The organism is Idiomarina sp. UBA3176 (genome assembly GCF_002364295.1).
Classification (GTDB): Bacteria; Pseudomonadota; Gammaproteobacteria; order Enterobacterales; family Alteromonadaceae; genus Idiomarina; species Idiomarina loihiensis.
The window spans coordinates 1-114,839 of the sequence record NZ_DEXU01000014.1; the positions used below are offsets into that span (position 1 = coordinate 1).

The 114,839-nt window shown below is 47.0% G+C and carries 114 protein-coding genes and 1 pseudogene (1 of these 115 running past the window's edge); 47 read left to right on the plus strand and 68 right to left on the minus strand.

From position 1 onward, the window contains the following. Positions 1 to 73: 73 nt before the first annotated feature. Entirely contained in the window at positions 74 to 2,608 is a 2,535-nt protein-coding gene (locus B2U97_RS04835; RefSeq protein WP_286830292.1) for a S8 family serine peptidase, read from the minus strand. A gap of 317 nt (positions 2,609 to 2,925) precedes the next feature. Here B2U97_RS04835 and B2U97_RS04840 point away from each other — a divergent pair, with 317 nt between their 5' ends. Genes B2U97_RS04840 through B2U97_RS04860 form a run of 5 tightly spaced genes read left to right on the plus strand, consistent with a single transcriptional unit; the run spans position 2,926 to position 6,447 of the window. Beyond that, positions 2,926 to 3,339 (plus strand): curlin subunit CsgB, encoded by a 414-nt coding sequence (locus tag B2U97_RS04840; RefSeq protein WP_110012972.1) that lies wholly within the window; start codon positions 2,926 to 2,928, stop codon positions 3,337 to 3,339. Positions 3,340 to 3,363: 24 nt separating this feature from the next. After that, the gene (locus tag B2U97_RS04845) at positions 3,364 to 4,851 is read left to right on the plus strand and encodes a hypothetical protein (RefSeq protein WP_110012971.1); all 1,488 of its coding nucleotides are present in this window, start codon (positions 3,364 to 3,366) and stop codon (positions 4,849 to 4,851) included. 52 nt (positions 4,852 to 4,903) lie between these two features. Continuing rightward, entirely contained in the window at positions 4,904 to 5,281 is a 378-nt protein-coding gene (locus B2U97_RS04850; RefSeq protein WP_110012970.1) for a curli production assembly/transport protein CsgE, read from the plus strand. Positions 5,282 to 5,292: 11 nt separating this feature from the next. Then, positions 5,293 to 5,676 (plus strand): curli assembly protein CsgF, encoded by a 384-nt coding sequence (locus tag B2U97_RS04855; protein WP_110012969.1) that lies wholly within the window; start codon positions 5,293 to 5,295, stop codon positions 5,674 to 5,676. Between the two features lie 12 nt (positions 5,677 to 5,688). Further along, positions 5,689 to 6,447, plus strand: a complete 759-nt coding sequence (locus tag B2U97_RS04860) for a CsgG/HfaB family protein (protein WP_181396961.1) — start codon at positions 5,689 to 5,691, stop codon at positions 6,445 to 6,447. A gap of 6 nt (positions 6,448 to 6,453) precedes the next feature. On the opposite strand, the gene B2U97_RS04865 is transcribed toward B2U97_RS04860, so the two are convergent. After that, entirely contained in the window at positions 6,454 to 7,098 is a 645-nt protein-coding gene (locus B2U97_RS04865) for a response regulator transcription factor (RefSeq protein ID WP_110012967.1), read from the minus strand. A 359-nt stretch (positions 7,099 to 7,457) separates the two neighbouring features. Between B2U97_RS04865 and sufB the strand changes: the two genes are divergently transcribed. Genes sufB through B2U97_RS04900 form a run of 7 tightly spaced genes read left to right on the plus strand, consistent with a single transcriptional unit; the run spans position 7,458 to position 13,496 of the window. Then, the gene (gene sufB, locus B2U97_RS04870) at positions 7,458 to 8,894 is read left to right on the plus strand and encodes a Fe-S cluster assembly protein SufB (RefSeq protein ID WP_011233417.1); all 1,437 of its coding nucleotides are present in this window, start codon (positions 7,458 to 7,460) and stop codon (positions 8,892 to 8,894) included. Positions 8,895 to 8,897: 3 nt separating this feature from the next. Further along, positions 8,898 to 9,656 carry a Fe-S cluster assembly ATPase SufC gene (gene sufC, locus B2U97_RS04875; RefSeq protein WP_011233416.1) on the plus strand — a complete coding sequence of 253 codons (759 nt, stop codon included), beginning with the start codon at positions 8,898 to 8,900 and terminating at the stop codon, positions 9,654 to 9,656. Further along, positions 9,653 to 10,903 carry a Fe-S cluster assembly protein SufD gene (sufD, locus tag B2U97_RS04880; protein WP_110012966.1) on the plus strand — a complete coding sequence of 417 codons (1,251 nt, stop codon included), beginning with the start codon at positions 9,653 to 9,655 and terminating at the stop codon, positions 10,901 to 10,903. Before sufC ends, sufD begins: the two co-directional genes overlap by 4 nt. Beyond that, complete coding sequence (locus B2U97_RS04885; RefSeq protein WP_114981737.1) at positions 10,900 to 12,117, plus strand: aminotransferase class V-fold PLP-dependent enzyme; 1,218 nt, start codon at positions 10,900 to 10,902, stop codon at positions 12,115 to 12,117. Before sufD ends, B2U97_RS04885 begins: the two co-directional genes overlap by 4 nt. 16 nt (positions 12,118 to 12,133) lie before the next feature. After that, on the plus strand, positions 12,134 to 12,490 hold the full coding sequence (locus tag B2U97_RS04890; RefSeq protein ID WP_011233413.1) for a HesB/IscA family protein: 357 nt from the start codon (positions 12,134 to 12,136) through the stop codon (positions 12,488 to 12,490). 14 nt (positions 12,491 to 12,504) lie between these two features. Beyond that, positions 12,505 to 13,038 carry a putative Fe-S cluster assembly protein SufT gene (sufT, locus tag B2U97_RS04895; RefSeq protein ID WP_011233412.1) on the plus strand — a complete coding sequence of 178 codons (534 nt, stop codon included), beginning with the start codon at positions 12,505 to 12,507 and terminating at the stop codon, positions 13,036 to 13,038. 44 nt (positions 13,039 to 13,082) lie between these two features. Beyond that, the gene (locus B2U97_RS04900) at positions 13,083 to 13,496 is read left to right on the plus strand and encodes a SufE family protein (RefSeq protein WP_110012963.1); all 414 of its coding nucleotides are present in this window, start codon (positions 13,083 to 13,085) and stop codon (positions 13,494 to 13,496) included. An 81-nt stretch (positions 13,497 to 13,577) separates the two neighbouring features. Here the strand turns inward: B2U97_RS04900 and B2U97_RS04905 are convergent, their stop codons facing one another. The 22 genes from B2U97_RS04905 to B2U97_RS05010 form a co-directional block, all read right to left on the minus strand. Next, complete coding sequence (locus B2U97_RS04905) at positions 13,578 to 14,492, minus strand: SPFH domain-containing protein (protein ID WP_011233409.1); 915 nt, start codon at positions 14,490 to 14,492, stop codon at positions 13,578 to 13,580. A gap of 121 nt (positions 14,493 to 14,613) precedes the next feature. After that, positions 14,614 to 16,752, minus strand: coding sequence for a prolyl oligopeptidase family serine peptidase (locus B2U97_RS04910; RefSeq protein ID WP_286830297.1), 2,139 nt, complete (start codon positions 16,750 to 16,752; stop codon positions 14,614 to 14,616). An 11-nt stretch (positions 16,753 to 16,763) separates the two neighbouring features. Next, a complete protein-coding gene (locus B2U97_RS04915) occupies positions 16,764 to 17,201 on the minus strand; it encodes a hypothetical protein (protein WP_011233407.1) in 438 nt (145 codons plus the stop codon). A 16-nt stretch (positions 17,202 to 17,217) separates the two neighbouring features. Continuing rightward, positions 17,218 to 18,456 (minus strand): beta-ketoacyl-ACP synthase, encoded by a 1,239-nt coding sequence (locus B2U97_RS04920; protein ID WP_286830300.1) that lies wholly within the window; start codon positions 18,454 to 18,456, stop codon positions 17,218 to 17,220. Beyond that, complete coding sequence (fabG, locus tag B2U97_RS04925) at positions 18,456 to 19,184, minus strand: 3-oxoacyl-ACP reductase FabG (RefSeq protein WP_034819147.1); 729 nt, start codon at positions 19,182 to 19,184, stop codon at positions 18,456 to 18,458. The genes B2U97_RS04920 and fabG overlap by 1 nt, the downstream gene beginning before the upstream one ends. 4 nt (positions 19,185 to 19,188) lie before the next feature. Further along, positions 19,189 to 19,644 carry a hotdog family protein gene (locus tag B2U97_RS04930; RefSeq protein ID WP_034819060.1) on the minus strand — a complete coding sequence of 152 codons (456 nt, stop codon included), beginning with the start codon at positions 19,642 to 19,644 and terminating at the stop codon, positions 19,189 to 19,191. A gap of 1 nt (position 19,645) precedes the next feature. Next, entirely contained in the window at positions 19,646 to 20,839 is a 1,194-nt protein-coding gene (locus B2U97_RS04935) for a beta-ketoacyl-[acyl-carrier-protein] synthase family protein (protein WP_286830302.1), read from the minus strand. Continuing rightward, complete coding sequence (locus B2U97_RS04940) at positions 20,820 to 21,413, minus strand: DUF3261 domain-containing protein (protein ID WP_231378609.1); 594 nt, start codon at positions 21,411 to 21,413, stop codon at positions 20,820 to 20,822. Before B2U97_RS04940 ends, B2U97_RS04935 begins: the two co-directional genes overlap by 20 nt. Beyond that, on the minus strand, positions 21,404 to 22,639 hold the full coding sequence (locus B2U97_RS04945) for an NAD(P)/FAD-dependent oxidoreductase (protein ID WP_286830304.1): 1,236 nt from the start codon (positions 22,637 to 22,639) through the stop codon (positions 21,404 to 21,406). The genes B2U97_RS04940 and B2U97_RS04945 overlap by 10 nt, the downstream gene beginning before the upstream one ends. A gap of 11 nt (positions 22,640 to 22,650) precedes the next feature. Then, complete coding sequence (locus tag B2U97_RS04950; RefSeq protein ID WP_034819066.1) at positions 22,651 to 24,879, minus strand: MMPL family transporter; 2,229 nt, start codon at positions 24,877 to 24,879, stop codon at positions 22,651 to 22,653. Between the two features lie 6 nt (positions 24,880 to 24,885). Continuing rightward, a complete protein-coding gene (locus tag B2U97_RS04955; RefSeq protein ID WP_034819068.1) occupies positions 24,886 to 25,416 on the minus strand; it encodes an outer membrane lipoprotein carrier protein LolA in 531 nt (176 codons plus the stop codon). Beyond that, on the minus strand, positions 25,413 to 25,823 hold the full coding sequence (locus B2U97_RS04960; RefSeq protein WP_034819070.1) for an acyl-CoA thioesterase: 411 nt from the start codon (positions 25,821 to 25,823) through the stop codon (positions 25,413 to 25,415). Before B2U97_RS04960 ends, B2U97_RS04955 begins: the two co-directional genes overlap by 4 nt. Continuing rightward, positions 25,820 to 27,367, minus strand: coding sequence for an HAL/PAL/TAL family ammonia-lyase (locus B2U97_RS04965; protein WP_286830307.1), 1,548 nt, complete (start codon positions 27,365 to 27,367; stop codon positions 25,820 to 25,822). Before B2U97_RS04965 ends, B2U97_RS04960 begins: the two co-directional genes overlap by 4 nt. A gap of 1 nt (position 27,368) precedes the next feature. Next, positions 27,369 to 28,313: an acetyltransferase gene (locus tag B2U97_RS04970; protein WP_286830309.1), complete on the minus strand. Its 945-nt coding sequence runs from the start codon at positions 28,311 to 28,313 to the stop codon at positions 27,369 to 27,371. Positions 28,314 to 28,315: 2 nt separating this feature from the next. After that, on the minus strand, positions 28,316 to 29,056 hold the full coding sequence (locus B2U97_RS04975) for a glycosyltransferase family 2 protein (RefSeq protein WP_272988542.1): 741 nt from the start codon (positions 29,054 to 29,056) through the stop codon (positions 28,316 to 28,318). A 1-nt stretch (position 29,057) separates the two neighbouring features. Further along, the gene (locus B2U97_RS04980; protein ID WP_011233394.1) at positions 29,058 to 29,414 is read right to left on the minus strand and encodes a (3R)-hydroxymyristoyl-ACP dehydratase; all 357 of its coding nucleotides are present in this window, start codon (positions 29,412 to 29,414) and stop codon (positions 29,058 to 29,060) included. Between the two features lie 7 nt (positions 29,415 to 29,421). Next, positions 29,422 to 30,771, minus strand: a complete 1,350-nt coding sequence (locus B2U97_RS04985; RefSeq protein WP_272988540.1) for an AMP-binding protein — start codon at positions 30,769 to 30,771, stop codon at positions 29,422 to 29,424. Beyond that, positions 30,749 to 31,297 carry a hypothetical protein gene (locus B2U97_RS04990; RefSeq protein ID WP_011233392.1) on the minus strand — a complete coding sequence of 183 codons (549 nt, stop codon included), beginning with the start codon at positions 31,295 to 31,297 and terminating at the stop codon, positions 30,749 to 30,751. The genes B2U97_RS04985 and B2U97_RS04990 overlap by 23 nt, the downstream gene beginning before the upstream one ends. Further along, a complete protein-coding gene (locus B2U97_RS04995; RefSeq protein ID WP_011233391.1) occupies positions 31,297 to 31,548 on the minus strand; it encodes an acyl carrier protein in 252 nt (83 codons plus the stop codon). Before B2U97_RS04995 ends, B2U97_RS04990 begins: the two co-directional genes overlap by 1 nt. A gap of 11 nt (positions 31,549 to 31,559) precedes the next feature. Beyond that, the gene (locus B2U97_RS05000; protein ID WP_011233390.1) at positions 31,560 to 31,832 is read right to left on the minus strand and encodes a phosphopantetheine-binding protein; all 273 of its coding nucleotides are present in this window, start codon (positions 31,830 to 31,832) and stop codon (positions 31,560 to 31,562) included. After that, positions 31,774 to 32,610, minus strand: a complete 837-nt coding sequence (locus B2U97_RS05005) for a lysophospholipid acyltransferase family protein (RefSeq protein WP_272988537.1) — start codon at positions 32,608 to 32,610, stop codon at positions 31,774 to 31,776. Before B2U97_RS05005 ends, B2U97_RS05000 begins: the two co-directional genes overlap by 59 nt. Then, positions 32,600 to 33,268, minus strand: a complete 669-nt coding sequence (locus B2U97_RS05010; protein WP_272988535.1) for a beta-ketoacyl synthase chain length factor — start codon at positions 33,266 to 33,268, stop codon at positions 32,600 to 32,602. Before B2U97_RS05010 ends, B2U97_RS05005 begins: the two co-directional genes overlap by 11 nt. Here B2U97_RS05010 and B2U97_RS05015 point away from each other — a divergent pair. Next, on the plus strand, positions 33,159 to 33,902 hold the full coding sequence (locus B2U97_RS05015; RefSeq protein WP_286830312.1) for a 4'-phosphopantetheinyl transferase family protein: 744 nt from the start codon (positions 33,159 to 33,161) through the stop codon (positions 33,900 to 33,902). The genes B2U97_RS05010 and B2U97_RS05015 overlap by 110 nt on opposite strands. Here the strand turns inward: B2U97_RS05015 and galE are convergent. Both galE and B2U97_RS05025 read right to left on the minus strand, forming a co-directional pair. Next, positions 33,875 to 34,882 (minus strand): UDP-glucose 4-epimerase GalE, encoded by a 1,008-nt coding sequence (galE, locus tag B2U97_RS05020; RefSeq protein WP_272988531.1) that lies wholly within the window; start codon positions 34,880 to 34,882, stop codon positions 33,875 to 33,877. The two genes, B2U97_RS05015 and galE, sit on opposite strands and share 28 nt — an antisense overlap. Before the next feature lie 118 nt (positions 34,883 to 35,000). Beyond that, the gene (locus B2U97_RS05025) at positions 35,001 to 36,350 is read right to left on the minus strand and encodes a DASH family cryptochrome (protein ID WP_272988528.1); all 1,350 of its coding nucleotides are present in this window, start codon (positions 36,348 to 36,350) and stop codon (positions 35,001 to 35,003) included. Positions 36,351 to 36,437: 87 nt separating this feature from the next. Between B2U97_RS05025 and B2U97_RS05030 the strand changes: the two genes are divergently transcribed. Continuing rightward, a complete protein-coding gene (locus B2U97_RS05030) occupies positions 36,438 to 36,893 on the plus strand; it encodes a DUF3429 domain-containing protein (RefSeq protein WP_114981743.1) in 456 nt (151 codons plus the stop codon). A 14-nt stretch (positions 36,894 to 36,907) separates the two neighbouring features. On the opposite strand, the gene B2U97_RS05035 is transcribed toward B2U97_RS05030, so the two are convergent. From B2U97_RS05035 to B2U97_RS05060, 6 genes are all read right to left on the minus strand, one after another. Further along, entirely contained in the window at positions 36,908 to 39,127 is a 2,220-nt protein-coding gene (locus B2U97_RS05035; protein WP_011233383.1) for a glycosyltransferase, read from the minus strand. Beyond that, positions 39,124 to 40,188: a lysylphosphatidylglycerol synthase transmembrane domain-containing protein gene (locus tag B2U97_RS05040; RefSeq protein WP_034819095.1), complete on the minus strand. Its 1,065-nt coding sequence runs from the start codon at positions 40,186 to 40,188 to the stop codon at positions 39,124 to 39,126. Before B2U97_RS05040 ends, B2U97_RS05035 begins: the two co-directional genes overlap by 4 nt. Before the next feature lie 79 nt (positions 40,189 to 40,267). Then, positions 40,268 to 41,002: a HugZ family protein gene (locus B2U97_RS05045; RefSeq protein WP_272988524.1), complete on the minus strand. Its 735-nt coding sequence runs from the start codon at positions 41,000 to 41,002 to the stop codon at positions 40,268 to 40,270. Positions 41,003 to 41,015: 13 nt separating this feature from the next. Next, positions 41,016 to 41,792, minus strand: a complete 777-nt coding sequence (locus tag B2U97_RS05050) for a heme ABC transporter ATP-binding protein (protein ID WP_011233378.1) — start codon at positions 41,790 to 41,792, stop codon at positions 41,016 to 41,018. Then, positions 41,785 to 42,801 (minus strand): FecCD family ABC transporter permease, encoded by a 1,017-nt coding sequence (locus B2U97_RS05055; RefSeq protein ID WP_011233377.1) that lies wholly within the window; start codon positions 42,799 to 42,801, stop codon positions 41,785 to 41,787. Before B2U97_RS05055 ends, B2U97_RS05050 begins: the two co-directional genes overlap by 8 nt. A 4-nt stretch (positions 42,802 to 42,805) precedes the next feature. Continuing rightward, entirely contained in the window at positions 42,806 to 43,672 is an 867-nt protein-coding gene (locus tag B2U97_RS05060; protein ID WP_011233376.1) for a heme/hemin ABC transporter substrate-binding protein, read from the minus strand. A gap of 139 nt (positions 43,673 to 43,811) precedes the next feature. Here B2U97_RS05060 and B2U97_RS05065 point away from each other — a divergent pair, with 139 nt between their 5' ends. Beyond that, positions 43,812 to 45,929, plus strand: coding sequence for a TonB-dependent hemoglobin/transferrin/lactoferrin family receptor (locus tag B2U97_RS05065; protein ID WP_011233375.1), 2,118 nt, complete (start codon positions 43,812 to 43,814; stop codon positions 45,927 to 45,929). Between the two features lie 114 nt (positions 45,930 to 46,043). On the opposite strand, the gene B2U97_RS05070 is transcribed toward B2U97_RS05065, so the two are convergent. Further along, positions 46,044 to 47,945 (minus strand): cytochrome c/FTR1 family iron permease, encoded by a 1,902-nt coding sequence (locus B2U97_RS05070; RefSeq protein ID WP_011233374.1) that lies wholly within the window; start codon positions 47,943 to 47,945, stop codon positions 46,044 to 46,046. Between the two features lie 114 nt (positions 47,946 to 48,059). Further along, positions 48,060 to 48,734, minus strand: a complete 675-nt coding sequence (locus B2U97_RS05075; RefSeq protein ID WP_034819103.1) for an SDR family oxidoreductase — start codon at positions 48,732 to 48,734, stop codon at positions 48,060 to 48,062. A gap of 294 nt (positions 48,735 to 49,028) precedes the next feature. Here B2U97_RS05075 and B2U97_RS05080 point away from each other — a divergent pair, with 294 nt between their 5' ends. After that, complete coding sequence (locus tag B2U97_RS05080) at positions 49,029 to 51,224, plus strand: TonB-dependent receptor (RefSeq protein WP_272988516.1); 2,196 nt, start codon at positions 49,029 to 49,031, stop codon at positions 51,222 to 51,224. Between the two features lie 84 nt (positions 51,225 to 51,308). Here the strand turns inward: B2U97_RS05080 and katG are convergent, their stop codons facing one another. Beyond that, a complete protein-coding gene (katG, locus tag B2U97_RS05085; protein WP_272988515.1) occupies positions 51,309 to 53,486 on the minus strand; it encodes a catalase/peroxidase HPI in 2,178 nt (725 codons plus the stop codon). A gap of 208 nt (positions 53,487 to 53,694) precedes the next feature. Between katG and B2U97_RS05090 the strand changes: the two genes are divergently transcribed. Continuing rightward, complete coding sequence (locus B2U97_RS05090) at positions 53,695 to 54,345, plus strand: class I SAM-dependent methyltransferase (RefSeq protein WP_286823159.1); 651 nt, start codon at positions 53,695 to 53,697, stop codon at positions 54,343 to 54,345. Between the two features lie 42 nt (positions 54,346 to 54,387). On the opposite strand, the gene B2U97_RS05095 is transcribed toward B2U97_RS05090, so the two are convergent. Next, positions 54,388 to 56,196 carry a phytase gene (locus tag B2U97_RS05095; RefSeq protein ID WP_286823158.1) on the minus strand — a complete coding sequence of 603 codons (1,809 nt, stop codon included), beginning with the start codon at positions 56,194 to 56,196 and terminating at the stop codon, positions 54,388 to 54,390. A gap of 29 nt (positions 56,197 to 56,225) precedes the next feature. Beyond that, complete coding sequence (locus B2U97_RS05100; protein ID WP_286823157.1) at positions 56,226 to 58,766, minus strand: TonB-dependent receptor; 2,541 nt, start codon at positions 58,764 to 58,766, stop codon at positions 56,226 to 56,228. Between the two features lie 202 nt (positions 58,767 to 58,968). On the opposite strand from B2U97_RS05100, the gene B2U97_RS05105 reads away from it, so the two are divergent. Together B2U97_RS05105 and B2U97_RS05110 are read left to right on the plus strand one after the other, a co-directional pair. After that, positions 58,969 to 59,874, plus strand: a complete 906-nt coding sequence (locus tag B2U97_RS05105; RefSeq protein ID WP_011233363.1) for a GGDEF domain-containing protein — start codon at positions 58,969 to 58,971, stop codon at positions 59,872 to 59,874. Beyond that, entirely contained in the window at positions 59,855 to 60,913 is a 1,059-nt protein-coding gene (locus tag B2U97_RS05110; protein WP_286823156.1) for a helix-turn-helix transcriptional regulator, read from the plus strand. The genes B2U97_RS05105 and B2U97_RS05110 overlap by 20 nt, the downstream gene beginning before the upstream one ends. On the opposite strand, the gene B2U97_RS05115 is transcribed toward B2U97_RS05110, so the two are convergent. From B2U97_RS05115 to B2U97_RS05155, 9 genes are all read right to left on the minus strand, one after another. Continuing rightward, complete coding sequence (locus B2U97_RS05115; protein ID WP_011233360.1) at positions 60,908 to 61,417, minus strand: cytochrome b; 510 nt, start codon at positions 61,415 to 61,417, stop codon at positions 60,908 to 60,910. The two genes, B2U97_RS05110 and B2U97_RS05115, sit on opposite strands and share 6 nt — an antisense overlap. A 93-nt stretch (positions 61,418 to 61,510) precedes the next feature. Beyond that, complete coding sequence (locus B2U97_RS05120; RefSeq protein ID WP_286823155.1) at positions 61,511 to 62,854, minus strand: histidine kinase dimerization/phospho-acceptor domain-containing protein; 1,344 nt, start codon at positions 62,852 to 62,854, stop codon at positions 61,511 to 61,513. Further along, positions 62,845 to 63,507 (minus strand): response regulator, encoded by a 663-nt coding sequence (locus B2U97_RS05125; RefSeq protein ID WP_011233358.1) that lies wholly within the window; start codon positions 63,505 to 63,507, stop codon positions 62,845 to 62,847. Before B2U97_RS05125 ends, B2U97_RS05120 begins: the two co-directional genes overlap by 10 nt. A gap of 8 nt (positions 63,508 to 63,515) precedes the next feature. Continuing rightward, on the minus strand, positions 63,516 to 64,169 hold the full coding sequence (locus tag B2U97_RS05130; RefSeq protein ID WP_034819169.1) for a tetratricopeptide repeat protein: 654 nt from the start codon (positions 64,167 to 64,169) through the stop codon (positions 63,516 to 63,518). Further along, complete coding sequence (locus tag B2U97_RS05135) at positions 64,166 to 64,963, minus strand: SDR family oxidoreductase (RefSeq protein WP_011233356.1); 798 nt, start codon at positions 64,961 to 64,963, stop codon at positions 64,166 to 64,168. The genes B2U97_RS05130 and B2U97_RS05135 overlap by 4 nt, the downstream gene beginning before the upstream one ends. After that, positions 64,960 to 65,637, minus strand: a complete 678-nt coding sequence (locus B2U97_RS05140) for a TenA family transcriptional regulator (protein WP_034819173.1) — start codon at positions 65,635 to 65,637, stop codon at positions 64,960 to 64,962. The genes B2U97_RS05135 and B2U97_RS05140 overlap by 4 nt, the downstream gene beginning before the upstream one ends. Positions 65,638 to 65,646: 9 nt before the next feature. Then, positions 65,647 to 66,996, minus strand: a complete 1,350-nt coding sequence (locus B2U97_RS05145) for an AMP-binding protein (RefSeq protein WP_011233354.1) — start codon at positions 66,994 to 66,996, stop codon at positions 65,647 to 65,649. Next, positions 66,987 to 67,589 (minus strand): thermostable hemolysin, encoded by a 603-nt coding sequence (locus tag B2U97_RS05150; RefSeq protein WP_011233353.1) that lies wholly within the window; start codon positions 67,587 to 67,589, stop codon positions 66,987 to 66,989. The genes B2U97_RS05145 and B2U97_RS05150 overlap by 10 nt, the downstream gene beginning before the upstream one ends. Before the next feature lie 144 nt (positions 67,590 to 67,733). After that, on the minus strand, positions 67,734 to 68,093 hold the full coding sequence (locus B2U97_RS05155; RefSeq protein WP_011233352.1) for a diacylglycerol kinase: 360 nt from the start codon (positions 68,091 to 68,093) through the stop codon (positions 67,734 to 67,736). A gap of 123 nt (positions 68,094 to 68,216) precedes the next feature. On the opposite strand from B2U97_RS05155, the gene B2U97_RS05160 reads away from it, so the two are divergent. After that, positions 68,217 to 70,187, plus strand: a complete 1,971-nt coding sequence (locus B2U97_RS05160; protein ID WP_011233351.1) for an LTA synthase family protein — start codon at positions 68,217 to 68,219, stop codon at positions 70,185 to 70,187. Position 70,188: 1 nt separating this feature from the next. On the opposite strand, the gene B2U97_RS05165 is transcribed toward B2U97_RS05160, so the two are convergent. Further along, a complete protein-coding gene (locus B2U97_RS05165) occupies positions 70,189 to 70,437 on the minus strand; it encodes a hypothetical protein (RefSeq protein WP_011233350.1) in 249 nt (82 codons plus the stop codon). A gap of 114 nt (positions 70,438 to 70,551) precedes the next feature. Between B2U97_RS05165 and B2U97_RS05170 the strand changes: the two genes are divergently transcribed. After that, complete coding sequence (locus B2U97_RS05170; RefSeq protein ID WP_011233349.1) at positions 70,552 to 70,791, plus strand: hypothetical protein; 240 nt, start codon at positions 70,552 to 70,554, stop codon at positions 70,789 to 70,791. A gap of 15 nt (positions 70,792 to 70,806) precedes the next feature. On the opposite strand, the gene B2U97_RS05175 is transcribed toward B2U97_RS05170, so the two are convergent. Next, positions 70,807 to 71,097 (minus strand): hypothetical protein, encoded by a 291-nt coding sequence (locus tag B2U97_RS05175; protein ID WP_011233348.1) that lies wholly within the window; start codon positions 71,095 to 71,097, stop codon positions 70,807 to 70,809. 408 nt (positions 71,098 to 71,505) lie between these two features. Between B2U97_RS05175 and B2U97_RS05180 the strand changes: the two genes are divergently transcribed. After that, the gene (locus B2U97_RS05180; protein ID WP_011233347.1) at positions 71,506 to 72,315 is read left to right on the plus strand and encodes a UDP-2,3-diacylglucosamine diphosphatase; all 810 of its coding nucleotides are present in this window, start codon (positions 71,506 to 71,508) and stop codon (positions 72,313 to 72,315) included. A gap of 3 nt (positions 72,316 to 72,318) precedes the next feature. On the opposite strand, the gene B2U97_RS05185 is transcribed toward B2U97_RS05180, so the two are convergent. Both B2U97_RS05185 and B2U97_RS05190 read right to left on the minus strand, forming a co-directional pair. Continuing rightward, the gene (locus tag B2U97_RS05185) at positions 72,319 to 73,113 is read right to left on the minus strand and encodes an SDR family NAD(P)-dependent oxidoreductase (protein WP_011233346.1); all 795 of its coding nucleotides are present in this window, start codon (positions 73,111 to 73,113) and stop codon (positions 72,319 to 72,321) included. A gap of 92 nt (positions 73,114 to 73,205) precedes the next feature. After that, on the minus strand, positions 73,206 to 74,591 hold the full coding sequence (locus B2U97_RS05190; protein ID WP_286823153.1) for a family 43 glycosylhydrolase: 1,386 nt from the start codon (positions 74,589 to 74,591) through the stop codon (positions 73,206 to 73,208). Positions 74,592 to 74,769: 178 nt separating this feature from the next. On the opposite strand from B2U97_RS05190, the gene B2U97_RS05195 reads away from it, so the two are divergent. Beyond that, on the plus strand, positions 74,770 to 75,225 hold the full coding sequence (locus B2U97_RS05195) for a MarR family winged helix-turn-helix transcriptional regulator (RefSeq protein WP_286823152.1): 456 nt from the start codon (positions 74,770 to 74,772) through the stop codon (positions 75,223 to 75,225). A gap of 123 nt (positions 75,226 to 75,348) precedes the next feature. After that, entirely contained in the window at positions 75,349 to 75,768 is a 420-nt protein-coding gene (locus B2U97_RS05200) for an organic hydroperoxide resistance protein (protein WP_286823151.1), read from the plus strand. 64 nt (positions 75,769 to 75,832) lie between these two features. Here the strand turns inward: B2U97_RS05200 and B2U97_RS05205 are convergent, their stop codons facing one another. Both B2U97_RS05205 and B2U97_RS05210 read right to left on the minus strand, forming a co-directional pair. Next, positions 75,833 to 77,830, minus strand: coding sequence for a PhoX family protein (locus B2U97_RS05205; RefSeq protein WP_286830316.1), 1,998 nt, complete (start codon positions 77,828 to 77,830; stop codon positions 75,833 to 75,835). Positions 77,831 to 77,956: 126 nt separating this feature from the next. Next, positions 77,957 to 78,805: a TraB/GumN family protein gene (locus tag B2U97_RS05210; protein WP_272988490.1), complete on the minus strand. Its 849-nt coding sequence runs from the start codon at positions 78,803 to 78,805 to the stop codon at positions 77,957 to 77,959. Positions 78,806 to 79,037: 232 nt separating this feature from the next. Between B2U97_RS05210 and B2U97_RS05215 the strand changes: the two genes are divergently transcribed. From B2U97_RS05215 to B2U97_RS05240, 6 genes are all read left to right on the plus strand, one after another. Further along, a complete protein-coding gene (locus B2U97_RS05215; RefSeq protein WP_016341246.1) occupies positions 79,038 to 80,966 on the plus strand; it encodes a hypothetical protein in 1,929 nt (642 codons plus the stop codon). 140 nt (positions 80,967 to 81,106) lie between these two features. After that, a complete protein-coding gene (locus B2U97_RS05220) occupies positions 81,107 to 82,195 on the plus strand; it encodes an NADH:flavin oxidoreductase/NADH oxidase (protein ID WP_272988488.1) in 1,089 nt (362 codons plus the stop codon). A gap of 131 nt (positions 82,196 to 82,326) precedes the next feature. Continuing rightward, complete coding sequence (dps, locus tag B2U97_RS05225) at positions 82,327 to 82,842, plus strand: DNA starvation/stationary phase protection protein Dps (protein ID WP_272988485.1); 516 nt, start codon at positions 82,327 to 82,329, stop codon at positions 82,840 to 82,842. Positions 82,843 to 83,029: 187 nt separating this feature from the next. Then, a complete protein-coding gene (locus B2U97_RS05230; protein WP_286823145.1) occupies positions 83,030 to 85,192 on the plus strand; it encodes a S9 family peptidase in 2,163 nt (720 codons plus the stop codon). 37 nt (positions 85,193 to 85,229) lie between these two features. After that, positions 85,230 to 86,318, plus strand: coding sequence for a DUF2891 domain-containing protein (locus tag B2U97_RS05235; protein ID WP_110012923.1), 1,089 nt, complete (start codon positions 85,230 to 85,232; stop codon positions 86,316 to 86,318). 158 nt (positions 86,319 to 86,476) lie between these two features. Then, the gene (locus B2U97_RS05240) at positions 86,477 to 87,319 is read left to right on the plus strand and encodes a bifunctional transcriptional activator/DNA repair enzyme AdaA (RefSeq protein ID WP_110012922.1); all 843 of its coding nucleotides are present in this window, start codon (positions 86,477 to 86,479) and stop codon (positions 87,317 to 87,319) included. A 31-nt stretch (positions 87,320 to 87,350) separates the two neighbouring features. Here the strand turns inward: B2U97_RS05240 and B2U97_RS05245 are convergent, their stop codons facing one another. Further along, entirely contained in the window at positions 87,351 to 87,686 is a 336-nt protein-coding gene (locus B2U97_RS05245) for a zinc ribbon domain-containing protein (protein ID WP_011233331.1), read from the minus strand. Between the two features lie 122 nt (positions 87,687 to 87,808). On the opposite strand from B2U97_RS05245, the gene B2U97_RS05250 reads away from it, so the two are divergent. The 3 genes from B2U97_RS05250 to B2U97_RS05260 all read left to right on the plus strand — a co-directional run bounded on the left by B2U97_RS05250 (position 87,809) and on the right by B2U97_RS05260 (position 89,636). Further along, positions 87,809 to 88,225: a YqaA family protein gene (locus B2U97_RS05250; RefSeq protein ID WP_011233330.1), complete on the plus strand. Its 417-nt coding sequence runs from the start codon at positions 87,809 to 87,811 to the stop codon at positions 88,223 to 88,225. A gap of 134 nt (positions 88,226 to 88,359) precedes the next feature. Continuing rightward, positions 88,360 to 89,319 (plus strand): DnaJ C-terminal domain-containing protein, encoded by a 960-nt coding sequence (locus B2U97_RS05255; protein ID WP_110012921.1) that lies wholly within the window; start codon positions 88,360 to 88,362, stop codon positions 89,317 to 89,319. Further along, positions 89,319 to 89,636 (plus strand): chaperone modulator CbpM, encoded by a 318-nt coding sequence (locus tag B2U97_RS05260; RefSeq protein WP_110012920.1) that lies wholly within the window; start codon positions 89,319 to 89,321, stop codon positions 89,634 to 89,636. The genes B2U97_RS05255 and B2U97_RS05260 overlap by 1 nt, the downstream gene beginning before the upstream one ends. Before the next feature lie 38 nt (positions 89,637 to 89,674). Here the strand turns inward: B2U97_RS05260 and B2U97_RS05265 are convergent, their stop codons facing one another. The 5 genes from B2U97_RS05265 to B2U97_RS05285 all read right to left on the minus strand — a co-directional run bounded on the left by B2U97_RS05265 (position 89,675) and on the right by B2U97_RS05285 (position 95,332). Next, positions 89,675 to 91,543 carry a CocE/NonD family hydrolase gene (locus tag B2U97_RS05265; protein ID WP_110012919.1) on the minus strand — a complete coding sequence of 623 codons (1,869 nt, stop codon included), beginning with the start codon at positions 91,541 to 91,543 and terminating at the stop codon, positions 89,675 to 89,677. 307 nt (positions 91,544 to 91,850) lie between these two features. Then, positions 91,851 to 93,146, minus strand: a complete 1,296-nt coding sequence (locus B2U97_RS05270; protein WP_110012918.1) for a type II toxin-antitoxin system HipA family toxin — start codon at positions 93,144 to 93,146, stop codon at positions 91,851 to 91,853. Positions 93,147 to 93,160: 14 nt separating this feature from the next. Then, positions 93,161 to 93,511, minus strand: coding sequence for a helix-turn-helix domain-containing protein (locus tag B2U97_RS05275; RefSeq protein ID WP_034819205.1), 351 nt, complete (start codon positions 93,509 to 93,511; stop codon positions 93,161 to 93,163). A gap of 96 nt (positions 93,512 to 93,607) precedes the next feature. Continuing rightward, positions 93,608 to 94,552, minus strand: coding sequence for a nucleotidyl transferase AbiEii/AbiGii toxin family protein (locus B2U97_RS05280; RefSeq protein WP_034819207.1), 945 nt, complete (start codon positions 94,550 to 94,552; stop codon positions 93,608 to 93,610). A gap of 6 nt (positions 94,553 to 94,558) precedes the next feature. After that, positions 94,559 to 95,332 carry a type IV toxin-antitoxin system AbiEi family antitoxin domain-containing protein gene (locus tag B2U97_RS05285; RefSeq protein ID WP_034819209.1) on the minus strand — a complete coding sequence of 258 codons (774 nt, stop codon included), beginning with the start codon at positions 95,330 to 95,332 and terminating at the stop codon, positions 94,559 to 94,561. A 217-nt stretch (positions 95,333 to 95,549) separates the two neighbouring features. Here B2U97_RS05285 and B2U97_RS05290 point away from each other — a divergent pair, with 217 nt between their 5' ends. Then, entirely contained in the window at positions 95,550 to 95,960 is a 411-nt protein-coding gene (locus tag B2U97_RS05290; RefSeq protein WP_034819211.1) for a helix-turn-helix domain-containing protein, read from the plus strand. Positions 95,961 to 96,153: 193 nt separating this feature from the next. On the opposite strand, the gene B2U97_RS05295 is transcribed toward B2U97_RS05290, so the two are convergent. The 3 genes from B2U97_RS05295 to B2U97_RS05305 form a co-directional block, all read right to left on the minus strand. After that, positions 96,154 to 97,008 (minus strand): LolA family protein, encoded by an 855-nt coding sequence (locus B2U97_RS05295; protein WP_011233319.1) that lies wholly within the window; start codon positions 97,006 to 97,008, stop codon positions 96,154 to 96,156. Next, a complete protein-coding gene (locus B2U97_RS05300) occupies positions 96,998 to 97,540 on the minus strand; it encodes an RNA polymerase sigma factor (RefSeq protein ID WP_011233318.1) in 543 nt (180 codons plus the stop codon). The genes B2U97_RS05295 and B2U97_RS05300 overlap by 11 nt, the downstream gene beginning before the upstream one ends. Positions 97,541 to 98,358: 818 nt before the next feature. Beyond that, positions 98,359 to 99,255: a LysR substrate-binding domain-containing protein gene (locus B2U97_RS05305; RefSeq protein WP_011233317.1), complete on the minus strand. Its 897-nt coding sequence runs from the start codon at positions 99,253 to 99,255 to the stop codon at positions 98,359 to 98,361. A gap of 102 nt (positions 99,256 to 99,357) precedes the next feature. Between B2U97_RS05305 and B2U97_RS05310 the strand changes: the two genes are divergently transcribed. The 5 genes and pseudogenes from B2U97_RS05310 to B2U97_RS05330 all read left to right on the plus strand — a co-directional run bounded on the left by B2U97_RS05310 (position 99,358) and on the right by B2U97_RS05330 (position 103,612). Further along, a complete protein-coding gene (locus B2U97_RS05310) occupies positions 99,358 to 100,206 on the plus strand; it encodes a DMT family transporter (RefSeq protein WP_011233316.1) in 849 nt (282 codons plus the stop codon). Positions 100,207 to 100,225: 19 nt separating this feature from the next. Further along, a pseudogene (locus B2U97_RS05315) lies at positions 100,226 to 101,246 on the plus strand (IS3 family transposase); the annotation flags it as partial. Positions 101,247 to 101,427: 181 nt separating this feature from the next. Beyond that, complete coding sequence (locus tag B2U97_RS05320; RefSeq protein ID WP_011233313.1) at positions 101,428 to 101,853, plus strand: bifunctional diaminohydroxyphosphoribosylaminopyrimidine deaminase/5-amino-6-(5-phosphoribosylamino)uracil reductase RibD; 426 nt, start codon at positions 101,428 to 101,430, stop codon at positions 101,851 to 101,853. Positions 101,854 to 102,011: 158 nt separating this feature from the next. Beyond that, complete coding sequence (locus B2U97_RS05325; RefSeq protein WP_011233312.1) at positions 102,012 to 102,290, plus strand: hypothetical protein; 279 nt, start codon at positions 102,012 to 102,014, stop codon at positions 102,288 to 102,290. Between the two features lie 1,115 nt (positions 102,291 to 103,405). After that, on the plus strand, positions 103,406 to 103,612 hold the full coding sequence (locus tag B2U97_RS05330; protein ID WP_286823372.1) for a TraR/DksA family transcriptional regulator: 207 nt from the start codon (positions 103,406 to 103,408) through the stop codon (positions 103,610 to 103,612). Here the strand turns inward: B2U97_RS05330 and B2U97_RS05335 are convergent. Then, a complete protein-coding gene (locus B2U97_RS05335; protein ID WP_349676385.1) occupies positions 103,573 to 103,788 on the minus strand; it encodes a DUF6363 domain-containing protein in 216 nt (71 codons plus the stop codon). The two genes, B2U97_RS05330 and B2U97_RS05335, sit on opposite strands and share 40 nt — an antisense overlap. Positions 103,789 to 104,048: 260 nt before the next feature. Continuing rightward, positions 104,049 to 104,492, minus strand: a complete 444-nt coding sequence (locus tag B2U97_RS05340; protein WP_286823373.1) for a hypothetical protein — start codon at positions 104,490 to 104,492, stop codon at positions 104,049 to 104,051. Positions 104,493 to 104,568: 76 nt separating this feature from the next. Between B2U97_RS05340 and B2U97_RS05345 the strand changes: the two genes are divergently transcribed. Then, entirely contained in the window at positions 104,569 to 105,486 is a 918-nt protein-coding gene (locus B2U97_RS05345; protein ID WP_286823374.1) for an AraC family transcriptional regulator, read from the plus strand. On the opposite strand, the gene B2U97_RS05350 is transcribed toward B2U97_RS05345, so the two are convergent. From B2U97_RS05350 to B2U97_RS05370, 5 genes are read right to left on the minus strand one after another with little or no spacing between them, the layout of a single operon-like run. Further along, positions 105,483 to 107,105 carry a methyl-accepting chemotaxis protein gene (locus B2U97_RS05350; protein ID WP_286823375.1) on the minus strand — a complete coding sequence of 541 codons (1,623 nt, stop codon included), beginning with the start codon at positions 107,103 to 107,105 and terminating at the stop codon, positions 105,483 to 105,485. The genes B2U97_RS05345 and B2U97_RS05350 overlap by 4 nt on opposite strands. Then, a complete protein-coding gene (locus tag B2U97_RS05355; protein ID WP_286823376.1) occupies positions 107,102 to 107,620 on the minus strand; it encodes a DoxX family protein in 519 nt (172 codons plus the stop codon). The genes B2U97_RS05350 and B2U97_RS05355 overlap by 4 nt, the downstream gene beginning before the upstream one ends. Next, on the minus strand, positions 107,607 to 108,299 hold the full coding sequence (locus B2U97_RS05360; RefSeq protein WP_286823377.1) for a DNA-binding domain-containing protein: 693 nt from the start codon (positions 108,297 to 108,299) through the stop codon (positions 107,607 to 107,609). Before B2U97_RS05360 ends, B2U97_RS05355 begins: the two co-directional genes overlap by 14 nt. After that, positions 108,289 to 109,149 carry a DUF692 domain-containing protein gene (locus B2U97_RS05365; protein ID WP_286823378.1) on the minus strand — a complete coding sequence of 287 codons (861 nt, stop codon included), beginning with the start codon at positions 109,147 to 109,149 and terminating at the stop codon, positions 108,289 to 108,291. The genes B2U97_RS05360 and B2U97_RS05365 overlap by 11 nt, the downstream gene beginning before the upstream one ends. Positions 109,150 to 109,152: 3 nt before the next feature. Further along, positions 109,153 to 109,521, minus strand: a complete 369-nt coding sequence (locus tag B2U97_RS05370; protein WP_286823379.1) for a DUF2282 domain-containing protein — start codon at positions 109,519 to 109,521, stop codon at positions 109,153 to 109,155. 172 nt (positions 109,522 to 109,693) lie between these two features. Between B2U97_RS05370 and B2U97_RS05375 the strand changes: the two genes are divergently transcribed. From B2U97_RS05375 to B2U97_RS05405, 7 genes are all read left to right on the plus strand, one after another. After that, positions 109,694 to 110,596 carry an HD domain-containing phosphohydrolase gene (locus B2U97_RS05375; protein WP_286823380.1) on the plus strand — a complete coding sequence of 301 codons (903 nt, stop codon included), beginning with the start codon at positions 109,694 to 109,696 and terminating at the stop codon, positions 110,594 to 110,596. Between the two features lie 25 nt (positions 110,597 to 110,621). Next, positions 110,622 to 111,161 (plus strand): carboxymuconolactone decarboxylase family protein, encoded by a 540-nt coding sequence (locus B2U97_RS05380; protein WP_286823381.1) that lies wholly within the window; start codon positions 110,622 to 110,624, stop codon positions 111,159 to 111,161. A 65-nt stretch (positions 111,162 to 111,226) separates the two neighbouring features. Further along, entirely contained in the window at positions 111,227 to 111,625 is a 399-nt protein-coding gene (locus B2U97_RS05385) for a hypothetical protein (protein ID WP_286823382.1), read from the plus strand. 9 nt (positions 111,626 to 111,634) lie between these two features. Further along, positions 111,635 to 112,435 (plus strand): DUF547 domain-containing protein, encoded by an 801-nt coding sequence (locus B2U97_RS05390; protein WP_286823383.1) that lies wholly within the window; start codon positions 111,635 to 111,637, stop codon positions 112,433 to 112,435. A gap of 53 nt (positions 112,436 to 112,488) precedes the next feature. Then, positions 112,489 to 114,024, plus strand: coding sequence for an FMN-binding glutamate synthase family protein (locus tag B2U97_RS05395; RefSeq protein WP_286823412.1), 1,536 nt, complete (start codon positions 112,489 to 112,491; stop codon positions 114,022 to 114,024). Positions 114,025 to 114,041: 17 nt separating this feature from the next. Further along, positions 114,042 to 114,479 (plus strand): DUF6789 family protein, encoded by a 438-nt coding sequence (locus B2U97_RS05400; RefSeq protein WP_286823384.1) that lies wholly within the window; start codon positions 114,042 to 114,044, stop codon positions 114,477 to 114,479. Positions 114,480 to 114,581: 102 nt separating this feature from the next. Continuing rightward, positions 114,582 to 114,839, plus strand: the start of a protein-coding gene (locus B2U97_RS05405) for an acyloxyacyl hydrolase (protein WP_286823385.1). The gene runs 351 nt beyond the window's last position; 258 of the gene's 609 nt are visible here — the first part of the coding sequence; the start codon lies at positions 114,582 to 114,584; its stop codon lies off the right edge, out of view.

Genomic DNA, 114,839 nt, shown 5'->3' on the forward strand with positions numbered 1-114,839 from the left:
TTTTCTTAACTGATCGGCATTAACCAATTGGTGCCCTTTATACGTTAAAACTTAGGCTTAGCCCAACTCAGCATTAGAAGCTGGCTGTAGCTGACTGGCAAGCTTCAGTTCCGGTTTCACACAGTTCATAAACTACGTCACTGCCATCTGACTTAAAGCGATCGCGGTATCGACCTGAATTATCCAGGGTTTCGATAAACTCACCGTCACGATAAAGATCCACATCTCCGGCAGCTCCGCTCCAACGTAAATCAACTAAGGTTGTATCGTTACGCAAGTGAGTCGCACGATAAACGCTCAGCTCGATGTCCGTTATGCTGACATTAACCGACTGCGTTACGCTATCCGACAGCTCAGTTTCATCTGTAACCGTTAATGTTACATCGTAAATTCCGGCTTCAGAATATGCATAAACTGGGTTAGCTTCGGTCGATGTATTACCATCACCAAACTCCCAGAAGTAACTGGCAATATCGCCGTCACTGTCTGACGAAATATTGGTAAAGGTTACGGTTAAATCATCAACACTGGCTTCGAAGCCGGCAACCGGAGCATCCGGTAAGCCATCGTCTTCTTCCACCGCCGTTAACGTTAATGACCAGTGATTTAATGTTCCTGTGTCAGCGCCAGCATTATCTGAAACGGTCAACGTCCAGTCTCCAGTCATATCTTCACCATTAAAGGTATCAACAGACCAGTTGCGCACTAAATCTTCAGTACTACCACCAGCACGGTCGTGCAATACATGCTCAGTACCTTCAGGCGAGGTTAAGCTGACAATCAAGTCGCCTTGCCAGGTATGAGTAATATCAACACTCACATCCGCACCAAAAACAACACCCGTTTCAGGTACGTTAATGACTCGCGAAATACCCTCACTGTCATTATCCGGAATGTCGGTATTCGCCGTATCTTCATAATAGAAGTCAGACAAACCTTGCGGCAGAACATACACAACCGAGCTCGCTTCACGGGTAATTTCACCCGTCTCAACATCAGAGCTGCTAACCGTAATGCTGTATTCGCCCCATTGCGTTTCATCGGTAGTGCTTACCAACACATCGACGCTGTCGCCTTCGCCGGCCTGGCTTGAAGACAGCGAAACATCCAGTTCAGGTTCCGCGGAAACACTTAAATCAACAGTGCCTGACCAATCTGCAATGCTGTCAACATCAAGAGTAAAGGAGGCGTTGTCACCCGCGACAATTTCCTGTCGACCCGGAGACAAAGTTAACAGGTAAGTCGGATCTGGATCGGCAGCTTCTAAAGCACTTAATGCGTTCAGACGCTTTCCTGAAGCAGTTTTACCCGATAATGCCGGAATACTCTCGCCTGAATCCATAAGAATTTGCTTTACTTCAGCAATGCTAAGACTCGGGTCTATAGACCAAACTAATCCGGCAACACCAGCAACATGCGGACTGGACATTGAGGTCCCGGTTGCAGTCGCATAACCACCATCTAAGTAGGTTGAAAGAATTTCCGTACCCGGAGCCCCTAAATCAACAGATTCCAGACCATAGGTTGACGTTCCGGACATACTGTCGGTACGCGTTGTATTGGCAACATTCACAATCCCGTCAAGATCATACCCACCCGGGTAGCTTGGCGTAACATCGGCATCGATACCATCGTTCCCTGCCGCTGAAACAAACATAATACCCTGATCAATACTGTCGCTGATGGCTGTTCTCAAAGACTCTGAATAAGCACCGCCACCCCAGGAGTTATTAGTCGCAACCAAATTTACACCATGGTTCGCCTTTAAATTGGCCATATAATCAATACACTCGATAGCGCCAGCTGTACTACCATAGCCATCTGCATCGAGGAACTGACAACCGATTATTTGCACGTCCCAGTTAATTCCGGTAACCCCCACGCCATTATTTGATGTTGCACCAATGGTTCCTGCAACGTGTGTACCATGACCATTCTCATCCATCGGATCCCCGGTGGACGTTATAGCCGAGTAACCATAGCAATCATCGACAACACCGTTGCCATCGTCATCTTCACCGTTGTCACAGATTTCACCCGGGTTAACCCACATATTTCCGGCTAAATCAGGGTGGGTGTAATCAACACCACTATCGATTACGCCAATAACAATATTACTGTCGCCGGTCGTAATATCCCAGGCTGGTCGCGCATCAATATCGGCACCCGGCGTACCGCCACTCTGACCGGTGTTTTCCAACGCCCACATATCACCGAAGCCTGGGTCATCCGGAGTAGCAAGTATATTAAACTTGGGATCTTTTGAATCGTTAATACTAATAACGTAGTTAGGCTCAGCAACCTCAACCAGCGGGTGCTGAGACAGACGCTTGATTAACGCATCACGCTGTTTTGCATTGCGTACATTAACTTTAGCAATTCGGCCATCAGCAATATGACGCATTGCTATATCACGACCACTGTCATCGAGTGCGCGTAAACTGCCGCCCGCATTTTTGATTAAGTCTTGCCGTTGCTCTTTCGTCACTGACTGCTTAAACATCACCAGCAGTGAATCATCATCAGCTTTCTTATCGGTTGCCGCTGCAGCTGAACCCGCGACTAACGCCATAGAAATACCAACGACTAACTTTTTAATATTAGCCATTTTGCTTCCTCTGTCTTGTTGTTTTATGAATTATCGTCGTGCCTAAAACTTAAGCACTAGAAAATAACTAGCATATTTTTGACGTAAAGATATCTCGAAAGATATAGCTTTACGAAATCTGATCATAAATACGAATAAAGGACTAGGACGTTTGGTGCAGGGAAGCGACTGGAAAAATTCAAAGCAATGAAAATTAACGATATTTCAATTCAAAAACATCATCAACAAGTCACATAAAATACCCCTTTCATACGATTGTTCAGCTCTCTGAACCACCTATTCTTGTTAGCGGAATTATTAACAAAAGGTGTTCCGCTTTGACTTACAAAAAACAACTTTTAGCAGCACTGGTTTTGCTTTTTGTCTCACTCCCCGGAGTGGCAGTGGCAAAAGACATTCCTGTTGCGCTAGCAGGGTTACTGGAGCGGCAGGCCCTTGCAAACCATGCGGAAATTGCTCAACTCGGATCTTATAACCTCACTTCAGTTATCCAGTCGGGCGAGCAAAATTACGCGTATTTGGTTCAGTCAGGCTTTGAGAACACTCTGAGTCTGGAACAGCAAGGGTTCAATAATTCTGTCACTGCAGAACAATCAGGACGCGGTAATTCAGCAACCATCCTGCAGTTGGGGAATAGCAACCTTGTTCAGCTACAACAGCTGGGTAACGACAACGCTATCACTATCCAACAATCAGGCTCTGCCGCTGAAATGTCCATCACGCAGTTTTGATTACAACAATTACGGAGAACAATCATGTCTAAAATACTCATAAAGAAAAGTGCTATCGCTCTTGCTATAGGCATTGCCTTTGCAGGTAGCGCGGTTGCCGAAAATCATATTGCCGTCATCAACCAGGAATCGGCTGGCGCCGCTGAAATTGGTAACGAAGTTTATGTCGAACAAGCCGGTGTTTTACACTGGGCATATGCCGACCAGTACGGTGACGATAACGTTACATCACTGCTGCAGTTTGACCAATGGCAGGAAGCTTATGCTTACGTAACCGGTGATTTCAACTTGGTCGAAGGCGAGCAGTCTGGATTGTGGAACATTTTTAATGCCGATGTCGTTGGTGACGATAACTGGTTATCAGCTTATCAGGAAGGCAGTTTGAACTCTGCCAATATCTTCCTGCAGGGCGACGGTAACACAGCAATTGCTGATCAGTCCGGTGATGCAAACGAGGCAACCATCGACCTCAGTGGTGACTATAATGCAGCAGAAATTTATCAGTCAGGCGACTCCAACTGGAGCAACTTCCAGATTTCGGGCAGTGACAACCTATTCTTAAGTGAACAGTCTGGCTCACTGAATGAGTCAGGCTATTTCAATGCGTCCGGCGACCGCAATACCTTTGAAGCATCACAAGAAGGTGACGGTAACGTTGCAGGTGTTGTGGGTGCAGACGGCGATGACAACGAAGTTTATGCTCAGCAATATGGTTCATCTAACATTTTCATTGCCGAAGACTTACAGGGCAACGAAAACTTTGTCGATGTATTTCAGGACGGTTCAGCAAACGAATTCCTGATTCAGCCTATTCAAGGCGAAGCTAACTTTATTGTCGTTCAGCAGCAAGGTAGCTCAAACGTTGTTGAAGCCGCGAATGGCATGATTGGTAACGACAACTTAATTGATGCGTACCAACGCGGAGACAATAACTACGCAGTATTTGCAACCGAAGGCGACATGCATAATGTTGAGCTTGAGCAGGCTGGCGATAACAACACTGCCGTCGGTGAATCTTACGGTGAGCAAAACGACATCATGGTCAGCAGCCGTGGCGATGATAACTTTAACGCAGTGGCTGTCCAGGGCGTTTCTAACGACATTCAGAGCCGTCAGCGCGGTGATGCAAACACAGCCGAAGTTGTGTTTGTTGGTGACGACAACGATGTCATGTCTAACCAGGTTGGTGATGGCAACGTCACTCTTGCTTACTCTTACGATGCAGGCACAACCTCAGGCAACACGTTAGATTCCGAACAGCAAGGTGATATTAACTTAATCGATACCATTATTGGCGGCGATGAGAACCTTATCAGCTTCTATCAGGAAGGTAATAGCAACGTTATAGCTGGCGATGAAGGTTCATTCATTGTTGGCGGTAGCGGCGGTAGTGTTGATATTCAGCAAGTAGGTGACTACAACGTTGTTACTGGCGGTCAGGCCAGTGACGGCAACACTATGAGCGTATATCAGCAGGGCGACTATAACGTCGCTACTGTTGTTCAATACTAAGAAGTAAGATTAGCGGCTGCGTCATTTTGGTGCAGCCGCTTTCTTAGTCCTTATGCTAAAGAAACTCATTCTACTCGTTCTGCTGTTTACTCCGGTTAGTCAAGCCGACGAAATAGAGCTTGGCGGCATGGTGCTGGACCGAACCATTTCGCGTTTCGGTAAAGACTTCTTCTTCTACTACACCAGCTATTGGCGTGACATTCCTTCAACTAACGGCATTACCGTTGTTATTCACGAGCAAGTCTATCCGCAGGCTGGCACCTATTTATGGGTAGAGATGGAGCAGACAAAGGTTTTCGAAACTTACTTCGGAAGACGACAAAACGATGTCAAGAAAATGGCCGAGAAAGCCATTTTGATCAGTATTAACGAAGTCGCGCGAGTAAAAGCGGACTCTGTATTTGATACGCCACAAGATAATAATTTTTAAAGGCGCAGATTATGAAATTACGTTGGCTCTTCATTAGTTGTTTGCTTGTGGCAGTGAATGCCGCAGCAACTGAAATTGTCTATCAACCTATCAACCCGAGCTTTGGTGGAAACCCAATGAACGGGAGTTTTTTATTACAAAAAGCACAAAGTCAGAATGCCCATTCAGCACCTGACGCCGACCGCTCTTTTGTTGATCGTTTTCGTGAAGCGTTAGAGCGTAATATCATCAATTCACTTACCCGTCGCATTGCAGATGGCGAAATTGTTGAAGGCCTGTATGACACAGGTGAATACACGGTTGAAGTAGTTGGTCAGCCAGACGGTAGCGTTGTTGTCTACATCACTCATAACGGCAGTGGTGAACAGACTGTTATCACCATGCCTTCAATATAGTTGAGGAGAATTATCATGCGTAAACTTTTCCTCATTCTAGCTTCACTTATTATGAGTGGCTGTGCGTTAATGCCCAAGCCAACGGACATCAATGTACAGCCCGCTGAAATTGACGCTCCCAGCTCGACAATGACGACTTTAAAGCAAAGCCCATTACCTCAAACCCGTATTCCGGTATCGGTTTATTCCTTTAGGGATCAAACGGGGCAGTATAAACCACAGGCTAATGTTTCCAGTTTCTCTACCGCAGTGACTCAGGGAGCAACCTCTATGCTCACTCAAATGTTACTGGAATCAGGCTGGTTCTTACCTATGGAGCGTGAAAACCTGCAAAATTTGTTAACCGAGCGAAAGATACATAACTCCAGCAAAAATAAAGAGCTTCCTCCGTTAAGTGAGGCCAGGCTGCTGCTGGAGGGCGGTATTATAAGCTACGACACCAATGTTAGTACCGGAGGTATCGGCGCAGAATATTTTGGTATTGGTGCATCTGAACTCTACCGGGAAGATCAGGTATCCGTCTATTTGCGAGCGGTAGACGTTTATAGTGGGCAGGTGCTGGTTTCGGTATCAGCAAATAAAAAAGTGTTCTCTCAAGAACTACGGGCAGGCCTGTTTCGCTACGTATCTCTCAACCGGCTAGCCGAATTCGAAGGCGGCTACTCAACCAACGAACCGGTTCAATTGTCGGTAAAACAAGCAATGGAGAAGGCGCTGGTAGAGTTAATAGAAAAAGGCCTGGATATGGGGTATTGGCGTGCAGAGAGTTAATCAGCGTTAAACGGATGTCGCGTAACTGGACCACTTTAGTAGTTCGACCCGGTTACGCGCACCGGTCTTTCGAAAAATGGAAGACAAGTGTGTCTTCACGGTATGAGCACTGATATTTAAGTGCTCAGCAATTTCTTTATTGCGGGCTCCGGTAGCAACCAACTCTATAATTTTTAACTCTTGTGGCGTAAGGGAGCTAATTTGAGACACGGTAGTAAAAGAATCATCCGCTTGCCGCCGCAGCATCATTTCTTCAATTTTATCTGAAAGCAATGAGCGCGGATAATAGAGTTCTCCCTGGCTAATAACTTTTATCGCGGTCAGTACTCGGTCTAAATGGTCGTTTTCGTAAATAATACCGCGAGCACCAAGGTTCAGGGCTTGAATAGGACGAACATCATCTTTTCTCGCATTAACTAGAAATAAAGGGTAGGTTTTAGTTAATGCAGCAATTTCACTGGTAATGTGGGAACGAGATAACTGCTCCGATCCGAGAGAATAAGCCACCATGGTCTCGGGCTCTGGTGAATGATCAACCAGTTCAGAAAATGCACGATGGACGACTGATATTTCTAAGGATTCTGCAAGCAACCCTAAGTTCTGCGTACGTTTTTGGTGTTCGATTAAAGCTAACCGCGTATAACGTCCCATAACAGCCCTCCCTAAACCTAAAAGCTTATTTTATTACTGTACTTTTCTTCTTATATTCTTCTTATATTACATTTTTACAACGATTGATGTAGCTCTTTACAATATATGATTAAATTTTGTACTAAAAGACATAGCACCTTAGAACATGTAACAAAATGTAACAACCATTCTAATTTACCTTATGTCATTTAAAATAAAGAGCAACAGGCTTACCTTACCCGGCGAAATAAGCGACAAAAAGGCTGTGATCCCGTATAATGTTGGTCAGCAGATAAAGTTGAGTGTTTTAGTCAGGTATTTTATACTGTCGGCCAGTAACGGGCGAAACTCCCATCCGCAGCTTTTAGAGTGGGTAAATCATGAGTGAACAGATTGATCAGGCGCTTGCGCGTAAATACGACGCAGGCTTCATTTCAGAAATAGAGTCAGAAACTTTCCCAATTGGTTTGGACGAAGACGTCATTGCCCGTCTGTCCGCCATTAAGGGTGAGCCTGAATGGATGCTGGAGTGGCGTCTGAAGGCTTATCGCACCTGGTTAAAAATGGAAGAGCCTGACTGGGCACACGTCGATTATCCTAAGGTAGATTACCAGTCAATTTCATACTACTCCGCACCTAAGAGTATGAAAGACAAGCCTAAGTCGTTAGACGAGGTTGATCCGGAACTGCTACGCACATACGAAAAGCTGGGTATTCCTCTGCATGAGCAGGAAATGCTCGCGGGTGTAGCTGTTGATGCAGTCTTCGACTCAGTATCCGTGGTCACAACATTCCGCGAGAAGCTGGAAGAAGCAGGAGTTATCTTCTGCCCTATCTCCGAAGCCCTTCATAAGTACCCGGATCTGGTTAAAAAATACTTAGGTACCGTAGTTCCACGTGGCGATAACTTCTTTGCCGCACTGAACAGCGCCGTATTCACCGATGGCTCGTTTGTTTATATTCCAAAAGGCGTTCGCTGCCCTATGGAACTATCAACTTACTTCCGCATAAACGAACAGAATACCGGTCAGTTTGAGCGTACCTTAATTGTCGCCGAAGAAGGCAGTCACGTTAGTTATCTGGAAGGTTGTACCGCACCACAGCGTGACGAAAACCAATTACACGCGGCCGTAGTTGAGCTGGTTGCACTGGATGACGCGGAGATCAAATACTCTACGGTGCAAAACTGGTATCCGGGTGATGAAAACGGCAAAGGCGGTATCTATAACTTTGTCACTAAACGCGGCCTGTGCGAGAAAAACGCGAAGATCTCCTGGACTCAGGTAGAGACAGGCTCTGCCGTTACCTGGAAGTATCCAAGCTGTATTCTTAAAGGCGATAACAGCGTTGGGGAATTCTACTCAGTTGCGTTAACCCGCGGCAGACAACAAGCCGATACCGGCACCAAAATGATCCACTTAGGTAAGAACACCAAGTCGACCATCATTTCCAAAGGTATTTCCGCCGGCCGCAGTAATAACGCTTACCGAGGTCTGGTTCGTATGGGCCCGGGTGCCGAGGGCGCGCGTAACTTTACCGAATGTGATTCGCTGCTTATTGGCGACCAGTGCGGCGCACACACATTCCCGTATATTGAAAGCAGCAATCCAACCGCGATTGTTGAACACGAAGCCACCACCTCTAAGGTGAGTGACGATCAATTATTCTTATGTCGGCAACGAGGCCTGGACCCTGAAAAAGCAGTCTCAATGATTGTAAATGGCTTCTGTAAAGAGGTATTCCGCGAACTACCAATGGAGTTTGCGGTGGAAGCCGGTAAGTTGCTTGAAATCAGTCTTGAAGGTTCAGTGGGGTAAAACATGCTATCGATTAAAGACCTGCACGCACGTGTGGAAGAAACAACAATTTTAAAAGGCCTGAATCTGGAAATAAAACCCGGCGAAGTACACGCCATTATGGGTCCTAACGGTGCCGGAAAAAGTACTTTAGGTTACGTTTTATCTGGCCGCGATGGCTACGAAGTTGAAAGCGGCAGCGTTGAAATGGACGGTAAAGACTTACTGGACATGGAAGTAGAAGAGCGCGCCCAGGCCGGTATATTTCTGGCTTTCCAATACCCTGTTGAAATTCCAGGCGTAAGCAACATGGAATTCATGAAAGAATCCGTGAATGCCATGCGTGAAGCTCACGGCGAAAGCGCTTTGAGCTCAGCTGAGTTTCTGAAAAAAGCCAAAGAAGCCTGCAAGCAAGTTGAGTTACCGCTCGACTTCTTAAAGCGCGGCGTCAATGAAGGCTTTTCCGGTGGAGAGAAAAAGCGTAACGAAATTATGCAGATGATTATGCTTGAGCCGAAAATTGCGATTCTGGATGAGTCTGATTCCGGGCTTGACGTCGATGCTCTACAGGTTGTAGCTAAGGGTGTGAACAGCCAGCGCGACGGCAAACGCAGTTTTATCGTGGTTACGCACTACCAACGTTTGCTCGATTACATTGAGCCTGACTATGTGCACATTCTGTCTAAAGGCAAAATTGTGAAAAGTGGCGGTCCTGAACTGGCGAAAGAAGTCGAAGCCTCAGGTTATGCCTGGTTAGCTGAAGCAGAAGGAGCAGATGCATGAGTCAATGGTTAAACCACGTTTTAGAGCGTGCCTCGACCGTTGACGATTGGCTATCTCCGGTCCGGGCACAAGCCTTGGACACGTTAAAGCAACAGCAATGGCCGACACGCCGCACCGAAGCATGGCGTTATACCTCGTTGCATCCGGTTGCTGATTTAGAGCTGAAATCCGGCACCGGTAACGCGACCGCCGAAGCACCAGTCATTGAAGGCTTAAACAGTCTGGATTTGGTGTTTGTGGACGGTCAGCTTAGTACCGACATCAGCAAGCTTAAGTTACCTGAAGGCATCACTATTAGTGAGCTGTCAGCGCCCAGCGAACCCGCTGAAGCTATTTTTGCGCAAGTAAAACCCAGCCGTCATTTGTTTGGCCTGGTAAACGACGTATTGGCGCAGCAAGGTGTCGTTATCGACATTGCGGCTGGCGCTAAAGTTGAACAACCCATTCGCATCGTTAACTTTGCGTCTGCCGGTATCGAGTCTCATCAGCGCACGCTGGTACGTGTTGGTGAAAATGCGCAGGCAACCATTATTGAGCACGGCAGCGGCTCAGGTAACAGCCTGAATACCGTCTTTGCTGAATATGACATAGCCGAGAAAGCGCGTTTAGAGCATTACCGTTTTGCCCTGCACGAGGGCGAAGCGATTCATATTGGCGGCAGTCACTTTAAACTGCACGATCACGCCAGACTGAACAGCACCCTAATTGGCTACGGCAGTCAGTTAACGCGTCTGGACGTAGACATTGAACACGCTGGTGAGCATGCGTTCGCCAAGTTTAATAACGTGTATTTACTGGCTCCACGCCAGCACTTCGATCTGCACAGCACCATCGAACATGCCTCACCTAACGGCACGACCGAAGAGAACGCCCGGGGCATTATCGGTGACAGGGCAAAAGCAGTATTTAATGGCCGCATTCATATTCACCGCCATGCGCAAAAAACCCTGGCCGAACTGAATAATCGTAACCTGCTGCTGACTCGTGGTGCGCAAATTAATACTAAGCCCGAGCTGGAAATTTACGCAGACGATGTACAGTGTGCGCACGGTGCAACGGTTGCTGAAATTGACGAAGAAGCGTTGTATTACATGCTGACGCGTGGCATCGACAGGCAACAAGCGCTGGTTATGCTCAACTTTGGTTTCGTACAGGAAATGGTTTTCCAGATGCCAAATAAAGCCCTGGCCGACTGGTTGCAGCCGATTTTGAAAACCCGCTTTGAAAGTATGATGGAGAAGCAATGAGCCTGAACGTTGCACAAATTCGTGAGCAGTTTCCGATACTGCAACGGCAGGTAAACGGTAAACCACTGGTTTATCTGGATAACGCTGCCACCACGCAAAAGCCACAAGCGGTCATCGATGCGCTGACGGATTACTATACTCAGTGCAACGCTAATGTTCATCGCGGAGCTCATTATCTTTCTGATGAAGCCACCCATCGCTACGAAGCGGCACGTAAAACCGTCGCTGATTACATACATGCTAATCGTCAAGAAGAGGTTATCTGGACCAGCGGCACAACCGAGGGTATTAACCTGGTCGCTAATGGTGTTGCTCAGCGCTTAAAAGCCGGTGAAGAAGTGCTGGTGACCGAAATGGAGCACCATGCGAACCTGGTAACCTGGCAACAGGCGTGTAAGCGTTCTGGCGCCACATTGAAAGTCGTACCCATTAACGAAGACGGTTCACTGAATACCGAGCAGTTTCACGCCCTGTTGAGTGAGAACACGGCTTTCGTTTCAATGCCGCACATTTCCAATGCGCTGGGTACCATTAACCCAATTAAAGAACTCACCGCTGCCGCTAAAGCCAAAGACGCACTGGTCATGATAGACGGTGCTCAGGGTGTTGCACATGGCGCTATCGATGTGCAGGACATTGGCTGTGATTTTTATGCGTTTTCCGGTCATAAGCTATTCGGGCCAACCGGCATTGGCGTGCTATGGGGCTGTTACGAGGTTTTAAAAGACTGGCCTATATGGTTAGTCGGCGGCGAAATGATAGCCACAGTCAGTTACCAGGACGCCACCTGGGGTGAATTACCCAACCGACTGGAAGCCGGTACACCAAATATCGCGGGAGCCATTGGTCTGGCGGCAGCGATAAACTGGTTACAGCAATTTAATAAGGCCGATATTTTAGCTCACGAAACCGCTTTACTGGCACGCGCAACACAACTAGCAGAGCAAACCGATGGCTTAACCATTGTTGGCCACGCCGACAACAAAATTGGCGTGCTAAGCTTTATTCTAGATGGCGCACACCCTGCTGATATTGGCTTTTTGCTGGACAAACAAGGCATAGCCATTCGTACTGGTGACCATTGCGCTCAACCGCTTATGAAACGCCTGAAGGTACCAGGTACTGCGCGCGCGTCATTTACCATTTATAATACGCTAGACGAGGTTGATAAGCTGTTCGAAGGCATCAACAAAGCTCGTTTAATGCTAGCCTAATGGCAGGAGGAGACTCATGTCTGTAGAAACATTTGTACCATCGTCTTCGTTAATTTCGATGACAGAAAACGCTGTACGTTACTTTGAGTCACGCTTAAAAGATGAACCGGGCAAGCTAATTCGCCTTTCTACTAAGCAAAGTGGCTGTACGGGTTATGCCTATGTGCTTGATTCTGTCGATGCGATGGAAGACGGCGATGAAGTGGTCGATATTAACGACAACATCAAAGTCGCTATTGCCTCTAATGCGTTGGAACTGGTACGTAATACCGAAATTGATTACGTAAAAGAAGGCATTAACGGCGTGGTTAAATTCAACAACCCGAATGTTGTTAATGAGTGCGGTTGCGGCGAAAGCTTCAACGTGCAGTAACGGAAGTTTAAATTATGCAGCAGAAAATGGTGTCCACCACCCGTGAAGTTAAAGCGCGTCGCGTGCCAACGGGTGAGCCTAAAGTTATTCCTAAAGGTGAGTTTGTTACTATTACTCAAGATTTAGGCGGTAACTATACGGTTACCTTTCAGGGTAACATGCTGCGCATAGACGGCACGGATGCGGATGCGATTGGCCGTAAGCCAGAAAAGCTCGACTTTGAACCACCAGCAAACGGAAAAGTTTCAGAAGATCAGGTCTGGGAAGCGTTAGAGACCATTTATGACCCGGAAATTCCGATTAACTTAGTTTCGCTAGGGCTTATCTACAAAGTCGCGGTTGATAAAGATTCCGGCACCGTTACTATTGATATGACCTTAACCGCACCAGGCTGTGGTATGGGTCCGGTATTAGTGGGTGATGTTGAGTATCGGGTTTCTCTGGTACCGCACGTTAAAAATGTGAATGTTGAACTCGTTTTTGACCCACCCTGGTCACGCGACATGATGAGCGAAGAAGCTCAGCTTGAAGCCGGTGTTTTCTTTTAACATGAGTCGTTCTTTTAACTTATAAGTGAAGGTTATTGGTCAGCATGAATTTACCCAGTACAGATGAAATCATTGATGACTTAGAGTTTTTAGATGACTGGGAGCAACGTTACCAGTACATCATTGATTTAGGTAAAGCTTTGCCCGGCCTACCAGAAAGCCAGCATAAAGATGAGTATCTGGTGCGCGGTTGCCAAAGTAATGTCTGGCTTATTAGTGAAGAAAAAGACGGTAAACTGTTGCTGCACGTTGATAGCGACGCCGTCATTGTGCAGGGGTTGTTGACTTTAGTCATGGCCGCTTACCACGACAAAACGCCGGAGCAAGTTCTTGCCTTTGATATCGATAGCTATTTTGCTCAGCTGGACTTAGAAAACCACATTACACCGACTCGTGGAAACGGCTTACGTGCTATTGTCGGAAAAATTCAGCAACTGGCGAAACACAGCCAGGCTTAAATGGTATTAAACAGCAGCTCAACCGCATAAAACCGATTTTTATTATCGTAGATGGGTTGAGCCGCCAACAGCGGAAAGGTTTCAGCCATCTTTTTTACTGTCTTTAGCCGCTTCCATTGCGCTTAAAATATCCGATGATAAGGAGTCGAGCTGACCCGTTGGTTGTGGCAGCATAATCACTTTACTGGCGGCGGTATCGAAAGAACCCAATACGTCGACATAGTTCGTAAATTTCAGCAAATCGATGACATCTTTAGACGTTATGTCATTAGCCTGATCGGTAACCATGGCAATAGAGTCCCGCAAACCTTCAGCTATTGCTAAACGCTGGCCTGCAATGCCCTGTCCTTGCAAAATTTTCGATTCTTTGTCGGCTTCAGCCTGCTTCACCAGCATGATTTTTTCAGCTTCTGCCTTATGTTCTGCCGCACGGCGCTCTCTTTCTGCGGCGTTAATTTGGTTCATTGAATCTTTAACGGACTGGTCCGGATCAATGTCTGTCACCAGCGACGCAATAATCTCAAAACCATATTCTTCCATGGTATCGCGCAACTGCTCTTTTACATCTTTAGAAATAGAGTCTTTATTGTCGAACACCGCGTCCAGGTTCTGCTTAGGAATTTGTGCGCGCACCGTATCAAACACATAGGACTGCATTTGCCACTCGGGGTTTTCCAACTGATAAAATGCATTATAAACTGCGGTTTCATTGCTCACGCGATACTGCACTGACACCCGGACAATGACAAAAACATTATCGTTTGTTTTGGTCTCAACATCGACATCCAGCTGCCGCGTTCTCATCGACTGTTTATGAGCGACCTGCTCAATAAGCGGGATAATAAAGTTAAGCCCCGGCGTCAGCATGCGGCGATAACGCCCGAACAACTCAACCAAATACACGCTTTGCTGCGGCACAATGCGCACCGACGCTATCAGTAAAAGTAAAACAACTACAGCGGCAACTACCCACATAATATTAAAATCATTGTTCATTATTGAATCCTTATAATACGAGAGTGGGAGTGAAAAGAGATTAACGGGAAATGAGAAAAATATCGAAAGGATGATATGCAAAGGCTTCGCCGTCTGTAGCGAAGCCTTTACTGTTCAGTCGTTACTTAGGAAGCTCTTCAAACCCCATGTGATACAAAGTAAAACCGAAAATATCGGAGTACTGCTCAATGGTTTTTGAAACCGGTGTGCCAGCACCGTGACCGGCATTGGTTTCAATACGGATAAGCTGAGGATTCTCACCGCCCGCTTTATCCTGAAGCTCCGCCGCAAACTTAAATGAGTGCGCAGGAACGACACGGTCATCATGGTCACCGGTGGTGATCAGCGTTGCCGGATAAGCCACGCCTTCTTCCACGTTGTGAACAGGCGAATACCCTAACAAGTACTCGAACATTTCTTTACTGTCATTGGCTGTACCATAATCGTATGCCCAACCTGCGCCAGCGGTGAAGGTGTGATAACGAAGCATATCCAGAACACCGACAGCAGGTAAAGCGACTGCAAATAGCTCTGGCCGCTGTGTCATTACCGCACCGACTAGCAAGCCACCATTAGAGCCACCGCGAATGGCTAAACGCTCCGGTGAGGTATAGTCTTTCTCAATTAAATACTCGGCCGCCGCGATAAAATCGTCAAACACATTCTGCTTCTGCATTTTGGTACCAGCTTTATGCCAGTCTTTGCCGTACTCACCGCCACCGCGCAAGTTAGCAACGGCGTAAACGCCGCCCATTTCTAACCAGGCTGCGTTAGCAATGCTAAACGACGGTGTCAGACTGATATTAAAGCCACCATAACCGTACAAAATTGTCGGGTTTGAGCCATCCAGCTTGGTGCCCTTTTTGTAGGTAATGATCATAGGCACTTCAGTACCGTCTTTCGAGGTATAAAACACCTGCTTTGATTCGTAGTTGGCAGAATCAAAATCGGCGCCAGACTCGGCGTAAACTTCGGAGCCACCCTGATCCGGGTCGAACTTATAAATCGTTGACGGTGTGCTGTAATTAGTAAAGGTATAGTATAATTCGTCCGCTTCTTTTTTACCTGAGAAGCCACCTATGCTGCCTACGCCCGGCAACTGCACTTCACGAACCATATCGCCGTTATAAGCGTATTGTTTCACCTTAGCTACGGCATCGACCATGTACTCGGCAAAGATATAACCCGCACCGGTTGATACGCTCAACACATTTTCTGTTTCTGGAATAAAGTCTTCCCAGTTTTCAGGCGTTGGATTACTGGCATCAACGGTCGCAACACGCTGGTTTGGCGCGTCTAAGTTCGTCACTAGATAGAGCTTTGAGCCGTCGTTATCTAATACACGAGTATCCGAATCGGTATGATCCAGAACGGTGACCAGCTCACTGTCTTCTTTTGTAAGATCTTTAATAAAGAGCTTATTGCCAGAGGTGGAGTTTGCCGCCGAAATCATCAGGTAACGGTCGTCATCGGTAACGTAGCCGCCAACGTAACGGTGCTTCTCAGCATCCGTTCCACCAAACACCAGTTTGTCATCAGACTGGTCTGTACCCAGCTCGTGGTAATACAGCTTGTGCTGGTCGGTCTTTGCAGAAAGCTCGCTGCCTTCTGGCTTATCATAACTGGAGTAGTAGAAACCTTCATTGCCTACCCAGGAAACGCCGCTGAATTTAACATCCACTAAAGGATCTTCCAGCTGCTCTTTGGTTTCCGCATCAATAACCCGAATTTTACGCCAGTCACTGCCGCCCTCAGAAATTGAGTAAGCCGCTAGCGAACCGTCGTCAGAAAAGGTTAGCTGTGCCAGCGAGGTTGTTCCGTCTTCACTAAAGGTGTTCGGGTCCAGGAATACCTCCGGTTCTTCGTCACCTTTTTGGCGGTACACCACATACTGGTTTTGCAGACCGTCATTTTTGTAGAAATAGGTGTAATCACCCTCTTTAAACGGCGCGCTAATTTTCTCGTAGTTCCACAGCTCGGTCAGACGCGTTTCAATTTTCTCGCGATAGGGAATAGACTCAAGATGTGCAAAAGTGACTTCATTCTGCGCTTTAACCCAGTTTTCAGTCTCTTCGCTACGGTCATCTTCTAACCAGCGATATGGGTCCGCTACTTCGGTACCAAAGTAGGTATCAACCACATCGCCTTTACGCGTTTCCGGATACGACATAGGTTGCGTATTCGCCTCTTGTTCTGTTTCAGCATTTTGTGAACAGGCTGTCAGCAAACTGACTGCAACTGCTCCCAGTAGATATTTCATTGTTATTATCCTTATTTGAATTTAACCACTTCACCTTTCAAGGCAACACCCGCCATTAAAAAGCCAGCACCACACTGAAATTCCTCGGCACTGCTGAACTCATTATGATCATAATTTGATTTAATGTTAATTACTGCATCGTAACCGTTCTCGCGCGCATTGTCTTGCAGCACTTTAAGTGCCGAGAGCAATACCCATTCACAAGCTTCGCGGTCGGACTTATTCACTGCATTAGTTTTACGGCTGGTGGTAATAACGCCCTTCGACTGCGCAACTTCAGGATGCGATTGACCAGCAAAATAAACCGGAACATCAAGCAGAGCCTCTTTCGCCTTATTACTTTCCATAACAGGCTTGAGCTCCAGAGTTACCAGGTCATCACGCGCTTCGGCTTGCAGCGACAATAACGAACTCAATAAAACCACAGTAGCAACAAAGAGTTTTTTCATTTTCTATTTCCTTATATTAATTAGAGTTATTCCATCGTTTAAAAATCAATGAAGTATTAATGCCACCAAAAGCAAAATTATTTGTCATGACATAGTCCGTATCAAGCTCACGTGCCTGTTCGGTTATATAATCCAAATCACCACACTCCGGGTCAATATCGGTTAGGTTAAGTGTGGGCGCAAACCAGCTTTCCCGCATCATATTAATGCTGGCCCAGGCTTCAATTGTACCGCAGCCGCCCAGCGTATGCCCCAGGTAGCTCTTTAATGAACTGATGGGTACCGAGCGTTTAAATACGCTTGCTGTGGCCAGAGACTCCGCAACATCGCCCCGGTCTGTGGCTGTGCCATGCGCGTTCACATAGCCTACTTGCTCCGGTTCAAGTTGCGCCTGCTGCAACGCAAGCTTCATAGCAATGGCCATGGTATCGGCCGTAGGTTGAGTCACATGGGCGCCATCAGAGTTCGTACCAAAACCGACCAGTTCAGCATAAATGTGCGCGCCACGTTCCAGAGCATGATCCAACTCTTCCAGAATAAAGGTGCCAGCCCCTTCGCCAATAACCAGTCCGTCGCGATTTTTATCAAAGGGTCTTGGCGTCAGCTGTGGCTCGTCATTACGAGTACTGGTGGCAAATAAAGTATCAAATACTACCGCTTCGGACGGACACAACGCCTCTGCACCACCAGCAATCATCACTTTCTGATGACCATAACGAATAGCTTCGTACGCATACCCCAAACCTTGAGATGCGGATGTGCAGGCCGAGCTCGTGGTATGAACCCGTCCTTTCACATTATAAAAGACGCCCAGATTTACAGCGGTTGTATGACCCATACTCTTTATGTAAGTTGTGGCGTTCAGGCCGGTCATATCACCGCTTTCCAGCATATTGCCGAAAATTTTCATTTGCTCGGTATCACCTGCTGAGGAACCGTAAGCCACGCCACAACTTCCATCACTAATACAAGAATGTTCCAACAAGTCGGCATCAATTAGTGCCAATTCCGTTGCCCGTGTTGCCATTAAGCTTACCGTGCTCATTGAGCGCACCGCTTTGCGGGAGTAGTGCGAAGGTTTTTTAAACGCCGGTCGAATGGGCGCCGCCAGGCGTGTGTTCAGACCGTCAAAACGCTCCCACTCTGGCATATTAACCACGGCGTTCTTGCCATTTTCAAGTTGACTACGGAAGCTCTGCCAGTTGTCACCAAAAGCCGTCAGACAGCCCATACCGGTTACGACCACACGTTTCATTAAACTAACCCACCATTTACCGAAAAGACTTGTCGCGTAATGTATGCTGCTGACGGCTGAAATAAGTAACCAACCAAACCAGCCACTTCTTCCGGCTTACCGGCGCGGCGCATGGGTATCATCGACAAAATTTCTTTCTCATGCTCTAGCTCGCCGGTCATGTCCGTTTCAATGAGTCCGGGCGCTACACAATTGACAGTAATTTTGCGCTTAGCCAACTCCAGCGACAGTGCTTTAGTAGCAGCAATAACGCCGCCTTTAGACGCACTGTAATTCACCTGACCGCGATTGCCGGCGATACCAGAAACTGAGGCTATAGTCACCACACGACCACCGCGGCGTTGCTGGATCATCGGCATAATTAACGGGTGCAGCACGTTATAAAAGCCCCCCAGATTCGTCTGCAAAACACTGTCCCAGTCATCTTCGGTTAACGACGGAAAGGCACCGTCACGGGTAATTCCTGCATTACAAACCGCACCATAATAAGCGCCATTATCAGCAATATCCTGCTCAATTGCGTTGCGTGCAGCCTCGCGGTCACTGACATCAAAAACCAGTAAAGACGCTTGTTGACCCAGTGACTTAATTTCATCCACAACTCGCTCTGCTGAAGCTTTGTCTGAGCGACAATGAATCGCCAGATCAAAACCATCTTTTGCCAGTTGCAGGGCAATTGCACGTCCTATTCCCTTACCGGAACCCGTGACAAGAACTCGTTCAGCCATACCTTCAACCATAATTTTCCTCTATAAATGCTGTTTCATCGGGCGGTTGATAAACATTTAGCCGAGCCTGCGCAACGACCTTATCGTTGTGGCGAATATCGCATTCAAAAACACTCAGCCCCGAAGACTCAAAATGCAGTTCTTCAACAAAAATATCGTATCTTTCTCCCAGCTTAAAACTGTCAATATCACATTGATATTTTCGACTTCCCAGCAAGAACCCCAGCTTTATCTCCCCACCGTCGGCTTTGCTTTGATAACCGGCAACAGCAGCAATAGTCTGCGCCATCAGTTCAATTCCAACATGCGCCGGCAGACCCTTATACTGCTCACTATAAAACAGGTTGTCACTACTCACCGTAAGACAACATTGTCCCTTCCCCTGTTCAGCCGAGCACAGCTTATCAATCAACCGCATCGGCGGTTCGTGTTTGATAAGCTCAGCCAAATCATGCCCCATGTTATTTTCCTCTACTAAAAACGAGAGAGACATTGTTCCCGCCAAACGCGAAAGAATTACTCAGACAATGCTCTATTGGATACTGCAGCGACCCACCTTGATACAAATGGATATCTGCCAAATCAGAATCTTTAACACCATCCCAGACATGCTTTGGTAAGCCGTCTTGTTTCGCCAACGCCAGCCAGCAGAACACCGCTTCAATTGCTCCTGCCGCTCCCAAGGTGTGGCCGGTCAGCGCTTTTGTTGAACTCGCGGGCACTTTCCCAGCGCCCAATGCATTGACCGCATAAGCTTCCATCAAATCGTTTAGCGGAGTAGCAGTACCATGCAAGTTAATATAGCCGAGTTGCTGTGCAGTAATGCCAGCATCAGTCAGTGCCTCCTGCATTGCCGCCAAAGCCCCTCGTCCCTGTGGGTGAGGAGCCGACATATGATGAGCGTCTGAAGTTGCACAGGCACCAGTTAAAGTCACCTGCGACGGCTGTAAGTTGTCCTCTTCGCGGGTAGCAATAAAAAGCCCAGCAGCTTCCCCAATGGTGATGCCGTCGCGATTCGCACTGAACGGATTGCAGCACCCTGAAGAAGTCGATTCCAGCGCTTTAAAACCGTTTAATGTTAGCCGACAAAGAGAATCAACACCGCCGACAACCACCGCGTCGACGACGCCTAAACGCAATAAAGAGCGAGCACTCATAAAAACTCGGGCACTGGACGAACAAGCCGTTGAAATACTGTAAACCGGACCGGTAATACCTGTTAGCGCAGCTATACACTCTGCCGGAGCAAGCATTTCCTGCATGGCATAGTAAAATGTATCGGGTAAACCGCCTTCGGATTCGTCATGTGCTAACGCCGATTCACCAGAGGCAATACCGGACGTGCTAGTCCCCAACACGACCGCCACCCTATCTGAGCCCAACCTATCTATCAGCGCCAGCAAGGGTTCTTCAATTTGTTGTAAGGCAGCCGCAACCAGTTGGTTATTACGGGTGCGCATGGCTGCCGGCAGACTACCAATGTCGGGCAACTTATTATCTGCAACTGAACCGGCAAACAAAGACGTACCATCGTTGGTATTGAATGCTGCAGGCTTCAGCCCGGCTTGATCGCCTGCCAGTGCAGCCTGCCATAGGCTTTCGCAATTATGACCCAGCGCGCAAATTGCGCCCGGTTCACTTAAGGTGATTTTCATCAGTTTCTAATAGCTCGTACTCGAGAGTGGTTATCGTCAATTGATAACCCATAGGTTTGTTCTGAATCACTCGCTGCTGGTTCTTATCTTCACTAACCGATGACCACAGCAATTCCCCATTACGCCATAACTCGCGTCCGGTTTGAGTAGCTTGCAAACTCACACCACTCAAATTGGCATTGATACTGTCAAGTGGCCACAACGCCATTTGTAAATCTGACCAGACCTGCATAGCCAGCCGCGAGTCGTCAAAAGCTTCGCTGCCTTTAAAGGTGACTCCGTTTGCACGACTGAGTTCGCTCCGAAACAGCTCATTGCCAAAGGGAGATAATGCCACCAGCAGTAATCGTTCATTATCAAAAGCTGCCGACACCATGAAAATGCGCTGTTGCTCGCCTTTTTTCCATTCAACTTTTTGCCATAGCTGCACCGGCTCTCGCGGCCAGCTATGCTGCAACTGGTAACTACCATCCGCGATAGGAACCTGAGCTGGCTGTCCGCCTAAAGACTGGCAACCGGCAACCATTAACACCAGCATTAAGCCACTCACGACTCTTAGCGACTTTATCCACATAATTCTGCCAATACGTTCAAGCGGCGTTCGCTTTCGCGGACATAAGGGTTGCCTGTATCCCACGCATAACCTGCCAAAATGGAACAAATCATTTCTTTAACCTGTTGCTGCTGGTGTGGATAAAAAATCACATCCTGAAAGCGGGTATCATACCAACCCTTAACAAAAGTGCGAAAGGTGGTAATACCCACACGTAAAGGGTCACTGTAAAGCTTCTGCCAGTTCTGAGGCTCATCATTCAGCTCTTTCAATACTAACGGCACCGCCAGCGATGAAGACTGCATTGCAATGGTCACACCTGATGAGAAAACCGGATCTAAAAATTCACCAGCATTCCCTAGTAAAGCAAAGCGGTCACCAAACAAGCAATTTACATTAGCTGAGTAGCCGGTAATACGTTGCTCAGCACGGCTTACCTGGTATTCACCTAACACTTCAAGCAGGTACGGCTCATCTGCCACCAGCTTCCACAACGCTTCTTTTTCACTGTCGCTTTCTGCAAAATACTCACTCGCACCAACGACACCAATACTGGCAGTACCATCCGCAAAAGGAATTAACCAGTACCAAATTTCAGGATTTTGTGGATGCACGGTGATAAGAATTTTGCTGCGGTCAAAGTTCCCGCCCGCCAGCTCAGATTTTACATGGCAAAAAACAGCCTGACGCACAGGAAAGTCCGACGGCGATTCTAACGACAGCAAGCGTGGCAGCACTCGACCGAAACCGCTGGCGTCGAGCACAAAACGTGCCTTTGCTTCACTTGTTCCGGCAGCGCCGGTTAAGTTCAATTTGACCGCATTAGGGTCACTAAAATCAATAGCTTCTAACGCAACACCATGTCGGATTTCAGCGCCTTTCTCTGCCGCACCCTGCGCCAATAGCTGATCAAAATGTTCGCGTTTAACCTGATAAGTTGTACCAGGACCTTCGCTCGATTTTTTGCGAAAATCAAAGTTAACCTTCTTACCCTGATGATAAAAAGCAGCACCCTCTTTGTACTGAAACCCAAGACGCTCTGCATTATCCAGTACCGCATCTAATAACCCAGCTTCTTCAATAAAGGTCATGCATTGAGGCAGTAAGCTTTCGCCAATAGAAAACCTCGGAAACTCTTGTTTCTCAACTACCAGCACGCTTTTCCCGGCATTCGCCAACATAGCAGCAGCTGTCGAACCTGCCGGTCCGGCACCAATAATCACCACATCATAAATTGACTCTTCCATGATTCTTTTCCTTAGTTATCAGGTGACTCTATTATCAACGGACTGAACAGGGCACTCATAAAAACCCCAATTAAAACAACAATTCCAAAAGCTGCAATGGCTGGCGTCGAGCTGAAACTTAAGGCGCCAAAAGCCACCATGGTCGTGAAAGCTGACAAATAAATGGCTTGCAGCGCATGTTCGCGCTTCAACCGGCCGGCGCAAAAAACGCCGTAATCAATGCTGAGCACCAGTACGAACATCGCGCCAATACAATGAAACAAGTTAAGTGGTTGTATCAATTGTGCCAACAGCAACGCTGTCGACACGGACAATGTCATAACACAGGTAACTTGCCATGCGGCTTGAAGCCTCAGCTTGTTAGCTTGCTGAGAGCGTAAAAACATCGCCAGTATAGGCAACGAAACAAGCAGCAAAGCGATAAGCCACAACTGCATAGAGTGCCGGTACTCGGCAAGCGCGTTTGATGCATGCTCAATCGGGTTAAAATGCTCCAGTTTTCCATAGCTTTCGCTGATATCATCTGGGTTAAAGGGCTGCTTGAGCCGGACAACACTCATCCAGCCTTCTTCCATCGGATATAAAAATTGATTCTGTAAGGGATGCTCTTGAGACTCACTGCCGAATACAGGCTGTCCAATGCCTAACCATTGCAGATAATTATTTCCTTCCGGACTTTGGAACAACTTTCGCTGCTGTTGCAGTAGTTGCTGCTGTTCTGACACCGGCAGCACATAATCGTACAAGCTGATGCTATCTTCAATCTCGTGCAGTTCACCCGTACGCTCCAGTGCTTGCTGCTGGGTTTCTCCCGACACTAACAGGACATCTGGCTGAAAATAAAAGTCCGTGGTTTTTCGCAGGTGGTTTTCCTGTTGCAGTAAGGACTCGGGTGAGCTGGCCAGCAGACGAACATTGTCATTGGCCGTAAAAGACCAAAGCAACAGCCCCAGTGTTGTTAACGCCATAACACTCAACCACGCATTAGTGCTTGGCTGGCGCATCTGTCGGTAAAGCTCCGTCATGCTATGGCAAAACCGCTGCCAGCCGGGGCGCGATGCTCCTGGCTGCGGCAACCAGGGTAAAGTAACAACCACCAGAACGATCGCAGTGAATAAAGCCACTGCCATAAAAATACCTAATTGCTGTAATAGCGGCAGCGGTAGCAACAGAAGCAAAATATAACCCCAAATGGTGGTTAACCCGCTCAGCCACAAAGCCGGCTTCAGTGCCGACCAGGCCTTAGCGCCATGGCTTCGGGCGATAAAACCATGAATAACATAGTCAATGCACAGCCCAATAAAGCTGGTGGCAAAAACCAACATCAGCACATGCGGCCGGGAGCTTAATAACAAAGTGGCCAATAGCCCGGCCGCTGCCGACACACCCAGCAGTAGCAGCGTATAAAACAATTGCTGACCAGAGCGGAAAACCCAGAGTAATAAGGCTAATACCAGCAGAAGAGAGAGCCCGCCAAACCAGGTCATTTCCTGCTTTGCCTGCTTCGCCGCCGCATCGGAATGGAACAGCAACCCGCTTCGATACACGTTAATACCGGGTAGCTGTTCAGTTACTTTGGCAATAAAGGCATTTATAACCTGAACTGACTGCCCTGACTGAGTCACGCTTAACGCATCACCAGCAATACGCAGCGGCACTAATACCTGATGAATAGACTCCGAAGTGCGGGTATACAGTCCATTATGACTTTTATATCCTGGCATTAAGTCCGGTAAATGCTGTACAAAACGCTGTGTCAGTAATAGTGGATCCTGCTCTAAAGGCATTAATACCGGCGCAGGGCTTTGTAAGGTTTTTTGAGCATTGTCTATTATCGTTGCGTAGTTGCCGTTTCCAAGCGCTTGCATGTCTTGCTGTGTTGCTAAACGACCCGCCTGATTTTGGTAAAATGACAGCACCGCTTTCGGGTTTGTCATTTCCGCCAGTTTAATGGTCGGCTCAGCTTCAGTCAGTAAGTTCAATTGTTCTTGCACAATAAGCAGTATTTCGCTGCCGGAATACTGCTTTGACTCAAAGCCCAGCAGCAGTTGCTGCGCATTTGGTTGCTGACTTTCTAAGTAACTACGCTGTAACTCAGACACTTCATTTGGCAGAGCATCGGCCAGGCTGCTGCTCCACTGAGTATTAGACAGTTGCGCAGACAACGCCGCTACAACGCCGACAATGACAACAAATAACAGCAATAATCGAGTCGTCAAAGCTGCGCGTACACCCTTCATGCCATATTACCTTTTGCTCAGCTCTATACGGGTGGTATTACCGTTTTGTTCAAACAACTCTACAAGCTCAACGCTATCAATACCGCAACTGTGTATTTTTTCAATCACACTGGCTAAAGCGTCAGCTTCCGGAACCATCACCACACAATTCTGCTCTAGCGAAAGCCTGAACTGCTGCTTCAATACAGTTTCATCCTGCTGCAGAATCGCCAATAACAACTGCGCAATGGTATCACTGCCGCTTACCGAGTTCTCATTACCTTGCTCAAAAATACCCTGGCGATTAATAGTCAATTGTTGCTGCTGTGGTTGCTCTGTTGTCCAGACTATTTCGTCTTTACTAATATCCAGCTGGCCTGAACTTACCAAAGGTCTTGGCAGCCCCGATAACTGTTTTTTCTGACTGAATTCCAGCGACAACGGCAAAGGTTCTGATTGCTTTTCAAGTGCCGATAGCGCTTTCAGCGTCATATCTTCCCCAGCCACTACCATTGCTGAAGTAATCAATAGAGTTGTCGCTAAAAGTAAGCGGATCATGAGTGCTCAACTCCCAACTTTTCAAACACAATGTCAGGAGATTCAAACAACATTTCCCGAGTTTCCTTACAAACGGCTACCTGCACACTGGTGGCTTTGGTCAACAGTTCATTACTTTCAACACAGCGAATTTCATAATTCATTTTCAGTCGATGCTCCCACTCCACCAAAGTGGCCGTCACCCGAATGTGCTGTCCGTATGTAGCCGAAGCAACGTACTTTAAGCGCAAGTCGACAATAGGCCACATATGACCGTTAGCTTCCATATCGGGGTAGTCATAATCGAAGGTACGCAGTAACTCACTACGCGCCATTTCAATATATTTTATGTAATGCCCGTGCCAGACAACGTGCATCGCATCGACATCGAAAAAAGGAACATCAATAATTAAACTGGCTTGTTTCATGCTGGCTCCTGATACAAATTCCATACCTTTAACCGCAACTGGGCAAGCCAGTAACGTAATTCCGGCTCTAACGGGCGGTCTTCTGTCAGCAGTTCAAACTGCTCAGCCAGGCTTTCAGTCATTTTTAAGACATCGGCCGATGAGTTTACCGGCTTGTCTGTAATGCGCTTACGCAGTTCAACACCTTGATAAGCCGCCAGCAAAGTTGCAACAACCACCTGTTCGGTCAGCTCCAGAATACGAATACAGTCACGGGCTGCGATAGTACCCATGCTCACTTTATCCTGGTTATGACACTCGGTTGAACGCGAAAAGACACTGGCAGGCATGGTTAATTTCAATGCCTCAGCAGTCCAGGCCGAACAGCCAATTTGCACCGCTTTAAAACCATGGTTAATAGACTTACGCTCACCTTCTGCCGCAGACAAGTTAGAGGGCAAACCGTGGTTCATCTTTGTGTCCATCAACAACGCCATTTGCCGGTCGTGTAAATCCGCCAGGTTCGCCACAGCTGTTTTCATCGAGTCCATCACCATAGCAATGTGACCACCATAAAAATGACCGCCATGCAGGACGTGTTCTCCCAGGCCATCAATAATAGGGTTGTCATTGGCGCTGTTTAATTCGTTCTCTATGGTTTCTTTGAACCACGGCAGACTGTCATTAAGCACCCCGATAATATGAGGCGCACAGCGAATAGAGTAGCGGTCCTGTAAACGCGAAGAGTTTTTCGGGTGCTCAACATGATTCAGGTCCTGCTGGATCCAGCGTGCGACCTGTTGTTGTCCTTTATGAGGTTTTACGGCAAAGAGCAGGTCGTCAAAATGGTTACTGTTGCCTTCCAGCGCAATGCTCGCCAATGAAGTGATGCGGCTAGACAATCGGGTCAGATACTCTGCTCTGTCCCAGGCCAGACAAGCTAAAGCAGTCATCACGGCGGTACCGTTCATAATGGCCAGGCCTTCTTTTGGCCGCAGCTTGTGAACCGGCATACCAAGTAGTTCAAAGGCTTCTGCGCTGTTCATCACTTTATCGCGAAAACGCACATCTCGCTCACCAATAAGTGCACCGGCAATGTAAGACAAGGGTGTTAGATCGCCGCTGGCACCTACGCTACCTTCTTTTGGAATAAGCGGCAGCATGTTTTCGTTCAACATCACCACCAGGCGCTCCAATAGCTCCCAGCTGACACCTGAATAGCCTTGAGCCAACGAACTTAAGCGTGTTGACAGAATGGCGCGGGTTTCCTGTTCATCAAAGGTATCGCCCAGGCCACAACCATGAAAACGCGTAAGGTGAATGGGCAACTCGTTAACCAGGTTCTCCGGTACCGATACGGTGCAGCTGTCGCCATACCCCGTTGTTACGCCATAAATAACGCCGTCCTGCTCAAGTAATTCATTCAGAAACCGGACACCGGCATCGACTTTTTCGACAAACTCCGGCGCATCGCTTAATGCAACCTGCGCTTTGCCATTGGCTATTTCTACCACGTCTTTAATGGTCAACGGGCGGCCACCAAAGGCTATAATCGATGTCGTCATACTACTGACTGTCCTTCTTCCAGAAATCAAAAAAATTAAACCACTGATAAGGGTAGCGCATCACTAGCTCCTCCAGCATTTCACTGTAAGCTTTCAACACTGGCTGCAAAGCTTCCCGCCTGCTTTTTCGGGGGAGTTTGAGTTGGTCACACGCGTGGTTCAGATATAAATCGTAATGCCCATCATCGGGGTTCTTTAAGCAGAATAAAAAGTACACCGGGCATTCTAACACACTGGCTAATATCCACGGCCCTAAGGCAAATGAGGCCGGCTTACCTAAAAAGTCCTGCTCTATGGTTTGTCCGGGTTGAGTCACCGAAGTGCGATCACCGACAATAACCACGAACTCGCCTTGTTCAATGCGCTCTTTCAATAATATAGTCAGCCCCATATCAATGTCGGTCACCTGAATCAGGTCGATATCGACTTTCGGGTTTACGTCTTTCAATGCACGGTTAAACGACTGCGCATGCTGAGTGAACACCAGTACATTCATGCGCCGGGTATATTTTTTTGAAGCCAGCGCCCGCGCAACCTCCAGATTACCCAGGTGGCTACCAATAAGAATGCCGCCCTGAGGCTGTTTCTCTAAATCATCAAAGTGGGTGTCACCACAGTTACGCACCTGGTTTTTAGACACCTTACCGACCCAGGCATCAATTTTTGCCAGAGCGTGCAAACCAAATTGCCAGAAATGGTACCAACTTTGGCGCCAACCCGGCTCAGCAGTAAAAGGAGACCGTTCAGCAGCATATGAATGCACGCGACGAAGGAAGTCCAGAGAGGCCCTACGAGGATCCCCCCCGGTCAAAAAGAAGTAAGTGATCACTGGCGCTAGAATCAGCCGCATTAGCCAATGGCCGCCATACTGATAGGCTCGAAGAACAATAACGATGCCCCAGTAGCTGCCGCGCTCTTTCTTTTTTGCCCAGTGCTTCTCCACCATAATTAGCTTTTAAACCTGCGCAGTAATAAAAGCGGAATGCGCGGCAACATGCTGAAAAACAGGCGCGTATGCAACCAGGAAATTTTCAGATTGTCCTGCAACGCGCGAAAATGTGACTGTCCGCCTTGTGGATAAATCACTTTGGTTGGAATAAATAAAACCGGTGTACCCGCCCAGTATAGACGCACCATAATTTCAATATCGAAATCCATGCGTGTGCCGATAGGACGACGCTTTATCAAACCGACCGTCTGGTACAAGGGATATACCCGAAAACCACACATAGTATCCTTTATCTGCATCGATAAGGTTTCGATGTGCACCCAAAAGTGGGTGATCTTGCGCCCAATGCGTCGGCTGGTCGGCATGCTTTCATCGTATTGAGGGTATCCACTTATCAACGCACCGGGGTTCTGTTTCGACAAAGCTAAAAACTCAGGAATATCGTTACTGTCGTGCTGGCCGTCTGAATCTATTTGCAATGCGTGAGTAAAGCCTTCTTCAGCTGCTAAATGAAACCCTGCCATAACAGCTCCGCCTTTGCCGCTATTTTCGGGAAGCGTGTGCAGTAATACAAGCGACTTATGCTCTTCCGCCAAAGTCGCTAAAACTTTCTTGGTATGATCATTTGAGCCATCATCAACAATAATAATTGGCAACTCGTAAGGTAGCAGTCGCTCAACCGTTGCAGTGATGGTCTTATGGTGATTATAAATAGGTATAAGAAAGCAATACTGAGACATATTAATTAAACACCAGACGTCCGGAAGACAGCGCTTTATCACCGTCAGAGTATTTAAACGTGATGCAGTCATCGCGCTTTCTTTCAATCAGCAAATCGACTGTCGCACCAGGCAAAATCATGTCGTTAAACTTTAGCACTTCAATACGCTGAATGGATGTTGGTGTCGACCAATGTTGCCCCGCTAGCTGAATGACCCAGTCCATTTGAGCAACCCCGGGAAGAATCGGGGTTGAAGGAAAATGCCCTTGCAAATAAATACAGTCCGCTGCCAGCTTAAACCGACCGCAAAGTAGAGGCTTTTCTTTGTCACTGAGCCCTTCGGAGAAACTTATAAAATCAGGTAATTGAGTCTGCATGTTATTGCTATTCCTCTTCGAACAAAGCCTGTAGATCGGTTTGTGTCACTTTACCGGCACCGTTATATGGCAACTGCTGCACATAACGGAAACGTTTAGGTACAACCACTTTTTCAAATCTCTGCAGTAAGTGGTGTCGCAACTCTTGTCGCGCTTTAAATCGCCCCTGAGTGCTAAGCTGATTAACGCCTTCAGGCGTTAATATTAAAACTAAGCCCAGTTCAACACGCGGGCTATGTAACACACAAGCTTTAGCTGACTCGACCCAGTCATGGCGCTGAATGAACTGTTCTACTTCGTTAAGAGCCACTCGTTTTTCGGCAATTTTTACAATTCGGTCCTGCCGCCCCAACAACTGAAAATCTCCCTGCCCCTGAAGCCGGGCTTTATCTTCTGTTGTGTAAGGCTTTTGCGGATTATTCAGATACGGTGACTGAATAACCAGTAAACCGTTGTGATTGCAGCTCGCATCCACTCCCGCCAGAGTCTGAAAGTTTTCATTAGAGCCCGGGTTGCGCTGACGCCAGCCTATACCTCCGGTCTCCGTACTACCATACACTTCAATTGGCGCGTTTAACTCATGTTCAGCAAAATCTTCAGGAACAGAATTGGGTAGCGGACCGCCTGATGAGAAGACCGTGGCCAAAGAATGGCTGTACTTAGCAAGCTGAGGTAAATTATCCAGCCGCTGCAAATGCGCAGGGCTGCTTATTAAAGCGTAACGCTGGCAATTAGCTTTCGCCAATATTTGCTGCAACTGCTCAGGGTAGTCGACCAAAGGCAAAGTCACCGGACGGCCCGCAGCAAGCGGCCAAAGTACCGTGAATAACAGTCCGTAAATGTGCTGATGTGTGACCGTTGTCAGTATATTGGCCGGCCCTAATTGCTCCGCAAAGGTTTGTTCCAGCGTAATCACTTCTAACCATAACTGCCTGAGCGTTTTTCTGACGGCTTTAGGTTTGCCACTGCTGCCCGAGGTGAAAAATGTCAGTTGAGAATTTAAGCTGCCTTTCAGTGTTAAAGCAGGTATGTCCGAACTCACGTGTTGAGGTAATTCAGACGGGACTCTGAACGAATAGTGCGACGACAGCTCTGACAACGTTGCCGGCTTATCATTGGCTGGCAGAACAGTTCTCTTTTCACTATTGAGTAAAGCGAACAGCCAGACACTAAAATGATACCAGTCGCGATGATAAAGCAGCGCATCACCGTCTTGTTCACTTAGCCAGTGGGTTGCCGCCGCAATATCCTTTAGCCACACCGATGCGCTTATAGACTGCCCTTCCACTACGGCCAGCTCAGTATCTGCTTGCTGCCACTGCAGCTGCCATTGCTCAGTGTTTATGTTTAACAACACGTCGCACACTCCACTCAATCACAAAGAGTAAACCAATCAGAACGTAGGAAATAAAACCGTTGTATAGCGTCCAGAGTTTGAGGTCGCCATGCACCGCAGTTACCAGCGAAATAGCGCCATTCACGAGGAAAAATATCGCCCAGACCAGCGTCACTTTTTCAGTGTAAGCAACCGCTTTATCTGACAAGGAACCTTCCATAAGCATGGCAAGGCGAGTTATCACCGCTGGTTTGCGCCATAATGATGCAAGGAAAACCAGCAACAAGGCGCTGTTCATCCAAACGGGATAAAACAGCACGCCAGTCAACTGGTCTGCGAAAATAGCTGTCACTGAAACAACCAGAAGTACTGCCAGCGTAAGCCAGCTTCTGGGGTGACGAATGCCCTGGGAAACAATACTTAAACTCAGTAATGCCAGCAGAACCAGCAATAACCAGTTAGTTAGCCCGTTCTGCGCCAGCCACCAGACAAGTAGCGGGTAGGCAATCAGTAAACCACTGATTAATAAGCGCAGACCGTTTTTCATTAGTCGCTGTGAACGAGTTTATAAACTTCTTCGACAACATCTTCGACTGTGCGCACAGCTTTAAACGCGTCCGGACTGATTTTCTTACCGGTAATTTCGCGTAATTTCACGACTAAATCCACCGCATCAATCGAATCAAGGTCAAGATCCTGATACAAGTTAGCGTCCAGAGAAATGTCGCCAGAATCGATTTCAAAATCTTCTTCCAGAATTTGAGTCAACCGCGCATATACTTCGTCTCTTGTCTTCATCGTTCCCTCGTTTACTCACCACGGTTATTAGCGACAAATTCCGCTAACGTATCGACACTATAAAAATGCTTTTTTGTTTCTGCTGAATTAGCGTCCAGCTTCACGTCATATTTTTTCTTTATCGCCAGACCTAACTCCAGCGCATCAATAGAATCAAGATTCAAGCCATCGTCATCGTCTCCGAACAACGCCGCCGAATCATTAATATCTGCTATCTCTACGTCTTCAAGATCCAGCGACTCGATAATCAAGGCTTTGATCTCTTGCTTCAGGTTTTCCGTCATCTTCTAACACCTTTTCATAGTAATTCTGTAAATCGCGAGTCAGTTGACGCGCAGCAATACTGAGTTTTTCAGCATCGCAATAAGAAGCTGAGTCGATTTCACCAAGATAACGCACCGATAAAGTCGGTTTCCGTTCAGGCGCGCAATACCAGGCTTCATTTTTAATCAATGTCACCGGCAAACAATCCACTCGCAATGCCGTAATTTGTGCCCTGGTACGTAATGCCAGATGCGCCGCGCCACGCTGGAACTTTATTCTTTTTCCCGGAGTGGTTCGTGTGCCCTCAGGAAAAATTATTAGGTTATTACCACGCGCTAAAGAGCGTTCACAATCCGTAACCAAACCTTCAGGGTCATCATTGCTGATATAACCTGTTGAGCGGATGACACCGCGCATAAAGGGATTTTTCCATAGATGGGACTTAACAACGCAATCCGGGTTCGGCACAAAAGAAATTAATGCTACCACGTCAATCAAACACGGATGGTTTGCAATAATAACGTGACTCCGGGTTCCTTTAAGTTGTTCAATCGCTTGAAAGTCGAAGTTGAACACACCAGTCCACTTCATTATTCCGATAAACCAGCGGAACGTCATTTGCACCAAGCGCCTGGCTCGTGCTTCGCGCTGTCTCTCATTACCATTGGATAATAACGCCAGCGCCGGCAGTGCAGTAATAGACAGCAATAAACCGCCTAGCCCAAAGACGGCAAAGCATAGCCCGGTCGCGAAACGCCGCCAGGTACGATTTATTATCTGCCAGAGACTAAGCAACATGCCAGCTCCACCGTACTCCGTTATAGTCCTTAACCACCTTGCCGCTACAGGAGTCGAGCATCTGTTGAACGCCGTTGGCAACTAACCAGACGTCCTCCTGTAACTGACTTTCTTTTTCAACAAGGCGATCCAAAATCAGTTTCTGTCCGTTTTTTCTATCGAGCAAAACCGCATGCGCAAAGCTTCTCACTGGCGAGTGAACCTGACCAGAATAGACAGCCGGTGGTACCTCATCAGCATAAACCAACAGTACCTGCCTGGTTTCGCTTTGTACCTGGCTTACAGCTTCCAGCCACCCCAGGGGGTAAGTTTGCTCACCGGCAGACAAAGTGGTCATAGCCTGTCGATTGTCTGCCGCCATACTGTATTGCCCCAGTACAGCATTATTCACCGACAACGCAAACTGCGTTGGCGATAAGACCTCGCCACGAACCAACTCCCGTAGTAATTTTTCAGTACGGTGCAAGTCGCCATGCCGCGTTGCCAAAACCACTGGCGTCTCTTTTAACTGCGGATGTCGTTCGCTTAGCTCCAGTATGGCTGTCATTATGACTTTTGCATACGAACTCAGTCGCCGCCGGGTAGAAGCTGGTATTTGCTTCAGCCGCTCACGACATTCGGTTTCGACTAATGTACTATCAGCAACAAAAGCTCGCATAGGATTCTGGGCAGATACTCAAAAAAGAAGCGGAATAGTACAGAATCTCAGCGGACATTTCAAAAATATAACATCGCATATGGTTATCGGATATAGACTCTACAACGAAGCAGCATCAAAGAAACAGGTCTCGGCAGCCGCTAAAGATCTGCTGCTGCGGCTTGTCAAAAAATATTGGCCTGCTGCTGAACCTCAGCGAATTTCTATTGAAAACAGCGATTCCGGTGCGCCGCTGTTAAATGTGGATGGATGCCCTGTTTACTGTTCTCTTTCTCATAAATCAGGGTGTATCGCAGCGGCTTACTCGACGACAAGTACTATAGGCATTGACCTGGAGAATGTGCACACACGAAAAGACTACCACCGTATTCGCGACTATTATAAGGACGGTTTTCTGGCTGGCAGTACCTTAACTAAAAGTGATTTTTTTCATCACTGGACTCTGGCTGAAGCTTTCGCGAAAGCCTCGGGTGTACCTTTACTTAGCGTACTAGAGAGGCCTCTTCACAGACAAAAGCACTCAGCAAAATACTTTCAGATAGAGCCTTTTTTACTCTGTGCTTATCAGAGCGATTCATCTGAGAGAGAAGACGCTGTATTGCTGTATCAATTAGATAACGATAACCAATTGTAGTAATCCCGCGCTATCGTCTGCAAATCATGCTCGGCTTTCCAATTTAAGTCCTGACGTGCTTTATCAGCCTCAGCGTAACAGCTTGCCACATCGCCCTGGCGACGCTCTGAAAACGTAACAGGAATCACGCGCCCACTTGCTTGTTCAAACGCATGAATCACGCTCAATACCGACTCACCCTTGCCTGTTCCTAAGTTAAATATATGGTGTCCAGTTCGGGCAAACCCCGCCTCCAGCGCCGCAACATGACCTTTTGCTACGTCACAAACATGAATGTAGTCACGTATTGCTGTGCCATCGCCGGTCGGATAGTCACAACCATAGACCTGAACTGAGTCAGTTTTGCGGGTTATCACATTGCCTATGGCCGGGATCAAATTAGCCGCAGGTTTAATGGGTTGCTCACCAATAACTCCCGACGGATGAGCTCCTCCCGGATTAAAATAACGCAAACTTATAGCCGAGAAAGCGAGGTTTTTCTCGCAAAACTCAGCCAAATCGCACTCGGATCGATATTTGGTCTCGCCATAGGGATTGGTTGTCGCTCCGGCCGGAGCCGATTCAGCAACAGGGACGCACGAAGGGTTGCCGTAGACAACGGCTGAAGAGGAAAAAATTAAAAGGTTAACTGAAAAGTCGTCCATTACCGCTAGCAGTCTCCGTGTTCCTTCCACATTGGTCAGAAAATATTTCTCTTTTAAGTGGTAACTTTCCTGGGGGTTTTTAAGTGCAGCAAAATGCATAACGGCATCGAAAGCGTATTGTTTAAACAGGTTGGTCAACGCATCCCGATTGCAGATATCAACTTGGTGAAACTCTGGTCGCTCACCCGTAATACACTGAATCTTATCAATTACCGAGGCGTTACTGTTACTCAGGTCATCAATCACAATCACCTGGTAGCCGCTAAGTATCAACTCAACAACCGTGTGCGAACCAATGAATCCGCAGCCTCCGGTAACCAATATCTGTTTCTTCATAGGTGGTGTGCCCAAAAACCGTAGCGCCGTTATAAATCAAAGGGGCGAAATAGTATCGGCTGACTTTCCCTAAGGCAACTTAAACTCATGCGCCAGCCTCAACGGCTTTTAGTTATTCTCACCGCACCGGCCAGTCTGCTGCATCAACGCTGTCTATGGGTTGCCCGGACAAGTCGCCGGCCCAGCGCTCAATAAACTCATTATCCGGGTCGTAGCGTTCGGTCTGCTTTTCCAGGTTAAACTGACGATGCCCTCTGGGGTCGGCTCCCACACCCGCCAGATACTGCCAGTTGCCCCAGTTGGAGGAAACATCGTAATCAATCAGCTGCTGTTCAAAATAGGCAGCGCCGTAGCGCCAGTCCAGACTCAGCTCGTGCACAAAACAACTGGCAACCAGTTGGCGCCCCCGGTTCGACATATAACCGGTGGCATTCAACTGCTTCATGCAGGCGTTAACTATAGGATACGGCGTATTGCCAGAGCACCATTTCTGAAACCTTTCAGAATAAAAGCTGGTTTTGGGTGACTTACCGGAGAGGCCGGAAAAAGCGAACAGGCGTTTCCCGTGCTTCAGTGCGTACCAGAAGAAGTACTCGCGCCACAATAATTCAAAACTTATCCAGTAGCTGGATTCATTCTCACCAAACTCTGTTTCATACGCCCTTAACGCCGCCATTATTTGCCGGACAGAAAGACAACCCTGCGCAAGCCAGGGCGAAAACTTAGTCGAACTCGAAAAGTCGTCTAAGGCATTTCGTGTTTGTTTATAAGTACCGGCAGACTCACCAGAAAAGTAGCTTGTTAAATGCGTTAAGGCGGCTCTTTCTCCACCTTCAAAGTCATCTGACGCCAATTCATTCAGAGTTTCAGCCTTGAACCCCGGATAACTGATGTTCTTCGGTAATGAAGGCAAAGCGTTTACCGGCTGCACCGAAAAGTTACGGCTCAACGGCTCTACTTTTTTCCGAAACTGAGAAAAGGTTTCCGGCAAGTCCGCTAGCTCAAACGGCAGTTCCTGCTCTGAAAACAAGGTGTTGTTTGGTGTTTCATGAAAAGGCAGAAACGGAAACCGTTGCTGCAGCAAACCCAGTTGAAGCCCTTCATAGTAACCCTGATGCTGGCTCAGGAATATCGCATCCACCTGACGTTCGGAAATGAGTTCGGTTAAAATTCGGTCAAATGTCCCGGTCAAAACAATGAGTTTTTGTCCACGCATTTCCAGCTCGGTTCGCAGTTGCTTTAAGCTCTGCTGCAAAAAGGTAAAACGATGTTTACCCATTGCCGGAATACCATAATGACCATACTTATTCTGTGTCGGATTAAAACAAAAGCAGCAGATAAGTGTTTCACTGCGCTGCGCGGCTTCATAAAGCGCCAAGTTGTCTTCAACCCTGAGATCATTCCGAAATACAAATAGGCCTAACCGATAATCTGCCATAATGAATACGAGTTGTTGTTTAGTATTCATTACGTAAGTCATTTAGAATTGGACTAAACGTAAATTGAACAATGACCGTAAAATAATAATAACTGACTTCTGGTGGACTCATTTTTTATGAACAAAGGTAAAAACTGGCTAATTTATACTCTGGGCTTTTTAGGGCTTATTCCCTTTCTGGCATCGTCGCTTGCGGCTATAATGCATACAGGAACCTGGTGGGGAATTTCACCTTTAGAGTTTTTAATTACTTACGGCGCTGTTATTCTCAGTTTTCTGGGCGGTACTCTATGGGGCCGGGCCCTGCACCGCGCGGAAAGCGAAAAAACCACAGGTTTACTGTTATTAAGCAATGTTTTCGCTTTAGCGGCCTGGTTCACAATTTTAATTAACGCACCGGCCTGGTCATTAGGTATGCAGATGGTGGGCTTTGCCTTGGTTCTGTACTTTGAACAAAAGCTGGCTCGCAGTTCGGCTATGACAGCTTATATGGGCTACTACCGTATACGGGTATTATTAACGACCATTGTCATCGTCTGCCAATTACTGGTCTTTGGTAACCACATTTTGTAGCGCTAGCTGCAGCGCTATTTTTTCTCGTGATACCGAGCCAGAGTTTCCGCATAAATGTGGCGTACGTCATCACTGAATTTTTCCACCGAATAATCACGGGCAAAAGCCAGAGCATTTTCTGCCAGGCTCTGGCGTAACGCCTCGTCATCCAGTAACTGTTTCACCCGCTCACACCATAAAGCCTGCTTAGCCGGTGTCTTAAAACCGTTATGCCCGTCTTCAACAACATCGTCGATACCGCTGGAGCGCACCGCAACCACGGGTAAGCCCGCAGCCATAGCTTCCAGAATGACCATGCCCTGAGTTTCTGACTGCGAGGCAAATAGGAAAGCGTCTCCTAGCTGATACCAGGCGGCCATTTGCTCAGGCGGAACTGAGCCTACCAGAGTAATGTACTGCTGGAGTTTCATGTTATCGATGCGTTCCTGTAACCGGTGGCGTTGATGACCGTCGCCCACAATCAGCAAGCGGAACGGCTTATCGGTTTGATCTTTCAGTTGCGCCACCGCCTCTATCATAAAGTCGATATTTTTCTCATTCGACAACCGGGACACACTAACAAATACCGTTTCATCCCCTAGCTTTTGTTGCTGGCGCAGCTCCTCTATTTGCTTGTCGTCAACTTGCTGGAAACGCTCAAACTCAATACCTGTTGGCTGTACAAAGGTAGGCTTCTTAACCCCTATCATGCGCAGGTATTCTTCGGTCGACTGTGTCGGCACAATTACGCCGTCGCATTTGTTGGCAAAGCGACGCACCAAAAAGTGCGCAATAATATTGCGGAACAACGAACCGGGTAAAAACACAAAGTGCGCATAATGTTCTAGCCGCGTGTGATAAGTATAAACCACCGGCACTTTCAGGCGGCGCGCAATAAAGACCCCAAGCGAACCTATCCAGAACGGATGGTGAACGTGAATAATATCCGGTTTAAAGGCTTTAACCTTTTTACGCACGGCACCGGAGAAAATATTGGCAAACTGAAACTCACTCTTTTCACCAAAAGAAAACAGCGACGGCATACGCACCACATGCTCTTCTTTTTCACTACTTTGCTGATAGCGCGGCGCAACAACCAATACCTTATCTTTGAGCTTAACTAATCCCAGACGCAGGCGCTCGATAGAAATTGGCACACCACCGATAAAAGGCAGATAGTTATTCGTGAACATGGCCACGCGCAACGGCTTTTTGAACCAGGGCTGCGGGTCAATATCGTAGTCGGGGTAGTAATCTTTACCGACGAATACCGCGTTGTACAATTTGGTACTGATAACCAGGAACAGACTCACCAGCAGAATAAAATTCAGGTAGCCCACGTAAAATAACGAATGAATAAAGAACCACAGGCTTTCCAGCTGTTTCAGAATGGGGTGCTGACCAATTTCCAGCTCTTCAACAGAGTGCTCAACCGAGCCATCGGCATTCACTGTTACTTTCACATAATGATAAAAGCTTTCATCCTGATTCAGTACCAGACCACCCGCACCACCGGTAGTGATATAGGGAATACCGTTGTGCTCACGCTCTGAGTAAATAGAGATATTGGATGAAAAGACGCGATCAACACCGAAGTTGCTTATTGTCTGCAGTAACGCATGACGGAACTCCATGGGTTGCAGGAAATCGTCCTCCTGGGCTAAAAAAAACTCTTCTTCAGGCTCTAAAGGTGGGTGACCAATAAAAACAAAGCGATGCTTTGAATCGTCGGCTTTAAGAATATCGGTTAACCAGCGAAGCTGCCATTGCCATGGCGTTTTTCCCGTGCTGTCTAAGAAAATAAAGCGGCTGTCATCGGCAGTAAAACTGAAAAAATGCGGACCGTAATGGTCATAAAAGCGGAAGCTGCCAAACTCTTCATACTCATTGTTACCGAAGGTCAGTAAATACGGCATATCCAGCCGCGACAGAGTACCTTTTATTGCCCGGTATTTGTCTTCTCCTCCACTGCTCACAGCATTCCCCGCAGACACTAAAAAATCAATGTCGGTGTCGTTCAACATAGGAATAATGCGACGCTCGAAAATACCAACCGAATTATTGATATTACCCACTACAGCAAAGCTGTAACTGTCCTGTCCTTCCAGCCGGGCACTAATGTCTGAGAGCTGTTCGGTATGCTCCGCCTCAAATTCAGAAGTCACCAGGTTCAAATAAATTTTATAGCCAATAAGCCCAACCACAACCGCAATGTTGAGGTAAAACAGGACTTTCAGTAACTTGGTTTTATTCATTGTATGCCCTGCACTTTAGCCGACTGAACTAAGTAGCGCTGTAAAATAAAGAGTCCCAATAACATACCAAGATAAATGGTTAAGAAGCGCCAGCTAAAGGTGACTAACAGTAAATGATTATTGGCTAAAATGTCATTAAAAAAGCTACCAAACACACCTTCGGAAATTCCCGAAGCACCGGGCGTTGGCGCGAAATACATGATAAAGGTGGTAACCACCAGCAGTCCCAGGCTGACGAGGTAATCAACGTCGTATCCTAAACCCCACATTAGCAGCGCGGGAAAACTGAATAAGCTGAGCAGAAAAATGACGGTGGACAATACCGACAGCGCAATAGCCACCTTAGAGCCGCGACAATACTCCGAAAAACTCCGGGAGAAACGCAGCATTTCGCGGCGAGTTTTGTATTGCCAGCGCAGATGACGCTCAGGACTAATCAGTTGCAGCTTATGCACCGCTTTACATAAATAGCTTAGCGGCCCAATTAACCAATGTGCCCGCAACAAAACCACCGCGAAGAAGAGCAGATAAAGCACAATGAAAACGGCAAGAGCCGTACCAATTTCACCAATAATAGCTTTGTTCTGCAGTGGCTCCAGCACCAGCAAGAACACCGGCGTCAGCGAAAAAATAAAGAAAATAGCCAACACCGTACGAATAGTAGTGGCAGCGGTCGCCCGCCCAATAGGCACGCCGTGCTCGTGTAAGAACCAAACCTGCGCGAAACCGCCACCGGTGGCCATAGGGGTAATATTGGAGAAAAAGATATTAATAAAGACCAGTTTAGCCATGGCTTTTTTAGGAATACGGTAACCCAGAGCGCGCAAAGTGTAGTAAAGCCGCAAACCGTCGGCGGCGAAGTAAACCAGTAACAGCAAGACTGCGGCACTTAAAACTTCAGGGGCAAACAAACGAAAATCGAAGGTAAGACTGCGGCCGGAAAAGTGGTCATAAATGGCGTAAAATCCGGCAGCCGTGAGTAAAACAAATAACACACTAAATAGCGTTAAGCGTTTCCACGAGGCTTTGTATTGTTTTTCTTCTTCCGCTGAAGCTGCCATCTTGCTGCCGTTTACTCCCCACAAAGCCTAAAGATTAAGGATTATGGAGTTGCTGGGAAGGGATGTCAAAAACCTTACATTACGCAGCCGCCGACTGCCGTGCGTCATGAGTCATTTTCACTAGTTGCTTTCTGATCTCACCGGCTGTCACACAGTCCGTTTCAAAAGGAATGAAAACACTGCGTTCATCGGCAATTAGATGGAACCCGTCCGGATAAATACTGCTCATTTTGACGCTACCTGCATAGTTCCTGAACTCCACTTTCTGGTGGCGCAAAATAAGGCCACAAGCGTCAGCATGGTCATCATTCATATGCTGGATCATCTGCAATGCGTCTGTTGAATTCCATTGGGGTTCAGGTAGCAGCCATTCAGCAGGGTTTATCCAGAAAATTTTGCCGAAGCCACCAATATAACGAATGTGCTCAACGTCCATTTGCCAGAATTTAAAGTCATGAGCATTGCGATAACTTAAAGCGTCGGGGAAACGCTGGAAGTACAATTCCCCTAAAGACTCATCCACTAAAAACCGGGCATTTCCTGTTAACGTCAGTCGCCCGTGAGTATTCTGGTCACCGCTTTCAGCCGCATCGAACACGGTAATACTTAAACGGTTATCTACTGATAAATTACGGGCATGCTGGGCAATATCAGACACATAAAATATGACCTGACCTTCTGCAGAAAGCATAAACGGTGATACCGAGCCGAACGGATATCCCATTAACTTCTTCGAGATAGTGGACAGCACTGCAGTATCGCTATTTTGTGCTAGTACTCGCGCTTCCCGCGCCGCTTTTATTCGTTCATTCATTATAAAATACTCCCTAATGTCTTGGCTCGGTGAAAATCATTGGCTTTAAAAAGCTTGGATGCGAGCTGACGTGCACCGGTGTACGATAGGTTCTTTCCAGAATATCTTCCCGAAAAACACTCTCGGGACTGTCAACATGCTGAATACAGTTATTGCCTAAAACTATGACCTGGTCGGCATACAACGAGGCCAGGTTTAAATCGTGCATAACCGACAGAACCAGGTTGCCTTTTTGGCTGAACGACTTAATTTCATGCAACACCGCATGTTGATGATACACATCCAGTGCGGAGGTCGGCTCATCCAATAGCAACAATTGTTCGCCAGGCAAATCTTTATCTAACTGACATAAACACCGGGCTAAATGTGCCCGCTGTTGTTCACCACCAGACAAGGTTTCAATGCCACGCTCCCCCATTGGAGTTAAATCAAAGCGGCTTAACCATTGGGTTGCGCGTTGCTCCGCATCGGCATCAGACTCCTGTGACCAGTATCGTCCCATGGCCACCAGTTCCTTAACCGATAACCCTTCAGGCGCGGCCTGGTGCTGCTCCATAACCGCCCTTATCGGCGCCAGTTTCAAAGCATCCCACGAGTTCAGTTCTCTTCCATTTAAGTAAATAGAACCGTTATAAGGAAGCTCCCCTGCTAACATATTTAAAAAGGTGGACTTACCCGCACCGTTTTCGCCGACAATGGCAACAAATTGGTGGGCTTCTAAACTTAGGTTCAGTGACGTTAACACTTGCTGCCGACCAATAGATAGATTCGACACATCGATATCAAGCATAAAACCTCCGTCGTTGCTTCATAAGCAAATAAATAAAAAATGGCGCGCCGATAGCCGCTGTAATAATGCCAATAGGTAATTCCGCCGGAGCAACCAGAGTTTTTGCCAACCAGTCAGTAAGCACTAAAATGGCTGCGCCAAACAACATGGATACCGGCATTAACCAGCGCACATTAGCGCCAACCAGCATTCGTGCAATGTGGGGAATAATCAGTCCGATAAAGCCAATCATGCCGGTTAAGGCAACAGCTCCGCCTACACCAAGTGCAACGAAAAAAATTATCCGACGCTTCAGAGTGCCGACATTAACGCCCAGGTAACGCGCTTGTCGTTCACCTAAAAGCAGAGTGTTAATTGCCCGGCGGTGAATAAAGAGTGCAACGCAGCTAACGCCCATAAACAAAAAGCCAAGTGGTAACTGTTGCCAGTCGGCTCCGGCCAGAGAGCCCATCTGCCAGAAACTCATAAGCCTCAGGGCGTCATCGTTAGCGTAGTAGCTGAGCAACCCGAGAATGGAACCGGCCAGCGCATTGATGGCAACACCTGCCAGCAGTAAGGTGGCAACATGAACTCCGGAACGCCCACCAGCCAAATGGTAAACCACAAAGGTGGTCAGCAGAGCGCCGGTAAAAGCCGCGCCGGAAACCCAAAGCTGTCCCTGTAACCCGAACTCGGGACCTAAGGCAATAACTGCCAGTGCGAATACAGCCGCTCCCCCCGAAATACCAATGAGCCCGGGATCAGCCAGCGGATTACGACACAAGGTTTGCATTGCAGTACCACTCTGCGCCAACACCGCGCCCACCATTAGTCCTAAAACCAACCGGGGTAACCGAATATCGATTAATACCGTCTTTTGGATATCAGTAGCTTCAGACAAGACTCCCGGTAACCAGATAAAGGGCAACCGCCAGTCCGACATCACCGGTCCGCTGGAAAGCAACAGAACGCTGCTGACAGCAATACCCATAACACCGACGAGTAACCAATAGCGACGTTCAAGCGGCATAGTCTTACTCCCGGCCCGCCGCTAATTCATTGGCAAACTCAGCAACCACTCGTTGCGCCTCTGCAATGCGGGTTGTCATACCCAGCGCCAGCAACGAATCCATAACCAAAACCCGGCAGTTTTTTCCGGCTTCCAGTAGCTTAAGTGCCTGCGCCTGACAAAACGCTTCTTTACTGCCGTGGCTTTTAACCACGTGCTCAGGAGCAACTAAAAAATCAGGCTGTTCTGCCAGTAAATATTCAGTAGAAACGGTCTTGAATCCGACGTGAGAAAACACGTTGTTAATATCGGAGTAACTGAAAAGCAAATCCGGTACTGTATCCGTCCCGGCTGCCACCACGCCTCGCTCTGACGCCTGCAGAACGAACAGAGCCTTCAAAGGCTCTTTACGCGAGCTAGTCGTCGTCAAATCCGACTTGATACCGGCAATCACCTGCTTTCCTTCGGCTTGCGCACCGAAGCGATCCGCCATGTTTTCAATTAGCTCGTACAGCTCCTGAAGCGACGTCGGCTTATCAAATACAACCACAGAAACTCCGGCCCGCTCAATTTGCTGCAAAACTTTATCGCTACCGCCGCCTTCCAGCACCCACAGGTGTTCAGGCTCAAAACTCAGAACGCCCTCAGCGGATAAATTACGGTAGTAACCGACTTTCGGTAACCGGTTAACAGCCGCAGGCGAAGTGCTGGAAGTATCTACGCCAATCAGGCTGTCGTCTTTATGCAGCGCAAACACGATATCGGTTAAGGTTCCGCCTGCGGTTATTAACTGGTTAACGTCCGTATCCAGCGTATCTTCAGCCTGGCCGAACCACGAAAACAACAATAGAAAAGCGGCTCCGGCATGAACCAGAAACTGTCGTCCTGTCATCACAATCAAACTCCTGAATTAGATTTTCTTTTTTGTCCTAAATCAAAAATAGTAACTTTCACTTGCAAATGCAAATCATTTTCGTTTAGATCTTATTGATTTTTTCATACGACGTGTTAATCAGGATTGGAGATGAAAAGTGAATAAAAGACATAAGACAACTCGAGGCTTTGCAAAAAGCTTATTGGCGACAGCCATTTTCGCTACCTTACAAGCCACTGTTTACGCAGCTGACTTGGCAAAACCCACGCTGGAAACCGATGAAATACTGGTAGTAACCGGCTCCCGCAGTAAAGAAAAACTGGAAGATGTTGCCGGTGCAGTTAGCGTGGTGACAGCCGAAGAAATTGATATTCAGGTTAGTAACAGTCTGTCGGATATTTTTCGTTATGACCCCAGCATTAGTTCAACCGGCAGTCAGGGTCAGGCACAAACCCTGTCAATACGTGGCATTGGCGGTAACCGGGTGGTCTACATTAAAGACGGCCGACGCTTAAACGACGCCTATGCCGGCGGTGGCGGCTATCTGGTTGGCCGGGGTTACCTGGATGTCTCACAATTGAGTCAGGTGGAAGTTGCTAAGGCCGCTGCATCGCCACTTTACGGCTCCGACGGGTTAGGTGGGGTTATTGTTCTGACTACGCCTGACCCTGACGATTTGCTACAAGGTGAATCGAACGCACTCTCCCTGCAGGCGGGTTTTGATAGCATTGCAGACGAACGCAGTTTAGGTGTGCAGGCGGCAAAACAGTTTTCCGGATCACAGGCATCCATTCAGCTCACCGCCCGCAAAGGAAACGAAACCCAGAACTACGAGGAGTCGTTACCGGAGTTTGATTACGACAGTGTTGGTGTCCTGGCTAAGTGGGCTATCGCGCTTGAGAATAACAATGAACTTAAGTTTACTCTGGACCATTACCAGCAAAACAATGAGCAGTTGCAGGAGCCGCCGGAGCAAACCGAAGATGAAGACAAACAAACCGCCTTTTCCATCGACTATCTCAATAATAGCAGCAACTGGCTGACCGATACCCAAAACTGGCAATTGTATTTGAGTCATTACGAGCAAAACAGTGACCAGATAGTGCAAGGTGCGGACCAGGGCGGTCCTTATATCGACAATAACGATTACGGCTTTGAACAACGTATTATTGGTGCCCGCTGGCAGGGCGAAACCTTGTTGTCCGGCAACCAAGTGGAACAAGACCTGGTATTTGGGTTCGATGTTGACTACTACGACACTGAGCGACCACGCTTTAAAACTCGCACCGCAGCAGACGGCACCTTACTGCAGGACAACGAACCGCAAAAAGCTTTTCCTGGTGCAGAAACATGGTTAGCCGGGCTCTTCCTGCAGGACAACATTCAACTGAAAGATAGCCCAATTAAATTCATTGCCGGTGTCCGTATCGACCATTACCGCATGACGCCTCAAGACAATGCACTCTACGATATGTCGCTATTAAGTGATGTACGTGAAACGGCTCTGTCACCTAAACTGGCGGCTATATACACTTTCTCAAATGATATTCGAGGATACGTTCAATACGCCGAAGGCTTTAAAATTCCACCTCATGATCAGGCTTACCAGAACCATGGTATCGAACCTTTTTATGCCATATTGCCTAATCCCGACTTAGATCCTGAGAGCAGCCGATCGCTGGAAACCGGCCTGAAATTTGCGGACAACAACACTCGCTGGAATCTGTCAGCCTTTTACAGCAAGTTTGACGACTTTATCGATACTCAGGTCGTCGGAACCAGTCCCACCTACATTCCGGGTGTGGATCGCGTCGAGTACCAGTATGTTAATAAGGACGAAGTGACGATAAAAGGCGTTGAAGCCTCAGTGACTCACTGGCTGAATGACAATATTCAATTGGCTTCGTCAGTGGCCTACACAACCGGCAAGGATGAAACAACAGACGACTACCTGACCACTCTGTCACCGCTTTCCGGTAATGCTTCAGTGGGTTACCACGGCAATGACTGGTATGTACGCGGCGTTGTTACTGCGGTAAATAGCATGAGTCGCGTTCCAACCGATGAATCTATTCAAACACCGGGCTACGCAACCGTTGATATACTGGTCGGTATCTCACTGACAAACTGGCAAGTTAACCTTGCGGCGCGTAACTTAACAGATAAATATTATGTGCCCTACCAGAGCGTGGCAGGACTTCAGAGCGAAGCCTCTACGGAACAGTACAGTCAGCCCGGACGTTCGTTTGGGGTGCAGGTGAAATACACTTTTTAGTCTAAAACAGCCAAAAAAAAGCCCCCAAATATTGGGGGCATAAAAACTTAACCAGGGAGTATAACCAAACAATGTTAAGTTGTGGTGCATGTTAAAGATTAAATATGACAGTTTTTAGACGACTTTATTCAATTTTGATGAAACCTGCCGTTTAAATAAAGCCATCACAAGAATCAAATACACCAATTGCGCACCTAAGGTCTCCCAGCTGGCGTAAATACCCAGCCAGTCGAAGGTTACATCCACTGGAAACGCCGTATGACTAAACCAGGCAGCTTCCTGCAGGGCGCTAACGCCTTTGCCCAGCAAAACAAAGACCAGAGCCAGAATAATGTACGTTGTGAACTTGAAAAACGTATTCATTGGCAGTTTGACTGAGTATTTAATGACAGCCCAGGCCACTACCGCCAGAACCACCAGGCCAAAGACAAAACCGTAGGCGACACTGCTGCCATTGTCCTGCGCCTGCAACAATAAAGACTGATAGAACAATACGGTTTCAAACACTTCTCGATACACAGCTAAAAAGGCAAGGCCGGCAAGACCCCATAAAGCGCCCTGCTTTAGCTGAGTCTGCACTTTTTCCTGAATAAAGCGTTGCCACTGCTGCGACTGGGTTTTGCTGTGCATCCAGTAACCCACATAGAACAGTATGACGGCGGCCAGCAGCGCGGCTCCACCTTCAATAATCTCGCGGCTGGCACCACTAATGCTGATGAAGTATTCCGCCACCAGCCAAGTGCCGACACCCGCAATCAGCGCCGTGATCCATCCCGCGTGCACATAGCGCAGTCCGTCTTTGCGTCCGGAGCGCGCCAGTACTGTGCCAATTGCCAGAACAATGAGTAAGGCTTCAAGCCCTTCGCGTAACAGAATAACGGCACTTGCCGCAAACAATGCGGATTCTGACAGCTTATCTTCCGACAACGTATTCGCCGCGACATCCAGTTCCTGTTGCAACTTCGCAGTCATTTGTTCGACCTGCTGCAGCTTGCCGGGTTTACTGATAACTCCACGCAACGCCATCATGTCACGTTCTATGGTTCGCATTAGCTCCGGAGCTTTGGCATTAAGGGAGTTTTCAGCTAACTCGAAACCATCGAGATACGCCGAAATAGCCAACCGCTTAGCTTCGCTATAATTGTCTTGTTGGTACGCCTTTAAAGCTTGGCCAAGGGTTGTGCGGGCAATTGCAATAGGACTGTTTACTGAGCTTTCAGAAAAGTAATCACGAGCGTGAGTGCGCGAGTAATCAATAGCGTTAGACGAAATGCCGCGCTGCAGTAAGGTATTCGGGCTGTAATTAATCAACTCGCTCAGCGCCACCTTTTGCTCAGAGTCAGCACTGTCATTAAACGCCAGACTGCCCACGTAGAAAGTTAACGCCCACCGCTCTTCTTCACTTAAATGGCTAAAAGACGCCATTGCCGTGCCGTCGATGCCATCGGAAACAGCGTCAAACAACCCAAGTAATGAGCGGTTATTGGCGCGTTCACGGTCGGTAAAGTTAGTGGGGGCAGGCTCCAGCCCGGTAGCACCAGGGCCATCACCCTGACCGGCAGCACCATGACAGGCGGAGCAGTTTTGTTGAAATAACTGCTCAACGTGCTTTTCACTTGCCAGCTTTGACGGGAGGCTTAGCTTTGGCAAAGCCGACAGCAGAGTGTTTCTTAGCTCACTGGTTAGCGTAACCACCGCTTCCGGGTCAGCTTTATCATGAATCAGCTGCTTGAGCTTGTTCACCAACTGACGCATTTCGGCTTGCACCGCCTGCGGCGCCTGTTCAGTTTTTTCACCAATAAGGCCGGCGAACTCAGTCATTTCGCTGTATTCATCGGGATTAATGACTTCACCATTGGCTACCGCTTCGGAATAATCTACGCCAACGTATTCCGCCAGCTGCAATAACTGACGCATGTCAGAACTTTGAGTATCCGCTGAAGAACTGGCCAAAGCCTGACCGGAGAAAAGTAATGTGCCTATTAAGGCAATAGGGAAAAAGAATCGGGAAAACACGAGTACTCCTCAAGGCTCATGTCATAATCAGGCTTAAAATTATACAGGAACCTTGAGAAGTATTAAATGATAACTATTGTTGTTTGTCTTTAAAGTCTCTTAATATGAGCTAAATCAATACGCCGGCATTAAGAACACTTCGCGCACACAATTACGCGGATTCGCATTGATTGAATACAATACCGCATCGGCAACGTCTTCAGGAGCCAGTTTGTCCGGCTTAGGTTCATCGAAGAACGGCGTATTGACCATACCCGGTGCTATGGTTGTGCAGCGGCCGTTCCACTCTTTCATTTCTTCGGCCAGGTTCTGGGCAAAGCCATGAACGAACCACTTAGTCGCACCATAAACCGAACCTTTTAGCGTAATTCGCCCGGCGGCAGAGCCTGTCATTAAAAAGTGACCGGTAGTTTTACGTAAATGCGGTAAGGTCAGTTTCGCCGTGTACAGAAGACCATTGATATTCACATCCACCATAGACTTCCACTCGTCTGGGTCGCCTTCTTCTGTTCCGGCGGTCGAAACCCCGGTTCCGGCGTTAGCGAATACCGCATCCAGCTGACCAAACTTATCAACACCCTGCTTTACAGCCTCGGCTAACTGGTCATAATTTCCGGCGTCGGCAGCTACGCCAATGGCATTATCCGCACCAAACTCTTTAACCAGCGCATCCAGTTTTTCTTTTCGGCGCGCCGTTAATATCAGCTTTAATCCCTCTTTCGCCGCTTTTCGGGCTGTAGCTTCACCAATGCCGCTTGAGGCACCTGTTATCAATAATACTTTGGACATACTTCCTCCTTAAATTCGTGTTTCTAGCTCTATTGTACTCTTCTAGTTTGCTTAGCGATCAACAACGGATAATAACGCACTGCGCTTTATACCCTTTCGAAGAAAAAACCAACATGATATTGATACTGATTCTCATTTACATTAAAGTAGCATTCTTATTAAGGCTGACTCACAAGCGAAACCATGGAGAACAACAAAGTGACCAGAAAAAATGAAAGAATAATAACAGGTTTATGTGCATTCATTTTTGTTGGAGCTGCTTTTACCCCTCCCCTTGTTTCAGCAGAAGACGCTATGGATCAATCGCAAAAGGACGGCCTGGAAATTATTAAAGTTCAGGGTGAAAAACGCGAGCGTTCACTGTCAGAAACAACCAGTAGTGTCGCCGTAACAACGGCACAAAAAATTGATCAGGAAAACTTACTCGACCTCAGTGACATTATTACCCGCACCGCAAACGTTTCGGAGACTTACGGCGGCTCTGGTTTTACTATTCGCGGTATTAGTGACGAAGGTAGCTCAGCTAACCCGTTAGCGACAGTTTATGTTGATGGTGTTGCCATACCCAGCCAGGTGAATGATGCTGGCCCAACCGACTTATGGGATATCGCTCAAGTGGAGATTCTGCGCGGCTCGCAGTCGACGGTTCAGGGTAAAAACTCCTTAGCCGGCGCGATTATTATCAGTACTCAGGATCCGACCATGGACTGGACCTGGAAAACCCGGGCTATTTGGTCAGACCCAAATGACAGGCGCCTGGCGTTTGCCGGTGGCGGTCCAATCATAGATGACGAACTCGCCTTCCGGGTTGCTGTCGAAAAACGGGATTTTGACGGCTATACAAAAAACATAACACGCAACGAGATGGAAGACTCCGTCGACTCTTTAGTGACTCGCCTTAAAGTGCTCTGGAATCCAGCCGGGCTAAGAGACTTCACTGCTAAATTAAACTTTATGCGTGACGACCGCGAAGACCCTTACCGATTTTCTTATACCCGCTACGATGTAGAGAATTATTATGACAACCGGGTAGCCACTTCCGATCACGAAAATGTGACCGATATTACAACGGACATTGTGTCATTAGATTTAAGTTACGAGCTAAGTGAACATTGGTCGCTGGCGTCTGTCACCTCTCAGTCAGATTCCGACTCCCTGCGCTTGTATGATATTGATTTAACAGAAAAAGACGAACGCTACGGCGAGATGAACCACGATTATAAAAACCAGTCACAAGAAATACGGCTGAGTTTTGATTACCCTGACTTTCATGGTTTGTTCGGCGGCTACTGGTCTAACCGTGAGAAAGACGCAATGGATAACCAATTGGCTGGCGTTGCGACTCCGGTAACCACTATTGTCGACGTACTAAAAAATATGGGGCTGGATGAAACCACTGCCACTCAATTTGCCAACAGCTACTCTCAGGAGTTACCTCTAATTCCTGTTGATTATGAAAGTGATGTCTATGATCGCTCGACCAACCGTGCCATATTTGCTGACGTTGAATACGCTTTAGCGGAGAATATCGCTTTAATTGCCGGCTTTCGTTACGACACGGAACGTTATACCTACGAGTCACTCACCGAAACAGCCTTTGCCGGAACCTTACCCGACCCAACAAATTACGGCGAGCCCGGCACCGCCCCTCATAGCATTATCAGCGGCATCAATCAGGAAGTACTGAACCTGGTTGATCGCGCAGGTAACAGCATTCCCGAAAGTACCCGCGACTTTAATGCCTTTTTGCCGAAGCTGGCGGTGCGCTGGGACTACGATAACAACGATTCGCTGGCTTTAACGGTACAGCGTGCTTACCGCTCCGGTGGCAGCTCCTACAATATTGCCCGTGCAGAAGTTTTTGCTTATGACCCTGAATTCACCACAAACTACGAACTGGCGTGGCGCAGTCATCTGTTAGATAACAGTCTATTTGTCAGCAGCAACCTTTATTACATTGACTGGGAAGATAAACAGGTTAGCGCTAATTTTGGCCTAAACAGTTTTGATAGCCACACAGTGAATGCCGGCAAAGCCCATTTATATGGCATGGAGCTGGAAGCACGTCAATACGTTAATAGCTACATGGATTGGTACGGCTCGTATTCTTATTCCAGAACCCAGTATGACCAGTTTGAGGCTATTGCCGGGGCTCAGGTCCGAAACTTTTCAGGAACAGAATTTATCTATGCCCCCAAACATACGGCCGCTTTAGGCGTAAATTTATACCCTGCCCGAGACTGGACGGTGAACGTTAATGCGAATTACCGCGACTCAGTATTGATGTCCACTCGCGAGACAGATAGTAGAGTGTCATCACGAACCTTATTTAACGCAAAAATCAGCTATGATAAATTCGACTGGTCGGCCTATATTTTCGCCAACAATATTTTCGATAAAGGATACATTGAATACGCACGAACTGACGTTCCACTAGCGATATTCGGCGCACCAAGGGTAATTGGTGTTGGTTTTGAGGCAGAGTTTTAAGCATTTAAAAGCTTAAACGGTTCAAAGAAAAAGGGCGCTCGATATCAAGCGCCCTTTGTAATTGCCCACTAACCTGATGTCAGACTATAAATCAAACCGATCTGCGTTCATCACTTTCGTCCAGGCCTTCACAAAGTCTTTAACAAACTTCTCCTGATTGTCGTCCTGAGCGTACAGCTCTGAATACGAGCGCAGTATAGAGTTTGAACCGAAGACTAAGTCAATGCGGCTTGCTGTCCACTTCAGTTCGTCAGTTTTGCGGTCACGAACTTCGTAGTGGTCATCCGCTTTCTTCCAGACATTGTTCATGTCGGTCAGGTTAACGAAAAAGTCGTTGGTTAACGTACCGACACGGTCAGTGAATACACCGTGCTCAGACTCACCGTAGTTAGCGCCTAAAGCGCGCATACCACCGACAAGAACTGTCATTTCTGGCGCCGTTAATCCCATCAAATGGGTGCGATCCAGCATCAGCTCTTCCGCCGGTACCGCGTAATCTTTTTTCAGATAGTTACGGTAACCGTCATGCAATGGCTCTAAAGGCTCGAAGCTTTCTACATCGGTCTGTTCGTCTGTCGCATCACCACGGCCCGGCGCAAATGGAACCGTTACGTTATAACCGGCATCTTTTGCGGCTTTTTCAACGGCAGCCGTACCACCTAAAACAATCAGGTCCGCTAAACTCACTTTCTTGTCCAGCGTAGACTGCAGGTCTTCCAGTACACGAAGGACTTTGTGCAGTTTTTCCGGCTCGTTACCGTGCCAGTCTTTTTGCGGCGCTAAACGAATACGAGCACCATTGGCGCCGCCACGGAAATCTGAGCAACGGAAGTTACGTGCGCTGTCCCATGCGGTAGAAATCAGTTCGTAAGACGTTAACTCTGTGTTTAATAACTTCTCTTTTAAATCAGCAATTTCTTGTTCGCTTAAGGAGTAGTCCACTTTCGGAATAGGATCCTGCCAAATCAGGTCTTCTTCCGGCACATCGGCACCTAAGTAGCGGTCTTTGGGACCTAAATCGCGGTGCGTCAGTTTAAACCAGGCACGGGCGAATACGTCAGCAAAGTACTCTGGGTCTTTGTAGAACTTCTCCGCAATTTTGCGATAGTCCGGATCCATTTTCATCGCCATATCAGCGTCAGTCATAATTGGGTTATGACGAATGGACGGATCTTCCACATCGACCGGTTTATCTTCCTCTTTAATGTCGATAGGCTCCCACTGCCACGCACCGGCCGGGCTTTTCTTCAGCTCCCACTCGTAATTAAACAGCAGGTAGAAGTAACCGTTATCCCATTGGGTCGGGTTGGTCGTCCAGGCACCTTCAATACCACTGCTCATGGTGTCGCGACCCACGCCTTTGCCGCCACTGTTGCGCCAGCCCATGCCCTGCTCTTCAACATCTGCCGCTTCAGGTTCTGGGCCTAAGTTTTCTTCTTTGCCATTACCGTGACACTTACCCACAGTATGACCGCCCGCAGTTAACGCACAGGTTTCTTCATCGTTCATTGCCATGCGCTTAAAGGTTTCGCGTACGTCCTTTGCGGTACGAAGTGGGTCGGGGTTACCGTCAACGCCTTCCGGGTTCACGTAAATTAAGCCCATTTGTACTGCAGCCAGTGGGTTCTCCAGTGAATCGCGCTCTTCATCTGAACTGTAGCGGTTTTTAGTTTCCGCCAGCCATTCCTTCTCGCTGCCCCAGTAAGTGTCTTCTTCAGGGTGCCAGATATCCTCACGGCCGCCGGCAAAACCAAAGGTTTTAAGACCCATCGATTCATAAGCCATATTACCGGCCAGAATGAATAGATCGGCCCAGGACAATTTGTTGCCGTACTTTTTCTTAATTGGCCACAATAAGCGACGCGCTTTGTCTAAGCTTACGTTATCCGGCCAGCTGTTTAACGGCGCAAAGCGTTGGTTACCCGTACCGCCGCCACCGCGACCATCGGCTAAACGATAAGAACCGGCCGAGTGCCAAGCCATACGAATCATTAAGCCACCATAGTGACCCCAATCTGCCGGCCACCACTCTTGGCTGTCGGTCATGAGATCTTTGAGGTCTTGCTTTAACTCTTCTAAATTGATCTTCTTGAATTCTTCTGCATAGTTAAAGTCATCATCCATTGGATTCGCTTTGGTGTCGTGCTGACGCAGAATTTCCAGCTTCAGCGAGTTTGGCCACCAGTGGGTGTTCGTCTTTTTCTCAGAGGTCATGCTGCCGTGCATGATAGGGCATTTACCGCCACCACTTGATTTAGTCATTTAGCCTTCCTTATTTTCTGTGCTCAATTTGAATATTCGTTATGTAAGTTATAGCAACGCCCGGTTATTTACTCAAAGGTAAGATTTCGTTTGCTTTGATAGGTTTTATAGATACACGAAAAATAGAGGGAAAGATCGGAATGCCCCCGAGATTGGTGAAGTATCTTTGGATCTAGCATAGGTTGAGGACCTGAGGTAGCATACCCCCATGCAATGTACTCTATGTTCCTCAATATCCAAGCCTTTTTGTGCAGATAAAAAGCGTCCGTATTTTCGCTGCACGGAGTGCGATCTTATTTTCGCAGACCCTGACACCCTGCTGTCTCAAGCCGAAGAGAAGCTCATTTACGACTATCATGAAAATGGCCCAAACGATGTTGGCTACCGTAAGTTTTTAAATAACCTGGCAACCCCTTTACTTGATAAACTGTCTCCGGGTATGGAGGGGCTCGATTTTGGCTCCGGCCCGGGTCCGACATTGAATTTGATGCTCGAAGAGCAGGGGATGAAGATGTCTGTTTATGACATCTATTACGCGCCGGATATCGGTCAGCTGAGTCGTCAGTATGACTTTGTCACCTGCACCGAAGTAGCAGAACATTTTCGGGAGCCCGATAAGAGCTGGGCGCAGTTATTTGGCCTGATCAAACCCGGCGGCTGGCTGGGAGTAATGACCTGCATGTTCACAAAAGAAACGGCTGACGACTTTAACCTGTGGAGCTACAAAGGGGACCCCACCCATATCAGCTTTTACACACCAAAAACCATGCAATGGATAGCACAACGCTTCCAGTTACGCATTGAAGTAGTTAGCGACCGAGTCATTTTGTTTAAGAACAAAGCCGCCCGGCAGCGTTAACTACCGGACGGCTTTGTCAGTAAGTGTGTAAGAAGTAACTACTTACTTAATGGTTTTAAGAATATTCTCTAACGGCACCAGTTTAAGGTTCTGACCCGCTTCCGGCATACGGTTACGTCCGTCCTGAACCATAAACGCGCCTTGCTCAAACCCTTTACCCAAAGACCGAGTTGTTACGTCAATACCGTCGGTTTCTGATGCGCCATCAATAGCTAACTCGGTATTGGTGCGAATACGAAAATGCGAAAGCAACGGCCAAGGCGCCTGCCCTTCGAACACAATGTAACTATCGTTGCCCTGACTTGAGACAAACAATAAATCTTTGCCATCAACATTTGCGAAGGTAACACCTTCAATGTCGTCAACCAGCTCTTCATGTTGGTCAACATTAATAATGGCTTCACCGGAGGTTGAACCATCCGCTGCAGCATCAAATAACCATACTGCAACGTCCTCTTCACCAACGAATAAACGTTGCGTTTTATCATCGACAACACAACCTTCAGGCTGAGAAGGAACGCTTAACTCTCTAACTTTTTCCATCTTGCCGTCGTTGCTTATAACAAACTGCTGAATAACGCCGGATTTGCCGTTTACATAAACGGAGGTCTGTTCTGTCGACTCATTGTAGCCCATGCAAAGACCGTAAATTTCGTCAATATCGGTAAGCGCATTAGTACCAACCGAAAGCTTTCCGTCTGCGTTAATATCAAACAATTGCAGGCTGTTATTGTCACGCAAGGAAGCAACTGCCCAGGAGCCACGGACATCGACATTATTCAGCCGGCCTACAGGGAGTTCCTGAACAATGTTACCGGACATGTCATAAACATAGAGACCTGTGCGCTTGTCTGTAGCCAAAATGCGGCTTTTCTCAGGGGCTTCCGGATGTACCCAAACAGCAGGATCATCAATTGCATCTCCGCGTAACGGTGAGGGTTCAGTCTGCAGTGTTGCCTCAACCTGAGACACCGGCTTTTTAACCGAACGCTGTTTTGACTCCAGAGTATCAATTGTCAGCTTGCTCGTTGCGGTCATGTCTTCTTCTGTCAGCAATAGCTCGCCATTTCCTAAATCAGACACATCGGTTAAAGCTTCAGCGTCGTCAATTGCAAAGGCTTTATCAAACTTAAAACCCTGCTCATTCTGACGATACACCAGCAACCGCGGCGGCTCTTCTTCAAGCACCAGCAAACTGCCGTCATCAAGCAGCTCCAGCGCTTTCACTTCGCCTTCAATAACACCAAAAGGTTTGGCTGCCGCAATTAAGTCGCGCCCCTGATCAACTTCCGGCTCTGCGTTATACGCCCACACAGCCTGATCCGCTTCGGCAACATACAGCTTTTGTTCCGCATTCGATACAACACAAGCCGTGCTATCAAAAGGTACGTTCATATTACGTATAACCAGCGGCTCTTTTAGCCACTTTTCGTCCTGCTTTAACAATCGCTGTTCTGCACCGCCACGGCCGCCAAGCAGAAATACAGACAGCTGCTGGTTTTCGTAGCTCTCGTAAAAGCAGATATCCTCTACCACGCGGCTGGTAATTTCGCCCTTCCACACCGGCTGTATAGCTTTGCCGCTGGCACGCCAGAGAATAAGCTCCTGAGTGTTGCCCTCCATTGCGCCAATCAGGGTTTCACCGTTACTTAACGGCAGAGTCCGCAGGTGGAAAAAATCGCCTTCGGCAACGCGTTTATCACCCAGACTGAGTCCGTCAGCAGTGACTTTCAGGTAGTCATTATTCAGTGCGACTTTATGACGAACATTGGTCTCTGTCGCTGACGTACCGCAAGCGGCAAGTAGCATCAAACTTGATGCTACTGCGCTTAAAATCATTTTATTTCTCATGGTTATCCTTTAAATACCGTTATTCCGTGTTACCAGTTAATTAGCTGCACACCCAGAGTGAAGCTGCGGCCATAGCTTTCGTACTGTGCGTTGTATCGCTTCTGGCCGGTGTAAACATAGTAGGGTTCATCGGTAATGTTGTTGGCCGCAAAGCTCAGGCTGACATGGTCGTTAATGAGCCATTTCGCGGAAAAGTCCAGAGTCAGATTGTCGTCTTCGTAAATGTCGTAACGGCTGTCTTCAACGTCACCAAGCTCAGCCAGATACTTTGACTTATAGTTCGCTGCCAAACGTAAGCTGACATCATAAACTTCGTAGCCAAGCGCAAAGTTTGCTGTGGTATCAGACTGGCTCGGCAGCGTAATGTCGCGTGACACAAGCTGACCATCGTCAATCCAGTCAACCGTTGCTTCCGAGTCAGTGAAAGTCAGGTTGGTATTGATTAAGAAGTTATCCAGCCAGTTATTAAAACCAGACACCTGATGCACAAAGTTGACTTCTAAACCGTAGACGTAAGCGTCATCACCGTTGATATAAGTGACGGCTTCATCGAAGTTTTCGTAACCCGGACGACCGGCAACATCGGCTTCATAGACAAAGTTTTTAATGTCTTTGTAAAAGGCCATGGCGGAAATAACACCCAGAGTGTCATCATAATGCTCAATACCAAAATCGAGGTTCTGCGTGGTTAATGGTTCAAGATCCGGGTTACCGAATTCAGCTTTCAGGTCGCCATCGTCATTTTCCAGGTAATAGCTGGATCTAACCTGTTCAAAGTTAGGTCTGACAAGACCGGTGCTGTATGCCGCACGAATAATAGTGTCATTACTTAAGTCGTAGCGCGTCACCACACTAGGAAGCCAGTTTGCATCGCTGAATTTATCCGAAACTGGTGTAAAGGTTTCCAGTTCGTCGTCATAACGGTTACCGCGTCCTTCGCGCTCCTCATGTTCATAACGTGCGCCAGCAATAACCTGCCACTTACCAAAGCCCATGTCGGCCATCAGGTAACCGGCACTGATGTCTTCATCAATTTCGTAAGAGGCGATTCTCGATTCAACTTCATCCCGGAAGTTTTGTAACTCGAAGGTATTAATCATGTCCCAAAGTTTGCCGGCGGAAGCGCCGGGGCCAAATCTGTCCAGACCGTACTCAACATTTGACGACGTTTCGTAGTCAGCAAGCGTTAATCCGGTAACACCCAGGTCAGCAAAGTCTTCCATAATAAAGATGTTTTCTTCTGCGGACTTTTCGCGTTGGCTTAACTTAACACCGCCTTTAAAAGTAACCTGATAGCTGGGTTGTAACCAGTCATAAGCCACATCCAGCTTAACGTTCTTTTCAGTCTCTTCGGTGTAGGCGTCACTCACTTCCACTTCATCAATTTCATATTCTGACGCCTGATATGCAGTATCTGGCGCGTTCAGTTGCAAGCGTTTCAGACCTGAGTAGCCCAGGCCTTCGTCAAATTCCTGCGTAAACTTGGCTCCACCAATAGCAAAAGGCTGATCTTCGCTGGCTTTACTGGTACCTGCCTCCAAAGTGACATGCCAGTCATCAAATTTCTGTTTAGTGCCCAGCACAATCGCTGTAATTTCCTGGGTTTCTTTGCGGTCTTTAAGCTCACGAACAATTTCGCCGCCAGCACTAGCTTCTGCGCCAATTGGATCAGAAAATTCAGTCACAATACCCTGACGAATTTCGGTATCCGCAAACTCACTGTACAGCGAGCGCAGATAGAATTCAGAATCATCGGAAGGACGATAGTCCAGGTTTAAGGCTAAGCCGGTTCGCTCACGGGTAACCGAATAGGCGCGTTGCTCAAATTCTTCCAGACCCGGTTCATCCAAGTCCCAGTTTCCGCCGGTTTCAACGTTGTCGGTAGTAAATGAGCGATCCTGATAACTACCGGCAAAGGCGATACCAAAACTGTCCGCTTTATCGCCAACATCAAAGGTGTTGCTGACAACACCGGAAACTTTTGGGTTCGTTTCGCTGGCCTGCTCGTTATAACCAACATCAGCAGTAAAAGAATAGAACGAGCCTTCACGGTCAAAGGCCGTCATGCTTTGCAGTTCAATATTACCGCCAAGGCTGCCTGCTGAGATATCCGGCGTCAGGGTTTTATTAACCACAACCGATTCCAGCAAATCCGCCGGAATAACATCTAGCGCCACGGCTCGGCGTCCGGCTTCAGGAGCGGCCAGCGAGGTGCCATTGTATGAAACCGAGTTTAAATCGGGGGCTAAACCACGAATGCGAATAAAGCGTCCTTCACCCTGGTCGCGTTCTACAGATAGACCAGGAATGCGCTGCAACGCATCACTAACGCTGTCGTCCTGCAGCTTACCCATGTCATCTTTCTTCAGAACATTGATAATACCGCCGGACTCTCGCTGCTCTTGCACGGCACGTTTTATTGAGTCGCTGTAGCCAATAGTAAGCACCTCTTCAATGCGCTTTTCTTCGGCTGTTTTATCTGCGCTCTGGTCCTGCGCTTCCTGAGCCATAAGTGGGGATGTAGCACCACATGAAACGGCAATAAGCCAAGCTAAATATGTCTTTTTCATAATCATTCAAACCCTGTCGTTTTTTGATTGATGCGACATACCTTAAAAGCAAAAAGTGACAATATGAGGATGCATATCGCCCGCTTATGAGCTCTTTTGATGCGGGTCAGTTAAGCTCAGAAAGCGAAACCGGCGTCACCAAACTGTCACAACCGGAGGTTAAAGTGTCTTTGTTCTAATGCCGAGATATGCGGAGACTTCAATGCAATTGATTAATTTACGCTATATCAGCAACTGGCGAGTTCTGCTCATTGCCGTAGTGGTTCTGCTTTGTTTGCTGCTTAGCAGTCAACTGGGTGTCGTTAAACCCTATGAAATCGTTGATCCGCTGGACATTCTTGGTGAGGGCTCGACCCTGTTCCTGACCATTTTAATTGTCATATTTATGGTTACTGACCGGCCTCGGGGTAATGTAACCAACCTCTTTTACAGCGGTGGTCTATTACTTATTTTTTCCATGACGCTGGACGTACTAGATGAATTTTTTCGCTATCCCGATGCCCTGCGGTTATTAAGCTGGCTGGAGTCCTTTCCGCTTCCGGTGGGGCTTATTATCATTAGTTTTGCCGCAGCTGAATGGCGGCGTGAAAACAAAATGCTGTCGCGACAACTTATGGTACGCGAAAAGAACCTTCGGTCTCACCAGTGGGTCGACCCTTTAACCTCGCTATACACCACCCCTTATTTTATCAAGCTGGTTGAACGGGAAATAGCGTTACAAAACAGTACTGATGCAGAGTCGACTGTATTGGTTAGCGTTAATTTCAAAAACTTCGCCCAGTATAATCATGAAATGGGTACAAAAGCCGGAGACGAACTCCTGCATCAGGCCAGCGAGTTAATGGTGTTACTGCTAAGGCCTCAGGACTGTCTGTGTCGGGAACACAGTGACCATTTCTTAATACTGCTTCCGCAAACTCGCTTGTCTCAGGCGGACAGGTTAATGAAGGTTATAGCTCAGAACCTAAACTCCGAACTTGAGTTACCCAATTACATGAGTGTGGAAGTGCATACTCACCGCGTTGAAGAACTCTCGGCTGTTGATGCAATCACCGCATTACACACGCAAGTTGAGGAGATGACTCACTATGCGCCTCTGGCCAACTAACGACCAACGCCGTTTGCTTGGTAAACCCTTTATACGAGCGCTGCTGCCGCTTGCCGAGAGGCGCGGCATTTCCTCTTCGGAGCTTTTCAGGGGCACCTCATTATCTGAACAAAAACTGCAGATAAATAACTTTCGGCTCACCGATCATGAAATGCTGTTGTTACTGGCGTCTGCTGAAGAAAAAATTAACGACCCGCACTTATGGCAATTGGTTGTAGAAACACTGTTCAGTGACAGACTTAACCCACTGATTGACCTGACCGTTCACGCAAAAACACTAAAGCAGGCGCTTATTCATTTGTCGCGCTTTCAAAGCCTGCTACAGCCCTTTTTATTTACCCCTACCCAACGCTTTGAAAATTACTTACAACTGGACTTTATTCCGGTTGAGGGGCTGTCAGGGAAAATGAATCAACTCTGCTATTCTGCCAATTGCAAAATTGGTGTAGCAATACTTTTAATGCTGGGCAGAGCTCGAGGCTTAGCTATTAACCAGTGGCATGTTGCTCTGCCTGATGATATTTCGCCCTTACCCACCTGGAAAAAATGGGTAAAAAAGGTGAGTTCACGCCCTATTTGTGGACTCTCTATTCCGGCGGAACAGCTTCAGGAACATTCGCCTGAGCGCAACTTAGCCCAATATCATCAGGCACTTAGCTTTTGTCAGATGCAGCATCAGACACAGGCGCGAGCTTCTGTCATGCTAAGCGTTTTTAAGTGGCTGGATTATCAGCTCGAAACGGGCCATGACGCCTCGCTAACCGAGTTGGCGGCTGAAATTGGCATTAGCCTTTCCTCGTGCAAACGTCTGCTGGCCAGTCATGGCTACAGCTTTCAGCAAATATATGACCTGGTGCGTCTACACAAACTGCTGAACCTGCTGCAAAAACACCCCTACAGCAATGTCGAGCTTGCGCAGAAGCTGGGGTACAGTAACCCCAACAACTTTCGACGCGCCTGCAAACGCTGGCTGGGTATTGTCCCGGAAGAGCTGCGCCAGCAGCAATCTGCGCTATTTATTTCCAATTCAGCTTTATGATCGGGCTGCTCCCTCATCTGACAAGTAGGTAACAACAGCACCCGCAATATGCACAACAAGCAAAACCGGCAGTACGTAAAGGCCGGTAATTTTATGCACTTCTTCCGCCGGTTCGTGAACAATACTGAGAGCAGTGAGATCAAGATTAACGGTAAACCAGTCAAACACCGCCAGTCCTTCATTTTCGGTAAACAAATACAAGGGACCGGTAATAATCAATAGTGTCAGCCCGAGTAGAATCAAATAGTGAACAACTCGGGCAAATTCGTGGCGCCTATCTTGTTTTTTGTGCGCAGGGAAACCCATTTTTAAACGGTAGATTGTGCGCCAGAGCAAAAACCAGAAGGCAAAAAATCCAACGCCAATATGGGCGGCTTCGGCGTATGAGCCAGAGGCTCTGTCATTTGCAAAAAACATCATATAACCCAGAGTCAGCATGACAACCACAAAGATCACGCTGAACCAGTGGTTTATTCGCGACAAACCCGAATATCGAATATCCATAACAACTCCAAAAGGTGTTTAATGACTTGAGTATAGGCACACTACCTTAAGGAAATATTAAGCTTATGCGCTCAACGCCGGGAATACAGCCGCTTATTGATCCGTATCAAAAGTTACAATAAAACAGAACTCATCATCGATATGTCGAAAGTTAATCTGAACGCCGAGTTGCTCGGCCAAATTCCTCACAATACTCAGACCCAGTCCGGAGCCCTCAACATCTAGCTGTTTTCCGCGATAAAACCGCTCGGTAATTCGGTCAATATCAATAACATGGTCTGCAGCGACGCGGTTACAAACAAATATCTGGTTTTCGGTGACTTCGATTCCGATATGAGAGCCCGGAACCGCATACTTAATTGCGTTATCCAGTGCGTTAGCAAACAAAAGATAGAGGTAACTTTCATCACTTGTTTGCTGAAACACAGTAGGAAGTTGTGCATGGTAGCTCAGCCCCTTCGATTCCGCAGCGACGTACTGGTCGGCAAGTACCTGCCTGAGAACACTGGCAACATTCACTTGCTTTAGCTGTTCAGGTGGCAGCTCAGCTTTAGACAACTGCAATAAGCTTTCAACCAATTTAACCAACCGTTCGGTACTGTCTAGCAGAGGCTGAAGCTCATTCTGCTGCTCTGAGGTAGCGCTCCCAAGTCGACTCTGAATCTGAGCCTTCAAACTGGCCAAAGGAGTTCTAAGCTCATGAGCTGCATCTGCGGAAAAACGCTTCTCACGTAAAAACGTTTGCTCTATACGATTTATGTAGTGATTTAAAGAACGTTTTACTAATGCAACTTCCTCTCTGTCGTTATCTTCAACAAAGGCGGTGTAGTCGTCAGCACGTTTACGCCTTAACTCACCAGCCAAGCGATTAAAGCTGGAGAAGTTCCGGTTGATGGTCCACCATCCCAACCAAAGCATAAAAGGTAAAATCAGTAATATCGGAATAACTGTATCGACGGTTAAATCCATTCTAAGTTCAGAACGAAAGCCGTCTTCCTGCAACATTAGTATTCGCTGTCCAGTTGCGTTCTCTAAGCCAAATGCATGCCAAAGTTCGTCTTTCACTCTCTTAACTGAAAAACCCGGGATAAACTCAAAAGCACTGGCATCCGGGGCGCCTTCAGTTTGCATAAGAAGCAGCTCTTCAGTGTTTTCTATCCTATAAGACAGCTTATCTTCATAGTTGTGCGCACCGATTGATTCAATGATCACCCCGGCTTCAGGCAAGCGCTCGGAATTCACGGACATAAATGCAGATAAGGTTTTTGCCTGCTGCAGCATTTCCGCATCAAAGAGTTCATCAACCTCATGGCTCACTTCAAAGTAAATCCATACTGCTGACAAGGTTGAACTGACAAGGTACAAAAGAGATACAGCGACAAGAATACGCCTACGAATAGAGTTTAGCTTGTGCCTTACACGCTTAACTAATTGCATTGCAGTCGGTAACCAATACCGCGAATAGTCTGAATCCACTCTTTATGGCCCAGCTTTTTACGTAAATTATGCACATGAACCTCCAGCGCGTTACTCTCTACCTGAGCTTCATTCTGAAACACAACCTGCTCGAGCTTGTCACGGCTGTGCACACGTTCCGGTGCGGACATTAATGCTTTCAGTAGCTCAAATTCGCGGCGGGAGAGGTTAACAGCCAGCCCTTCAACAACAACGCTATGGTTAGCGTCGTCCAAAACAATATCACCCACTTTTAACTCCGGGGAAGCATAGCCGCGCTGGCGACGAACCAGCGCGCGCAGACGGGCAGCCAGTTCGTTCATATCGAACGGTTTGATCATATAGTCGTCAGCGCCGTTATCCAGCTGCTTTACAATTTCACTGGATTGATCTCGCGCTGTCAGAACCAATACAGGCAACGTCATACCCTTTTTTCTGAGGCTGGCCAAAACGCGGGTTCCGTCTAAATCCGGCAACCCCAAATCCAGAACAACAGCATCGTAGTGAGTTCGGTTTAACTCGCTAATAGCCGCCGCTCCCGTGCGTACCCGCTGAACCAGGAACTGACGCTCGGACAAGCCGAGTTCCACAGCCTGTCCTAACATCGCATCATCTTCAACCAGTAACAACTCCATGCGGCCAATTACCTCTTCAGCTCGTGATGAATCTTTTTCAGTAACGCCTGAACCTCTTTGCGTCGCTCCGCATCAGCTAATGGTCTTTGTTCCCGCACTTCAGCGCTCAGCGCGTGCTCTGCGTATTTTCTTGCATCTGAGTACTTGCCCTGTTCATACAGATAGTCGGCGTAAAAGTAGTTAGGGTCAATACCGTCCGGGTTTATTTCCAATGCGCGTTGCAATAATTCACTGGCTTTGTCGTCGTCACCAAAACCAAACGGCCAGCCGGGAACTTTGTAATATAGCGTACCGAGACTTGCATAAGCAGAACCCTGCAAAGCTTGAGGGTCAAGCTGCAATGCTCTTTGCAGAGATTTTCTAGCGTCTTTTGCCAAACCCAGCGCACTCAATCCACCTTCAGCACCGGCCTGAGTACTTTTAATAATACCCAGCCAAATATGCGCTTCGGCGTTATCGGGCTCTTGCTCAACCCATTTTTCAGCTTGCGCCGACAGTTCTTCAAACGCTTTTAGCTGCTCGTCGCCCTCGATCTTATAATTCACTTCAGCCCAGCGTTGCTGAACGCTCAGCAACTGGCTGACTTCTTCTGCAGCAACCGGCGACAGGTAAAGCGTTACAGCTAACGCCATTGAGGTAACTAATACAGTTATTGGTTTCATAGCGATTTTTCCTTGATCAATTGGTGTAATAAAATTCGTGGCTTTTTCATACTGCGGTTAACCAGTTCCGGTAACAGCCCGTTAAGCCGGGCAAATAACTTTTCCGGCCAGCCCAGGGTTTTCAGTGGTTGTTGTTGCTCAATTTGATGAACGATTTGTTGCGCAACCCATTCCGGCGCATCAGCCGAGGTTTTCAACTGCTGGTTTAAACGACTGATAACGCCGTTATTGAGTTGCGTCTGTATTGCTCTGGGGGCGCAGTAAAGCACTCGTACGTCCTCTGGTTGCAACTCTCGCTGCAGCGCCTCACTAAACCCTCGTAGGCCAAACTTGCTGGCGCAATAAAGTGCCTGCCCCGGAAAACCAATGGCGCCAAATACAGAGCCAATATTCATGACCCAGCCATGATTTGCTCTTAGTCGAGGCAGTAGCCTATGAATAAGAGCCACGGGCACGGTTAGGTTGGTGTCGATAACACGCTGAATGTCCTCAGAGGTTGCGTCTTCAAGCAGTCCTTCATGTGTGGTTGCTGCATTATTGATAAGACCGGTAATGCGCAGGTTTTTCTGCTCAATAAACTGGTGCAAATGGCTTATTGCATCGGACGCACAGAGATCCAACACAAAACAGTCCTGCTGCAAATGCGCGGCAAGTGCAGTTAGCTCGGGCTCTGAGCGTCCTAATAATAAAAGTTTTGCTCCTTTAGCACTAAGCAGCTCGGCAAGTTGAATACCTAGCCCTCCGCATGCGCCCGTCAGTACTATGCTTTGTGATTTCCAGTTTATTTTGCTCATACACTCGCTTCCGGTTGTTCACCCGCAAGCTCCGGCAAAGCTCTGAACATATCACCATACAAGCGATAAACGTGTTTAGCGGTTTGAATAATGGCGCGCTGCGCGTCGGCGTCTTCAACTCGGTTCATCAGTTGCTCAAAAAACTGAACGTGCTCCTGATCCAGGTCTCCGTGGGACAGCAAATAACTAAAAGCTGACTCCGGCAAGCCAAGTGTGCTCTGGATTTTATGTGCGGCGGCCGTTGCCAGCTTCACGCTGGTTCCTTCCAGTACGTGTGCCATGCCAAAGAACGCCGTAGGATGCACATTGTCTATCGCGTTATAAACCAAAGACACCATGGCCTGTGTCGGTGTATGTGGCTCTGAGTTCTGCACCATATCCACATCGCCGCCAGCGGCATCGAGGTCGTTGAGTATCCAGCGCTCATGACCATATTCTTCGCCAATGTATTCAATAACCGCTTTGCGTAACCACTCATCGTTTAGCGACAGGCGGCTGCCACAGCGCATCAGCAATGGAACCGTATGCTTTACATGATGGTAAGCCTGACTTAAAAAAGCCTGATAACGAGGCAATGAAATATCGCCCTGCAATGCCTGTTGAATAGGTCTTGCGCTCAGCAAATACTGCTGTTCTGTCTGGGTCTGCTCACATAAAGTGTTAAAAAAGGACATAAAATACCTCTATAGCGTTAATAGCTCGGAATAGTCGTTAGCAATTTGCTGACGACGAAGACGTCCGGTTCCGGTCAACTGTTGGTTGGCCTGAGAAAAAGGTTCAGTGATAAGAAAATACCGCTCGATTTGCGCGTAGTCAGGAAGCTGCTGATTAACCGCTTTAACACGAGCGGCAACAGAGTCGATGTTTTCAGGAGAATATAGCAGCGCGGTAATGGGTAACTCTTCCGAGCCCCAAATGGCCGCTTGTCGGATGTTGGGCTGCAGGCTCAACAGGGCTTCTGGCCACTCAGGGTCAACATTGCGCCCAAACGCCGTAATAATAATATTCTTAATACGCCCGCCAATGCGCAGGTTGCCCTCAGCATCCCATGAGCCAAGGTCGCCAGTTCTTATCCTTTTCGGATACCAGGAGTCTGGCTCACCCAGGTAACCCAGCATGCAGTTGCCGGAGACCACAACTTCGCCCTCATCAATAGTCACCTGTGCATGAGGTAGCGGTTTGCCAACCGAAGCGACAACCGGACGGTCGGGTGAGTTCAATGCGACAACAGAACAAAACTCTGACAATCCATAGCCGTGAACCAGCGGCAGGCCTAATGCCAATGCTTTTGACTCCAACGGCAGGGGTAATTTTGCGCCTCCTATCGCTAACAACTTGAACTGCTGACTATCTAACAAACCTTGCTCAACACCCGATACAATAGCCGCCAACAGTGCAGGCGTTAGAATTAGGCTATCCGGTTGGTAGAGCCGTAGCGCAGCAAAAAAAGACTCTGCACAGAGTGATGATGATCCTTTCAGCCCCAGAGTTTCTGAACCAACCAGAACCACTTCATTACCTAGCCAAAGCGATAGATACACCCCGGCAATATTTTCCAGCAATACAGCAAGCGGCATCAGTACCATATGCCGCTTAACCTTCACCGCTCCCAGACGCTCCGCCAGTGCTTTCACTGTTTCCATCTGAGACGCGGCAGCAAGACAAACTCCTTTAGGTTCACCGGTTGTTCCTGAGGTATAGGTGATTTTAGCTGTCATCGACGGCAATTGCGGCGACGACAAGGTTTGCTGAACCAAATGCTGCTTCTGCTGTTCAGTAAAAAATGGTGGTACCGGGACACTGACTTTGCCCGCCCACAGCAGCGCCAGGTCATCTATAACCCAATCAATGGAGTTGGGTTTGTCGATAAGAACAACAGGGTCTGGCTGTTGCAGGTAATAGTCGCGTCGGGCGGCCACCCGACTAAGTAACGTGTGGTAAGTAATAGCCGTTTGCTCGTCACTTACAGAGAGCTGATTTGGATTACTTTTTGCGTGCGCTTGCAGTTGGTCAAAAAACTCAGTTACAGGCATGACGCAGCCCCTACTGTCGACCTGAAAACAGACGCAGGGCGTTGCTTAGTGAATAACGCATGCCCCTGGCTCAGCCAACCACCCAGCACAAGCGGTGTGTGCTCATAGTAATTGCCCCATATATCGCGGACAGACTCGGGCAAAGCGTTTTTCTTAGCTTCGGCTAGAAGGGTTAATTCTATGCCTTGTCTCGCGAAATACTTTTGCAGAGCCCGGGTTGCAGTGAAGACAACAGCGGTTATTCCTCTCGACAAGAGAGAATCGATAACCGCCTGAAACAGCAAAGGTAAATAAGGCGGTGCCAGAGCGGCCATTGAACCGACTTCAGCTATATTTTCAAGCGCTGGCATCGGCTTGTTGCCAACAGAGTATTGTTGCAATGGCTTATCGAGATAGAACTCTGAAAACAACGGCTTTTGTTCGGCAAACTGAATACCACATGCCGCAACCAGAGTGTCGTTTTCGTACAGGGCTAGCAGCACCTCGGGCAGTTGACTAAGGCAGGCATTAAAATTGAGCCAGTAGCGTTCACAGATAAAAGCCTCAACCGACGACCGGTTAGCCTGTGTTGTTGTAACCCATTGGTAGCGCATGACGATTACTCCTTTTCCAGCGGACATCGCTGACAGAATCATTCATGCTGCTACTGTATGAGCGTTTACTTAAGAGAACCTTAAGGGCTATTAAGGAATAGTGGAGCGTTAGTTTGTAGAAAGTTCCTGAACATACCCAATAAATCAAAAAAACAGAATGCTAACCCAGACCACGAGCATAAACAGTAGGGCAAAAAATACCGCTGCAGAGGCTAAGTCTTTCGACCTTCCACTAAGCTCGTGGAACTCTGCCCCAACACGGTCAACAACGGCTTCTACCGCCGAATTAAGAAGCTCAGTAATGAGCAGAATAAAAAGACTTGCAAGCAATAGCAGCCGCTCAGCCAACGATGCTTCAACGTAAAAAGCGACAGGTACCAAAATCAAACACATTAGTGCTTCCTGTCGAAAGGCCGCCTCGTACTGCCACGCACTTTTCAGGCCTCGCAGCGAATTGAAAGTTGCGTACCAAATTCGTTCTAAGCCTTTCTTTCCCGGTTTCATTCTATCGCCCTCTTAGCCATCAACATCTTTAAATAACTTATTAAATGTTTCTTAAGGCTTACTTAAGAATGCGCTGCTAGTTTGCCTTTTATTAAGCAGCAACAAAGAACTAGTACAATATTTATGATCAAACCAATTTTACCAATTGCAGAATTATTGCGGCCAATATTTCTTTTCTTTGTTTCTGCGCTCGCTCTGCTTAGTGGATTCCGCTTTCTTCACTTCTCTCTGTACAGCAACCGTGTCAGCGAAGCTATAGGGTTAGGAGAGTTTTTCATTCTGGGCTTACGAGCCGATCTTATGCAAGTAAGCTATTTTATTATCATCCCATTTCTTGCGTTCCCACTTTTTATTCCTTTTATGAACCGATATCGAGTCCAGAGTCTCTGGTATCGTGCTGCTTTACTGTGGTTTACATTATGCTTCATCATTTTATGGTTCATGGAGATTTCAACACCGGCTTTTTTGGCTCAGTACGACACTAGACCCAACCGCTTATTCTTTGAATACCTAGAGTATCCCGCCGAAGTATTTTCCACACTATGGAACGGATTCAAAACTTGGTTAATGATAGGTGCGGCTTCTACTTTACTAACCATATACATTTTAAAGCGCATAGCCCGTATTATTGCTCAACGATTTCAACCAGAACCAATGCGCCGTCGGTATTTGTTGGGTGTTTACCCTCTTCTTCTAGTGATGGTAGTACTCGGCATCCGTTCAACACTAGCGCATCGCCCGGCTAACCCAGCATTTTTCGCGGTTACCTCTGATGCCATGGTCAATTCATTGATTCTGAATTCCACTTATACCTTAGAGTATGCACTTTACAATTTAAAACACGAATCAAAAGCAAATCTTATATACGGTGATATGAAAACCGATGAAGTTTTAACAACAGTTAAGCAGAACACTCACCTTAAAGAATATGAGTTTCCTTACAAAGATTACCCCACAGTACACTTTCAGCCTGCGACACGGAAAAGAGAAAAACCTCTTAATATTGTCATTATTTTAGAAGAAAGCCTGGGTGCGACATTTGTCGAATCACTTGGTGGCGTACCGGTAACACCTAATCTGGAGCGACTGAAATCAGATGGCTGGTGGTTTGAGCGGCTTTACGCAACAGGAACCCGTTCAGTACGCGGTATAGAGGCTGTTGTTTCAGGTTTTTTACCGACTAGAGCACGAAGCACCGTGAAACTTTCAAACTCACAGCGTCAGTTTTTTACACTTGCCGATGTTTTATCCCGGCAGGGTTATTTCACCGAGTTTATCTACGGCGGCCAGGCTCACTTTGACAATATGGCCAACTTTTTTGTCGGTAATGGCTTTCAATCGATTATCGATCAAGATGATTACAAAACACCGAATTTTACTGGGAGCTGGGGTGTTAGCGATGAAGATTTATTTAATAAACTACATCAGCGATTAGTAGTCAACACAGCTAAACACCCCACCTTCACCCTGGCTTTTAGCTCCTCTAATCACGAACCGTTTAAGTTCCCCGATAACACTATAAAGCTTCATGAGGAGCCTAAAAATACCGTGAATAATGCGGTTAAATATGCGGATTACGCACTCGGAGAGTTCTTTAGAAAAGCCAGACAAAGTAACTACTGGGATAACACCTTATTTTTGGTCGTGGCCGATCATGATACCCGGGTTTACGGTGACGACTTAATCCCTGTCAATAAATTCCACATACCAGGACTGATTTTAGGTGCAGATCTTGAACCCCGAACCATTAAGTCGACAGCAAGCCAAATTGATTTAGCTCCCACATTACTCTCTTTAGCAGGTGTTTCCGCCTATTTGCCAACAGTAGGGCAGGATTTAAGCCGCACAGATAAAGCTCCCGGAAACCGGGCAATGATGCAGTTTGGCGACAACTACGGATGGTTGGAAGGTGAGACTTTAACCGTTCTTAGGGTAAATAAGCCAACTGAGCATTATCGCTATATCCCGGAAGTCGATAAGCAAGAGCCGATAGAGGATCCGCTAAGCCCCGAGCAGTTAAAAAAAATAAGAGCATTCGCTATGTTGCCGTCTATTTTGTATCAATCGCGAGAATATTATGTTCCTAAAGATTAGACTACTTCGGCGTACCAAACAGAATCTTGTCGGCTTGACCAGCTAACGCAATGATCATGGTCACAACCCAAACGCCCAGTATCCACCAAAAAGTTGACCAGGACATCCATGCCAGGTCTAAAAACAGCAAGTCGAAAATCCAGACAATAAATGCCGCGAATAAAATTGAAGGCAGAAATACAACGAAAAGAACGCAAAGGGCTAGAGGTATCGTGCCCAGAGTTTTCATCCAGTTTAACAAAGAGGACATAATGGCTTCAGATTAGTGAGAATGGACTGAAAATTACATTGAGTTGCGGGAGATATCAACTCACCCCGTGATTTCCCGGAAAAATCGACTACTATTTGTTCTTAGGAGGCCTTTATGACTCAAGAAGAAATCAATTCTCAGGAATGGCATGACGAAAGCAACTGGTCACGGCCTTTGTGGCTCGGCATATACTTTAGCAAGAAAGATACGCGCAGCTGGGTGCCGAAATTTTATCCAATGCTTGGCTGGACAATTAATTTAGGAAAGCGGGCTGGAGCTGCATGGTTTATCGCTATTATTGCCGGGGCACTTGCCGCAGCATTTTTTGCAGGGTGGCTAACAGCCAGCAAGTAGCCACCCCTAAACCCTTTATTTTTTAAATTGCTGACTGGCCGATTTCAGCGCCGTTGATAAAGACTCTGTTGCCGACTCAAGTCCCTTACTAACGTCAGACCATGCGTCTTTGCTGGATTTCTTAACTTCTTCCAGCTTAGTTTCTGCATCATTTCTTAACGCTTCAAGTTCACTAATTTTTTCTTCATACTTAATTTCAGACTCCGCTTCCGACTGCTTTGCTTTCGCTTTTAAGCGGTCAATCTCAGCTTTCATTTCTTCTATTTTTGCTTCGTGCTTTTTCTCAAATGCGTCTTTGTTATCCATTTAAACCTCCAAGTTTTTACCGTTACTCAGTAACTTAATTAAAATAAGCATGGTCAAAAGTCGTCGGGGAATCAAGCGCCCCTTGGTTCTCATGTATGATTACTGTAAAGATGCTTGTCCGGTTTATGGTTTTCGGGTTTCATATTCGCATTACCCAATAGACAGGGACGTCATGGCAAAAAGTAGAACAAGCACGCTAGATCGGAGTATCAGGCTCTATGAGCGTTTTAAAGATTATGCCTGGTTAATGCCTGAGCCGGTGCACAATGCTTCCTGACTTTATGCCATTCATAATAAAGCTGATCTTGTCGCAAATAGTCTGCCGATGTCACAAAAGCTTAAATGAACTGTCAACGGCGGTTCATTTAAGCAGAGGAGTATGGACGAAACCCACAGTGGGAGATCGTTATGCCTCAGGCTCGCTTGAACGCCCGAACTTTGTTTATTTCCGACGTACACCTTGGCTCTAAAGATTGCAAAGCCGAATTTCTGCTTCACCTGCTCAAACGCGTTGATATTGAGCGGTTGTATCTGGTTGGCGACATTGTCGACTTTTGGGCAATGAAACGGCAGATATTTTGGCCGGATCAGCATCATAAGGTACTTCAGCAAATACTGGCAATGGCACGTAACGGTGTCGAGGTTATCTACATTCCCGGCAACCATGACGAAGTTATGCGTAAATATCGCCATCCAGATGTGGCCAGTATTCGCATTCAACGTCAGGCTATTCATACTACCGCTGACAACAAACGTTTGCTGGTAATGCACGGCGACGCGTTTGATGCCGAAACCTGCCATAGCCGCTGGCTGTCGTTTGTTGGCGACCATCTTTATGACTTCTTACTGTGGCTTAACCGAACAACAAACCGCATTCGCAACCTGTTTGGCCACAATTACTGGTCATTGTCGGCCTACGTGAAAAGCCAAATTGGTAAAGCCGAAGAAGTCATTGGCCGCTATCGGGCGGCCTCATTCCGCGAAACTAAAAAGCGTGGTTTAGACGGTATTGTATGCGGACACATTCATCACCCAGAATTGGTTGAGTCTGACGGCTTACTGTACGCCAATACCGGTGACTGGGTGGAAAATTGCACGGCTCTGTTTGAAAACCATGACGGCGAGCTGTCGCTGATGAAATACACATTCTCGGATGCTCAGCCAGCTCGCTTAAGTCGCTTTCGTCGGCGCCGTCGCGCCTATAACAACGCGGCCTAAAGGCTAAGTTAAGGTATCGACAATACCGCCTTCGACTCGCAGCGCTGCGCCGGTAGTGGCGCTGGCCTGCGGCGATGCCACGTAAACACTCATATTAGCAACCTCTTCAGGCGTTGCTAAGCGCTGAATAATGGACGAAGGCCGGTTCTCCTGAACAAAGCGGGACTCTATTGTTTCCTGTGAAACGCCCTCTTCCTCAGCCATGTCTTTAAGCATATTAAGCACGCCTTCTGAGCGTGTGGGTCCGGGCAGTATGGCGTTAACTGTCACTTGAGTGCCGCTAAGTACTTTCGCCAACCCCCGGGAAATGGACAACAGCGCTGATTTTGTCATGCCGTAATGCACCATTTCACTAGGAATATTAATGCCCGATTCACTGGATATAAACTGAATACGCCCCCAGTCACGCTCCTTCATGCCTTTCGCATAATGGCGCGAGAGTCTCACCGCACTCATCACGTTCACATCGAAAAATTGCTGCCAGGTATCATCATCCACCTCAAAGAAGTCCTCAGGTCCGAAAATACCGACATTATTAACCAAAATATCAGTGTCTGGTTGCTGTTCAGTCAGAGTTTTACAACCTTCCGCGGTTCCAAGATCGGCTGCGACACCTTCAATGCCAGCATCAGGAGCCGCTTTTTTAATCTTGGCGATGGCTTCATCAACCCGCTGTTGAGTACGCCCGGTGATCACAACATTAGCACCAGCCTTGGCGAGCCCTTCGGCAATTGCAAAGCCAATACCGGCTGTAGAGCCAGTAATAATGGCGTGTTTTCCGTTCAGATCAATGTGCATAAGCTGCTCCTTTTTTCTGAATACCCGTGCTACATAGAAAAACGATGAACGCACGGCTTGTTAAGGAAAACATGGGACTCTTTTTATTATATTCAAGGTGCAGAAGGCCGGAAAGTCGCCGCCTCTTTCTCTTCATTAGACGAAGGTTTACTCAGCTTCAGACTGCCTTCATGTAATACCAGATAGACCTCTGGCTTATCTGCCAAATGATAAGAAGACCACTCACTATTGGACAGGCCTTCAACTTGCTTAAAGGTCGCGTTGGCGATAAAACTGTCTGAGCCATCATGCTTGCTTACGGTTAACTTACCGTTTTCCGAAACAAGGTAGAAACCAGGTGATGCTTCAGGCTGAAACGAAACCGTATTCTTCTCACCGCGTAACGACTGCAGATGCCACAGCTGGCTATAGTTTTCTTTCTCACCTGCAGCAACAGCGGCACCGTCACCCTGATAAGTCAGAAACTCTTTATTTGAAAAGGCCTGCAACTGTTTCGCATTGTAGTGAATACCCGACGCCGTTGGGGTAATTTTCTGGATGCTGCCGTCCTCATTGTACTCAAGATGTTCTATCGAAACCGAACGACGATAATTCCCACCCGTTGGCAGCGCGGCGGTGTGATAAACCAAATACCACTGCTCTTCGAACTCAAGAACAGCCTGATGGCTAGTTCCGCTATCAGGTAACACATCCATTATCAGCCCCTGATATTCCCACGGCCCTTCAGGCGAGTCACTTACCGCATACGCCAGCTCTTCAGGATAATTCATCGCAAATGTCAGGTAATATTTATCCTGGTATTTATGCAGCCACGGCGCCTCAGTGAAGGTACCTGGCATGTTATTGATATCAACTTTATGAATTTCGCTGTCCAGTTCGGTCATATTGTCTTTCAGACGTGCGTAGTAGAGGTGCGTGTTCCCCCAATACAAATACGCTTGTCCGTCATCATCAATAAATACAGTTGGGTCGATATTGTCCCACGGCTCATCCTTCATAAATTCAGGCGATTCTGTCATGTCCGCGGTTATCAATGGCCCGCCTATTGCATCTTTCCAGCCATTAACCGGGTCATCCGACACTGCCACCCCTATCGCAAAACCTTGCTTTTCCGGAGCGGGGTCACCGTTTAGCACGGTTACATACCAATAGAACTTACCGTCTCGTTCAGTTGCCTGGGCAGCCCAGGCGGTATCGCCTTTTGCCCACTCAAATTCCGTGCGGGGAAAAGCGCCTTCCAGCGTCCAGTCCTTCAAGTTATCTGACGAATAGATAGACCACTCGCGAAGGACAAAAAAGTCACCGTCTTCTTTAGCTTCGTCATGGCCTACATACAGATAGACCACACCGTCATGCACTAAGGTTGCCGGGTCGGCGGTAAAGCGTTCTTTAATAATAGGATTTCCGGCCACAGCAGAGCCAATAGCTGAAGCCGCCAGCACAAAGCCCCCGAGCATAGTCATTAATTTATTCGGCATATAACATGATTCCTGGTTTAAGGTATCCGGGAAATAGCTTTAGAGACTACCCCGAACTTAATTCGCACAAAGTTAATTTGTATTACTATAAGACATTAACTTATTTAACTACAAACCCTAAACTTTGTTTGTAAGCTGACTTTGCGTATCATTGAGACAAACGACACAGGAGCAACGCATGGCAGACAATAACAGTAATAAAGCGCTCAGGCTGGATAACCAGCTTTGCTTTGCGTTGTACTCAACCTCGCTGGCAATGAATAAGCTCTACAAGCCGCTGCTCTCGAAGCTTGATTTGACCTATCCGCAATACCTTATTTTATTGCTTTTATGGGAGCGCGATGGCGTGACCATTACGGAAATAAGCCGCAAGCTGTTTCAGGAAAAAGGCGCGTTAAGTCCGGTTATTAAGCGGCTGGAACAGCGCGGGCTAATAACCCGAAAGCGCAATATCGACGATGAGCGACAACTGCATTTATACCTCACCGAACAAGGCCGACAACTGGAGCAGTCTGCCTGCGATGTTCCGGAGCAGGTTTTCTGTGCCACTCAACTGGAGCCTGATGAGGCCCTTGCCTTAAAACACACCCTTGAGTCACTGCGGGCGCAGTTACAAGACAAGCCCAACCGCTAGCCAAGTCAAATGCATCGAAAATACCGATAACACTGTTCGGAAAATACTGTTATCGCGATAACTATTATTGCACTAACATTATGCGTGTTAGTTCCCAACACACCAACTAGTAAGGTAATCGTTATGGATATTCTGTACAAAGCAGTAGCAACATCAACCGGCGGACGCGATGGTCAGTCAGAGTCTGACGACGGTCAACTGAAAGTAAAACTGACAACGCCTAAAGAACTGGGTGGCGCAGGCGGCGACGGTACCAATCCTGAGCAATTGTTTGCGGCGGGTTATTCAGCATGTTTTATCGGCGCACTGAAGTTCGCTGCGGGTCAGGAAAAAGTGAAACTGCCCAAAGATACTGAAGTCAAAGCCGAAATAGGTATTGGCCAGATTGAAGGCGGGTTTGGTATTGATGCCACGCTGAACATTCATTTGCCGGGCATGAGCCAGGACGAAGCTGAATCTATTGCTGAAAAAGCACACCAGGTTTGTCCGTACTCAAACGCGACGCGTAATAACATCGACGTACGCCTGAACGTCACGGTGTAACCGCTATTAACAGCGGTGGTGTTGAGAGTGTCAGCCGATCAGTTTAACTGATCGGCTGGCTATTTCAGGCTCCTACTACCCCGCCGTCTTCACGAGTAATAATAACCGTTGCTGAACGCGGACGTGCACCGTTACCGGCAGGCCAGCTACTGCTGAACTTACCAGGCGCCAGTCGGTCACCAGGGTGCTGAACATTAACAAACATAGTTTTGCCATCCGGCGTTGTTACCACTCCGGTAATTTCGCAATCTACAGGGCCAACCAAAAAGCGTTTCAACTCGCCAGGTTCAGGGTTAGCAGCGTACATACCGTTGTTACCAAAACCGCCCTGGCTTAACAGCTCACCACTCATGTCCGTCTGGATCCAGAGCGTGCCTCTATGATCAAACCACAAGCCATCCGGGCAGGCGAACTGGTTATCGGCCGTTAGAGTCAGGTCATCCCCTTCAGCGTTTGGAGTGCGTGTACCCGCTTCACCGCCCATTAAGAAAATGTCCCAGTGAAAGGACTCAGCACTTTGCTGGTTGTCTTCGCTCCAGCGCACAATATGACCGTAAGCGTTTTCTGCACGCGGATTCACAGCATTAGTCTGCACTTCGGTGCGGCGGGTATTATTGGTTAAGCTGAAGTAGACTTCTTTGGTCGTTGGGTGCACAGCGCCCCATTCAGGGCGATCCATTTTCGTAGCGCCCATAACGTCGGCCGCAAGCCGGGTATTTAACAGCACATCGGCCTGAGAATGGAACTCGACACCCGCTTCACTGGCCTTTGCCTGAAACTCTGAGTTTTCAATATCTAACGGTAGCCAGCGACCAGTTCCGTCATCATTAAAGTGCGCAACATACAGCGTACCTTCATTCAACAAATCGCCTGAAGCAGTTGCTTTGTAATAAGGTTTCGCCGAAACAAACTTATAAATATATTCAAAGCGCGAATCGTCGCCGGAATAAGCCACCAGCGGCTCTCCTTCCACTGCCGGAGCAAACACAATGCCTTCATGAGCAAAGCGACCCAACATGCTTCGTTTAACCGGTGTGCTTTTAGCGTTGAAAGGGTCTATTTCAACAATCCAGCCAAAGTGGTTCGGTTCATTCCGGTAGTCTTCCGCGGCTGTAGAACCGGTAGAAGAAGCATTAAAGCGCGCGGTTTCATCAAGACCCGGCGTTGCCGTTTCCCAGTAGTAACGGCTGTTCTCGCGGTTCACACCGTACCGTTCATGCTCACGAGGATGAGTCGCGTCATCGTTCATGAAGCAACCCGCCCAGTTTTCTTCGCAGGTTAAATAAGTGCCCCAGGGCGTATGGCCATGCGAACAGTTATTAATGGTTCCGCGAGTCTTGGTGCCGTCAGGGCTAAAGCGGGTTACCAGCTTGTCATGACCGGCAACAGGCCCGCTCATTTGCATTGGGGTACTTGCGGTAATTCGACGGTTGTATGGGCTGCCCTCAACAAGCTGCCATTCGCCATCGGGTTTACGAATAATATGAGCTACCGATACACCATGTGCCATCATCTCTTTCAGCACTTCCTGCTGCGGGCGCGGCGCATTAAGAGAAAAATTAGCGTGCAGAATTTGTGGATCAACGTACTCATGGTTCATCACCAGCAGCCCTTCTTTCGAGGAGGCGCCACCTTCTTTCACATCTATGGGAAAGAAATGCATGCCATCGTGATGCGAACCAACTTGCCGCGCCTGATCTAACGCCGAATTGCTTGCGTCAGGTTTAAACTCACCGGCGCCTGGCACAAGCGGCGTACCCCAGGGCAGAAAAGGTTGAGCACGATACCCAACGGGTACATCAACAACATCAGTTCGGTTGCCGGCAATGGCCTGAAAACCAAGCCCCGCAGATGAACGGGCAGAGCCTTTAGAGGACGCACAACCCGCCATTAAAGGCGATAACATAAAGGAGCTGACAGCCACGCCAAGACCACCTTTAAGAAAAGAGCGCCGGCTTAACTGACGATTCACCACATCGTAAAAGTCATCACCTTTTGACTTATTACAAATTGGATCAACACCTGAAATATCAATCTTCAGCTTTTTCTCTTTCGTGCTCATGCCGTCTTCCCCGTTCTGAAACCTCTGGCTTAACAAGCTCAGCGTTATATTTTCGAACAGGCAATAGTACTGATTTTAAATGACAGTTTGATTACGTCGTTAACCAGCTGTAATGGCGACTATCTCCTACATTTTTTCAATATCAGCGCCCTGCTTTTCAAGCTGCTCAAGCACGCCTTGCTGACCACCAAGGTGTCCCGCCCCAACGGCCACGAATACGGTATCAGACTCATTTACCTTAGCGAGCTTTGTTATCCATTCATTATTACGTTTAGTGATCAGCTCATCTAACGCCTTAGGAGGTAGGTTCTGGTTTAAGTAGTGGGTGAGTTTATCAAGATCGCCCTCTAGCCAGGTCTTCTGGATATCGGCAAAAACTTCTTCAATTTTTTCTACTTCCGCAAGCGTCTGCTCCAGCAATTCACCCTCACCAGATTCGCTTTGAGCCGCCCGTAATGCATCTATTTGTCGCTCGACGGTTTCTAGCCCTTTAACTGGTATGTCCGAGTTTCTTGCCAATTCAAATAGCTTTCCTTCAGAGCCACCTTCGGCGGTGTAACCGGATTGCGCAATGGCTTGCGAAACAATGACAATTTGTGCGAACCAGGCATTGAGCTGTTCCAGCGCACTGGCGTTCATACCATACTTTTCAACCTGCGTAGTGAGCTGCTGCCAGGTTTCACTATCGACCGTGTCAGATAACTTACCCTCGGAGCGCCGGGCATGCTGCATAAACAACGCTTGAGCACTTTGAATTTTCTCCGGATGTACCTCAAACCACACGGTTTCACTGTTTTTCAATGCATTTTCTGCCGTTTCAGACAGCTTAATTAAGTCTTTTTTGGCGGCGTGCAGCGTGCCGTATACCCAAATAGTCTGGTCTTCTTTTGTCACCTTGTAGAGAATTTCGGCCTGCGCGGAGGCACTCAATAAGCACAACACTAAGCCGGCAATTAAGGTTTTCAGCTTCAACATGGTTATTTCCGGTCTATTTTTGTAGCAGTAGTCTCATATTTGCCAGTATACGACAACTCTATAGCGCTCATCAGCCGGCTAGCGAGTAAAACCCGCCGCTAGCCTGTGTTTTTACAAAGCCTTAACTTAAAATTGTGCGCTTTAACAGGTACTCTTAGCGGTCATGCTTTAAACGAACAGAATTTTTAGCGCTAGCTGGTACAGCTATCAGTAAAACAGATTAGGTACTGTCATGAATAAAAAAGGAATTTTGTTGCTTATTGGCGCACTTTCAGCGGGCGCTATTACGCTGGGTTGCAACAGTAACGACAGTTATTCAGCAAGAGAGGTACTGAGTGTGGAGCAAAAAGAAGCGGCTTTAGCTGAATTACAGCAAAAGAGAAAAGAGCGTAAGAAAAAAATCCAAACCATTGAAGATAAAGCTTTGTTTGAAGCTCTGGAGGGCGAGGAGTTTATAGCCCACCGGAACATTTACAGAACGATAAAATTCGATGAAAAACCTGCGCAGTACTTTTATGTTGAGCCTTTCAAGGCTTCTTACATAGGCCCCTTAGGTCGCCCCTACACCGCCGACCGATTTAAACGACTAAAAGACTACGAAAGCCCACAAAAGCTTCTGGATATTTACCGTAACAACTTTGTGGCTTCCACCGCTTCACGCGAGGGTCAGTGGTTTCAGGTTCGTGAACCTTTTGCTTTTCCCTTTAAAAGTCAGCTGCAGTTTACCCAGGTAGTGATGGATAACGGCGACGTCAAAGCCCTACCTGACCTATTAGACTGGGTTGCCCAAACCGATGAAATTCGTTACGACCCAGAACGCTTTTATTTCAAAGAGCCGCGTACCGAAGACGACCTACAACCCGTTAAACTGCTCGGCGACGTTGAAACTGAGTTACCCAAAGATGTGCTTCAGTTCGAGTTTAAAGCAAGCGATGTGGGCAAAACTCAAGAGCAGCGCGGATATTCTGTCACTCTGGTTAAGGCCGGTGATTTTAACTACGACATAAAAATTGAAGTACCGGATGACCAGGCAATGCCGCTGCGAGACGAAGACATTATTGGTGAAGCCCTCTCGCCAACCGAGCGGGAACTTCAACTGCGAATGGATACGACACTGCAGTCTGATTATCACGAACGAATGAGTGAATGGCTTGACGAAATCATAGAACGAGCCATGCGGGGTGAAGTTGATGCAGAAACCGTACGCACCGAAGGCAATAACTTACATGACAAACTTTCCGTAGGCGAAGGCCGCGTTCTGCATAAAGCCTTTGCCTTTATGGGGCCTGTAGCTACCGCACGAGTGACTTTGCTGCCCCGCAAGAAAACCCGCGATAAAGTAACTCACAAAATTGAAATTCCAATTCACTTCCTTGGCCAACAAGACAATAGTGATGAGATTGATTTAAGCACTTTGCCTGATATCGACCTGGCAGGCCCGGTTTATGATGAAAGGCCAAAACGACGAGTCGATTTAACCGAAGAAGAAATGAAACAGCTTATTGATATTCGCTATGAAAAAAGTCGGCACCTTCCGGAATATCAACACACAGAACGGATCTATCTGAAATACCCGCCGGTACAAAGCCAGCTTTTTATCAGCAGTTCAGACCGCTACCACTTCAACTTAGAGCCAAAATTTAAGCGAGTGATACTGACCGAAATGGTGAAATTTTTCGATGACGCAGACGAAACCATTGAGTTAACACGCGACAAAGATGAGGTATTCAGTTTCACCACATATGGCTTTGCGTATACCCCTGAGTATATGCCGGAGTCGCCAGCTCGTATCGAAGTCCGCATTCCGCTATTAACGGCACCGGATATTGTCAAAAAAAGCTACAGCGCCGACAATTTACCCGACGGTATGCGCTTAGACGACAACCGACTTGTTGTTGACTACAGCGTGTTTACTCCCGAAGAAACCCTTGACGGCACGCGGTTAAACACAAAGCTTCGCAACCGAATTTTCGCGAAGAACGCAGAGCAAAAATACCTGCAGCCCTTTGACAACGTTATTCTACTTGAGCGCGAAGACGGCGAACCGGTGCATGTGTTCTATTATTACGGGCAGCCTGAAAGTATTGAGCTCTGGTATCGCGGCGAAACGAAAGTCGTCGACTTCAAACTGGATGTCGAGACGCGGGAGCAGAAAGGTTAGTCAGGGCGGCGTTCGTTTGATTCATTTTTTCGATGGTTGAGATAGATTATTTCTAATTATCTCAAACCAGTGCCCGAGCTAGTATAGGTGCTTCAAAATTGCTTTTACAGCAAGCGCAGTAATTAACAGGAGTACTTAAGGTGTCCGCACTATTTCAACCGTTCGAGTTAAAAGACGTCCGTTTGCGTAACCGCATTGCCGTTCCCCCAATGTGCCAATATATGGCTGAAGACGGTGTCGTTAACGACTGGCATTTAAGCCATTACACCAGCCTGGCGCGTGGCGGTGCTGGCTTAGTCATTGTCGAAGCCACCGCAGTTTCCCCTGAAGGGCGCATTACCCCTAACTGCACAGGCCTCTGGAACGACGAACAGGCACAAGCTTTTGCGCCTGTTGTGGAGAATATAAAAAAAGCAGGCGCCGTTGCCGGCATTCAAATTGGCCACGCCGGCCGCAAAGCCAGCGCAAACCGCCCTTGGGACGGTGACGACCACATAGCTGAAAATGATACTAGAGGCTGGCAGCCAATATCGCCTTCTCCTATCGCTTTTGGTGCAAACCTGCCTCGCGAACCTGAAGAAATGTCGCTGGATGACATAAAACGCGTGCAAATCGACTTTGTCGCCGCTGCCGAACGAGCTCGTGACTTAGGATTTGAATGGCTTGAACTGCACTTTGCTCACGGCTACTTAGGCCAGAGCTTCTTTTCAGCTCATGCTAACCAGCGTACTGACGAATATGGTGGTTCGTTTGAGAACCGTGCCCGGTTCCTGGTAGAGACAGTTCGTGCGGTAAAACAAGTATGGCCAGATAACTTCCCGCTAACCGCGCGCTTCGGCGTGATTGAATTTGATGGCAATGACGAACAGCAAATGCAGGAATCCGTTAAGCTGACTCAGTTGCTAAAAGCAGAGGGACTGGACTTTTTAAATGTCAGTATCAGTTTCTCAACACCAAACGCCGAAATCCCCTGGGGCCCGGGCTTTATGGCACCTATTGCTGAACGCATTCGTAAAGAGGCGGATATTCCAGTGGCTTCCGCCTGGGGCATTGATTTACCTCAGCTGGCAGAACACACGGTTGCACAAGGGCAACTGGATTTGGTCATGGTGGGTCGTGCTCATTTATCGAATCCTCACTGGCCTTACGACGCAGCCAAAGCACTACGTGTCGAGAAGCCTTCGTGGGTATTACCAGCACCTTACGCGCACTGGCTTGAACGCTATTAGGTAATAAGTTGTTCGCAGCTCAAATAAAGGCGGTCACCCTATACGGTGACCGCCTTTGCTTATTAAGCGCCGAGATCCATTAAGTCGGTTTACGCGTATAAAGGGGTGATGAACAAATAACAGGAGGAATAATGAATACAAGTGATAAAACAGCTGAATTCACCGCCCCTGGGATTAAAGACAAGTCTGCCCAAGACGCTATAGCGCTGCTCGACGACCGTCTGGTCGCATTGCTTGACCTTCAACTGACGCTTAAACATGTTCACTGGAACGTGGTTGGTCCAAACTTTATTGGCGTACATGAAATGCTGGACCCGCAGGTTGATAGCATTCGTGAAATGACCGATACCATCGCAGAGCGCATCGCCACTATGGGCGGCGTGCCCGCCGGTACCCCACAGTCAATTGTGGACCGCCGTTCATGGAAAGACTATTCGATAGGCAGAGGCTTGGTCACTGAACATTTAGTTGCACTTGATAAAGTGTACAACGGTGTAAATAAAGACCACAGAGACGCACTCAATAAGCTCGCTGAACTGGACCCGGTTTCGGAAGACATGCTCACCGGCCAACTTGCCGAGCTTGAGCAATACCAGTGGTTTGTCCGCGCTCATATTGAATCGGCGTCGGGTGAACTCAAAAGCTAATTACTTTGCACAATTAGCAAACCACTCTGGAAGCCCGGCAACGATGTTGCTGGGCTTTTTGCTTTTAAAGCCAAACTACTGCAGTTAACAACTTCCTATCACTGCGGGGTTCCCCCGATATAGCTAACAAATTATAACTTTGTTAATATCATTTGAATTAAAATAATAATCATAACGAGATCGCCACATGCAAAAGCTTCGTCCCGTTTATATTGCTCTATTAGGTGCCGCATTACTGCAGGCCTGTTCTCCCGCGAATCAAAATACCGAAACCAGATCATCGACCTCTAAAAAAAGCGTTGAAGCTCCGGTTGCAGAAAAAGTCCCTCATGAAATGACTATTCATGGTGATACCCGCATCGATAATTACTACTGGATGCGGGATGATGAACGTAAAGACCCTAAAGTACTAGCTTATCTTGAGGCAGAGAACGCTTATACGGATGAGATGCTGGCTCACACGGAAGATTTGCAGCAAAAGCTGTTTGAAGAAATGAAAAGCCGCATTGCCAAAGATGACAACTCGGTACCGGTACGCAACGACGACTACTATTACTCAACAGAAATGCGCGGCGATAACGAATACCCGATTTACGTTCGTAGTAAAGATTTTTCCGGTACCGACAAGCAAATTTTATTGAATGTTAACGAGCTAGCTGAAGGTAAGGATTATTACTCCGTAGGCAGCCTTGAAGTCAGTCCTGACGATGCGATTCTCGCCTATAGCGAAGACACCGTCAGCCGCCGTATGTATGAAATTAAACTTAAGGATATGAAGACCGGTGAATTACTACCGGATGAAATCAAAAATACGTCGGGGAGTATAGTCTGGGGCAACAACGGACAGCATTTTTACTACATAAAGAAAAACCCAGAAACCCTGCTCGGCTATCAAGTCTATCGTCATACCTTGGGTACCGAACAGCAACAAGATGAACTGGTCTACGAAGAAGAAGACACAACCTTTTACACCGGCATCAGCAAGAGTAAAGATGACTCTCAAATTTATATTGTCCATGATGCGACAGAGTCAAAAGCCGTATCACTAATTGATGCCAATGATCCCAACGCCAAACCTGTTCCCTTTGTGCCACGGGAAGACGGCCTGGAATACAGCATCGCCAAACACGGCGATGCTTATTATGTATTAACCAATCTGGACGCTGTGAATTTCCGTCTGATGCGGGTAAGTGCTGATGAGCTCGGCGATAAGCAGCAATGGCAGGAAGTCATTCCACATAAAGAAGATACACGACTGGAAGACATTGAGATTTTTGAACAGCATTTGGTCTATAAACAGCGCCAGCGTGGCCAGACACAGGTGTTTGTACGTAATTTAAACATCGGTGATGAGCAAGAGATTTCCTTCCGGGATAAAGCTTACACGCTGTATTTTTATGGCAACAAAGAAGCCGATAACCCTGAGCTGCGCCTTTACTACACCAGTATGACCACTCCGGGTAGCCACTATAATGTGGACCTGAACAGCCTGGATAAAGCCCTGTTAAAGCAACAGCCAGTAGTGGGCGATTTTAAGCCTGAAAACTATGCTTCCGAACGGTTGTTTGTCACCGCCCGGGACGGTGCTGAGGTACCGGTAACACTGGTTTACCGTAAGGATAAATTCAAAAAAGACGGCACCAACCCACTATATCAATATGGCTACGGTTCTTACGGTTCAACTTCAGAACCCAGCTTTAGCAGCAACCGTCTAAGCCTACTGGATCGCGGGTTTGTCTTTGCTATAGCCCATATTCGCGGCTCGCAAATGCTGGGGCGCCCTTGGTACGAAGACGGCAAAAAACTGACAAAACAAAACACCTTTAATGATTTTGTCGATGTCACTAAGGCATTGGTTGAGCAAGGCTATGGCGCCAAGGATAAAGTCTTCGCCATGGGTGGTAGTGCTGGTGGTCTGTTAATGGGCGCAGTGATCAATCAGGCGCCGGAACTATACCTTGGTGTAGCGGCACATGTACCTTTTGTCGATGTTGTAACAACCATGCTGGATGAAAGTATTCCTCTCACTACCAACGAGTTTGACGAGTGGGGTAACCCGAAAGAGAAAGTTTATTACGACTATATGCTGTCGTATTCACCTTATGATCAAATCAGCGCACAGGACTACCCTAACCTGCTGGTAACCACCGGCCTATTTGACTCACAAGTGCAGTATTTCGAACCAGCCAAGTGGGTTGCCAAACTCAGAGATTATAAAACCGATGATAATCTGCTGTTATTTAAAACCGAAATGGAAGCGGGCCACGGCGGTGTTTCCGGGCGCTTTAAGCGCTTGCAAAACACAGCGCTGGAATATGCTTTCTTTCTCGATTTACTGAAAAGCAAATGAGCCAGTTCACACAGTCTCGAACCTATAAGGCAACATTATGAATATTCGCGGCATTATAAGCAGTGCCCTACTTATGTCGGTTAGTCTGTTCACTCAGGCTGCCGACACCGGGCACACATCTTCGCACAGCCTAACCTTGTCCGAGGCGAATAAGCTGGTGGAGCTACCACTGCATTGTGTCGAGACACCTTATCCATACAAAACGGGAGTAATACTGGGAAGTGCCGATGATTTAAAGGAACCTTCGGTTATACACCCGATTTTTTATGGCTGCTTTGACTGGCATAGCGCTGCTCATGGTTATTGGTCAATGGTGACTTTATTACGTCAGTTTCCAAACTTAGAACAGGCCGACGAAGTCAAAGCCATACTTAAAGGTAATTTAACCGCTGAAAAAGTGGCGCGCGAAGTCGACTTTTTCAGTAAAGATATTAATGACTCCTTTGAGCGCACTTACGGCTGGGCCTGGCTGTTAAAGCTGTCTGACGAGCTCCATTCATGGGAAGACCCTATGGCCAAAGAACTGGCCGCTAACTTACAACCATTAACCGATTTAATCGTTGAGCGCTATATCAACTTTTTACCCCGGCTGGTCTATCCGGTGCGTGTGGGCGAGCATACCAACACAGCCTTTGGCTTAAGTTTCGCCTACGACTATGCCGTTAACCAGCAGCACACCGGACTACAGCAGTTAATTGCCAAACGCGCGAAAGACTATTTTCTGGAAGATAAAAACTGCCCCATAGGCTGGGAGCCCAGCGGCTACGACTTTCTTTCGCCCTGCCTGGAAGAAATTGGCTTAATGCAGCGCGTTCTACCGAAGCAGCAGTTTTTAACCTGGCTGGATGATTTTATGCCACAACTCGCTGACCCAGAATTCAGTCTGGCGGTAGGTGAAGTTGGCGACAGAACCGATGGCAAACTGGTTCATCTGGACGGTTTAAATTTCAGCCGCGCCTGGAACCTCTATGCGCTGGCTAACCAATACCCGCAGTACAGGCATTTACGCAAAATAGCCGATAAGCATATGGCGCACTCATACCCTAATCTAATCGGCGATAGCTACGAAGGTGGTCACTGGCTTGGCAGCTTTGCTATTCAGGCGTTAAATCAAGCCCAGCAGTAATTGCTGGGTTTGCTAAAGAGCAAGCTTCGGGTCGGCATCAGCTAAAAAGCCTTCTATGATTAATAGCTCAGCCAGCATTACTCCTAGCGTCTGATGCTTTAGGTTTTACCACTTCTGGATAGTGGTGTATCAATTAATCGTATCTAAAGGTGATGGTTATGTCTGATTATATCCGTATTGAAAAAGCCATGGCCTATATGTCAGAGCATGTATCGAGCCAGCCGACCCTGGAAGACGTTGCTGCTCATGTTCATCTCAGTCCGTTCCACTTCCATCGGGTGTTTTGTAAATGGGCAGGCACCACACCGAAACGCTTCCTGCAGGCCCTCACGCTGGAGCGAAGCAAACGAATGCTGAAGGGAGAAAGCTCTCTTATGGATGTTTCCCTCAGCATGGGTTTAAGCGGAGGCTCCCGACTGTATGACCACTTTGTAAAGCTAGAAGCCGTAACGCCAGGTGAATACAAGAACGAAGGCCAGGGAGTTACTATCCAATACGGCGTAAATGAAACGCCTTTTGGTAAGATATTTGTCGCAATTACTCCACGGGGCGTATGCCGCATTGAGTTTTTGGGCTCCAGAGCTGTTGACGAGATACTTACTGATTTATGCAAAGACTGGCCCAAAGCCTCGCTCGTAAGAAACGACAACGCGATCAACTATGTGGCTAACGTACTGTTTAGTCGATTAAAAGACGGGCAGTCTAACCCCTTGTCATTGCACGTAATGGGTACAAATTTTCAAGTAGCCGTGTGGCGAGCTTTATTGAGGATACCACCGGGAAAGCTGGCGAGTTACTCACAAATTGCCAATGCATTAGGTTACCCTAAAGCGTCTCGGGCGGTTGGTAATGCTGTTGGTTCGAACCCTGTTGCCATGCTAATTCCGTGTCACCGTGTTATTCAGAAAAGCGGTGCTTTGGGCGGGTATCGCTGGGGTTCAACGAAGAAAGAAATGCTTCAGGCATGGGAGTCCCTGCACGAAGAGCCCGTAGAGCAGTAGCATCGTTCGGTAACCGCGTTATTGCCCTTATTTAAGAAGAGTGCGAACGCCAGATTCGAAAGCGCGTCACTATGTACCAGATAAGACCGCCGATAAACATAACCAGAGGTATCACATTAATTTCGTTACTTTGTTGAGATTCTTCTGAGGTTAAAAAGAACCAAAGCACACCCACGATAAGAATAACGAGCGATAACACACCTTGTATCTGCAAACTTTTCGATGTGTTCTCAGACGTAATCGCGCTGTTTTCGCCCGGTTGGTTCTCTTGCTCCGATTTTTCACTCTTCACAAAACCACAGGCAGGACAGCTATAGTTATTATCCAGTACCTGATCTTCACATTTTGGACATTTTTCAAATGCCATTGAGGTACCTCTCTGCTTTATTGATGAGTGTTCATTGTTGAGTGTAGTCAAAAACTTTTGTGTTTGTCATTTCCATTACGCTGATGACATCCGTTATAAGCTGTGCCACGTAATAGGATTTTATGTATTTAAGTATATTTCTGACAGCCTTTCTGGCCGCCACAATACTGCCTGCTCAGTCTGAGTTTGTGGTCGTGGCAGCCCAGCGCATGGATTACGATGTCTGGATAATCTGGTGGCTGGCCTCAATCGGTAATACGCTGGGGTCAGTGGTCAACTATGTTCTGGGTCGTTTTTTGGTACGGTATCAGGATCGCCGCTGGTTCCCGTTCAAACCAAAATCTCTTGCCCGTGGTCATCGCTGGTTTGAACGCTTTGGTAAGTGGTCGCTGCTGATGGCCTGGGCTCCCTTCATTGGCGACCCTCTTACGTTTATAGCCGGTATGCTGCGATTAACCTTCTGGCAATTTTTAATTCTGGTTTTCATTAGTAAAGCTGGCCGCTACGCTATTTTGCTGGGTATTACGCAGTTGTTTTAATAACTCTCATCGCACCATTACACCTACCGGATTCACTCTAAAACGGTGACCTGTTTTTTTTAATCTGTGAACACAGACGAAATTTTTCTTTAAAGCTATACTCAGGTTCGATAATACGAACATAAGGCTTTGCAATGGAGTTTATTGATTATTACGAAGTACTGGGTGTAGAGCCGACCGCCGATAGTAAAGCAATTAAAACCGCGTACCGCAAACTCGGCCGAAAGTATCATCCCGATGTAAGCAAGTTACCAGATGCAGCCGAGAATTTTAAGCGCGTAGCCCAAGCCTATGAAGTATTACATAGTGCTGAAAAGCGTGCTGAATATGATGCTTTGTGCGAGGCTCGCAAACGCGGTTATAACAATCAAAATAGGAAATCGAGCGCCAACTATCACACTAATAATAGTACGATGGGTAATCAGGACTTTACTGACTTCTTTAACTCAGTGTTTGGAGCAGCAGGTTCCCGCAGTCGCCAACAACATCGTCAGCAACCTTGGTATGAGGACGCCAACCAAGCCAAAGGAGCTGATGTTGAATTCGACTGGCCGGTTATGCTCGAAGACACCTTGGCCGACACGACCAAACAAATTGAGTTCGTTATTCCGGTTTATGACCAACAAGGTTACCAGCAGCAGGTACAAAAATCGCTCAAAGTAAAAATTCCTGCTGGCGCACGAGATGGCGAACGTATTCGACTAAAAGGACAAGGTGCCCCCGCTTACGGTAACGCCCCAAGCGGCGATGCTTACTTAACCATCAAATTACTTCCGCATCCATTATTTGATGTGGAAGCCAATAATCTTTTGCTCACCTTACCGCTCGCGCCATGGGAAGCGGCATTGGGAACTAAAGTAGAGGTGCCGACGCTCTCTGGCAAAGTTCAACTAACCATTCCAGCTAACAGCCAGGCAGGTCAGCGCTTACGTGTAAAAGGCAAAGGCTTGGTCGGGAAGCTCTCAAATGGCGATTTGATTGCCACAATAAAGATTGTGATGCCATCCTCACTAAATGAAAACAGTAAGACCCTTTGGGCTCAGCTCGCGGACAGCGAAACCTTTGACCCTCGTCGCGAATGGAGCGATAGATAATGACAACCTTACAACAAGTGTACTCACCCAATTTTCACCTGAGTTTCGAAGAGCTCTGTCTGTCTGCAAATCTCAGCGCCGAAACCATGCTTGAGCTGATTGAGCATGAGATTGCGGTACCAGTCACCGGAGAACACCCACGTCAGTGGATGTTTCATGTTACCTCTGTGATGACAGTAAAAAAGGCGGCGCGTCTCAACCGGGATCTAAATATAGACTGGGCCGATCTCTATTTAGTGCTAAACCTGCTTGATGAAATTGAGCAGATAAAAGCTGAGAACCACAGGTTGAAGCAACGGCTCAATAGAAAAATTTAGAAGAGCCGCCGGTAAATCAAACGTCTGGTCGGAGTCGATTACAGCACGTTAAAGCTTATCGAACTCGGATACTCAGAGTTGTGATAAATTTTATGAGTTGCCTTTGTAAAGTCGCTCTCTTTTGCATTAAAAATGTTTTCAACGTAATTCTGGGGGTTAATATCCAGAAACGGAAACATGCTGCTTTGTATTTGAATCTGCAGCTTATGCCCGCGTTTGAACGTATGTAAAACATCGTACAACTCAAACCCAATTTCAGTTGGTTGATTTGAGACAAATGCTTTAGCCTCACTCATACTGTCACGAAAACGCCCGCGTAACACTCCCCAACGCACAAGCTCATGGCGGTTCCCGCGCTCCATGTCAGCCTTATTGGTATTCTCATCAATGGAAGGAAAGACATCGACAAGCTTCACCACAATATCCGCCGCTGATTTATTGGTAGCGAACCATAGGTTAAGGTCGATGGCCCCGGCAATTGTTAAGTCCGATTCCAGCGTATCGGTCTCAAATACCAGAACGTCAGGTCTTCTCGCTGTAAAACGCTGATCTTCTACCATGTATGGTCTATCCCAGCCGCGACTGATTTCGGCAGAATGAGGAACCGGCTTGTTAGGGTCACTTAGGTACTCGCTGCTACCCGTATTGTTTTCCTGCTCAACGATTTTTTCGTCATCCGCTAAATACAGGGTTTCTCTAGATGTATCCTTAGGCGGCCAAGCTTCAAAATGACGCCAGCGATTACTGCCGGTTTCGAACATGGTTGCCCTAGTCAGATTGGCTTCATCAGCACCTTTTAGGTGCTCTTTAAAAAATGGCAGCAACACATCTCTTTGAAACCAAGCACTGGTATCAAAACCAAAATGAGCCTCTCCAAGTTCAGTACCGCCCTGCTCGCTTTGCCATTGACCGTGATACCAGGGCCCCATGACCAATTGAACATGATCCTTCTTATTGTTGTCTGACATGGTTTGATAGGTATAAAGCGGTCCGTAAAGGTCTTCTGTATCATACCAACCGCCAACAACTAGCGTGGCAGGCTTAGTGTTTGATAAGTGCTGTAAAACATTTCGCGACTTCCAATAATCGTCGTAATTGGGGTGCTGAATAATCTCATTCCAAAATGGGCGTTCGCCGTTAAAGTACTTATCGTTTACATTGGAAAGTGGCCCAAGATTTTTGAAAAACTGATAGCCGTCTGGCGTTTCAGTTTTCATACCTTCAGGCCAGTAAGCGAAGGTGCCATCGCGCTGCTTATCGAAGGTATCAAAAAATATGAAAGCCATGGGCGTGACGAAAGCACCATTTCTATGAAAGTCATCAAAGAACCAATCAGCAATGGGAGCCTGAGGTGAAATAGCCTTAAGCGCAGGGTGACTGTTAATTGATGCCACCGACGTGTAGTAACCGGGGTAAGAGGTTCCCCACATACCGACTTTCCCGTTGTTACCTTCGATATTGCTTACGAGCCAATCAATCGTGTCGTACGTATCTGTGGCATCATCCGTTGCGTTCTTTCCGCGAGTGTAGGCATCCTGCGGGCGCATGTTGACGAAATCCCCCTCCGACATGAACTTGCCGCGCACGTCCTGGAAGACAAAAATAAAACCGTCTTTTTCAAATGCTTCGCTCGGCCCCAAACGTTTTTTATACTCGTCTACCCCGTACGGTGCAACGCGATAAGGCGTTCGCTGCATCATAATAGGGTAAGATTTGCTGGTATCATTGGGTACGTAAACCGACGTGAATAACTTTACGCCATCGCGCATCGGGATTTGATATTCATATTTGGTGTAGTTAGCCCGGATATAGGCTTCCCTTTCATCCGCTACACTTTGTTTACTGAATGCGGAGTTCACCGTCAGCAAACATATAGCCAGCAAAAAGCTGCGTATAACAACCTTCATGTTCTGTCCCTTTTATTATTGAACTAACTCGTTTACCACCTCGAATGGATGCCGCGGATAGCCGTTTTCGACCTTTCTTTGTTATAAATCCAAAACCACTCAGTAGCAAGTTTTGTGTTTGTTCAAAGTTTTAGTTGTGGGAAGGCCGCCGAAGTCCCAAAAATTCTCTGTCTTCGCGTTAATATCGACTGCTACAGCCATCTTGTATTGGGGAGCCAGCTTTGAGCGCCACGGGACACGCCACCATGATTGGCAAGTATCCTTCTGGGTTAATGAAGGAACACTTCCAAATAACTTTTTAGATCGTTCATATCAGCAGTTTTTTCCTTGCTAGATCCAGAACGCCTTTGGTTATTTGTTCACCTGTTTCCCGATGAAAGTGGTCGGGAGCATCAGCCCAGGTTTTATCAAGAGCACCCTGCAACTCCTCATTTATCGCACCAATTAATTCTTGAGCAATATCGGGGGAAAGGCCAGAAAATTTGGCATGATTAGGCCAATGCCGAGGTAATATTTTATGCCAATGATAATGGGAGTTTTTACTTTTTACCCTCATTGCCATTTTAGCTTTTTTCGGCTGTATTTTACCCAGGGTTGGATACGCTGAAAGGACATCATAGATTGGCGTTAACCAATAACCCGAAGCGTCCAAATAAACACTGAAATTCTTTGCATGACCATCAATAGCACACAGTAACCAGAATACGTATTGACTCAAAAAAAACACTTGCTGATCTTTTAAACCTTGCTGACTTGTTGCGAGCAGATCCGATATTTCAAAAGCGCCCGGGCCTCCTTTATCTTCATACTTCGATTGCCCGGCTCTGCCCAGAGCCTGGCACATATCTTCCTGGCTTATCCTTAAAATTTGACCATCTTCATCCGTATGTCTATCAAAACGTTCGACAACAAGTACCTTTTGCTCACCAAAAACTTCTATCTCAGCGTGCGCTACATCAAACCCTAAATGATGCATAAAGCGTAAACAAAACCATTCATTGTCGACACTTTGCTCCATATTTATGCCACTAGGTAACTCTCCCATAGCCATTTTAAAAATATGGGTTGTAGGAGTGTTACCTATCGGTTGATGCCACTGACCACGGTGATAGGTTAATGCTGTTTTTTCCTGAGCTCCTGCAATAGAAATACGAAAAGTATCGTCATCCCCCATTCCGAGGGTATGCCCGGTAACCGCATGATTTAAAATCTCATTGATTTCATTCTCATCGACCGGGTTCATCTGCATAGATGGTTCTGGAGGTATTTCCGTTAAGGAAAGAGATAACGCTCCCACACAGTCACGCCCGATAGCTGATAGCAAATCCATAGTGTCTGTTGAGTAAGCGCCGATTCTATCAACAATTTGCTGACGAACTTCTTCATTATCTGGCAACAAATTATCAAAAAAATAACGAACGCGCTCGCCTGTATGTCGTTTAGATGTCATTGGCAGTGACAAGCTTATCGAATGCGCATATTCTGCTCCCAACCATTCATCATCATAAATAAACTCGAAGGTGCCACTTTTCCGCCTTACGGTTCCTACTTTTATTCCATTAATCCCGCAATGTAATTCTCGTGTAGCCTTGCGCCTTGGCATGACGAATCTTCCTTTTACTTTTTAGGTGGTGATTTTCGAATCACAATAGGCCTACGATTGCTCTTAAGCGCATCAAGAGGCCGATGCTTGGTTTGCGGGAGATTTTCATCCACAGACGCTTTCCTGACCCTATTTAAGACTTCATAACCGTCATCTGCGGAATTAGAAATATCGAACCGAATGTTCAAAGCAGCCATTACTTTCATTAAGTTAGCGAAAGTAATGGATGATGTTTTGGTCTCAACACGGGATATAAAACGCTGATCTTTACCAATCCGTTTGCCTAATTCCATTTGGCTATAACCAGCTTCCTGTCGCCGTTGTGCTATATATTTACCCAAGGAACCGGGAGTGGTGATTCGCATTTTAATTCCTTATATAGAATATAGGCATTTATACTAAATAGAGAATATAAAAATTTAGTTTATATATGGAATATAGTCAAATAATGCATATATGGATTATCTCGTAACTAAACCCACTGAATTGAGTGCATCCACAAGTCTGTTATAAGCTCTCCGATGTCTTTCCTCACTCATTTCTCCAAGATTTTTCAGCTTCCACCTAACCGCCGGTAGCCGATCAACACCATCAAGTCCGAGTAATGACCAATCCGGTTTGCGTGATTTAAACGTCAAAAGAAACGACCTCTCCTCGTCAGTAAATGCCGCATGCATGAGTTTTACAATTTTCCCACGCGCAGCCACAAGCTCCGCGAATGGGACATCGATGTCCGCCATCGATTTAAACTCCCCCTCATAAAGTTCGGAAATATCTTTGAAATGAGGTCGTAATAACTCCGAAATAGGACGGGGGTGGCTGACAATATAAACAAGTAACGCTTTACGAATATCATCAGTGAAGCCTTCGTTATCCAGAAGTAGTTTTACGTCAAACAAATCTCTGGGGTGCTGCCGGTCGAGCGCGGCGCAAATCTTACCAGCATAGAGATCGGCGAAATTAACCACGGAAATTTCTGCGAAGCCAAATTCATTTTCCACCGCTTCAGTAACACTCAAGGTTGTCGGTTTGTAGACAGTTCCTCGAAGTACGGGTGACAGTTCTATCTTTATCTGAACCTTTGTACCGCGAACCTCACGCTCCACCAATAAACGGAGCGCGTCTTTTTTGACTTCAAATGGGCGTATGACAGTCACATTCTGAATTTCGGCTGTGAGCTTTTTACCTATTTTCTCCAGGTGACTAGTGATCGTATTAAGTGCTTCATCTCGATCCATCATAGGTAGAAAAACGAGATCAATATCAACCGACAGTCGCGGAAAGTCTCTGACAAATAGGTTAATCGCTGTGCCGCCTTTGAGCGCAAAGCAGTCATGAGCCGCAACAAATGGTAACACCTGCATAAGCAACTGAACCTGCCGATAATAAATGCTATTTCTATCCATGATAATTTACATCTCCTTGGGTACCGTGATCTGCCATTTGCTTTCCAGGCGACCATTTACCGCGATAGCTCTTTTACCTGAGCCTAGATCGTAGTCTGTTGACACTAAACGTTTAAACCAGGGCTGTTGATTGCGCTCCGCTAGCCAAAAGAATAGCCGTTTTACTTTGACATTAAGGCAGTTTTTTAGCAGCGTATCTAACTTCCGGGGTGATAAGTTATGCAACCCCTGAAGCAGCGCATCAGCATGCTCAAAACTGATATGTTTAGGTACCTCGTTGAGCACTTCCAGATAAGCTTTTTCAACACAAGAATACGTTATTTCCGGCAAACCTTTTGACCATTCATAAGGACGGAGAACGCGCTGGTCGCGCATGAGTGATTCTGGCCACAATCGCTTCGTTCCATGCCATTCGAAAGTAGCTTCCACACCAATTTTATCAACCCATACAGGCAGCTTCTCAGGACAATATAGACCAATCGTAGGTTTTCCACTTTGATTTACGTAATGGCTTACACCATTTAACTCTAGAGCTGTCAGGCCCCCCACATTGACTGCGAACGTAGCTATTCGCTGCAATGAAGCCACAACACCTTGCCAGGTTGGGTAAGCTTCTTCGCGATAATAGACCCCGGGCGTAGCAACGATTAAAGCTCCTCGTCGGACGGAGTTGTCGATATAGTGCAAACTCAAGCCCTGCTCTTGTAGCCAACGCTTTGTTGCTATCATACCGAGAGGAAGTTTTTGCTTTAGCGTTTTGCCCGCTTCATGATTTAACATGTGATGCTCTTTTGGTTTGCAATATACTTTATACACGTTAATTATTGACGTGTATAATGAATTAGTCAAACTGAAGGCACAGGAAAATCGTAAACCTGTGGTTAGCTTCTCTTGACCACTACAGTTAGTGTCGCCCGTCTGTCGTGTATATTTCGTGACCGACACCGACGTTGTTGCTTCATCATTGAGCCTGAATACAGATACCAGGAGAATTTGAATGATTAAAAAATTGAGAGAACGTAAAAATTGGTCTCAAGAACAATTAGCGATAATGTCAGGCTTGAGTGTAAGAACAATTCAACGTATAGAAAGCGGCAATAAAGCAAGTATGGAATCTCTTAAATCACTGGCCTCTGTATTCGAAGTTGATGTGTCGAAGCTAACGGAGGAAATTACTGTGATTGATAAAGAATCTAAATACTGGAAGCAACAACCGGTCTGGTTCAAATTAAGTTTGTTTGGCGTCAATAGAAGAAATAAACTCGTTTGGGTCGAGTACTTAAGCGTGTTACTGGGACTGGCAACCTGGATTATGCATCCAGACATTTTTGCGACGCCTGCTTTTTTCTTAGCTGCTTACTTAATAAGTAAATTGGTAAACAGAGCAGATAGCCGGAAAGTTTGGTAAAGAATAATAGGCAAAGACCTGTTGAAAAAGAACCGTTATACGTAAAGGGAGTTAAACATGTTCTGGCAAGTATCCTTCTGGATTTTAGTTGGGATACTCGTTCTGCCGTTGCCGACTCGGGCATTACTGATGGTTTATAACCCCGTAGCGCCACGGCCGATTCGCAAGTGCCCGAGCTCGGCAACAGCCTGGCTTACTCCGAATCCGCTCCCATAATTTCATAGCCAGATGGCGCTAAGTCGAACATTTCAGGGTCTATCGCTTCATTAAATGCCACATCTGCCTCAAAAACAAAATACGGTCCATCCATTGTCTCTACTCTTATACGAATAGGTAATTCAGTCTTAGGATCGACCCATAAAGTCAATCTCATGTTTTCAGGCTCCACTGTAAAGACAGTCGTTTCTATTCCATCGATAACTACACCTGGTTCACTCTTCACTTCACCGTCGTAATTTAAAATTTTCGTGTGCCAATCAAGTAACTCATTTTCCAGCGCCTCTTTCGCGTTTTGACCAGGCGTAAAATTAATAGGCATGGCAACTTTGCGTTCAGGGAAGAGTATTAACCCCTTACCAAGTTTAGTATCCATCACGTTCACTACTGAAGGTGCACCTTCAATGTCTGGAAGCGGTGTGTTGACCACCCTAATTTTACTGGGCGATTGGTAAAAAACCTCTACTGTCATAATAACTTGGTCATCCGACTGCATTTGTCCTGTGTACACCATACTGGTGATTTCGCTTAACTTCTTGACCACCGATGCAAATGCAGGTTTGCTCACCGACGTGGTGATAATCAACACAGCGGTTAGCACCAAAGCGGCAGCCGTTCCAGCAAAGCCAAATCGCTTTGGTTGTGAGGCGGTTTTTAACCAACTCCAAAGACGAATCATACCGTTGCCGGGTTCTTCTTCATCTACAGGGTTGTCTTGTGCATCAATGGCAGCGTGAAGTCGGGACTGCATTGCTATATCGTCATGTTCCGAAGGCTTTTGTCCCTTAACTTTATTAAGCATAGTCTGAATAGAATCGTGATTAGTGTTCATGACGAGCTCCTAAATATTCTGATTTACCTACGATACTGGAGAGTTTTAGCTGTGAGCGATGCAGGGATACGCCGACTGAATTGCTAGAGACATGCATTAATTCGGCGATTTCTTGGTAAGAGTATCCTTCGACATGACGCAGGCAATATATGTGAGCGTCTTGCTCTGTCAATTGCAAAAGGGCTTGTTTGAACAGTATCAAATCACGGTCTCGTAAAACTTGGTTCAAAGGGTGCCTTGATGTATCACTTTCATTTTCAGGCACGCTTTCCAAGTCGTCTTCCGCTAATCTTTTATTACGACGTAGATAATCAATCGCTGTGGTAACTGCCATAGACTTTAAATAAGCAGGCCAGTTTTTCACCTCGTTCATGCTTTTAAGAGATTTTTTAAACAGTTTAATAAATACGTCTTGAGTCACATCCTCTGCAAGGTGTGTATCGCTTAACAGTCGATATGCGCAGTGAAAGACTAGCCTCCCGTGTTGCAGTGCCAAGTCAGATATTTTCGCTTTGTGTTGCTGCAATGTCATTCTCCAAAAACACATCTCGACTTAAAGACGATCCAGTTGTCGAAAATATTACCGTTTTTTTAATTCTTTCAGAGCAGCATATGTTAATTGTGCTTTGTTGACAGTTAGGAAAGCAATGAAGGGTAAAACGCCCTACTAAAATAACAAAGTTATCGTAAGCGTGTAGTCGGAGATAATTTGGGACACAGAATGGACACAAGAGAAATTGAGTTAATAGTTACTATCAATGCGAGAACTTCAAAAGATGGCGCGCCCGACAGGAGTCGAACCTGTGACCTCCGCCTCCGGAGTAAATAGCGACTGGCTGACGTTAAATGGTGAGAGAAGTTACTAACCGTGCAGGCCACGTTCTATAGGGATCTCAGGAATATTTTAACGAGGCCATTTAGCCAGATGTTTTAGCGTTTTATCTCCAACCCCTGCAAAACTTGCCACAAAAGGGTATGGAAAAAAGGATAGTTAGCCAGATAACCACTACCCTAAATTATGCGTCGATTAGCAATCACCGTGGTTTAAATATTAACTAAAACGCCTATAATTTGGTAGGAGCAAGTGCTCTTGAAAGGGAGCTAAACCTCCCTATGCAGTTTCTGCCTCTGTGTATTATCTTCATTGGACTCTCGGTACTGATGTTAACTTATGCTGTAACTTTGGGAATTTAAATCTACCGGGCGCTTCTTAGCAGCGCCTGGATTCTACCCACTCAGTTTTTACAAGATAAATTCTGGGTTCCTCATTGCCATTAGGCTCGAGACACATCGCTACATGGAGAGAACTCGAGGCCAGTATTGCTAAGGCTGACAAGTTAAGTATCAAGACTAATGCCGTGTACGGCATAAAGCGACCAACCAATCGCCCAGGGACTCAAGCCCGGGACTTTTAGCGGTACTGGAAGGGTAAACAAAATAGAAACTGTCATCGGTTTGAATACTGTGAAACGGCAATTCAAACAAACTTTCTTCACGCTCTTGCTCGGTTGTCATAAACTCATTTAACAGCGCAATTCCCTGTCCGTATTTAGCCGCCTCGGCAGCAAGTAATAAATGACTAAAGTGGTGAACCCTAGCGCTCACAGGTAACCGAAGGTTGGCTTTTTTAAACCAACGCTGCCAGTCGGTTCCCGGTTCGCCGCTGGCAAATGCGCTTATCGCTGACAGTAATGGATATTGAATGAGGTCACCCGCACTTTCGAGCCGATGAGCCTCAGCCCATAATGCTTTTGAACAATAGGGCTTTAACGTTTCATCATACAAATGGTAGCGCTGATAACCCATGCCTGGCGGCTGTGTTGTAATAAAGCAGTCAGCCCACTGGGTATCAAAATTACCATCCTGAGTCAGCATTTGCAGCGTCAATTCCACATTAGGATAGCGTTGTCGGAACTCATCGAGGGCCGGTATCAGCCACTTTACCGCTAACGAACCATGCACCGCCAGCTTTACCTGCCGGGTATCATATTGCCTGACGTTTGCAGTCGCCCCTTCAATCGCGTTAATTGCTCCAGCAACTTCATTAAAATAGTTCTCGCCGACTGCTGTTAACAAAATTTTGCGGCCCCGCCGAACAAAGAGATCATCACCCAAATATCCTTCAAGTAGTGCCACCTGATGACTCACGGCACTTTGTGACACATGTAAGCGCTCTGCTGCCAGGGAAAAGCTCTCGCAACGCGCAACTTCAACAAAATAATGGATGGAGCGAAGCGGAAGGCTCATTATCTAAAAACCTCATGTGAAAATTAGTTAATATCATTATATTTAATAAAAAGAGCCACGTAAAATGCCCTCATCGCTAACAGTTTAAAGAGGAGAACAAAGGTGGATCGCTCATTGCTCATGGCTATTATTATGTTGGTCTTAGGAAATAACATCGTTATTCTCTCAGATTCTTTGATTAAGCTACTGGATGGTTTTGAGGCACCTTTTCAATTTGTTTTATACCGTCAAATAAGTGCCACGCTGATGCTTTTACCGTTTATGTTGCTTTTTAAGCGCCCATTATTGCCTAAGAATATACGTTGGCATGCCACTCGCGCTCATATTTTTTTACTCGGTACGGTGTTTATGGTGATATCATTAACCACTTTACCGCTAGCGACTGCGAATGCCATATTTTATGCGGCGCCTATTATCACGGTTGTATTAGCCCGCATGTTTTTTAAAGAGCGTGTCACACGCTTATCTTTGATTACTGCAGTCTTAGGCATGGTTGGCGTATTGGTAATTGTGAACCCCTCCTCTACAAACATTTTTGCGTTGGCGGCCCTGGTGGTTGCTACAACCCTGGCGCTCAATAATCTGCTAGTAAAAAAGCTTCCGGCTGAACACAGTATTCTGGACACGCTTTACTTAACTAACCTATTGGGTATTCCTTTAGCTTCTGCAATGGCATGGTTTGAAGGTGCCAGTTTTGATGTCAGTACTTTTTTAATTTCAGTGGGCTCCAGTTTGTTTGCGATGATTTATGCCGGTACCTGCGTTTTTGCTTATCGAGCCGCAGAAAGCAACAAAGTCACCAGCGCCGAGTATACAGGCCTTATTGGGGCGGTAATACTGGGGATTGTGTTTTTTACCGAAACCCCTGACGCAAGGTTTTATATAGGTTCAGTCCTTATCATTGCACCACTCACCGTTTTAACTCTGCGGAACTCTAATAGATCGGCTTAAAGTCGGAAGTCTGGCCTTAAATTACTCTTTGCTCAGCCGGTGGCGGCGTGAAGCCGAACCATCCTCTAAAAAGCTTTCAAGGGATCAAGTAACCCCCGTGACGAAGAAATGGCGCGGCTTAAACGCGAGAATTCCCGGCTTAAAAAGGAACGGGATTTTTGCAAGAAGCGGCAACGTTCTTCGCAAAAGACTCGTTCTGAGATATCAGGCGATAGAGCGTTGCCGAGATAAGTTTCCGATACGCTTAATGTGTCGATGTCTGCAAGTGTCACCCAACGGATATTACGCCTGGGCAGCACAGCCTCCCAGTGCCCGGGACGTCGAAAATCAGCGGATACTGACGCGCATTAAGGAGATCCACGAGGACAGTGGTGGTGTAATTGGCGCACCACGTATGCATGAAGATCTGTCTATTGAAGGTGAACGAGTGAGTCTGAATCGTGTGGCCCGCTTAATGGCCGTTAATGGCTTTCAGGGCTGGACTCATAAGAAAGGACGAGGCCGAAAGCGACCGGCCGCCAGACCCGCTGGCCTTAAAGATCACCTGGCACGTGACTTCACAGCAACAGAGCCTGAAACTAAATGGCGAAGTCAAAACCACCGAAGGTAAACCGTTTCTGTGCGTTGTGCTCGACTTGTACAGCAAACTGATAGTGGGCTGGTCTATGCATCATCGGCAGGATCGTTACATGGTTGTTCGCGCAGTGGAAATGGCCGTCTGGCAACGAACAGGCAATCAGCCTGTGATTTTACATTCGGATAGCGGTTCTCAATTTACCAGCGGTGATTATCAGCGTGCTCTCAAATTTAATAACCTGATCAGCAGCATGAGCGCAGTCGGTAACTGCAGCGACAACGCCGGCTGTGAAGGATTTTTTGGGATACTGAAGCGTGAAAGAGTGAATTATCGCCATTATCGAACAAGGGATAAAGCTCGTTCAGATATTTTTGATTATATTGAGCGGTTTCATAATCCAAGAATGCGTCGTAGACTGGCAAAACAAGATCAGCAGTTTAGCGCGATTTTAAACCGTCCGTGATAACGAAGTAGAACCCCAACTGGAAGGCGCATGGAATTACTAAAGGTAAGGGGCTTTCCGTAAACCAACGAATTGAGAGCGACATCAAAGCGCTTTGGTCTGTCATCAGAAGTAAACTTGAGCAGGCTGTTGATGACGGCATACTAAAGTAAACCAGCTAAACCGGGGGTGAAGGTTTCAAATGTCTGAAAAATTCATGCTGGAAGCTTTGAATATTTCCAAACAAGCACTTCCCCACTGTGAACCGAATCCTCCTGTCGGATGTGTGCTGGTTAAAGATGGCGAAGTAATATCCAAAGGCTTTACGCAGGCCATTGGTGGAAGTCATGCAGAAGTAGAGGCTTTAAATGCTCATTCAGGAGACCTAAGCGGCGTTACTGCATACGTCACTTTAGAGCCTTGTTCTTTTGTCGGCCGGACTGCTGCTTGCGCAAGCACACTTCTCGCTTCGGGCATCAAGCATGTGATTATCGCAATGCTCGACCCAGACATCAGAAACAATGGTAAAGGCGCAGAGATACTAACGGCGGGAGGCGTAAAAGTTGAGGTCGGCCTGTGTGCTGAACTGGTAGCACAATTCCTTTCCCCCTATTTAGCAAAATCATAAATAGTTTCGCTAAAAACCAGAAAGCTATGGTTTAACAAGGATTAGGTTATAACTACACGAATTTTCAGTCTTTCCAGCCCCTTAAACTCGATTAAAGGTTGAGCACTTCTGTTTACTGGGCAAGAACCGACTACGCTCCAATATTGAATGTAAATATTATGGGCAAAACTACTGCAGAAAAGGACGCTCTTGAATCAGTAGATCCCGGAATAGTAGGTGAAATAATAGGGAAGTGGGATGCCAAAAACGGTTTGGAGACAACGATGTATTTGTATAGCGAAAACGGAAAGCATTATATTGCCCAAGTATTCGGGCCAGGTGAAATTAGCAAGCATGAAGTAACATTAAGCGATATAAAACACGGAACAAAAATTGAGAATGTTGAAGAAAACACGTTTGGCGAATATTTCGTTATGAACGACTCAGGCTGGTTATAGTTCTGGAGCGATAACGGAAATTACTACACAGCTCCACCTGCTAAATAAAGCATGTAGTGAGCCGATTACTTTTTCTCTGGAGGAGTTCGTTTTATTATTAGATTAGGCAAAGGTCAAAATTTACATCCGCTAATTTGTCACCCGCAACCGCGGCCACAATCTGGACACAGAATGGACACAGCCCTGATCCAGCGCCAAATCAGCCACAATAGCTAACGGTCACGCCGAAAAATCAGCAAAGAAAAGAATTTAGAGTAGATACGAAAGGAGGAAAATCTCTGCAGGCTAGGGAAATGGCGCGCCCGACAGGAGTCGAACCTGTGACCTCCGCCTCCGGAGTCTACGACCACGAAACTGGATTAAATTGGAGTAAACCCCAAAAATCGGTGTTATTAGGTATGACGAGGCCTGCAGGCCGATTTTAACGAGGCCATTTAGCCAGATAGCAAGCCAATTACCGCACATAACAATTCAAAACGCTGCAAAACTTGCCACATTTTACTATGCCAAAATGGACCTTTAGCCAGAAAAATTACCAATAGCACGGGCTCCGAAACTCATTCAAACCTGTTTAAACTCCAAAAATCACCGTTCAGCCCCCCTGATTCGATGTGCTATAATACTTTTCAAAGGCAACCAAAAGACAAAAACTGACTTACCCTCAGACCGCATGGCCCCCTCCCGGCTCCTCGTGTGGGAACTTTTATTGTCTGCCCGCCATTAACTGAATTCATAAGATAACAAGTTATGTCATGATGAAAGCCCACTTACTCATCGTCGTTTTAACGTTTTTAAACGCTACTGAGCATCGAAGAATACGACATCGACGACAGCTTACCGTACGCTGCTCGCGAACGAGATAACTCTCTCTCAGAGTATCTTCAGCACGATACGATGGCGCAAAAAAACGTTACGTTGAAAATGATGTCTGGGCTTAAACATGGGTTTCGGGACTCAAGCGGAGCATCCAGGTTACGAGAATAAATCGCAACTATCCGGTTAAATTAATAAAGTTAGCTCGTATGATGTATTTTAAATTACAGCAAAGTCGTTTTACGATTAGCATATGCATGAGAAAAAGCCAGAGCGAGAGCAAACTTAAAGTAGAGTGAATTATGGACGCGATGCAACAGCAACAGATGTATCAGGAGCGGGCGCGACGCCGCAAAGTTCACCTGCAAAAAATTGAAGGCACGTTGCGCCGAATTGAGTCTGGCGAGTTCGGCGAATGTTTTATATGTGGTGACGACATCGGTATAAAACGTCTAGAGTTTGACCCGACTCAGACACGCTGTATTGACTGTATGGAGTCTAACGAGTAGTTCGTAATGAAATACTCTCCTGACATAACCCCGGATTCGTAACCTTGTTCTAAACGAACTGGGTTACGCGTAAAACGACCGACTTTAAAGTTAACCGGTGGCGCAATCACATTGACTTTACAGTCAGCTGGCGGTTGTTTAATAAACCGAAGCGCCTCGTTATATTGAGCGTTTATGGTTAGTAAGGCGCTCTAGGGTGGCGTCAAATTAAAAAAGAAAACCGTTAAAATTGACATTTTTTTTAAGTAAAACTTACCTTAATGAGAGTTCGGCGCGAATAATCCAGAAAGTGACAATAAAAGTAAAATTTGACCTCAACTAACCTCTGTCACCCACTGTAATATATTATTTGTTTATACACCTCTGTCTCAACACAATCACAATGCGGTTATACCAGCTGGGTTAGCTGTGCATTTAACGATGATTCGTAAGTGCGTCACCAGTTACGAATTAACTGGGTGAGTTGGCTACGACGAGACGCATCAGTTAAGTCGTTAGCACAAATATATAAACAACGACCATTGCGAACTTCTAAGCATTGATTGTCATAACTCGCGATACAAGGTTTTGAAAAGTATTTTGAAAGCAGGTAACAAAGGTTTTTTTGTTTTTTTGACAGCGGTAGCTCACTCGAAAAGATCAAAACCACATGAGGATTTAACTGCATGACCTCAGCCAGCACACGCTCAACCGAGGCACGTATCGTTGATGTCACCGCGAGCGAAATAACAACAGCATCCGTTGTTGCCGTTATTTGATGTTTTAACTGACTTATCTGAGTCACTTGCTCTACCAGCATGCCGAGCTCTTCCAAGAAAGGCACCATTTCACCGACAATGGCAGGATGTGGGCGTGCAAGCGTAACTGTTTTGAGAGTCAACGGCTAATGCCTCTTTACCTTGAGTCTACAGAGTGATTTACTATTGACATTGTTTCACCCCACCCAAGAAAACAACATGACCGAAACACCTGAACAAATAACTAAAACAACAGATGCGGTCGATGCGCTGCTTAATCAGGTTGCTCAGGGAACCGAATTTCACTTTCAGTCAGGGCTTTGCGGAGACTGGACACTGATGGCGGAAATGCCACAAAAATCAGCTTTGCACCTAATCACCGAAGGAGACTGTTGGTTCGGCTTTCCTTCAAAAGAAACTGAAATCACCGAACTACATGCCGGCGATGTCATTTTTGTTAATCAAGGGGTGTCACATTTCCTCAGCTACACTCCCATTCCAAAGAACATTACAGAAAGCGAAATACCCTCTTTTTGTGAGCCAGAGCATCAACAAAATGGCATCGTCTGCTACGATATTAATAGCCCTTCTCAAATAACGGATACGGTTTTTCGGCTATTACCCCCATGGGTGATTTTAAGTCAAAGATGTCAGGCCAGTGAAATGCAGTCTCTCATCAGTATGATCCGAGCAGAGACTAAACACGGCGAACCAGGAAGTCAGGCAATTATTCAACGACTCAGTGACGTATTGGCGATTCATCTATTAAGAGCGGTAATTGAGGGCCACCAAGAACTCACCGGTCCACTTGCCGCACTGCAGGACAAGTATTTGAAAAACCTGGTGCTTGCCATTATTGACGAGCCCGCCGGCGACTGGTCAGTTGAAGAAATGGCCAAAAAAGTTTTCTTATCGCCGAGCGCACTCGCTGATAGATGCCACAAACAAACGGGCCTATCACCTAAAAAGCTCGTCGACCAATTGCGTTTGCAGCGTGCCCGGATGTTATTGAGCAGCACAGAGCTCCCGCTTGATTTGATCGCAGAGCAGTTAGGTTACCAATCAGCGACTGCTTTCAGCCGGTTTTTCAAACGCTACGCAGGATTATCAGCAAGCGAGTATCGCACGTCTCATTAACCCTCGTTTGTTGTTGGGCTAATTTGGAATTTCGACAAAGATTGCTGTAGCTGCGCTGATAAGCGTTCAAGTTGCTCCGCGGCCGCACTGGTTGTTTGGCTTGCGCTCGCCGTGTCATCCACGCTACGTTGAAACTGATCGCTACTTCCAGCGAGTCGTTCACTCGTTTGTTTTTGCTCATCGAGCGCGACAGAAATGTCTTTCACGAGCGATACCACGTCGTCAAAGTTGGTCTGAATCGTGTGCATTGCTTCTTTAGCAGCCTGACCTTCCTCAACACCCTGGTTTACGCGTTCAACGCCTGAGTTCATTTGCTCGACCGAGCGTTCAGCGACCCGTTGTATTTGCTCAATCATAGTCTCTATCTCGCCTGTCGACTTGCTTGTGCGGGTCGCCAGTGCCCGAACTTCGTCAGCAACCACAGCAAACCCTCGTCCATGCTCTCCGGCCCGAGCAGCCTCAATCGCGGCATTGAGTGCCAACAAATTGGTTTGATCAGCGATAATCTTTATAGTATCTATAATTTCAGTAATTTGTTGCGACTGCTCTCCTAGGCTATGCACGTCACTTGAAGCGTCATTGACCGATGTTGCAATCGACTGCATCGTTCCAACTGCGTTCTCGACGGTCGCCGCACTCTCGTGAACACGCTTACCGGCACTCGAAGCTACCTCGCCAGCTTGTGAGGACTGCGTAACAACATGGTCAATATGATCGTTTAATGCCTGTATCGCTTGTAAAACCTCGTCGCTGGTAGCGCGCTCCCTAACTACGGTCTGACTCAAATCACCAGACGTTGCAACCAGATTGGTACCCACTTGGTGTATTTCGTCACTGGCACGTCTCACGTCGCCTAGAATAACCTGTAACTGCTGCCTCATGGTGTCTAGCGCCAGCATGACCGTATTCACTTCGTCGTTATTATCAATCGCAACGGATACCGATAAGTTTCCTTCGCCAATTGCCTCAGCTACATCAGTGACGTGTTTCAGTCGTGTTACTAACTGTCTCCGGATAGAAAGCGCTGCTATGATAATCACCGCGAGTAACAATCCAGCACCACCGAACATCACCCAAACGCTAAGCGAGTCATAAAACTCGGCCTTTGATTGCTGTTTTCGTATCGCTTGTTTTTTTAATTCACGGTAGTCGGAAAATAACGCTCTCAAATCCTGCAGCAGCATTTCACCCCGTGCCTGCCCTATATAACGCCGAGCCTGCTCCAGATTACCTTTTTTCGCCATGTCGATGGTGGGAAGTAACGCAATGTCATGCCAGCCGTCGAATATGTCTCGAATATCCTGTAGTGCTGTTTGTCCAGCTTCACTTCTTTCTGAGTTACGCAACTTGGCAAGGCTGTCGTTAAACAAAGTGAGAGACTTCTTATAAGGATCCATGAAGTCTTCGTAACCGGTGATAACAAATCCTCGTTGACCATTTTCCATAGCCAACAAAGCGCGTTGCGCTACCCCCGCCTGCTCTAACTGCCCATTATACTGCTCAATTTTTTTGATACTTTGTTGGTTCACATCCAATGTAAAAACCATCAACGTGATAAAAATAATGAATACCAGCGCCACCGCAGCAAACGCTAACGCGATTTTATGAACTAACTTCATAAAGTACCTTTTTTACTAAGCCATAATCGACGGAAGAAATAATCGCAACTAAAACGACCGGGGCCAAAAGCTATTACAGTTCCGGCAGCCAGCATCCACCACGCCGCAGGGTTGATAAAATGTTCCCAGCTGGGGTAAACAGCCAGTTGAATAAATAGCGTCATTCCCAATAGGCCAGCGGCCGCAGAGCGGCTTAACAAGCCCATAATGAGTAAAATGGGTAACAGCACTTCAGTCACTCCCGCTAAGTAAGCCATTGTTTCAGCCACCCACAGACCCATACTATCGGCGGAATAACTCAATGAATTAACATCACACAGCTGGAGAGCATTTTCACGCGGCGGATCCGGACAAAAAAATTCGTATTTAAAAAGTGTCAGTTTCGACTCATCAAAGTCAAACCACCCGTCCCATTTCGATAGACCCGATCTTAAAAATACGTGACCTAGCAAAAGACGACAAGCGAACAGCAAAGTATCCTTAAATAGGTGGTGAAAAGTATTAAGGACCGTCATGGCTTAATGCTCCAATCACAATAAGGCGCGCAAACCAATTGCTTATCGAGAAATCAGGGTATTCGTTTGCAATGCGCTCAGCCGCCGTCTCTATTGTTAACCTATGTAATAGACACTCAATAAAAAGCGACTCTGGATCGGTTAGTGGCATATTTCGAACACGCATGCCGACATCTCGATAAAACAGTAAATCAATTTGTGATTGCCCATCTCCATTAGTAACGTCAATGCTACGTTGATTCAACGAGTTCCAGAGCGATAAGTGCTCTTGGCGCACGGCACAGACATGAAGCCCAGGATGTAATCTCAGCTTCGCAAGCTCCTCGGAGCCAGTCAGTTCATCGGCGCTTACACTATGATTATCGGGCGCCATCAACGTCGACAGCCAAGCACGATCAAGAGCCGCTAAATCAGCCTCGACCAATAATTTTCTTTCGCGTAAAAATCTAGCTAGCGCCTCCCCGTAAAAAACAAGATACGGAGATGTTGGTGGATGACATTGGCAGAACTCACGCAGTAATGGGCGAATATTCTCAGTGCCACTGTATTTGACTAACGAGGGGAAGTTTTGCTCGAGTGCACTGCGTAGCCCGACCATACGATTATTTGCATAAATCGCAAATGGGCTTATCGAATTGCTGCAGCGGCAGTCATGAATAATTTGCGACTCAAGCGACATTCTGATTATGCTCCTGCATGATACGTTTCAGCTGCTCAGATTCACGCAATAAGTCAGAAAACACTGGGAGATTGGCGTCGCGCTCAAGTAATGTAGGCTTACTTCCCCATTTTTTATAAGCCGCACCAAGCAACTCTTGCACACATAAAGGGACGGGCTGGCTATGGCTATCAATCAACCTGCCCTGAAGACCTGGATCACGATCAAAGCCGGCGACATGGATTTCACCCACCAAATGAGCAGGAATTTGATCAATAAACTGAGACGCACTAACCCCGCAATTGACTTCACTGAGATAAAGGTTAGTAATATCAAGCAATAAGCCACAGCCGCTGCGCTTTGCTACTTCTTCTAAAAAATCGGGTTCAGCGACATCATGCGATAAATCAACATAGTGAGTCGGGTTCTCAATCAAAATAGGTCGCCCGATTGCGCTTTGATAGCGGTCAATGTTATCGACCAATGTCGTTATCGCAGCCTCTGTTCGTCTAATGGGCAATAGGTCGGCAAAATACTCTTGCTCACGCACTGACCAGGCCACGTGCTCAGATACTAAGGCGGGATTGACCTGTTTTACTAAGTTGCTCACCAAGGTTAAATGATGAGTAAGATCATGGGATTGACTCCCCAGTGACCCACCCACACCGTGGAAGCTAACTGGAAAACGCTCAGCCAGCTGGGTTAGCAACTGCTTTCTCGGACCACCGACAGCACAATAATTCTCAGTGTGCACTTCAAACCAAATATCGGGCCTGCTCAGATCATTAATTGCCTCAAAAAAATCAGGCTTAAAGCTCAGTCCAACCCCTTCAACGGGGGGATGGACTGGATTTGAGTTTTGCAAAGACATCGCTTACGCCGTATTTCGCTCGAGCGGCTGTAAAGAGGCTTCCCCTTCAGGCGTCATGATATAGCTGCATGTGCCTTTTGGTGTAAACGTCCAGGCGTTCCCCTGAAAGTCGACCGTCGAGGTACCTTCACAACTGGTACCCGCACCGGCTCGACAATCATTTTCGCCTGCCAATGCGATGCCATAGCAACGCTCCATTCGGCCGTCGACTTGCTCGCCACTCATCCATTGATTAAACTTCTCCTGCACTTCTTGTGGTGCGCCGTTTTCAAGGCTGAGCTGTGAATTACCCGCAGCCAACGCACCACCACTCGCTAGCGACGCCATTGCGACACCAGTCATTAAGGCCGCTTGTACATTTGTTTTTTTCATAATAAACACTCCTTCGGTTGTTGTTGCATTATTAAGCCTAGACCTAAAACTTTCCTGGTGTGTTATCCAAAACGCCGGATGACACAACCAAAACAACATACCGCACTATTTACGCTTTCCTGATTGGTCGTTTTGCTTCTAAGATGAGTTCAACACTTAGGAGGGCAGCGTTATGTTTAAACGGCTTAAATCATTACTGTCTGGTGATACAGCTTCATCTACCCTGTCACGCGAAGCTCAAACCGAATTGCTCACGAGTCTCGCAGTTATGGCATGGTTTGTGGAAGCTAAAGACCCGTACACTGGCGGCCATTTGTGGCGAGTTTCACAATACTCGAAACTCATGGCGAGACATGAAGATTTCTCCGAAGCAGATGTTGCACGTATCGGTTTAGGTGGTTTCTTACACGATATCGGAAAAGTGTCGATCGCCGACCAAGTGCTACGCAAACCCGATAAGTTGACGGATGATGAGTTTGCAATCATCAAGGCTCACCCCTCCAACGGAGCGCGCCTTTTAGCTGCGCATCCATTGTCGAATTTGGTCATTAAAGCCGTTGAGTTACATCACGAAAGACCTGACGGTAAAGGTTACCCACATGGACTGAGTGACAATGATATTCCGGTAGAAGCCGCCATTATCGGTGTTGCAGATGCATTCGACGCAATGACCAGTGCTCGCCCCTACAGAGCGCCAATGCCCAAAGAAAAAGCATTAACGGTTCTGCAAGAAAATAGCGCTAAGCAATTTGATAGCAAATGGGTTGACGTCATGTTTAAGCTCGACGAGCAAGGGCTGTTAGATCTGATTCTGATGCATAGTGATGATGGTATCCCATTGCACGAATGTCCCAGCTGCGGACCGGTAGTGACACAGCCCAGCGATGCTGAAGTGAGTCAACTTATCGCCTGTCCATTATGTAACGCACAAATGCAATTGGTTAAAACCGACAAGGGCTGGGATGCTCAGCCAACAGGCGTATATATGAGTGCGGCTGATAATCAGCCCAGAGAAGATACCGCCTTAATTAGGCGTTTTATTGAACAAACCATTTCACCTTTAACACAAGCTTAAATTTTAAACACGTAGGAGAAGTAGCATGACAGACTTTACGTTACACGATCAATCGTCAGCGCCAGAAGATAGCAAATCCCTATTGGAAGGCTCCGAAAAGTCGTTCGGTATGATCCCAAACTTGCATGCCGTTATGGCTGAAGCACCTGGCCTATTAAAGGCGTATCAGGATATTCATGAGCTGTTCGTTAACAGTAGCTTTGACAAAAATGAACTCACCGTTGTGTGGCAGACAGTTAATGTGTATCACGACTGCCATTATTGTGTGCCTGCGCACACGGCTATTGCAAAACAAATGGGTGCAGATGATTCCATCACCGAAAATATTCGCAGTGGTAAGCCGTTAGATGACAGTAAATTACAGGCATTGCGTGAATTTACGCAAACCATGCTGGATAAACGTGGTGAAGCGTCAACCAGTGACCTGCAAGCGTTTTTTGATGCGGGTTATGGCAACCGTCAAGCGCTGGAAGTCGTGCTCGGTATTGCGCAAAAAACGATGAGTAACTATACAAACGCTATCACCGGAACCCCCGTTGATGAGCCATTTAAAAAGTTTAAGTAAATCGCGTTATACGCGATTTATGTCTCAATGCTCGTGCCTATGGCACGAGCTTCGGAGCACAAGTTATGAGTAATACACTTGAACAAAAATTGCCGTGGGCATTGCTAACTTTACGCGTTGGTATCTTTATTGTCATGTTCGTCTGGGCAGTCGATAAATTGGTCAATCCGGGTCATGCCGCTGCGATTTTTGAAGGTTTTTATGGCATCGGCGGATTATCAACAACGCTTGCAACTGTGCTAGGAAGTCTGCAGATATTGTTATGTTTAGCCTTTGTGGTCGGTGCCTGGAAAACAGTCACCTATGGGTTGATTTTAGTGATGCACGCGGTATCCACGCTATCCTCATTCCCTCAATATATGGATGCCTTCAATAATCTACTGTTTTTTGCGGCGTGGCCAATGTTGGCAGCGTGTATCGCGTTATTTATGTTGCGCGAATACGATACAAAACTGAGTTTCTGAGGCTACACTATGATCCGCTTATATTTTATCGTTGTAGCTTTGTTTTTTCAGGTGAGTGCATTCGCACAGTCATTTGACCACTCACACGAAGATTTTACGAATATTTTGAAACGCCACGTAATCGTTTACGACCACAACTTAAAATCTGCGGTTAATTACAAAGCCCTAGATCAACAGCGCGAGAAACTCGATGATTACCTGTCATCATTATCGCAAATAACTCAAACCCAATATGAGACATGGACTGAAGATAAGCAGCTTGCATTCTTAATCAATGCCTACAATGGTTTTACGCTTCAGCTAATTGTCAACAATTATGACCAGTTTAAATCGGGTGACGCCGATTCCATTCGCGATTTAGGCGGCCTTTTTAGCTCGCCCTGGGAGAAAGACTTCTTCTCACTACTGGGTCAAAAACGAACCTTGGACTGGCTGGAGCATGAAAAAATTCGTGTCGACTTTGATGAGCCTCGTATTCATGCTGCGCTCGTCTGTGCTGCAGTGAGTTGCCCCAAACTACGTGAAGAAGCCTTTATTGGAAACCGTTTAAATAAGCAGCTCGAAGACCAAATGGTCACTTTCTTAAGCGATGATGATAAAAATGGTCTCGACGATAACGGTCTTTATCTGTCAAAAATTTTCGACTGGTATGCCGAAGACTTCAAACAGGGCGGCAAAAAAGGTGTGCTGCTGTACATGCAAGACTATTCAGGTGCTTTGACAGATGGTACGCAGCAGATAACAGCATCAACACCAGTCAGATTTTTTGACTACAACTGGGCACTTAACAGTGTTCAGAATAAGAACTGAGTGGTTATTTGGTGACGATTTTTTTCCTGATATTAGTCTCTACACTCATCTCAATGGCTTTATATGGCGTTGGTTTTTCCGTATTTGGCTGGCTGTTGCTTATTTTTCTGCCGCTCAGCATTATTGGCTTCTGCGATAGATTTCAAACAAAGCACAGTATTCTGCGGAATTATCCAATTATTGGCCACATGCGCTGGTTGACCGAGGCTATTCGCCCCTATTTCAGGCAATATTTAATTGAAGGAGAGACCGAAGGTGCGCCAGTTCACCGGATGTTTCGCAGTATTGTCTACCAACGTGCAAAACAAAGCCTGGATACTAACCCGTTTGGTACCAAGGTTGATACTAATCGGATCGGTTACGAGTGGTTATCTCACTCTTTGAAAGCGAACCTGAACAACGTTAAAGCGGAAAAGCTACGGGTCACTATAGGTAATCATCAGTGCAAACGGCCTTATTCAGCCAGTCTGTTTAATATCTCCGCAATGAGTTTTGGTGCACTTAGTGCCAACGCCGTGAAAGCTCTCAATAAGGGCGCTCAGCTGGGTGGTTTTTATCAAAACACTGGCGAAGGCAGCCTTACTCCCTACCATTTAGAGTATGGTGGGGATTTGGTGTGGCAAATTGGTACTGGTTACTTTGGCTGTCGTCATAACAACGGCAACTTCGATGCCGACAGTTTTGCCGACAAAGCGGCTGAAGACAGTGTAAAAATGATCGAAATTAAGCTTTCTCAGGGCGCAAAGCCAAGTCATGGCGGCATCCTTCCAAAAGAAAAGATCACCGATGAAATCGCTCGTTTTCGGCATGTCGGCCGTGATGAAGACGTCGTATCACCACCGACACACTCAGCGTTTTCATCGCCATTAGAATTACTGCAATTTATAAACACATTACGCCACCTCAGTGGCGGCAAGCCAGTTGGAATAAAGCTGTGTGTTGGAAATCGCCAAGAGTTTTTTGCCATACTAAAAGCGATGAAAGAGACATGTATTTATCCGGACTTTATTACTATCGATGGCGGTGAAGGCGGAACCGGCGCCGCGCCACTCGAATTCTCTAACTCTATTGGAATGCCACTTCGTGATGCCATTGTCTTTACACACGATGCTCTAGTCGGCATGGGCTTGCGCGACAAGGTAAAAATTATTGCGTCAGGCAAGTTATTTACGTCGTTTCACATCGTTCGCGCACTGGCGTTGGGAGCCGACCTCTGTAACAGCGCTCGCGGTATGATGTTCGCGCTAGGCTGTGTTCAGTCATTGTCCTGTAACACCAACCGTTGCCCAACCGGCATTGCCACACAGAACATCCGCTTGAGTAAAGGCCTTGTCGTTCAGGATAAAGCCGAGCGCGTTTATAACTATCAACAGGCAACTCTGAAAGCAACCGCAGAGCTGCTCGCAGCAGCAGCCGTTGAAAATACAGATACCATAACTCGACAACACATTTTCCGTCGTATGTCGGACTATTCGATCCGTTCGCTGGCCGATATTTACCCAGAGCCAGAGAACGAATCTTTCATCAATGGAAGTATACCCGAGTTATTACGCAGTGACTTTCACTCGGCGAGAGCCGAATCTTTTTAATGTTAAGGAGAAACACAATGAAACCATTTACCGCCTCAATTATTGCAGCCTTTATCGCAACCGTTGTTTTATCGATTTTAATGCTGATTAAATCGAGCATGGGTGTTATGCCAGAGCTCAATGTCATTAAAATGCTGGCGAGCCAAATGAACAGTACCGCTGGTATGGGTTGGGTTGCACACTTTGTCATTGGTACCGTCGGCTATGCAATTGCTTACACCGTTATTGCTAAAGTCATCACGACTGAAAAGCCAATATTAATGGGTATTATTGTTGGTATTTTAGGCTGGTTAGTCATGATGGTGGCGTTGATGCCAATGATGGGCAAAGGCCTTTTTGCAACAGCCATGGGAATGGGGCCAATGCCAGCCGTTGCCACACTGGTGCTTCATATCATTTTTGGGTTCGTGCTGGGCTACACCGTATGCAAACTTACTCAACAAAAAAGTAGTTAAAAACATTGTCTTTGCGGCAGTTCGTCTGTGCCTGGGTGGTTCTTTTGGTAGCCATACCACTCAATGCACAGACGTTTTTTATATTATTTAATTATTATGAGTATGAATACGTTAGAAATAATTTATGACGTGCGCCGTAAGATCAATTGCTTAGCTTGGCGTTGTTTATTAGCTTTAATAATAATGTTGATATTACTTTATCAACACTCTGCAATAGCCGATGAGATCAGTCATCCGTCCATGCTTAATCTAAATATTGGTCAAGTCAGTATCGAGAGACATACCCAAAAACCTTGGCGTTATGGCTTAGAGTATCGCATGCAACCTATTGGGGATTATCAGCTTATTCCTGCCATAGGA

Excerpts from the sequence above, each read along its gene's own strand:
- B2U97_RS04835 (WP_286830292.1), bottom strand. The coding sequence starts at position 2,608 with ATGGCTAATATTAAAAAGTTAGTCGTTGGTATTTCTATGGCGTTAGTC.
- B2U97_RS04845 (WP_110012971.1), top strand. The coding sequence starts at position 3,364 with ATGTCTAAAATACTCATAAAGAAAAGTGCTATCGCTCTTGCTATAGGC.
- B2U97_RS04850 (WP_110012970.1), top strand. The coding sequence starts at position 4,904 with ATGCTAAAGAAACTCATTCTACTCGTTCTGCTGTTTACTCCGGTTAGT.
- B2U97_RS04855 (WP_110012969.1), top strand. The coding sequence starts at position 5,293 with ATGAAATTACGTTGGCTCTTCATTAGTTGTTTGCTTGTGGCAGTGAAT.
- B2U97_RS04865 (WP_110012967.1), bottom strand. The coding sequence starts at position 7,098 with ATGGGACGTTATACGCGGTTAGCTTTAATCGAACACCAAAAACGTACG.
- sufB (WP_011233417.1), top strand. The coding sequence starts at position 7,458 with ATGAGTGAACAGATTGATCAGGCGCTTGCGCGTAAATACGACGCAGGC.
- sufC (WP_011233416.1), top strand. The coding sequence starts at position 8,898 with ATGCTATCGATTAAAGACCTGCACGCACGTGTGGAAGAAACAACAATT.
- sufD (WP_110012966.1), top strand. The coding sequence starts at position 9,653 with ATGAGTCAATGGTTAAACCACGTTTTAGAGCGTGCCTCGACCGTTGAC.
- B2U97_RS04885 (WP_114981737.1), top strand. The coding sequence starts at position 10,900 with ATGAGCCTGAACGTTGCACAAATTCGTGAGCAGTTTCCGATACTGCAA.
- B2U97_RS04890 (WP_011233413.1), top strand. The coding sequence starts at position 12,134 with ATGTCTGTAGAAACATTTGTACCATCGTCTTCGTTAATTTCGATGACA.
- sufT (WP_011233412.1), top strand. The coding sequence starts at position 12,505 with ATGCAGCAGAAAATGGTGTCCACCACCCGTGAAGTTAAAGCGCGTCGC.
- B2U97_RS04900 (WP_110012963.1), top strand. The coding sequence starts at position 13,083 with ATGAATTTACCCAGTACAGATGAAATCATTGATGACTTAGAGTTTTTA.
- B2U97_RS04905 (WP_011233409.1), bottom strand. The coding sequence starts at position 14,492 with ATGAACAATGATTTTAATATTATGTGGGTAGTTGCCGCTGTAGTTGTT.
- B2U97_RS04910 (WP_286830297.1), bottom strand. The coding sequence starts at position 16,752 with ATGAAATATCTACTGGGAGCAGTTGCAGTCAGTTTGCTGACAGCCTGT.
- B2U97_RS04915 (WP_011233407.1), bottom strand. The coding sequence starts at position 17,201 with ATGAAAAAACTCTTTGTTGCTACTGTGGTTTTATTGAGTTCGTTATTG.
- B2U97_RS04920 (WP_286830300.1), bottom strand. The coding sequence starts at position 18,456 with ATGAAACGTGTGGTCGTAACCGGTATGGGCTGTCTGACGGCTTTTGGT.
- fabG (WP_034819147.1), bottom strand. The coding sequence starts at position 19,184 with ATGGCTGAACGAGTTCTTGTCACGGGTTCCGGTAAGGGAATAGGACGT.
- B2U97_RS04930 (WP_034819060.1), bottom strand. The coding sequence starts at position 19,644 with ATGGGGCATGATTTGGCTGAGCTTATCAAACACGAACCGCCGATGCGG.
- B2U97_RS04935 (WP_286830302.1), bottom strand. The coding sequence starts at position 20,839 with ATGAAAATCACCTTAAGTGAACCGGGCGCAATTTGCGCGCTGGGTCAT.
- B2U97_RS04940 (WP_231378609.1), bottom strand. The coding sequence starts at position 21,413 with ATGTGGATAAAGTCGCTAAGAGTCGTGAGTGGCTTAATGCTGGTGTTA.
- B2U97_RS04945 (WP_286830304.1), bottom strand. The coding sequence starts at position 22,639 with ATGGAAGAGTCAATTTATGATGTGGTGATTATTGGTGCCGGACCGGCA.
- B2U97_RS04950 (WP_034819066.1), bottom strand. The coding sequence starts at position 24,879 with ATGAAGGGTGTACGCGCAGCTTTGACGACTCGATTATTGCTGTTATTT.
- B2U97_RS04955 (WP_034819068.1), bottom strand. The coding sequence starts at position 25,416 with ATGATCCGCTTACTTTTAGCGACAACTCTATTGATTACTTCAGCAATG.
- B2U97_RS04960 (WP_034819070.1), bottom strand. The coding sequence starts at position 25,823 with ATGAAACAAGCCAGTTTAATTATTGATGTTCCTTTTTTCGATGTCGAT.
- B2U97_RS04965 (WP_286830307.1), bottom strand. The coding sequence starts at position 27,367 with ATGACGACATCGATTATAGCCTTTGGTGGCCGCCCGTTGACCATTAAA.
- B2U97_RS04970 (WP_286830309.1), bottom strand. The coding sequence starts at position 28,313 with ATGGTGGAGAAGCACTGGGCAAAAAAGAAAGAGCGCGGCAGCTACTGG.
- B2U97_RS04975 (WP_272988542.1), bottom strand. The coding sequence starts at position 29,056 with ATGTCTCAGTATTGCTTTCTTATACCTATTTATAATCACCATAAGACC.
- B2U97_RS04980 (WP_011233394.1), bottom strand. The coding sequence starts at position 29,414 with ATGCAGACTCAATTACCTGATTTTATAAGTTTCTCCGAAGGGCTCAGT.
- B2U97_RS04990 (WP_011233392.1), bottom strand. The coding sequence starts at position 31,297 with ATGAAAAACGGTCTGCGCTTATTAATCAGTGGTTTACTGATTGCCTAC.
- B2U97_RS04995 (WP_011233391.1), bottom strand. The coding sequence starts at position 31,548 with ATGAAGACAAGAGACGAAGTATATGCGCGGTTGACTCAAATTCTGGAA.
- B2U97_RS05000 (WP_011233390.1), bottom strand. The coding sequence starts at position 31,832 with ATGACGGAAAACCTGAAGCAAGAGATCAAAGCCTTGATTATCGAGTCG.
- B2U97_RS05005 (WP_272988537.1), bottom strand. The coding sequence starts at position 32,610 with ATGTTGCTTAGTCTCTGGCAGATAATAAATCGTACCTGGCGGCGTTTC.
- B2U97_RS05015 (WP_286830312.1), top strand. The coding sequence starts at position 33,159 with ATGACTTTTGCATACGAACTCAGTCGCCGCCGGGTAGAAGCTGGTATT.
- B2U97_RS05010 (WP_272988535.1), bottom strand. The coding sequence starts at position 33,268 with ATGCGAGCTTTTGTTGCTGATAGTACATTAGTCGAAACCGAATGTCGT.
- galE (WP_272988531.1), bottom strand. The coding sequence starts at position 34,882 with ATGAAGAAACAGATATTGGTTACCGGAGGCTGCGGATTCATTGGTTCG.
- B2U97_RS05025 (WP_272988528.1), bottom strand. The coding sequence starts at position 36,350 with ATGAATACTAAACAACAACTCGTATTCATTATGGCAGATTATCGGTTA.
- B2U97_RS05030 (WP_114981743.1), top strand. The coding sequence starts at position 36,438 with ATGAACAAAGGTAAAAACTGGCTAATTTATACTCTGGGCTTTTTAGGG.
- B2U97_RS05035 (WP_011233383.1), bottom strand. The coding sequence starts at position 39,127 with ATGAATAAAACCAAGTTACTGAAAGTCCTGTTTTACCTCAACATTGCG.
- B2U97_RS05040 (WP_034819095.1), bottom strand. The coding sequence starts at position 40,188 with ATGGCAGCTTCAGCGGAAGAAGAAAAACAATACAAAGCCTCGTGGAAA.
- B2U97_RS05045 (WP_272988524.1), bottom strand. The coding sequence starts at position 41,002 with ATGAATGAACGAATAAAAGCGGCGCGGGAAGCGCGAGTACTAGCACAA.
- B2U97_RS05050 (WP_011233378.1), bottom strand. The coding sequence starts at position 41,792 with ATGCTTGATATCGATGTGTCGAATCTATCTATTGGTCGGCAGCAAGTG.
- B2U97_RS05055 (WP_011233377.1), bottom strand. The coding sequence starts at position 42,801 with ATGCCGCTTGAACGTCGCTATTGGTTACTCGTCGGTGTTATGGGTATT.
- B2U97_RS05060 (WP_011233376.1), bottom strand. The coding sequence starts at position 43,672 with ATGACAGGACGACAGTTTCTGGTTCATGCCGGAGCCGCTTTTCTATTG.
- B2U97_RS05075 (WP_034819103.1), bottom strand. The coding sequence starts at position 48,734 with ATGTCCAAAGTATTATTGATAACAGGTGCCTCAAGCGGCATTGGTGAA.
- B2U97_RS05080 (WP_272988516.1), top strand. The coding sequence starts at position 49,029 with ATGGATCAATCGCAAAAGGACGGCCTGGAAATTATTAAAGTTCAGGGT.
- katG (WP_272988515.1), bottom strand. The coding sequence starts at position 53,486 with ATGACTAAATCAAGTGGTGGCGGTAAATGCCCTATCATGCACGGCAGC.
- B2U97_RS05090 (WP_286823159.1), top strand. The coding sequence starts at position 53,695 with ATGCAATGTACTCTATGTTCCTCAATATCCAAGCCTTTTTGTGCAGAT.
- B2U97_RS05095 (WP_286823158.1), bottom strand. The coding sequence starts at position 56,196 with ATGAGAAATAAAATGATTTTAAGCGCAGTAGCATCAAGTTTGATGCTA.
- B2U97_RS05100 (WP_286823157.1), bottom strand. The coding sequence starts at position 58,766 with ATGAAAAAGACATATTTAGCTTGGCTTATTGCCGTTTCATGTGGTGCT.
- B2U97_RS05105 (WP_011233363.1), top strand. The coding sequence starts at position 58,969 with ATGCAATTGATTAATTTACGCTATATCAGCAACTGGCGAGTTCTGCTC.
- B2U97_RS05110 (WP_286823156.1), top strand. The coding sequence starts at position 59,855 with ATGCGCCTCTGGCCAACTAACGACCAACGCCGTTTGCTTGGTAAACCC.
- B2U97_RS05115 (WP_011233360.1), bottom strand. The coding sequence starts at position 61,417 with ATGGATATTCGATATTCGGGTTTGTCGCGAATAAACCACTGGTTCAGC.
- B2U97_RS05120 (WP_286823155.1), bottom strand. The coding sequence starts at position 62,854 with ATGCAATTAGTTAAGCGTGTAAGGCACAAGCTAAACTCTATTCGTAGG.
- B2U97_RS05125 (WP_011233358.1), bottom strand. The coding sequence starts at position 63,507 with ATGGAGTTGTTACTGGTTGAAGATGATGCGATGTTAGGACAGGCTGTG.
- B2U97_RS05130 (WP_034819169.1), bottom strand. The coding sequence starts at position 64,169 with ATGAAACCAATAACTGTATTAGTTACCTCAATGGCGTTAGCTGTAACG.
- B2U97_RS05135 (WP_011233356.1), bottom strand. The coding sequence starts at position 64,963 with ATGAGCAAAATAAACTGGAAATCACAAAGCATAGTACTGACGGGCGCA.
- B2U97_RS05140 (WP_034819173.1), bottom strand. The coding sequence starts at position 65,637 with ATGTCCTTTTTTAACACTTTATGTGAGCAGACCCAGACAGAACAGCAG.
- B2U97_RS05145 (WP_011233354.1), bottom strand. The coding sequence starts at position 66,996 with ATGCCTGTAACTGAGTTTTTTGACCAACTGCAAGCGCACGCAAAAAGT.
- B2U97_RS05150 (WP_011233353.1), bottom strand. The coding sequence starts at position 67,589 with ATGCGCTACCAATGGGTTACAACAACACAGGCTAACCGGTCGTCGGTT.
- B2U97_RS05155 (WP_011233352.1), bottom strand. The coding sequence starts at position 68,093 with ATGAAACCGGGAAAGAAAGGCTTAGAACGAATTTGGTACGCAACTTTC.
- B2U97_RS05160 (WP_011233351.1), top strand. The coding sequence starts at position 68,217 with ATGATCAAACCAATTTTACCAATTGCAGAATTATTGCGGCCAATATTT.
- B2U97_RS05165 (WP_011233350.1), bottom strand. The coding sequence starts at position 70,437 with ATGTCCTCTTTGTTAAACTGGATGAAAACTCTGGGCACGATACCTCTA.
- B2U97_RS05170 (WP_011233349.1), top strand. The coding sequence starts at position 70,552 with ATGACTCAAGAAGAAATCAATTCTCAGGAATGGCATGACGAAAGCAAC.
- B2U97_RS05175 (WP_011233348.1), bottom strand. The coding sequence starts at position 71,097 with ATGGATAACAAAGACGCATTTGAGAAAAAGCACGAAGCAAAAATAGAA.
- B2U97_RS05180 (WP_011233347.1), top strand. The coding sequence starts at position 71,506 with ATGCCTCAGGCTCGCTTGAACGCCCGAACTTTGTTTATTTCCGACGTA.
- B2U97_RS05185 (WP_011233346.1), bottom strand. The coding sequence starts at position 73,113 with ATGCACATTGATCTGAACGGAAAACACGCCATTATTACTGGCTCTACA.
- B2U97_RS05190 (WP_286823153.1), bottom strand. The coding sequence starts at position 74,591 with ATGCCGAATAAATTAATGACTATGCTCGGGGGCTTTGTGCTGGCGGCT.
- B2U97_RS05195 (WP_286823152.1), top strand. The coding sequence starts at position 74,770 with ATGGCAGACAATAACAGTAATAAAGCGCTCAGGCTGGATAACCAGCTT.
- B2U97_RS05200 (WP_286823151.1), top strand. The coding sequence starts at position 75,349 with ATGGATATTCTGTACAAAGCAGTAGCAACATCAACCGGCGGACGCGAT.
- B2U97_RS05205 (WP_286830316.1), bottom strand. The coding sequence starts at position 77,830 with ATGAGCACGAAAGAGAAAAAGCTGAAGATTGATATTTCAGGTGTTGAT.
- B2U97_RS05210 (WP_272988490.1), bottom strand. The coding sequence starts at position 78,805 with ATGTTGAAGCTGAAAACCTTAATTGCCGGCTTAGTGTTGTGCTTATTG.
- B2U97_RS05215 (WP_016341246.1), top strand. The coding sequence starts at position 79,038 with ATGAATAAAAAAGGAATTTTGTTGCTTATTGGCGCACTTTCAGCGGGC.
- dps (WP_272988485.1), top strand. The coding sequence starts at position 82,327 with ATGAATACAAGTGATAAAACAGCTGAATTCACCGCCCCTGGGATTAAA.
- B2U97_RS05230 (WP_286823145.1), top strand. The coding sequence starts at position 83,030 with ATGCAAAAGCTTCGTCCCGTTTATATTGCTCTATTAGGTGCCGCATTA.
- B2U97_RS05235 (WP_110012923.1), top strand. The coding sequence starts at position 85,230 with ATGAATATTCGCGGCATTATAAGCAGTGCCCTACTTATGTCGGTTAGT.
- B2U97_RS05240 (WP_110012922.1), top strand. The coding sequence starts at position 86,477 with ATGTCTGATTATATCCGTATTGAAAAAGCCATGGCCTATATGTCAGAG.
- B2U97_RS05245 (WP_011233331.1), bottom strand. The coding sequence starts at position 87,686 with ATGGCATTTGAAAAATGTCCAAAATGTGAAGATCAGGTACTGGATAAT.
- B2U97_RS05250 (WP_011233330.1), top strand. The coding sequence starts at position 87,809 with ATGTATTTAAGTATATTTCTGACAGCCTTTCTGGCCGCCACAATACTG.
- B2U97_RS05255 (WP_110012921.1), top strand. The coding sequence starts at position 88,360 with ATGGAGTTTATTGATTATTACGAAGTACTGGGTGTAGAGCCGACCGCC.
- B2U97_RS05260 (WP_110012920.1), top strand. The coding sequence starts at position 89,319 with ATGACAACCTTACAACAAGTGTACTCACCCAATTTTCACCTGAGTTTC.
- B2U97_RS05265 (WP_110012919.1), bottom strand. The coding sequence starts at position 91,543 with ATGAAGGTTGTTATACGCAGCTTTTTGCTGGCTATATGTTTGCTGACG.
- B2U97_RS05270 (WP_110012918.1), bottom strand. The coding sequence starts at position 93,146 with ATGCCAAGGCGCAAGGCTACACGAGAATTACATTGCGGGATTAATGGA.
- B2U97_RS05275 (WP_034819205.1), bottom strand. The coding sequence starts at position 93,511 with ATGCGAATCACCACTCCCGGTTCCTTGGGTAAATATATAGCACAACGG.
- B2U97_RS05280 (WP_034819207.1), bottom strand. The coding sequence starts at position 94,552 with ATGGATAGAAATAGCATTTATTATCGGCAGGTTCAGTTGCTTATGCAG.
- B2U97_RS05285 (WP_034819209.1), bottom strand. The coding sequence starts at position 95,332 with ATGTTAAATCATGAAGCGGGCAAAACGCTAAAGCAAAAACTTCCTCTC.
- B2U97_RS05290 (WP_034819211.1), top strand. The coding sequence starts at position 95,550 with ATGATTAAAAAATTGAGAGAACGTAAAAATTGGTCTCAAGAACAATTA.
- B2U97_RS05295 (WP_011233319.1), bottom strand. The coding sequence starts at position 97,008 with ATGAACACTAATCACGATTCTATTCAGACTATGCTTAATAAAGTTAAG.
- B2U97_RS05300 (WP_011233318.1), bottom strand. The coding sequence starts at position 97,540 with ATGACATTGCAGCAACACAAAGCGAAAATATCTGACTTGGCACTGCAA.
- B2U97_RS05305 (WP_011233317.1), bottom strand. The coding sequence starts at position 99,255 with ATGAGCCTTCCGCTTCGCTCCATCCATTATTTTGTTGAAGTTGCGCGT.
- B2U97_RS05320 (WP_011233313.1), top strand. The coding sequence starts at position 101,428 with ATGTCTGAAAAATTCATGCTGGAAGCTTTGAATATTTCCAAACAAGCA.
- B2U97_RS05325 (WP_011233312.1), top strand. The coding sequence starts at position 102,012 with ATGGGCAAAACTACTGCAGAAAAGGACGCTCTTGAATCAGTAGATCCC.
- B2U97_RS05330 (WP_286823372.1), top strand. The coding sequence starts at position 103,406 with ATGGACGCGATGCAACAGCAACAGATGTATCAGGAGCGGGCGCGACGC.
- B2U97_RS05345 (WP_286823374.1), top strand. The coding sequence starts at position 104,569 with ATGACCGAAACACCTGAACAAATAACTAAAACAACAGATGCGGTCGAT.
- B2U97_RS05350 (WP_286823375.1), bottom strand. The coding sequence starts at position 107,105 with ATGAAGTTAGTTCATAAAATCGCGTTAGCGTTTGCTGCGGTGGCGCTG.
- B2U97_RS05355 (WP_286823376.1), bottom strand. The coding sequence starts at position 107,620 with ATGACGGTCCTTAATACTTTTCACCACCTATTTAAGGATACTTTGCTG.
- B2U97_RS05360 (WP_286823377.1), bottom strand. The coding sequence starts at position 108,299 with ATGTCGCTTGAGTCGCAAATTATTCATGACTGCCGCTGCAGCAATTCG.
- B2U97_RS05365 (WP_286823378.1), bottom strand. The coding sequence starts at position 109,149 with ATGTCTTTGCAAAACTCAAATCCAGTCCATCCCCCCGTTGAAGGGGTT.
- B2U97_RS05370 (WP_286823379.1), bottom strand. The coding sequence starts at position 109,521 with ATGAAAAAAACAAATGTACAAGCGGCCTTAATGACTGGTGTCGCAATG.
- B2U97_RS05375 (WP_286823380.1), top strand. The coding sequence starts at position 109,694 with ATGTTTAAACGGCTTAAATCATTACTGTCTGGTGATACAGCTTCATCT.
- B2U97_RS05380 (WP_286823381.1), top strand. The coding sequence starts at position 110,622 with ATGACAGACTTTACGTTACACGATCAATCGTCAGCGCCAGAAGATAGC.
- B2U97_RS05385 (WP_286823382.1), top strand. The coding sequence starts at position 111,227 with ATGAGTAATACACTTGAACAAAAATTGCCGTGGGCATTGCTAACTTTA.
- B2U97_RS05390 (WP_286823383.1), top strand. The coding sequence starts at position 111,635 with ATGATCCGCTTATATTTTATCGTTGTAGCTTTGTTTTTTCAGGTGAGT.
- B2U97_RS05395 (WP_286823412.1), top strand. The coding sequence starts at position 112,489 with ATGGCTTTATATGGCGTTGGTTTTTCCGTATTTGGCTGGCTGTTGCTT.
- B2U97_RS05400 (WP_286823384.1), top strand. The coding sequence starts at position 114,042 with ATGAAACCATTTACCGCCTCAATTATTGCAGCCTTTATCGCAACCGTT.